This is a genomic window from Streptomyces sp. NPDC058678 (assembly GCF_042714835.1).
Taxonomy (GTDB): domain Bacteria; phylum Actinomycetota; class Actinomycetes; order Streptomycetales; family Streptomycetaceae; genus Streptomyces.
The window spans coordinates 1-92,502 of sequence record NZ_JBHXSG010000044.1 but is presented as its reverse complement, the minus strand read 5'-3'; the positions used below and the strand labels follow the sequence as shown (position 1 = coordinate 92,502).

General features: G+C 71.8%; 74 protein-coding genes. 48 read left to right on the top strand and 26 right to left on the bottom strand.

Annotation, left to right across the window (positions count from 1 at the left end):
* Positions 1–200 precede the first annotated feature (200 nt).
* From ACFWWR_RS32780 to ACFWWR_RS32770, 3 genes are all read right to left on the bottom strand, one after another.
* Complete coding sequence (locus ACFWWR_RS32780; protein WP_384307044.1) at positions 201–2,777, bottom strand: cellulosome protein; 2,577 nt, start codon at positions 2,775–2,777, stop codon at positions 201–203.
* A 129-nt stretch (positions 2,778–2,906) separates the two neighbouring features.
* Positions 2,907–3,446, bottom strand: a complete 540-nt coding sequence (locus tag ACFWWR_RS32775) for a MarR family winged helix-turn-helix transcriptional regulator (protein WP_383870140.1) — start codon at positions 3,444–3,446, stop codon at positions 2,907–2,909.
* The gene (locus ACFWWR_RS32770) at positions 3,443–5,128 is read right to left on the bottom strand and encodes an FUSC family protein (RefSeq protein ID WP_383870143.1); all 1,686 of its coding nucleotides are present in this window, start codon (positions 5,126–5,128) and stop codon (positions 3,443–3,445) included. Before ACFWWR_RS32770 ends, ACFWWR_RS32775 begins: the two co-directional genes overlap by 4 nt.
* A 191-nt stretch (positions 5,129–5,319) precedes the next feature.
* On the opposite strand from ACFWWR_RS32770, the gene ACFWWR_RS32765 reads away from it, so the two are divergent.
* The 5 genes from ACFWWR_RS32765 (at position 5,320) to ACFWWR_RS32745 (ending at position 9,865) form a co-directional block, all read left to right on the top strand.
* Entirely contained in the window at positions 5,320–5,856 is a 537-nt protein-coding gene (locus ACFWWR_RS32765) for a DUF5134 domain-containing protein (RefSeq protein WP_383870145.1), read from the top strand.
* Between the two features lie 122 nt (positions 5,857–5,978).
* On the top strand, positions 5,979–6,914 hold the full coding sequence (locus ACFWWR_RS32760; protein ID WP_384307042.1) for a M56 family metallopeptidase: 936 nt from the start codon (positions 5,979–5,981) through the stop codon (positions 6,912–6,914).
* Positions 6,915–6,982: 68 nt separating this feature from the next.
* Positions 6,983–7,654 (top strand): phosphatase PAP2 family protein, encoded by a 672-nt coding sequence (locus ACFWWR_RS32755; RefSeq protein ID WP_383870151.1) that lies wholly within the window; start codon positions 6,983–6,985, stop codon positions 7,652–7,654.
* A 633-nt stretch (positions 7,655–8,287) separates the two neighbouring features.
* Complete coding sequence (locus ACFWWR_RS32750; protein WP_384307040.1) at positions 8,288–8,980, top strand: HAD family hydrolase; 693 nt, start codon at positions 8,288–8,290, stop codon at positions 8,978–8,980.
* 183 nt (positions 8,981–9,163) lie between these two features.
* Positions 9,164–9,865 carry a TetR/AcrR family transcriptional regulator gene (locus tag ACFWWR_RS32745; protein ID WP_383870157.1) on the top strand — a complete coding sequence of 234 codons (702 nt, stop codon included), beginning with the start codon at positions 9,164–9,166 and terminating at the stop codon, positions 9,863–9,865.
* On the opposite strand, the gene ACFWWR_RS32740 is transcribed toward ACFWWR_RS32745, so the two are convergent.
* Positions 9,853–11,355, bottom strand: coding sequence for an LVIVD repeat-containing protein (locus ACFWWR_RS32740; RefSeq protein WP_383870159.1), 1,503 nt, complete (start codon positions 11,353–11,355; stop codon positions 9,853–9,855). The genes ACFWWR_RS32745 and ACFWWR_RS32740 overlap by 13 nt on opposite strands.
* Before the next feature lie 192 nt (positions 11,356–11,547).
* Between ACFWWR_RS32740 and ACFWWR_RS32735 the strand changes: the two genes are divergently transcribed.
* On the top strand, positions 11,548–12,201 hold the full coding sequence (locus tag ACFWWR_RS32735) for a DUF305 domain-containing protein (RefSeq protein ID WP_383870162.1): 654 nt from the start codon (positions 11,548–11,550) through the stop codon (positions 12,199–12,201).
* Positions 12,202–12,262: 61 nt separating this feature from the next.
* Here the strand turns inward: ACFWWR_RS32735 and ACFWWR_RS32730 are convergent, their stop codons facing one another.
* Positions 12,263–12,721: a DUF6214 family protein gene (locus ACFWWR_RS32730; RefSeq protein WP_383870164.1), complete on the bottom strand. Its 459-nt coding sequence runs from the start codon at positions 12,719–12,721 to the stop codon at positions 12,263–12,265.
* Positions 12,722–12,930: 209 nt separating this feature from the next.
* Here ACFWWR_RS32730 and ACFWWR_RS32725 point away from each other — a divergent pair, with 209 nt between their 5' ends.
* Together ACFWWR_RS32725 and ACFWWR_RS32720 are read left to right on the top strand one after the other, a co-directional pair.
* Entirely contained in the window at positions 12,931–14,277 is a 1,347-nt protein-coding gene (locus tag ACFWWR_RS32725) for an FAD-dependent oxidoreductase (protein ID WP_384307038.1), read from the top strand.
* 128 nt (positions 14,278–14,405) lie between these two features.
* Positions 14,406–15,791 carry a nucleobase:cation symporter-2 family protein gene (locus ACFWWR_RS32720; protein WP_383870170.1) on the top strand — a complete coding sequence of 462 codons (1,386 nt, stop codon included), beginning with the start codon at positions 14,406–14,408 and terminating at the stop codon, positions 15,789–15,791.
* Here ACFWWR_RS32720 and ACFWWR_RS32715 read toward each other — a convergent pair.
* Positions 15,714–16,064: an ArsR/SmtB family transcription factor gene (locus ACFWWR_RS32715; RefSeq protein WP_383870173.1), complete on the bottom strand. Its 351-nt coding sequence runs from the start codon at positions 16,062–16,064 to the stop codon at positions 15,714–15,716. The genes ACFWWR_RS32720 and ACFWWR_RS32715 overlap by 78 nt on opposite strands.
* A gap of 121 nt (positions 16,065–16,185) precedes the next feature.
* Between ACFWWR_RS32715 and ACFWWR_RS32710 the strand changes: the two genes are divergently transcribed.
* On the top strand, positions 16,186–17,265 hold the full coding sequence (locus tag ACFWWR_RS32710) for an NADH:flavin oxidoreductase/NADH oxidase (protein WP_383870175.1): 1,080 nt from the start codon (positions 16,186–16,188) through the stop codon (positions 17,263–17,265).
* Positions 17,266–17,364: 99 nt separating this feature from the next.
* On the opposite strand, the gene ACFWWR_RS32705 is transcribed toward ACFWWR_RS32710, so the two are convergent.
* Both ACFWWR_RS32705 and ACFWWR_RS32700 read right to left on the bottom strand, forming a co-directional pair.
* Complete coding sequence (locus tag ACFWWR_RS32705; protein WP_383870329.1) at positions 17,365–18,642, bottom strand: PHB depolymerase family esterase; 1,278 nt, start codon at positions 18,640–18,642, stop codon at positions 17,365–17,367.
* Between the two features lie 118 nt (positions 18,643–18,760).
* On the bottom strand, positions 18,761–19,858 hold the full coding sequence (locus ACFWWR_RS32700; protein ID WP_383870178.1) for a non-reducing end alpha-L-arabinofuranosidase family hydrolase: 1,098 nt from the start codon (positions 19,856–19,858) through the stop codon (positions 18,761–18,763).
* Between the two features lie 295 nt (positions 19,859–20,153).
* Between ACFWWR_RS32700 and ACFWWR_RS32695 the strand changes: the two genes are divergently transcribed.
* Positions 20,154–21,131: a polysaccharide lyase family 1 protein gene (locus tag ACFWWR_RS32695; RefSeq protein ID WP_383870181.1), complete on the top strand. Its 978-nt coding sequence runs from the start codon at positions 20,154–20,156 to the stop codon at positions 21,129–21,131.
* A 32-nt stretch (positions 21,132–21,163) separates the two neighbouring features.
* Positions 21,164–21,967, top strand: coding sequence for a pectate lyase (locus ACFWWR_RS32690; RefSeq protein ID WP_384307035.1), 804 nt, complete (start codon positions 21,164–21,166; stop codon positions 21,965–21,967).
* 66 nt (positions 21,968–22,033) lie between these two features.
* Here ACFWWR_RS32690 and ACFWWR_RS32685 read toward each other — a convergent pair whose 3' ends face one another.
* The gene (locus ACFWWR_RS32685; protein WP_384307033.1) at positions 22,034–22,795 is read right to left on the bottom strand and encodes a PaaX family transcriptional regulator C-terminal domain-containing protein; all 762 of its coding nucleotides are present in this window, start codon (positions 22,793–22,795) and stop codon (positions 22,034–22,036) included.
* Between the two features lie 73 nt (positions 22,796–22,868).
* Between ACFWWR_RS32685 and ACFWWR_RS32680 the strand changes: the two genes are divergently transcribed.
* Entirely contained in the window at positions 22,869–24,524 is a 1,656-nt protein-coding gene (locus ACFWWR_RS32680) for an acyl-CoA dehydrogenase family protein (protein ID WP_383870190.1), read from the top strand.
* A 120-nt stretch (positions 24,525–24,644) separates the two neighbouring features.
* Positions 24,645–26,684: a HEAT repeat domain-containing protein gene (locus ACFWWR_RS32675; RefSeq protein ID WP_384307031.1), complete on the top strand. Its 2,040-nt coding sequence runs from the start codon at positions 24,645–24,647 to the stop codon at positions 26,682–26,684.
* A 415-nt stretch (positions 26,685–27,099) separates the two neighbouring features.
* Here the strand turns inward: ACFWWR_RS32675 and ACFWWR_RS32670 are convergent, their stop codons facing one another.
* Positions 27,100–27,684 (bottom strand): hypothetical protein, encoded by a 585-nt coding sequence (locus ACFWWR_RS32670; RefSeq protein WP_383870196.1) that lies wholly within the window; start codon positions 27,682–27,684, stop codon positions 27,100–27,102.
* A 288-nt stretch (positions 27,685–27,972) separates the two neighbouring features.
* On the opposite strand from ACFWWR_RS32670, the gene ACFWWR_RS32665 reads away from it, so the two are divergent.
* From ACFWWR_RS32665 to ACFWWR_RS32650, 4 genes are all read left to right on the top strand, one after another.
* A complete protein-coding gene (locus ACFWWR_RS32665) occupies positions 27,973–29,058 on the top strand; it encodes a WD40/YVTN/BNR-like repeat-containing protein (protein ID WP_383870199.1) in 1,086 nt (361 codons plus the stop codon).
* Positions 29,059–29,131: 73 nt separating this feature from the next.
* Positions 29,132–29,809 carry a uracil-DNA glycosylase gene (locus tag ACFWWR_RS32660; protein WP_383870202.1) on the top strand — a complete coding sequence of 226 codons (678 nt, stop codon included), beginning with the start codon at positions 29,132–29,134 and terminating at the stop codon, positions 29,807–29,809.
* The gene (locus ACFWWR_RS32655) at positions 29,806–30,783 is read left to right on the top strand and encodes an N-acetylglucosamine kinase (RefSeq protein ID WP_383870205.1); all 978 of its coding nucleotides are present in this window, start codon (positions 29,806–29,808) and stop codon (positions 30,781–30,783) included. Before ACFWWR_RS32660 ends, ACFWWR_RS32655 begins: the two co-directional genes overlap by 4 nt.
* Positions 30,784–30,966: 183 nt before the next feature.
* Positions 30,967–31,890, top strand: a complete 924-nt coding sequence (locus ACFWWR_RS32650; RefSeq protein WP_383870208.1) for a sirohydrochlorin chelatase — start codon at positions 30,967–30,969, stop codon at positions 31,888–31,890.
* A 145-nt stretch (positions 31,891–32,035) separates the two neighbouring features.
* Here the strand turns inward: ACFWWR_RS32650 and ACFWWR_RS32645 are convergent, their stop codons facing one another.
* Together ACFWWR_RS32645 and ACFWWR_RS32640 are read right to left on the bottom strand one after the other, a co-directional pair.
* On the bottom strand, positions 32,036–33,076 hold the full coding sequence (locus ACFWWR_RS32645) for a lactonase family protein (RefSeq protein ID WP_384307028.1): 1,041 nt from the start codon (positions 33,074–33,076) through the stop codon (positions 32,036–32,038).
* A gap of 108 nt (positions 33,077–33,184) precedes the next feature.
* Positions 33,185–34,804, bottom strand: a complete 1,620-nt coding sequence (locus ACFWWR_RS32640; protein ID WP_384307026.1) for an FUSC family protein — start codon at positions 34,802–34,804, stop codon at positions 33,185–33,187.
* A 194-nt stretch (positions 34,805–34,998) separates the two neighbouring features.
* Between ACFWWR_RS32640 and ACFWWR_RS32635 the strand changes: the two genes are divergently transcribed.
* The 3 genes from ACFWWR_RS32635 to ACFWWR_RS32625 all read left to right on the top strand — a co-directional run bounded on the left by ACFWWR_RS32635 (position 34,999) and on the right by ACFWWR_RS32625 (position 39,446).
* Positions 34,999–35,475: an Lrp/AsnC family transcriptional regulator gene (locus ACFWWR_RS32635; protein WP_383870214.1), complete on the top strand. Its 477-nt coding sequence runs from the start codon at positions 34,999–35,001 to the stop codon at positions 35,473–35,475.
* 19 nt (positions 35,476–35,494) lie between these two features.
* A complete protein-coding gene (locus ACFWWR_RS32630) occupies positions 35,495–36,196 on the top strand; it encodes an HAD family hydrolase (RefSeq protein ID WP_383870222.1) in 702 nt (233 codons plus the stop codon).
* Between the two features lie 445 nt (positions 36,197–36,641).
* Positions 36,642–39,446, top strand: coding sequence for a beta-L-arabinofuranosidase domain-containing protein (locus ACFWWR_RS32625; RefSeq protein WP_384307023.1), 2,805 nt, complete (start codon positions 36,642–36,644; stop codon positions 39,444–39,446).
* Positions 39,447–39,618: 172 nt separating this feature from the next.
* On the opposite strand, the gene ACFWWR_RS32620 is transcribed toward ACFWWR_RS32625, so the two are convergent.
* Positions 39,619–40,410 carry a LysR family transcriptional regulator substrate-binding protein gene (locus ACFWWR_RS32620; protein ID WP_384307020.1) on the bottom strand — a complete coding sequence of 264 codons (792 nt, stop codon included), beginning with the start codon at positions 40,408–40,410 and terminating at the stop codon, positions 39,619–39,621.
* Positions 40,411–40,468: 58 nt separating this feature from the next.
* Between ACFWWR_RS32620 and ACFWWR_RS32615 the strand changes: the two genes are divergently transcribed.
* Together ACFWWR_RS32615 and ACFWWR_RS32610 are read left to right on the top strand one after the other, a co-directional pair.
* Positions 40,469–40,858: a DUF5997 family protein gene (locus tag ACFWWR_RS32615; RefSeq protein ID WP_383870230.1), complete on the top strand. Its 390-nt coding sequence runs from the start codon at positions 40,469–40,471 to the stop codon at positions 40,856–40,858.
* A gap of 60 nt (positions 40,859–40,918) precedes the next feature.
* Entirely contained in the window at positions 40,919–43,093 is a 2,175-nt protein-coding gene (locus tag ACFWWR_RS32610; RefSeq protein ID WP_383870232.1) for a hypothetical protein, read from the top strand.
* 133 nt (positions 43,094–43,226) lie between these two features.
* Here the strand turns inward: ACFWWR_RS32610 and ACFWWR_RS32605 are convergent, their stop codons facing one another.
* Together ACFWWR_RS32605 and ACFWWR_RS32600 are read right to left on the bottom strand one after the other, a co-directional pair.
* Positions 43,227–44,087, bottom strand: a complete 861-nt coding sequence (locus ACFWWR_RS32605) for a fructosamine kinase family protein (protein WP_384307017.1) — start codon at positions 44,085–44,087, stop codon at positions 43,227–43,229.
* Positions 44,084–45,007 carry a phosphotransferase family protein gene (locus tag ACFWWR_RS32600; RefSeq protein ID WP_383870238.1) on the bottom strand — a complete coding sequence of 308 codons (924 nt, stop codon included), beginning with the start codon at positions 45,005–45,007 and terminating at the stop codon, positions 44,084–44,086. The genes ACFWWR_RS32605 and ACFWWR_RS32600 overlap by 4 nt, the downstream gene beginning before the upstream one ends.
* A 197-nt stretch (positions 45,008–45,204) precedes the next feature.
* Between ACFWWR_RS32600 and ACFWWR_RS32595 the strand changes: the two genes are divergently transcribed.
* The 5 genes from ACFWWR_RS32595 to ACFWWR_RS32575 are packed head-to-tail and all read left to right on the top strand — an operon-like array spanning position 45,205 to position 50,605.
* Positions 45,205–46,539 (top strand): ABC transporter substrate-binding protein, encoded by a 1,335-nt coding sequence (locus ACFWWR_RS32595; protein WP_384307015.1) that lies wholly within the window; start codon positions 45,205–45,207, stop codon positions 46,537–46,539.
* Positions 46,536–47,441: a carbohydrate ABC transporter permease gene (locus ACFWWR_RS32590; RefSeq protein WP_384307013.1), complete on the top strand. Its 906-nt coding sequence runs from the start codon at positions 46,536–46,538 to the stop codon at positions 47,439–47,441. Before ACFWWR_RS32595 ends, ACFWWR_RS32590 begins: the two co-directional genes overlap by 4 nt.
* Positions 47,438–48,382 carry a carbohydrate ABC transporter permease gene (locus ACFWWR_RS32585; protein ID WP_383870248.1) on the top strand — a complete coding sequence of 315 codons (945 nt, stop codon included), beginning with the start codon at positions 47,438–47,440 and terminating at the stop codon, positions 48,380–48,382. Before ACFWWR_RS32590 ends, ACFWWR_RS32585 begins: the two co-directional genes overlap by 4 nt.
* A gap of 58 nt (positions 48,383–48,440) precedes the next feature.
* On the top strand, positions 48,441–49,349 hold the full coding sequence (locus ACFWWR_RS32580) for a 5-dehydro-4-deoxyglucarate dehydratase (protein ID WP_384307011.1): 909 nt from the start codon (positions 48,441–48,443) through the stop codon (positions 49,347–49,349).
* Positions 49,346–50,605, top strand: a complete 1,260-nt coding sequence (locus tag ACFWWR_RS32575; RefSeq protein ID WP_383870253.1) for a glucarate dehydratase family protein — start codon at positions 49,346–49,348, stop codon at positions 50,603–50,605. The genes ACFWWR_RS32580 and ACFWWR_RS32575 overlap by 4 nt, the downstream gene beginning before the upstream one ends.
* A 504-nt stretch (positions 50,606–51,109) precedes the next feature.
* Here the strand turns inward: ACFWWR_RS32575 and ACFWWR_RS32570 are convergent.
* Positions 51,110–52,069, bottom strand: a complete 960-nt coding sequence (locus tag ACFWWR_RS32570; protein ID WP_383870256.1) for an alpha/beta hydrolase — start codon at positions 52,067–52,069, stop codon at positions 51,110–51,112.
* 172 nt (positions 52,070–52,241) lie between these two features.
* Here ACFWWR_RS32570 and ACFWWR_RS32565 point away from each other — a divergent pair, with 172 nt between their 5' ends.
* The gene (locus tag ACFWWR_RS32565; protein WP_384307050.1) at positions 52,242–52,709 is read left to right on the top strand and encodes a MarR family winged helix-turn-helix transcriptional regulator; all 468 of its coding nucleotides are present in this window, start codon (positions 52,242–52,244) and stop codon (positions 52,707–52,709) included.
* A 33-nt stretch (positions 52,710–52,742) separates the two neighbouring features.
* Here the strand turns inward: ACFWWR_RS32565 and ACFWWR_RS32560 are convergent, their stop codons facing one another.
* Both ACFWWR_RS32560 and ACFWWR_RS32555 read right to left on the bottom strand, forming a co-directional pair.
* Entirely contained in the window at positions 52,743–55,055 is a 2,313-nt protein-coding gene (locus ACFWWR_RS32560) for an ABC transporter permease (RefSeq protein WP_384307008.1), read from the bottom strand.
* A complete protein-coding gene (locus ACFWWR_RS32555) occupies positions 55,052–55,759 on the bottom strand; it encodes an ABC transporter ATP-binding protein (protein ID WP_383870261.1) in 708 nt (235 codons plus the stop codon). The genes ACFWWR_RS32560 and ACFWWR_RS32555 overlap by 4 nt, the downstream gene beginning before the upstream one ends.
* A gap of 140 nt (positions 55,760–55,899) precedes the next feature.
* Here ACFWWR_RS32555 and ACFWWR_RS32550 point away from each other — a divergent pair, with 140 nt between their 5' ends.
* The 9 genes from ACFWWR_RS32550 to ACFWWR_RS32510 all read left to right on the top strand — a co-directional run bounded on the left by ACFWWR_RS32550 (position 55,900) and on the right by ACFWWR_RS32510 (position 71,741).
* A complete protein-coding gene (locus ACFWWR_RS32550) occupies positions 55,900–56,757 on the top strand; it encodes a sensor histidine kinase (RefSeq protein ID WP_384307006.1) in 858 nt (285 codons plus the stop codon).
* The gene (locus tag ACFWWR_RS32545) at positions 56,754–57,437 is read left to right on the top strand and encodes a response regulator (RefSeq protein WP_383870267.1); all 684 of its coding nucleotides are present in this window, start codon (positions 56,754–56,756) and stop codon (positions 57,435–57,437) included. The genes ACFWWR_RS32550 and ACFWWR_RS32545 overlap by 4 nt, the downstream gene beginning before the upstream one ends.
* 49 nt (positions 57,438–57,486) lie before the next feature.
* The gene (locus ACFWWR_RS32540) at positions 57,487–59,181 is read left to right on the top strand and encodes an acyltransferase (RefSeq protein WP_383870270.1); all 1,695 of its coding nucleotides are present in this window, start codon (positions 57,487–57,489) and stop codon (positions 59,179–59,181) included.
* Between the two features lie 176 nt (positions 59,182–59,357).
* Positions 59,358–60,416, top strand: a complete 1,059-nt coding sequence (locus ACFWWR_RS32535) for an NAD-dependent epimerase/dehydratase family protein (protein ID WP_383870273.1) — start codon at positions 59,358–59,360, stop codon at positions 60,414–60,416.
* Between the two features lie 354 nt (positions 60,417–60,770).
* A complete protein-coding gene (locus ACFWWR_RS32530) occupies positions 60,771–62,636 on the top strand; it encodes an NlpC/P60 family protein (protein ID WP_384307003.1) in 1,866 nt (621 codons plus the stop codon).
* Between the two features lie 409 nt (positions 62,637–63,045).
* Positions 63,046–65,943, top strand: a complete 2,898-nt coding sequence (locus tag ACFWWR_RS32525; protein WP_384307047.1) for a glycosyl hydrolase 115 family protein — start codon at positions 63,046–63,048, stop codon at positions 65,941–65,943.
* 255 nt (positions 65,944–66,198) lie between these two features.
* A complete protein-coding gene (locus tag ACFWWR_RS32520) occupies positions 66,199–67,677 on the top strand; it encodes a cytochrome P450 (protein WP_384307000.1) in 1,479 nt (492 codons plus the stop codon).
* Positions 67,661–68,668, top strand: a complete 1,008-nt coding sequence (locus ACFWWR_RS32515) for a (-)-alpha-amorphene synthase (RefSeq protein ID WP_383870280.1) — start codon at positions 67,661–67,663, stop codon at positions 68,666–68,668. Before ACFWWR_RS32520 ends, ACFWWR_RS32515 begins: the two co-directional genes overlap by 17 nt.
* 163 nt (positions 68,669–68,831) lie before the next feature.
* Positions 68,832–71,741: an ATP-binding protein gene (locus tag ACFWWR_RS32510; RefSeq protein WP_384306997.1), complete on the top strand. Its 2,910-nt coding sequence runs from the start codon at positions 68,832–68,834 to the stop codon at positions 71,739–71,741.
* 18 nt (positions 71,742–71,759) lie between these two features.
* Here the strand turns inward: ACFWWR_RS32510 and ACFWWR_RS32505 are convergent, their stop codons facing one another.
* From ACFWWR_RS32505 to ACFWWR_RS32495, 3 genes are all read right to left on the bottom strand, one after another.
* Entirely contained in the window at positions 71,760–73,223 is a 1,464-nt protein-coding gene (locus ACFWWR_RS32505; protein ID WP_383870286.1) for an alpha-amylase, read from the bottom strand.
* Positions 73,220–73,471, bottom strand: coding sequence for a hypothetical protein (locus ACFWWR_RS32500; protein ID WP_383870289.1), 252 nt, complete (start codon positions 73,469–73,471; stop codon positions 73,220–73,222). Before ACFWWR_RS32500 ends, ACFWWR_RS32505 begins: the two co-directional genes overlap by 4 nt.
* 116 nt (positions 73,472–73,587) lie before the next feature.
* Positions 73,588–76,962, bottom strand: coding sequence for a pyruvate carboxylase (locus ACFWWR_RS32495; protein WP_383870338.1), 3,375 nt, complete (start codon positions 76,960–76,962; stop codon positions 73,588–73,590).
* A gap of 211 nt (positions 76,963–77,173) precedes the next feature.
* On the opposite strand from ACFWWR_RS32495, the gene ACFWWR_RS32490 reads away from it, so the two are divergent.
* From ACFWWR_RS32490 to ACFWWR_RS32480, 3 genes are all read left to right on the top strand, one after another.
* Positions 77,174–78,595, top strand: coding sequence for a hypothetical protein (locus ACFWWR_RS32490; RefSeq protein WP_384306995.1), 1,422 nt, complete (start codon positions 77,174–77,176; stop codon positions 78,593–78,595).
* A 49-nt stretch (positions 78,596–78,644) separates the two neighbouring features.
* Entirely contained in the window at positions 78,645–79,907 is a 1,263-nt protein-coding gene (locus tag ACFWWR_RS32485) for an AAA family ATPase (protein WP_384306993.1), read from the top strand.
* Positions 79,908–80,269: 362 nt separating this feature from the next.
* Entirely contained in the window at positions 80,270–81,487 is a 1,218-nt protein-coding gene (locus tag ACFWWR_RS32480; protein WP_384306990.1) for a VWA-like domain-containing protein, read from the top strand.
* 22 nt (positions 81,488–81,509) lie between these two features.
* Here the strand turns inward: ACFWWR_RS32480 and ACFWWR_RS32475 are convergent, their stop codons facing one another.
* On the bottom strand, positions 81,510–81,836 hold the full coding sequence (locus ACFWWR_RS32475) for a hypothetical protein (RefSeq protein WP_384306987.1): 327 nt from the start codon (positions 81,834–81,836) through the stop codon (positions 81,510–81,512).
* Between the two features lie 250 nt (positions 81,837–82,086).
* Between ACFWWR_RS32475 and ACFWWR_RS32470 the strand changes: the two genes are divergently transcribed.
* Positions 82,087–82,986 (top strand): amidohydrolase, encoded by a 900-nt coding sequence (locus ACFWWR_RS32470; RefSeq protein ID WP_384306985.1) that lies wholly within the window; start codon positions 82,087–82,089, stop codon positions 82,984–82,986.
* On the opposite strand, the gene ACFWWR_RS32465 is transcribed toward ACFWWR_RS32470, so the two are convergent.
* Positions 82,935–83,786, bottom strand: coding sequence for a hypothetical protein (locus ACFWWR_RS32465; protein WP_384306983.1), 852 nt, complete (start codon positions 83,784–83,786; stop codon positions 82,935–82,937). The two genes, ACFWWR_RS32470 and ACFWWR_RS32465, sit on opposite strands and share 52 nt — an antisense overlap.
* A gap of 230 nt (positions 83,787–84,016) precedes the next feature.
* Here ACFWWR_RS32465 and ACFWWR_RS32460 point away from each other — a divergent pair, with 230 nt between their 5' ends.
* Together ACFWWR_RS32460 and ACFWWR_RS32455 are read left to right on the top strand one after the other, a co-directional pair.
* Positions 84,017–84,238 (top strand): hypothetical protein, encoded by a 222-nt coding sequence (locus tag ACFWWR_RS32460; protein ID WP_217241925.1) that lies wholly within the window; start codon positions 84,017–84,019, stop codon positions 84,236–84,238.
* Between the two features lie 48 nt (positions 84,239–84,286).
* Entirely contained in the window at positions 84,287–84,442 is a 156-nt protein-coding gene (locus ACFWWR_RS32455; protein WP_383870302.1) for a hypothetical protein, read from the top strand.
* 143 nt (positions 84,443–84,585) lie between these two features.
* Here ACFWWR_RS32455 and ACFWWR_RS32450 read toward each other — a convergent pair whose 3' ends face one another.
* Positions 84,586–85,008 carry a secondary thiamine-phosphate synthase enzyme YjbQ gene (locus ACFWWR_RS32450; RefSeq protein WP_383870305.1) on the bottom strand — a complete coding sequence of 141 codons (423 nt, stop codon included), beginning with the start codon at positions 85,006–85,008 and terminating at the stop codon, positions 84,586–84,588.
* A gap of 414 nt (positions 85,009–85,422) precedes the next feature.
* Between ACFWWR_RS32450 and ACFWWR_RS32445 the strand changes: the two genes are divergently transcribed.
* The 4 genes from ACFWWR_RS32445 to ACFWWR_RS32430 all read left to right on the top strand — a co-directional run bounded on the left by ACFWWR_RS32445 (position 85,423) and on the right by ACFWWR_RS32430 (position 89,235).
* Positions 85,423–86,307: an ABC transporter permease gene (locus tag ACFWWR_RS32445; RefSeq protein ID WP_383870308.1), complete on the top strand. Its 885-nt coding sequence runs from the start codon at positions 85,423–85,425 to the stop codon at positions 86,305–86,307.
* Positions 86,280–87,020: an ABC transporter ATP-binding protein gene (locus tag ACFWWR_RS32440; protein ID WP_383870311.1), complete on the top strand. Its 741-nt coding sequence runs from the start codon at positions 86,280–86,282 to the stop codon at positions 87,018–87,020. The genes ACFWWR_RS32445 and ACFWWR_RS32440 overlap by 28 nt, the downstream gene beginning before the upstream one ends.
* A gap of 49 nt (positions 87,021–87,069) precedes the next feature.
* Complete coding sequence (locus tag ACFWWR_RS32435) at positions 87,070–88,095, top strand: ABC transporter substrate-binding protein (protein WP_384306980.1); 1,026 nt, start codon at positions 87,070–87,072, stop codon at positions 88,093–88,095.
* Positions 88,096–88,158: 63 nt separating this feature from the next.
* Positions 88,159–89,235 (top strand): NAD(P)-binding domain-containing protein, encoded by a 1,077-nt coding sequence (locus ACFWWR_RS32430; RefSeq protein ID WP_383870317.1) that lies wholly within the window; start codon positions 88,159–88,161, stop codon positions 89,233–89,235.
* A 12-nt stretch (positions 89,236–89,247) separates the two neighbouring features.
* Here the strand turns inward: ACFWWR_RS32430 and mltG are convergent, their stop codons facing one another.
* Complete coding sequence (mltG, locus tag ACFWWR_RS32425; RefSeq protein WP_383870320.1) at positions 89,248–90,090, bottom strand: endolytic transglycosylase MltG; 843 nt, start codon at positions 90,088–90,090, stop codon at positions 89,248–89,250.
* Positions 90,091–90,133: 43 nt separating this feature from the next.
* Positions 90,134–91,942, bottom strand: a complete 1,809-nt coding sequence (locus ACFWWR_RS32420) for an ABC transporter ATP-binding protein (RefSeq protein WP_383870323.1) — start codon at positions 91,940–91,942, stop codon at positions 90,134–90,136.
* 92 nt (positions 91,943–92,034) lie between these two features.
* On the opposite strand from ACFWWR_RS32420, the gene ACFWWR_RS32415 reads away from it, so the two are divergent.
* Positions 92,035–92,490 carry a MarR family winged helix-turn-helix transcriptional regulator gene (locus tag ACFWWR_RS32415; RefSeq protein ID WP_383870326.1) on the top strand — a complete coding sequence of 152 codons (456 nt, stop codon included), beginning with the start codon at positions 92,035–92,037 and terminating at the stop codon, positions 92,488–92,490.
* The last annotated feature ends 12 nt before the right edge of the window (positions 92,491–92,502 follow it).

Here is a 92,502-nt window from a genome sequence, read left to right as displayed (position 1 = left end):
AAGTCGCAGGAAATCCGCGGCGCCTCATCGACGCAGGTGAGCGGGGCCTGGTGCGTCGAGCTGCAAGGCGGAGGAGAGCGTCGACGCGATGGGGGCCCCCGCTCGAGCGAAGTCGAGAGTGGAGGAGTCGGCAACCGACGACAACGCCGCAGATCGGCGTGCCAGGCCCCGCGTCTGCGGCATGATCCGCCGGACAGGCCCTAGTACAGCGGTGTCACCGTGACCTGGTCGATGACGGGTGCGTAGGCGGAGCGCTGACCGTAGGGGTTGCGTGACTCGCCCCCGAAGTCGGGGAGTTCGTCGGCGCTGACGGTGACCGTGTTGGTGCCCTGGTCCAGGGTGACGGGGACCGAGAGGTTCCAGAAGTTGTTGAAGTGGAAGGTGGTGGGGAACAGGACGCGGCGCGGGGCGGCTCCGTTGACGGAGAGGTCCGCGTGGCGGCAGACCGGGTCGGGGTTGTAGTGCGTGGCGGGCGCCTGCTCGCCGTTGGCGTAGCGGAACGTCAGCGCGTGGCGGCCGGCGCGGTCCGCCGTCACCGTGAGGGTGAGCGCGTTGCCGGGGCCGCCGCCGATGCCGTCCACCGCCTTGCCGCCGGTGGCGTACGAGTAGCCCGTCACCTTCGCGGTGCCGGTCAGGGCGCCCTCCTCGGCAGGGTGGGCCGTGGTCGGCAGCAGGCCGCGGGACGGGCCGACGCGCAGGCGGTCCACGACCAGGCGCTCCGAAGTCCCGGTGACGGTGACCTTGTTGACGCCCCCGGAAAGGAAGAGTGGTACGGCGCCCCGCTCGACGCGGCCGATGTCCTCGCCGTTGACCGTGAGCAGGCCCTCCCCGGAGCCGAGGACGTCGACGCTCACGCTCGCCTCGCCGTCGTCGACCGCGTGCACCCAGAAGGTGACGGTCCCCCCGCGCGGGAGTACGGCGGCGCCGGGGCCCGAGGCCCCGCGGTGCGTATGGCTGACGAGTGCTCCGCCGCCGAGGGACGCGTACTCGGCCTCGTACAGGGCGGTGCCGTCGTCGTCGCGCAGGATCAGGTCCAGTTTGTCGACGACCGCGTCGCCTCTGGTGACGCCGAGGTCGGCGTCCCGCGCGGCGAGGGTGATGCGGTGCCTGCCGGCGGTCAGCTCCACCCGGGTGTCGGTGTGGCCCCATACCGCCCACTTGTAGCCGAGCGGCAGCCGCAGTTCGCGCGGGGCCCTGCCGTCCACGCGCAGGAAGACGTTGGTGGGGCCGTGTTCGCGCACCAGGTCGGCCTGGTTGTGGGAGTTGGCGAACACACTGACGTCGTACGTCCCGTCCTGCGGGACCTCGACGTCGAAGGCGAGCACGCCGTCGGAACCGGTGCGCAGACCGCCCACGTGGTAGCCGCCGGAGGTGGCGAACCTGTCGACGTCGGACGGGGATCCCTCGGGTCCGTTCTTCGAGTAGCCGCTGCCCGTGTAGGTCGCGTCCTCGGCCTCGTAGGTGCGCCGCCATCGGATCGAGGGCGGCAGGGGCGCGGCCCCGTTGCCGCCGGGCGAGAGGACGGCCTGGTAGGCGGACATCGCGTCGAGGTCGGTCACCGGCAGGGTCACCCGCCCGGCCACGACGGGCAGTTCCTCGTCGCGCAACCGCAACGGCTGGGCACTGGCACCGACTTGCCCGGTCCAGGGGATCTCCTGGAGCCGCACGTGCACGGCCGTGCCGAAGACGTCCGGGTCGACGCCCTCGAAGACGACGTCGGCCGCGCCGTCCGCCCCGCCGAAGAGCACGCGGGCCTGGCGCTTGTCCCTGTCCAGCGTGGCGACGCCCTGGAGGGTGTACTGCACGTTGGGGTGCGGGGCGGCGACCCGGACGGTGTTGCCGGTCAGCTGCCCGTAGGCGTTGAACAGCCACCACTGGCCGTTGGCCTTGTTCGCCTCCACCGCCGAGTCGTTGAGGTTGCCGGCGATGTTCCAGTAGGCCAGGTCGGCGTCGACCTTGGACTCCTCGATCGCGGAGATCCACTGCACCATCTGGCCGGGGACGGAGACGTGGTAGTTGTGGGCGTACTCGTTGAGGTTGACGGGCAGCGGCCCGATCCCCGACTCCCGCTCCATCTCACGGTACTTGGCGACGTTGGTGCGGACCTCGGCCGGTGACGACAGTTCGTGCCAGGTGATCACGTCGGGCAGCACGTCGTGCGCCTTGGCGAACGACAGGAATCCTCTGACCTCGGGGTACAGGACGCAGGTGTTGGGGCCGGCGATGCGGGCGTCGGGGTGAAGGCCCTTGATGAGGTGGTACGTCTCCTTCCAGGCGGCGAAGTAGTGCCGCGGGTCGGTGCGCCAGGAGACCCCGTCGTAGCTCCACTCCCCCTCGCCGAACATGTTGCCCTCGGGTTCGTTGAACGGGACGTACACAACGTGGGACCTGTCCGGGCCGAGGGTCAGGACGTGCTCCACCTGACGGCGGACGATCTCCAGGAAGCCGGCCAGCCGTTCCTCGCCGTCGGCGCCGGGCCACTCGTACGGAAAGCCGCGATAGAAGTCGGGCAGGTAGACGTACACGTCCTCGCCGCCCGCCGCGACGAAGGGCGGCAGGATCTCCAGGGCGTCACCGCCGGGGTGCTGGATGCCGTCCTGGGCCTTGGTGGTGACCGTACGGAGGTACATGCCCTCGATGAGGGTGCGGCTGGGCACGCCGTCGCCGTACAGGCCGTAGAGGGTTCCGCACGCGCCGCCGTGGAAGGGGCCGGTCTCGGTGCCGAGGTCCACGGTGAGCGTCTCGGGGGTGGTGTGCTCGGCGGTCACGGCGCCCATCCTTCGTTCGACATGTCGTACGCCGATCGATGCTGCGAACCGGCCTGGTCGAAGGTAGGGAGCAGGCGACGGTCACGTCAATGGGCGCGCGCACCTCGGAATCGCCCGGGACCGGCGCGTCGGACGAGGTCAGGGACGCAGTGCCCCGGCGAGCCCTTCCAGTCGGCCCAGCAACCCGGAGAGCAGGACGGCCAGTTCGTCCCGCTCGGCCGGATCCAGGCCGGACAGCACGGTGGTCTCGTAGGCGAGTTGCTCGGGCAGGATCCCGTCGACCAGGTCGCGACCGGCGTCGGTGAGGCGGAGGTGGGCCACACGGCGGTCGCGGCTGTCGCCGCGGCGCTCGACCAGGCCGCGTTCGGTCAGTGCCTTGAGGCGCTTGGTGACGGCGGCGCCGGAGGAGAACGTCTCGCGGGCCAGTTCACCGGGGGTGAGCTCGTGTCCGGTGCGGCGCAGCGCGCCGAGCAGGTCGAACTCGGCGCGGCTCAGGCCCGCCCGCCGCAGCGGGGCGTCCTCGGCCTGCTGGAGGAGCGCGGCGCAGCGGTTGACGCGGCCGATGATCTCCATCGGGCCGGTGTCCAGGTCGGGGTGCACGGTCTGCCACTGCCGGACCACCGCGGCGACGGTGTCGCTCCTCACTCCGGGGGCGCCTGCTCCGTTGCTCGCCGTCATGGCCGTACGTCCTCCGTCGCCTGGTCGGTATGACGGTCCGGGCCCAGGTGCAGTCCCTGGCGCCGTACCGCCGCCGCGAGCGTACGGTGTCCGGACTGCTCGGCGAGCACGACCCTCTCGTGGGGCAGGGCCCGCTGCCACCATTCGCCGGACGCGGCCTCGACGGTGACGCGCAGGTCGACCAGGGCGGCGGCGAGGGCGCGGCGGGCGGATTCCAGCGTTCCGGGCGCGGGCCGCGGCTCCTTCAGGAGACGAGCGGCTTGCTCACGGGAGCGCTCCACGGCGGTCAGCGCGCGCTCGACGCCGGTGCCCGCGCGCCGGTTGGTGACGGCGACGGCCGCCACGAAGCCGACCAGGGCGCCTACGACGGTGTCGACGATCCGCTCGGTGATGAGTCGGCCGGGCTGCTGGTAGCCGGCGAACTCGGTGATGAGCAGGGCCATCGGGGTCACGCAGACGCTGCCGAGCCAGTAGTTGCGGCTGATCAGGGCCTCGGCGCCGAAGTTGAAGGCGACGCAGCACAGGACCAGCGCCGCAGGGCCGAGGTGGGCCAGCGGGGCCACGGCGGCGAAGAGGAGGACACCGACGAGGTTGCCGACGACCCGCTGGACGCCCCGGCTCCAGGTGAGGGTGAGGTTGGCCTGGTAGAGGGAGGCGGCGGTGACCAGGGCCCAGTACGGGCGGCCGACACCGAGGACGAGGGAGGCGTAGCCGGCGAGGGCGCAGCCGAGGGCGGTGCGCACGGCCAGCGGGGTCAGCGGTCCGAGCCGGCTCCACCACGGGCGGGCCGGGGAGGCGAGTTCGGCGTCCACGCCGAGGAGTTCGTCGGCCTCGGCGGGCAGTTGCTCGGTCTGCGGGACCGCTCCGGTGCCGCGCAGGGCACGGGCCCAGGTCCGCAGCGGCTCGGGGTCCGTGTCCGCGGGGGCGGCGAGTGCGACCTCGGCACGCACGACGAGCCGTTCGAGGGCGCGTCGGGGCCCGGTGGTGGCTCCGGCGGACAACAGCGACTGCCAGGCGGCCTGCACGGCCGCGGCCGCCGCGGCGCGGGCCTTGGCGTGCCCGTCGCCGGTGCCGTGCGTGGCGGCGTACGCGGCCGCCGTGTTCAGCGCGTGTGCGGTGGCGCGGCGCTCCGGGCCGTGCGGGCGCAGCAGGCCGGGCGCCATCCCGATGAGCCAGGCCCAGACGCCCGCCGCGGCGGACAGCGCGAGGTGTGCCGGGATCTGCCCGAGGGTTTGGGGGGTGAACAGGGCGGCGGAGCTGATGAAGGTGAGCACCACATTGCCCGGCGGTCCGACACGGGTGGCGTCGCACAGCACCTTCTGTACGGCGGCCAGGGCGGCGCCGACGGCCACCAGGACGACGGCGCTGGTGGTGATGGAGGCCGCGAGCAGGGCGACGGCGAGGCCGCTGATCATGCCGAGGACCACCCATGCAAGGGCCCGGGCCCGGGCGGCGTAGGGGCGGTTGTGCGCATAGAGCGCGCACAGGGATCCGGCCATCGTGTACATCGCGAGGTCGAGCCGGTCGAGGGCCAGCAGGAGCAGGTTGGGCGGGGCGACCGCGACGACCACGCTCAGGGCGGGCTTGAACCAGATGTCGGAGGGCCGGCCCAGTCGCAGCACGCCGGCGAGCGGGAGGCGCCGGACGGACGGAGCTGCGAAAATGGGTGTCGGACGGCTCATGAGCACAAGCTTAACAGGTGTTTTACCTGTAAAAGGTATCCGCTCACGTACTGTGCTCCGCCGAATGCTCCCCGTGTACATCCTTGCGCTCGCGTGCGCGCCGCATGACGAGGGCATCCCTTGACCGACCGTCGAGCACCGGCCGTCAGGCACCAACCGTCAGGCACCGACCGTCAAGCGTGGAGGTGGGCGTGCACGGACCTGCTTCGCCCGGCTGGCTGCTCGTGGCACTGTGTGCGGCGACCGGGGCGTACTGCCTGCTGCGGATGCGCAGCACCGTGGAGGCGCAGCGCCGGTCCGCGGGCGGCGAGGCGCTGATGGGCTTCGGCATGGCGGCGATGGCCGTGCCCGCCGCGGTGTTCACACCCCCGTCGTGGGCCTGGCCCGCCTACGCGGTCGTGTTCGGCGCGGCGGCGCTGCGCGCCCTGTTGGCCGCCCGGGCGGGCGCCCACCACCTGCACCACCTCGTCGGGTCCTCGGCCATGGCCTACATGGCGGCGGTCATGGCCGCCTCCCCCGGCCACCACGCCGGATCCGGCGGCGGGATCCCCCTGCTGACGGGGGCGCTGCTCCTCTACTTCACCGGGTACGTGCTGCTGTCCGGCCTGCGCCTGGTGCCCGTCACCGCCGGTGGCGGCACCGCGGGGTGGGGCGACCGGCCGGAGCTGACGCGGGCGTGCCGGCTGTCGATGGGGATCGGGATGGTCGCGATGCTGCTGACGCTCTGACGCTGGGCCTGAGCGCTCCGCCACCGGTCGCGCGGAACCCAACCCCGTACGCGACCGTTGACTGCGTCACTTCCCGTGGCAGGCCGTACCTTTGCGTGCCCGGCGCTCATAGGCTGCCCCCCATGATGCTCCCCGCGGCACTGTTGCTGCTCGGCGCCCTGACCGCCGTCGTCGCGCCCCGGCTGCTGGCCCGGGCCGACTGGGCGGACCGCGAACCGGTGCTCGCCCTGTGGGCGTGGCAGTGCGCGGTGGCGGCCGTACTGCTGTGCTGCGCGCTGTCGATGACGCTCAGCGCGGCGACCGCCTGGCAGGCGGTGGGCGGCCACGTGTTCGCCCCGGCACCGCACGTCGTCGTGGAGGCGTACATGCTCGGCACGGCCGAGCCGTGGGCCGCGGCGCTGGCGGTGGCGCTGGCGTGCGGCGGGGTGTGGAGCGCGGCGATGCTGGTCCGGGAAGTCGTCCGGGCGCGTGCGCGCCGTCGGCTGCGCCGGGCCGAACTCCTGGTGCGCGCCCCGCTCTTGCCCGGCGAGGAGGCCGCCGGCAGCCGGCTCGTGATCCTCGAGGGCGAGCGGCCCGACGCCTGGTGGCTGCCGAGCGCGGCACCCCGGCTCGTCATCACCACGGCCGCGCTGCGCCGCCTGAAGGGCCGCCAGCTGGACGCGCTCGTCGCCCACGAGGAGGGTCACGCGCAGGCCCGGCACGACTGGCTGCTGCACTGCTCGGCCGCGCTGGCCGCCGGGTTCCCGCAGGTGCGGGTCTTCGCCGCGTTCCGGGACGAGATGCACCGGCTGGTGGAGCTGGCCGCCGACGACATGGCCTCCCGCCGCTTCGGCCGGCTGACCACCGCCCTCGCCCTGGTCGGACTGAACGAGGACCGGGGCGTGTTCGGCCCGTGCCCGACCCCGCAGGCCCACGTGCCACAGCGGGTCCACCGGCTGCTCACACCCCCGGACCGGCTCACCGCGGCACGCCGGCTGCGGCTGACGGCGACTGCCGCGCTGGTGCCGCTCGTGCCGGTGCTGGTGACCTTCGTGCCGGGGTTGCGGGCCCTCGGCTAGCGCCCGCTCCAGAGGTTCGTCCGCCCCGGGATTGGCTTCCCGGCCCGCGGTTCGGCGAGGATCGCAGCATGCACACTCCGCCCGTCGACTCCCCGCCCCGCCCGTCGGCGCATCGCAGCGCCGCACGCGCAGCGGGCATCCTCGCGCTGTGCTCCGCGCTGCTGATCGCTCTGGTCGCCGCGGACTGGCATCCCCTGTTCACGCTGGACGGCGACATCTCCCGCACCACCCACCGCTGGGCCGTGGACGACCCCGACGTCACCCAGGCCTCCCGCATCCTCACGGACTGGGTCTGGGACCCCTGGACGATGCGCATCCTGTGCGCGGTCGTGGTGGTGTGGCTGGTGTGGCGGCGTTCCGCCTGGTGGACGGCCGGGTGGCTGGCGGTGACCTGCGCGCTGGGCTCGCTGGTCCAGCAGTCCCTGAAGGCCGCGGTCGGGCGCCCGCGGCCGGTCTGGCCCGACCCCGTCGACTCCGCGCACTACGCCGCCTTCCCCTCCGGCCACGCCATGACCGCCACGGTCGTGTGCGGCCTCCTTCTGTGGCTGCTGCACCGCCACGGCGCCGCCCGCGTCCTGTGGCGTACGGCCGTGACGGTGGCCGTGATCTCCGTCGTCGGCGTGGGACTGACCCGCGTCTGGCTGGGCGTGCACTGGCCCTCGGACGTGGTGGGCGGCTGGCTGCTGGGCGCGATGCTGGTGGCCCTGGCGGTCGCGGTCCACCAGCGGCAACGCCCGTGAACCCGCCCGGCCGCAGCTACCGCTGCCACTGTGCCGGGGCGTGACGGGCGCCTTCGTCCCGGTCACCGTCGTGGACGAAGACCCCGGCCCCCCGGCCCCGACCGACCCGCCCGCTTGAACGCGCGGTCCATCGGCCCGTCCGAGCCGAGGTCGACGGTACGGCCGGACACCAGAGCCGGGTCGTCCGCTCCGCCGACGAACTCGCCGCCTGGCTGTCCGAGCGCGGGACGGACACGAGCGTGGCACCCTTCACCTTCACCTTCACCTTCACCTTCGCCCTCGACGGCCTGCTGCGGCCCGTGCCCGGCAGAAGCGAACACGGGGCAGCGCGGGCGGCGGCGATGTGCCGGCCGCGGACTGGATCGGGTTCCACCGCGGCGTCGGATCCTGGACGGTCCACGAGGTCACCAACCGGTCCACCGGCTACTGCCCGGACCTCGGCACGTGGCACGCCGCCGCTCGTGCCCTGGACCTCGCGGGCATCGGCCACCCCGGCCGCTTCACGCACGAGGTCGGGTTCGGGCGGTGCCGCGGCGCCGGGAGTGCTCCGTGGTACGCGAGGGCGACTTCGTCTGCGTGTTCGGCGGCAGCGCTCTTCCTTCGGCGTGGCACGTCGCCCCTTAAGATCACCCCATGGCCGCCGTGTTGTTCGACTTCTCCGGAACGCTCTTCCGTATCGAGTCCGCCGAGTCCTGGCTGCGAGCCGTCCTGGCCGAGACCGAACTCTCCCTCGACGAACCGACGTTCCTCCAGAAGGCGCAGGCCCTCGAAAGGGTCGGCGCGCTGCCCGGCGGGACCCATCCCGTCGAAGCGGTCCCCGACGGGCTCGCCCACCTCTGGGAAAGCCGCGACAAGAGCGCCGAGCTGCACCGGGCCGCGTACACCGGCGTCGCCCGCCAAGTACCGCTGCCCGACCCCGCGTTGTACGACGCGCTGTACGACCGGCACATGACCCCGGCCGCCTGGTCGCCGTACGCCGACGCCGCCGAGGTGCTGCGGGCGCTGCGCGAGCGCGGGATCGGCGTCGGTGTGGTCAGCAACATCGGCTGGGATCTGCGGCCGGTGTTCCGCGAGCACGGCCTCGACTCCTGCGTCGACGCGTACGTCCTGTCGTACGAACACGGCATCCAGAAGCCGGACCCCCGGCTGTTCGCCACCGCCTGCGCCGCACTCGGCGTCGAACCGCAGGACACCCTCATGGTCGGCGACGACCGGCGGGCGGACGGCGGCGCGGCGGCCCTGGGCTGCGGGGTGCACTTCGTGGACCACCTGCCGGTGACCGAACGGCCGGACGGGCTGCGGCCGGTGCTGGATCTGGTGGGCTGACCTCGGCACCCGGGTGCGGGCCCCCTGGAAGTCGCCTGGGGCCACCATCGGGGAATGCTCGACCGTCCTGGACGATCCCCCGCGTCGCCCAGGACGGCGGCAACCCGACCAGGCCCTTTCGGGGGCCGGACCGGACGCGATGAGTATAGTTGGCTGATAGCCAGTCAACGCAGGAGTTACAGCATGTCCCCGCGCAGCGCCTCGGTCAATGAAGAGTTGCGCCGGCGTTCCCGGGAGCGGCTTCTGCAGGCGGCGGTCGAACTGGTCGGCGAGCGCGGGTACGAGGCGACCACACTCGGCGACATCGCGGACAGAGCCGGTTCGGCGCGCGGTCTGGTGTCGTACTACTTCCCCGGCAAGCGCAGACTCGTGCAGTCCGCCGTGCACCGGCTGATGCACCGCACGCTGGAGGAGGCGTTGGAGCGCGAGCCGCGCACCGAGGACGGACGGGAGCGGATGGCGCGGGCCATCGACGCGATCCTGGGGCTGGCGCGGGATCACCCGGTGCTGATGCGCCAGCACATGGCCGGGATCCTGCAGGCCGAGGGCTTCGTGCAGTGCCCGGAGCAGCAGCGCCTGTCCCAGCTGCTGCGGGACACCGTCGCCCGCCACGGCTCCGACGACGTCGACACGGACTACGCCATGCTGCGCGCCCTGCTGATGGGCGCGGTGTTCGCGGCCCTGGTGCCGGGGGCGCCGATGTCCGTGCCGGTGCTGCGGGCCGAGTTGTTCAAGCGGTACCGGCTGGAGCGGGAGTCGGGGCTCCCGCCGGACACCGAGCCGGCGTCCGGCGGGACGTGCGACAGGGATCTGTCACGGTTCTTCGCCACCGGGGCCGCACCGGAGTGCGGCCCCGAGACCCGTACGACGACTCAGTCGAAGTAGTCCGGCTGCGTCTGGACGTTGAGTTCGCCGAGGCGAACCCGCTTCGCCGGGTCGGTGCGCCGGTCGTTGAGCTTCAGCACGTCGAAGCCCTTGGCGATGTCGTTCGAGTAGATGTAGCCGTTGTAGTAGTACGCCGACCAGGAACCGGCCGTCGTGAGCCGCTCGGTGTTGACCGGGCCGCGCTCGAAGTAGGCGATCTCCTTCGGGCGGGCGGAGTCGGTGAAGTCCCAGACGGAGACGCCGCCCTGGTACCAGGCCTGGACCATGATGTCCTTGCCCTTGACCGGGATGATCGAGCCGTTGTGGGCCACGCAGACCTCGACGGCCGCCTGGTGGCGGGCGATCTTGAAGTAGCTGCGGAAGACGAGCTTGCGGGAGTCCCCCTTGCCCACGATGTCGTAGACGCCGTCGGCACCCTTGTTCGGGCCGATCTCCGCGTTGCAGGTGGCCGCGCCGCCGCCGCCCAGCTCGTCGGTGAAGACGACCTTGTCGGCCTTCTGGTTGAAGGTCGCCGAGTGCCAGAACGCGAAGTTCACGTTGTCCTGCACCCGGTCGATGACCTTCGGGTTCTCCGGGTCCTTGATGGAGAAGAGGATGCCGTCGCCCATGCAGGCGCCCGCGGCCAGGTCCTTCGAGGGCAGCACGGTGATGTCGTGGCAGCCGGTGGTCTTGGAGACGCCCGGGTTGGTGGGCGCACCGGGGTTGCCGCCGCCGTCCGGGCCCTCACCGGGGAAGAGCACCGGGAAGCCCACGACCGCCGCCTTCTCGGGGGCCTTGCGCGGCACCTTGATGACGGAGATTCCGTCGTGCGGCGGTTGGCAGTCCGGGTAGGTGGCGTTCGGCGAGTACGAGGAGACGTAGACGTAGACGTTCTTCCGCTCGGGCACCAGCGTGTGGGTGTGCGAGCCGCAGGCGGTCTCGACGGCGGCGACGTACTTCGGGTTCGCCTTGTCGCTGATGTCGAAGACCTTCATGCCCTCCCACGACGACTTCTCGGTCGCGGGCTGCGTGGTGCTGTTGCAACTGCTGTCGCTGCGCGAGGAGTCGGTCGACAGGAAGAGCAGGTCGCCGGAGACGGAGATGTCGTTCTGCGAGCCCGGGCACAGCACCTGGGAGACGGTCTTGGGCGCCTTCGGGTTGCTGATGTCGAAGATGCGGAAGCCGTCGTAGTTGCCGGAGAAGGCGTACTTGCCCTGGAAGGCCAGGTCCGAATTGGTGCCCGGCAGCACGTCCTTGGGGATGTTGACAAGGTGTTGGATGTTGTCCGAGTGGACGATCTCGTCCTGGCCCGGTATCTCGCCGTCGGCCATCGCCGCGCGGACCTCGGCCTTGTCGCTCTTGGACACCTCCTCGCTCGCGGCCGGAGCGTCCCCGGGGTCGGGGGTCGCGGCCGCCGGACCGGCCGTCAGCAGCGCCGCCAGGAGACCCACCGCTGTGGCGGCAACTCCCAGGCGTCTGTGACGCGTTCGGGCTTCTTTCAACAGGATCACTGTTTCCTCCCTAGTGCCGTTCGTGGGGGAACGGTTCATGCACCACCGAAGTATCGTCTTCACCATGCACATATCAACAGGGGGCAACGAACACGTAATGAAGGTTTTTGATCAGTCACACGCCCAAGCGTGCTAGGACGGTCTTCGACACTCACGAGGTGTCCCCCGCCCCGCCTGCCACAGGAGGTCGTTGTGCCCTTCCGTCGTCCCTACCGCGCACCCTTCGCCGCGGCCTCGCTGGCTGCCCTGGCCGTGCTCGGCCTCGGGGGCTGCGACTCCGGGTCGGATGCGAAGTCGGCCTCGGCGACCGGCCCTTCGGTGCTCGTGCCCGGCAAGCCCGGGGAGGCGAACCGGACGATGTCCGCCGAGGACGCGGCGCAGCAGCGCACCGACGACGACTCCCCCAACTCGGCCGACATCGCCTACGCGCGGATGATGATCGAGCACCACGCCCAGGCCCTGGAGATGACCGAACTGGCCCCGGACCGCGCCGAGTCGTCGAAGCTCGAGAAACTCGCCGAACGGATCGCCGCCGCCCAGGGACCGGAGATCGAGAGCATGCGGGCCTGGCTGTCCGAGCACGGCGAGGACGAGAAGGGGGACGGCCACGCGCACGCCTCGATGCCCGGCATGGCGAACGAGGCCCAGTTGAAGAAGCTGCGCGCGGCGAAGGGCGAGGCGTTCGACGAGCTCTTCCTCACCCTGATGATCACGCATCACGAGGGCGCGATCACCATGGCCACGGACGTGAAGGGACAGGGCAACAACATCCGGATCGAGGAGATGGCCGACGAGGTGGTGGCTCAGCAGACCAGCGAGATCACGCGGATGCGGGACATGCAGTGACCCTCCGGGCGGGTTACCGCCCGACCTGCTTGTTCACCGGCACACCGCCCAACGGGGCGGCTCAGCGCCGTGCGTGACGTGGCGTGAGATATCCAGCGTCCCGCGCCTGAGCGATCAGCCGCAGCGACTTGCGGCGGCTGTGCCCGGTCGCGCCCATCACCGCGAGCACCGGGTCGACGCCCTCTTCCTGGGCCGCCCGGTACTCCTGCGCGACGAGCCACCGTCCCTCGATACCGCGCGGCCAGCCGGGGCGGGCGCGGCGAGACCCGGCCGCCTCGGGTTCGGGCTCGGGTCCGACTCCCGAGACCTCGGCGAGCGGGTCCTCGATCCAGTCCGCGAGCACGGCCAGGTCGTCGAGGGACAGGGCCGGCTGGGCCCGGACGTCCTCCAGGGAGACGCGCCCCTCGGACACCACGGCGAGCGCGTCCACCCGGGCGCCGTCGCCGAACTCCAGCCGGACGTCGAACCACGCCGTCGCCACAGCGCCCTCCCGCACTTCCCACGCGGGCCAGACGGACACGGTGCCGTCCGTCGGACACCGATCAGAAAGATTAAGAAAGGATGCTTCTAGCACACACGCAACGTAACCGCATGATCACATTCCATCCGAACGGACACGCGTGCTCGTCCGGCGCACAGCACCCTGTCAGCGGAGCGGCGGCGGTGCGATGCTGGAGGTGACAGCGATCTCCCGTCGACCCCCCGGGTCCCTGGGTGAGGAGTTCCGCCGTGCTGCATGTGGCCGTCGTCGGCTCGGGACCGAGCGGGTGCTACACCGCCCAGAGCCTTGTCCAACTGGACCCCGAAGTGCGCGTCGACGTCCTGGACCGGCTGCCGTGCCCGTACGGCCTGGTGCGGTACGGCGTGGCGCCGGACCACGAGAAGATCAAGTCGCTGCAGAACAATCTGCGCGCGGTCCTGGAGCACGAGCGGGTGCGCTTCCTGGGCGGTGTCCCGGTCGGTCCTGGTGGCGTGCCGGCCACCCGACTGCGGGAGCTGTACCACGCCGTCGTGTACTGCGTGGGCGCCGCGACCGACCGGCACCTCGGGATCCCCGGTGAGGACCTGCCGGGCAGCTGGTCGGCGACGGAGTTCGTGTCCTGGTACAGCGCGCACCCCGACTCCGCCGCCGACGGTTTCGTGATCGGTGCCCGCTCGGCGGTGGTCATCGGCGTGGGGAACGTCGCCGTGGACGTCACACGGATGCTGGCCCGGGGCCTCGCGGAACTGAGCCCCACCGACATGCCGCAGGCGGCCCTCACCGCACTGGCCGCCAGTCAGGTGACGGAGGTCCACATGGTGGGGCGGCGCGGCCCTTCCCAGGCCCGCTTCACCACCAAGGAGCTGCGCGAGCTGGGCGCCCTGCCGGGCACCGAGGTCGTGGTCGACCCGACGGAGTTGGCCCTGGACCCGGCCTACGTCGACCCGTCCGGGCTGCCCGCGGCGCAGCGTCGCAACGTGGACGCGCTGCGCGGCTGGGCGGAGAGTCCGGCGCCGGAGCCCGCGCCCCACCGGATCCGGCTGCGGTTCTTTCTGCGGCCCGTCGAACTCCTCGCCGACTCCGGGCGCGTGGGCGCGGTGCGGTTCGAGCGGACGGCGCCGGACGGTCGCGGCGGGGTGACGGGGACGGGCGTGTTCGAGGAGATCGAGGCCCAGTTGGTGCTGCGTTCGGTGGGCTATCGCGGGGTCCCGCTGGAGGGGCTGCCGTTCGACACGGCGAGCGGCACGGTGCCCAATCTCGCCGGACGGGTGCTGCGCGAGGACGCGGTCGCGCCGGGCGAGTACGTGGCGGGCTGGATCAAGCGGGGCCCGACGGGCGTCATCGGCACCAACCGTCCGTGCGCCAAGGAGACGGTGACGTCACTGCTGGAGGACGCCCCCGTACTCGTACACAAAGACCTCCCCGACGATCCGCTCGCGGCACTGCGCGCCGACGGGATCCGTCCCGTCCAGTGGGCGGGCTGGCAGGCGATCGAGCGGGCCGAGGCCGAGCTCGGGGCGTCTCTCGGGCGGGGCGTGGTGAAGCTGCCGGACTGGGAGTCCCTGCTGATGGCGGCGCGGTCGGCCGCTTCTTAGCGGCTTCGCGGACAACTGGGTGGGCATGACACACATCGGCAACGACACCGAAATCAACAAACTGTTCAAGCCCCTTACGGTCTCGTGCTGTTCGCATGTTCCCAGCTATCCGCCGCTCTGGAGTGCCCATGGCAACGACCGCGCCCCCGCATCCCGTCGACGAGGTCCCACCCGTGCGGCAGCTTGCCGCCTTCGGTCTCCAGCACGTGCTCGCGATGTACGCGGGCGCGGTGGCCGTGCCGCTGATCGTCGGCGGCGCGATGAGGCTGTCGGCCGCGGACCTGGCGTATCTGATCACCGCCGACCTGCTGGTGTGCGGGATCGCCACGCTGATCCAGTGCGTCGGCTTCTGGCGGTTCGGTGTGCGGCTGCCGATCATGCAGGGCTGTACGTTCGCGGCCGTGTCGCCGATGGTGCTCATCGGTACGACGGGCGGCGGACTGCCCGCGATCTACGGCTCGGTGATCGTCGCGGGGCTCGCGATCGTGCTGCTCGCGCCGGTCTTCGGCAGGCTGCTGCGGTTCTTCCCGCCGCTCGTCACAGGCACGGTCATCCTGGTCATCGGCATCTCGCTGCTGCCGGTCGCGGGCAACTGGGTGGCGGGCGGCGTCGGCGCGGAGGACTTCGGGGAGCCGAAGAACATCGCTCTGGCCGCCTTCGTGCTTGCGGTGGTGCTGGGCGTGCAGCGGTTCGCGCCGGAGTTCCTGAGCCGGATCGCGGTGCTGATCGGCATCGCCGTGGGCCTGGCCGTCGCCGTTCCCTTCGGCTTCACCGACTTCGACGGGGTCGGGAACGCCGACTGGGTCGGCATCAGCACGCCGTTCCACTTCGGAGCGCCCACCTTCGAGGCGTCGGCGATCATCTCGATGCTGGTGGTCGCACTGGTGACGATGACCGAGACGACCGGTGACCTGATCGCGGTCGGCGAGATGACCGACCGCAAGGTGGACTCGCGCTCCCTGTCCGACGGCCTGCGCGCCGACGGCCTCTCCACCGTCCTGGGCGGCGTCTTCAACACCTTCCCGTACACGGCGTACGCGCAGAACGTCGGCCTGGTCGGCATGACCCGGGTCCGCAGTCGCTGGGTCGTCGCCGTCGCGGGCGGCATCCTCGTGCTGCTCGGCCTGCTGCCCAAGCTGGGCGCGGTGGTGGCGGCCGTCCCGGCGCCGGTTCTCGGCGGTGCGGGCCTGGTGATGTTCGGGACGGTCGCGGCGAGCGGCCTCAGGACGCTGGCCCAGGTGGACTTCAAGGGCAACCACAACCTGACCGTGGTGGCCGTCTCGGTCGCCATGGGCGTGCTGCCGGTCGGCGTGCCGACGATCTACGAGAAGTTTCCGGACTGGTTCCAGACGGTCATGACCAGCGGCATCAGCGCGGGCTGTCTGACGGCGATCGTCCTGAACCTGCTCTTCAACCACCTGCCGGCGAGGGCGGGATCATCCTCCGACGCGGACGGCCTGCCGGGCGGCGGCATCGAGGAGGGTGTCGAGAAGTCCCGGGAAGAGGTCGTCTAGGTCGTCCCGGCGCAGGCCGTTCATCTTGGCCGTGCCCCGGTAGATCTGCCGGATCACGCCCGCGTCCCGCAGCACCCGGAAGTGGTGCGTGGTCGTGGACTTGGTGACGGGCAGATCGAAGTGCGAGCAGGAGAGCTCGTCGCCGACGGCGGCGAGCTCTCGCACGATCCGCAGCCGCATCGGGTCCGACAGCGCGTGCAGCACGGATTCCAGCCGGATCTCCTCGCGCGCCGGATGCGGAAGGTCACGGCTGCTGACGGCGGGGGAGGTCACGGCTGCTCCACGGGCTCGGGGTGCCCCATTGTACGAGAGGTCTCGTAGTTTGACATCTCCCGTACTACGATGCCTATCGTACGAGTCGTCCATCGGCCCGCGACGATCGGAGCAGCTCCCCATGAGCGCCCTCTTCCAGCCCCTCAGCCTGCGTGACGTGACCGTCCCGAACCGGGTGTGGATGCCCCCGATGTGCCAGTACTCGGCGGCACCGGACGGGCCGGGCGCCGGCGCACCCGACGACTGGCACTTCGCGCACTACGCGGCCCGCGCGGCCGGCGGCACGGGTCTGATCGTCGTCGAGGCCACCGCCGTCAGCCCCGAGGGCCGCATCTCCCCGTACGACCTCGGCATCTGGAACGACACCCAGGTCGAGGCGTTCCGCCGGATCACCCGCTTCCTGGTGTCCCAGGGCACGGTCCCGGCCATCCAGCTCGCGCACGCGGGCCGCAAGGCCTCGACCGACCGGCCCTGGACGGGCGGCGCGCCGCTCGGGCCGGACGCGCACGGATGGCGGCCGCTGGCACCGAGCCCGCTGGCGTTCGACGAGAACCACCCGGTGCCGACCGAGCTGACGGCCGACCACATCCGGGCGGTCGTCGGCCAGTTCGCGGACGCCGCCCGTCGCGCCCTCGCCGCCGGCTTCGAGATCGCCGAGATCCACGGCGCCCACGGCTATCTGATCGGCAACTTCCTCTCCCCGCACTCCAACCACCGCACCGACGCCTACGGCGGCTCGTACGAGAACCGCACCCGCTTCGCCCTCGAGGTCGTCGACGCGGTACGGGAGGTGTGGCCGGACGACAAGCCGCTCTTCTTCCGCGTCTCGGCGACGGACTGGCTGGAGGAGGGCGGCTGGACGCCGGACGACACCGTCCGCTTCGCCCGCGAGCTCCAGGCCCACGGCATCGACCTGCTCGACGTCTCCTCCGGCGGCAACGCCTCCGGCGTCCGCATCCCGACCGGCCCCGGCTACCAGGTGCCCTTCGCCGCCCGCGTCAAGGCCGAGACGTCCCTCCCGGTCGCCGCGGTCGGTCTCATCACCGACGTCGAACAGGCCGAGAAGATCCTGGCCAACGAGGAGGCCGACGCCGTGCTCCTGGGGCGCGAGCTGCTGCGCAGCCCCTCGTGGGCCAGGCAGGCGGCGCGGGAACTGGGCGGGGACGTGCACGTGCCGGACCAGTACCACCGGTCTGTCTGAGCCCCGCCGGCCCGGTGCAGGGGGCGTGCCGTACCGACACCAGCGCCACCGCACGGCCGGCCGGGGTGGCGCTCCCCGGCCGGCCGTGCGGCCCGGACGTCACCCCGTGCAGGCCGTCCCGTTGAGCGTGAACGCACCCGGAGCCGCGCTGTTCCCGGTGTGGTTCGCCTGATAGCCGAGGGTGACGCTCGCGTTCGGGGCGAGCGTGCCGTTGTACGAGGCGTTCGTCGCCGTCACCGCCCCGGAGGACGGCGCGTACGTGGCGCCCCAGCCGTTGGTGATGGTCTGGCCGGCCGGGAGCGTGAAGCCGAGTGTCCAGCCGTTGATCGCGGTCGTGCTGGTGTTGGTGATGGTGACCGAAGCGGTGAGACCCGTGTTCCAGGCGTTGGTGGAGGCCGTCACCTTGCAGGCGCCGGGCTGGGGTTGGGGCGCCGGCCCCGAGCTGTCCAGGCCGAAGAAGGTGAGGGCGCGGGCCGCCATGCCGGTGACGTAGAGGTTGTGGCCGATGCCCTGGAGGCTGATCGCCTCGACCGGGGCACGGTCACCGGTGGCGCCGTAGCGGGTGCGGATCCAGCCGGAGACGGGTGTGTCGGTGGCGGCCGGGGTCTGGCTGACGCCCAGGACGTTCGTCCACTGCTTGATCTCCTCCCCGAAGTTGGGATAGCGCAGCACGTCGTCCTCGGTGCCGTGCCAGACCTGCATGCGCGGCCGGGGCCCGGTGTAGCCGGGGTAGGCGGCGCGGACCAGGTCGCCCCACTCCTGCGGGGTGTGGGTCACCGTGCCGCCCGAGCAGGCGCTGTTCCACTCGGAGCCGTCGGTGGTGGCGAAGCAGCCGAACGGCACGCCGGAGAAGGCGGCGCCCGCCGAGAAGACGTCGGGGTAGTCCCCCAGCAGGACGTTCGTCATCATCGCGCCGGACGAGATGCCGGTGGCGAAGACCCTGCTCGTGTCGGCGGAGTAGGTGCGGGTGACCCAGTCGACCATCGACTTGATGCCGACCGGGTCGCTGCCGCCGCCCCGCTTCAGCGCCTGGGGTGAGGAGACGTCGAAGCACTTGCTGGCGCGGGTGACCGAGGGGTAGACCACGACGAATCCGTAGCGGTCGGCCAGCGAGGCCCACTCGGTGCCGGAGTACATGGCGGGCCCGGAGCCGGTGCAGTAGTGCACGGCGACCACGACCGCGGGGTTCGCGGTGACGCTGTCCGGCACGTACAGGTACATCTGGAGGTTGCTGGGGTTGGTGCCGAAGTTCGTGACTTCGGTGAGCGTCGCGGTGGGGGCCGCGGCAGCCCGTTCGGGGCGGGCCGAGGCCGTCGGCGCGGCGAGGAAGGTGGCCGCGAGCAACGGCACCAGTGCCGCGAGCAGCGTCACGAGCACCGAACGCGGGGATCTTCTCCGGGGGTTGCGGGGGTTGCGGGGGGTGTGGGGCACGTCCTTGTCCCTTTCTGGTCGCGGCTCTGGGGACGTGGTACGGCGTTCCGTTGGCTGTGGCCGTTCAGCAGGTGGCGTTCGTCTGGGTCAGCAGGGCCAGCCTCCACGGCAGTTGCGAGTAGTCACCGCTCGCCGCCGGGTCCATGCCCTGGTAGAGGAACCGCAGCCGGCACGGGTCGATCGTGAGCGTCTGGTCGACGCCGTCCCGGATCAGCTCGCCGTGGCTGAAGTCCTTGGTCCAGGCCGGCTGCCCGGCCTCGAAGGTCACGTTGTTCGCGCGGATGAAGGCGTTGGCCTCGGTGTCCGCGAGCGGGGTCCAGGTGCCGCCCAGGCTGTCGGCCGTCCAGGCCCGGAAGTAGCGCCGCCAGTCGGACTTGGTGGCGAGTGCCTCGACGAGCATGAGGTACTTGCCGCTCTCGCCTAGACGGTAGACGTTGCTCGCTTCGAACAGGTCGAAGCGGTTGGGTTCGGCCAGCACGATCTCGGTGTCGCGGAACCCGTTCGGGAACTCGGCGCGCGTGGTCCGGGAGCGGTACTGGTGCCCGTTGTCGTCGGAGAAGAACAGATAGCAGTCGGCGTTGTCGCAGATCGTCCAGAAGTCCAGCCAGAACCCGTCGCCCTTGTTCTCCGTGAGCACGGGGGGCTCGCTGTCGAAGAAGTAGCGCGGGGCGCTCCAACTCTCCGGCTTGGAGGGGTCGGTGGTGGTGGAGTAGGACGGCGGACCCGTCTGGTAGACCATGTACCAGAGCTTCTGCGGGGCGAAGTAGAACACCTGGGGCGCTGCGGCGTACCTGTTGCCGATGTTCGGGTTGGTGTCCAGGAAGGTCTGCGGTGCGGCCGCCGCCTCGGACCAGTTCTTGAAGCTGCTGTAGGCCAGGCTCCAACGGCCGGCGGTGTCGGCGGTGGTCGCGTAGACGTGCCAGCGGTTCTTGTAGCGGAAGACCGTCGGGTCCTTCACCGAGACGATCGGGTGACCGGCGTCCGGCTTGGGAGCGATCAGCGGACCGGTCGAGGACCAGGTGAAGGAGCCGGGCAGCGCGGCCGGCCGACCGGCCCCCAAGTCACCGGCGGCGGCCGGGCCGGGCGACAGGGCCGCCAAACCGACGGCCAGTAAAGCGAGCACAAGCCCGCTGATGTACGTACGCATACGTGGAGTCGTCATCGACCGGCCTCTCACGGAAGGAAGGCACCCGCCGAGCATCGTGGCATGCACATGCCTGCCATGGAAGCGCTCCCACGCAACGAAAGAATTCGCTCGCGCCGCCCACCAGGATGGCCGAAGGTGTTCTGCGCAAAGCGTTGACTAGAAAGCGCTTGCCCCCTACGTTCCGTTCAGCAGTGTGACCGACACGGACCACCCCACGCCTAGACGGCCACGCTGCACGCGCGCGGCGATCAACATGACGCACAACAGTCACGTACATGAACCGTCAAGCACCGTGAAGGGACGCACCCGCATGCGTACTCTCCCCCCACGTACACACGCGCAAAGATCGGCATCAGCGGTCGGCGCGGTCGCTCTCGCGACAGTCGCCGTGCTGGCCTTCCCCCAGTCGGCCGGAGCCGCCGAGAGCTCGCCGATCGGGTTCGGCGCCGGGACGACCGGCGGCGGCAGCGCCACAGCGGTCACCGTCTCGTCACTGTCCGCCTTCAAGACGGCGGTCACCGGCAGCTCGGCCAAGGTCGTCAAGGTCAACGGCCTGATCTCCCTGAGCGGCCAGGTCGACGTCGGCTCCAACACCACGGTGGTGGGCGTCGGTTCGGCCTCCGGGTTCACCGGGGGCGGCCTGCGGCTGAAGAACGTCAGCAACGTCGTCATCCGCAACCTGAACATCAGCAAGCCGCTCGCGCCGGCCGACGGCATCGAGGTGCAGAGGTCGACGAAGGTGTGGATCGACCACAACTCCTTCTCGGCCGACCGGGACCACGACAAGGACCACTACGACGGGCTGTTGGACATCAACCACGGTTCCGACAACGTCACGGTGTCCTGGAACACCTTCAAGGACCACTTCAAGGGCTCGCTCGTCGGTCACAGCGACAACAACGCGAGCGAGGACACCGGGCACCTGAAGGTGACGTACCACCACAACCATTTCAACAACGTCAACTCGCGCATCCCGAGCCTGCGCTTCGGTACCGGTCACTTCTACGACAACTACGTCGTCGGCGCCGAGACCGCCGTGCACTCCCGTATGGGCGCTCAGATGCTCGTCGAGAACAACGTCTTCCGTTCGACGCAGGTCGCGGTCACCACGAACCGCAGCAGTGACGTCGACGGATTCGCCAACCTGCGTGGCAACGACCTGGGTGGAGCCGCCACCGAGGTCTCGCGGGTCGGCACCTTCACCACCGCTCCGTACAGCTACACCGCCGAGCCCGCCTCCTCCGTCGTCGCCTCGGTGACGAGCGGCGCGGGCACCGGAAAGCTCTGACCACCCCCCAACACGGAAGAAGGATTCGGGACATGACTTCTTCGGCTCCTCCGCGCGCCCACGGGCGTGCGGTGACCGGCTCGCTGGCCGCACTCACTCTCTCGGTTGGCATGATCATGACACTCAACGCCCCACAGGCGGCTGCCGCCACCTGGCCCAGCGCCAACGGCAGCCAGGCCGTCTCCGCCACCATCGCGCTGTCCGGCACCAAGGACTACGGGATGAAGCGTCTCTACGGCACCGGTGCCCTGGGCAGCGACAACCAGGACGAGGACCAGGGCCCGATCCTGGAGCTGGCGGCCGGCACGGTCCTCAAGAACGTCATCATCGGCGCCCCCGCGGCCGACGGCATCCACTGCAAGGGCAGCTGCACGCTGCAGAACGTCTGGTGGGAGGACGTCGGCGAGGACGCGGCGACGTTCCGTGGCTCCTCGTCGTCCAACGTGTACACCGTCTCCGGCGGTGGCGCGAGGGCGGCCAGCGACAAGGTGTTCCAGTTCAACGGCGCCGGGACGCTGAACGTCTCCAACTTCGCGGTGCAGAACTTCGGCACCTTCATCCGCTCGTGCGGCAACTGCTCGACGCAGTACAAGCGGACGATCAACCTCAACACCATCGAGGCGACCTACTCGGGAAGCAAGCTCGTCGGCATCAACACGAACTACGGCGACAGCGCGACCCTGAGGGGCATCACGATCGTCGGGGACAGCGGCAAGAAGATCGTCCCGTGCCAGAAGTACATCGGGAACAACACGGGCAAGGAGCCGACCACCAACGGCAGCGGCCCCGACGGCACCTACTGCAAGTACGCGTCCTCCGACATCACCTACAAGTAATCCCCCCACGGTAGGTGAGGCGGCCGTCCGAAGCGTCCCCGCACGGCGCTTCGTACGGCCGCCCTGTCATGCGCCGAGACCGCGCTGCGGCACCGTGTCCGCCAGCTCTGCCTGGTAGCCCGTGTACGCGGTGCGCAGGTCCGTTCCCGGCCAGTCCTCGGGCAGCAGTCCGGGGGGCAGGACGGGGTCGGCCAGCAGATGACGTACGACGGCCGCGAAGGCGGTGAGCCGGTCGGCGGGCCGGTCCGGGCGGGCCACATGGGTGACGTGGTGCAGCAGCGCCCGGGCCGTCGCCGCCCAGCCGTCGAGGGGCCACAGGCTCGCCGCCAGCTCCGGCGCGGGCCGGTCGGGACGGGCCCTGTACTGCTGGGCCACCCCGTCGAGGTCGTCCGGGAGCGGCCTGATCAGATTGGCCGGCCGGAGCCAGACGCCCTCGCGGAGTTCGGCGAGCCTGAGGGCGGCCAAGCGGGCTCGCAGGTCGGCGCGCTCGGCGGGCCCCCGGCCGGTCGCGGTGATCACGACCATCTCCCAGTCGCCGTCCCACGCGCGCGTGCGGGGGTGTACGGCGTCGTCCTGACGGCGTTGCCGCGCGAGCAGCCGGTCGCTGAGGCGGTGAACGGAGTCCGTCCGCCGCAGGTCACCGGCGGCCACCATCCGGCTGAGCGCGGCCCGCAGCGTGGAGCCGCCGACACCGAACGGCTCCACCGCGCGGACCAGGTCCTTGACGGGGAGCTCCGGCGGATGCGCGCCCAGCAGCAGGCTCAGCACGACCGACCGGGCGGACAGCGGCCGCAGGTCGACACCACTGAGCTGCACGTTCCTTCGCATGGTCACGTACTGTACGAGCCTCCTCTCATGTTGCATCATTGCTACGACCGCAGCGAGAGTGCAACATGACCGTATGGTCTCGACACCCGCGCACGAACGGTCCACGACGCACGACGTCACCAACCAGCCCCCTCCCCTGGCCCCCTATGACGCGTCCGAGGACACGGCGCTCCTCGAAGGGCTTCGCCGGGAGGGCGCCGGTTGGGCCGAGGAGGGCATCCGGCGGCTCGGCCTCACAGCCGGCAGCGCGCAGGCCCAGGAGTGGGCCGAACTGGCCAACCGCCATGAACCCGAGCTGCGGACCCACGACCGGTACGGCAACCGGGTCGACGAGGTCGAGTTCCATCCCGGCTGGCACCACCTGATGCGGGTCGCGGTCGGCGAGGGGCTGGCGGGCGCGCCCTGGGCGGACGACCGGCCCGGAGCCCATGTCGCCCGTACCGCGGGCGGGTTGGTGTGGGGACACACCGACGCGGGCCACGGCTGCCCGACCTCGATGACGTACGCGGCGATCCCCGCGCTGCGCAGGCAGCCGGAGCTCGCGAAGGTCTACGAGCCGCTGCTCACCGGCCGCGAGTACGACCCCGAGCTCAAGGTGCCGACCGAGAAGCGCGGTCTGCTGGCGGGCATGGGGATGACGGAGAAGCAGGGCGGCTCCGACGTCCGCACCAACACGACGGCGGCCACGCCCACCGCCGAACCGGGCGTGTACACGCTGCGCGGGCACAAGTGGTTCACGTCGGCGCCGATGTGCGACCTCTTCGTGGTGCTGGCGCAGGCCCCGGACGGACTGTCGTGCTTTCTCGTGCCGCGGGTGCTGCCCGACGGCAGCCGCAACACGTTCCGCATCCAGCGGCTGAAGGACAAGCTGGGCAACCGGTCCAACGCCTCCTCCGAGCCCGAGTTCGACGGGACGGTCGCCTGGCTGGTCGGTCCCGAAGGGCAGGGCGTCAAGACGATCATCGAGATGGTCAACTGCACCCGGCTGGACTGCGTGATGATGTCGGCGACGCTGATGCGCAAGACGCTCGTCGAGGCAGGCCACCATGTGCGCCACCGCAGCGCGTTCGGCGCGCCCCTCCTCGATCAGCCGCTGATGCGCAACGTCCTGGCCGACCTCGCCCTGGAGTCGGAGGCGGCGACGACGCTGAGCCTGCGGCTGGCGGGTGCGGCCGACCGGGCGGTGCGCGGGGACGCCGACGAGGCGGCGTTCCGCCGGATCGCGACCGCCGTGGGCAAGTACTGGGTCACCAAGCGGGGCCCGGCCTTCACCGCGGAGGCCCTGGAGTGCCTCGGCGGCAACGGGTACGTCGAGGAGTCGGGCATGCCCCGCCACTACCGCGAGGCCCCCCTCCTTTCGATCTGGGAGGGCTCGGGGAACGTCAACGCCCTGGACGTACTGAGGGCGTTGCGGCGCCAGTCCGGCAGCGCCCAGGCCCTCTTCACCGAACTCGCCCTGGCCCAGGGCGCGGACGCCCGCCTGGACGCGGCCGTGACACGGCTGAAGGGGCAGGTGGCACAGACCTCCGAGGCCGGTGCGCGACGGCTGGTGGAGCTGATGGCCCTGACCCTGCAAGCCTCGCTCCTGGTGCGGCACGCTCCGCCCGCCGTCGCCGACGCCTTCTGCGCCAGCCGGCTCGGAGGCGACTGGGGTCACGCCTTCGGCACGCTTGCCGACGCCGCCGACCTGGACACGGTTCTCGCCCGGGCACTGCCCGACGGCGCCTGAAACTCGGCCCGAAGGGGCCTTCTCGGCCGGTTCGCACACAGTAACCCCGCGATTCCGCTTCGTTGTCAGTGCCGTGGTGCAGACTCACGATCAGTTGGGACTTCGCCTGGGGAGGACAACGTGTTCACGGGGATCGACGAGGTCGACTGGGCCTCATTGCGGCACGCGTACGGCAGTGCGGAGGACGTGCCCGGTTGGCTGCTGGGACTCGCCTCGGCGGACCCGGCGGAGCGGGAGGCCGCGCTGGACCGGATGTACGGCGCCGTGCACCACCAGGGAGACGTGTACGACTCGACGCTGGCCTGCGTTCCGTTTCTGTTCGCGCTCGTGGCGAGTGCGGAGGTGGCGGACCGGGGCGGCATCGTCGAACTTCTGGTGAGCATCGGGCAGGAGGGCGGGGAGGGGGAGCCGGGCGGTCCCCGCGACTCGGCCGGTCACGCGGTCCGTACCCGGGCCGAGATCTTCGCCGACCTGAGCGGGGACGCGGACGCGGCGGTGCGCGGGGCCACCGCGGGCGCTGTCGTGCGGTTCGTCGACGAACCGGCCCGGGTGCTGGACCTGCTCAGGGAACGGATCACGGTGGAGCGGGACGACCGGGTCCTGATCGCGCTGGCGGAGAGCCTGGGCCTGTTCGTACGACGGCACCCCGATCACTCCGCCGAGGCGCTGGAGCTGCTGGTCGCACAGAGCGCGGCGCCCTGCGGACCGGCCTTACGGCTCGCCGCGCTCGGCCGGCTGGCGGAATGCGCCCCCGAGCGGCTCCCCTCCGACCTGGTCCCCCTCGCCGTCCGGCTGCTCAGGGAGAGGTCCGCGCGGCGGCCCTCGGGGCCGGAGGAGACGGAGGGTCCCGGCACGGACACGCTCGTCGGCCGGTTGCGGCGGCTGCGGCCCTCGGACGAGGAGGGCTCGCAGTTGCTGCGGACTCTGCACAAGGCGCTCGACGACCGGGTGGACGACCGGATCGCCCTCCTGGAAGGGCAGCTGACCTGCCCGGACGCGACCGACCGGTGCAACGCCGTGTGGATGTCGGCGGGGCTGATGCGGGAGTGGCGGGCGGACGCCGCAGGGCTCGTCACGCTGATCGGGGCGCAACTGGGGACCACCCAGGACCGGTTGCGCGATGCCGCGGTGTCCGTCCTCACGGACCTCTTCGAACTGGCTGCCCCCGCCGCCGACGACCTCGCCGCGCTGGTGTCCGACCGTCCCGACCTGTGGGTGCGGCGGTGGGGGCAGGGGGTGCCGATGCTCGGCGGTCCACTCAAGGCGCTTGCCCACAGCGGGGATCCACGGGCGGTGCCGGTGCTGGCGGAGGTGTTGGCCGGGCGGGTCGTGCCCGGTGATCTGGGGCAGACGGTCCGCCATCTGGGCCAGGACGTGGCGCCGCTGGTGCCCGTGGTGCGGCGCAGGCTCGGGGAGATACCCCTGGACTCGCCGCAGACGCCCGCCCGTGCCGTACCGCTGCTCTCGGTGCTCGGCGCACTGGGGGACGCCGGCCTGGGTGCCATGCCCGGAGATGTCCAAGAGGCCTTCCCGGAGGTGCTGCGGCTGGTGCGGGACACGCTTCTCGTGCCGCGGCCGGGTGACGCCTGCGTCGAGATCGCGCTCCGGGCGGTGGGCACGTTCGGGTCCGCCGCGCGGGAGGCCGGACCGCTGCTGCGGGGGTTGCTGGACACCGAGTACGCGAGCGCGGCGGCGCGTGCGCTGTGGGAGGTGGAAGGGGACGCGACGGTCGTTCTGCCTGTCCTGTTGAGGGAGTTGGCGGGAGCGGAGCCTCGTCGTCGCCGGTCGGCCGTGGCGGCGCTGTCGCACATGGGTGCGCGGGCGCGTTCCGCGGCGCACGCCCTGCGGCCTTTGGCAGAGTCCGGTCATCCGTGGGAGCGGGCCATGGCCGCGTGCGCCCTGTGGCGGACAGGCGGTGACACCGAGACGGTTTTTCCGACGCTGCGTACGGTCTGGGCAAAGAGCCCGGACGCGCGTGGCACGATCGCCGAGTGCCTCGCCGGGACGGGTCCGGCCGGGGCGCCCCTGCGTGACCTGCTGGAGGCGGAACTGGCCACGCGGCGGCGCCACTTGGCGCTGCCCGGACGCTGCGGCAACCACGACATCCGGAAGGACGAGCGGTTGCTGCGGCTGTGCCGCGCGGCGCTGGCCGACGGGTAGGCGGGCGGTCGCTGGGCCGTGCCTCGCCGGCCCGACGGGCAGGCGGGCGGCCGCTGTGCCGCGCGGGCCCGCGTGCAGGTGCCATGGGCACGCGGACCGGAGCGGCGCCGTGCCGCTGGGCGCCAGTCGACGGGTAGGTAGGCGGGACGGGCAGTTGCTGCGCCGTGCGGGTCCGGGAGCCGGAGTCATGGGCACCCGGACCCGCGCGGCGCCCTGCCGCGCGGCGCCGGCCGACAGGCAGGCGGACCGGGCCGCCGCTGTCACGCGCCGGCCCCAGTGCCGGAGTCATGGGCACGCGCAGCGAGTGGCTCCCTGCCCGCGCGGCGCCGGCCGACAGACAGGCCGGCAGGCGGGCCTGGTGGTCGCTGTGACGCGCGGGCCCGCGTGCCGTGCCGTGGCACGCGGATCCGGGCGGTCAGCCCGTCGTGCGCCCCCACAGTGGGCCGAGCAGCGCCCACTCCGCGTCCCACCGCTCCATGCGCCGACGCTCCAGGCGGGCGCACAGCACCCGGCCGCACACGAAGGGGACGCCTCCGGCGCTCACCCCGATCAGGCCGCCGATCAGGGCGGCCCGCAGCCGCGCCTGGGACTCGGTGGCGGGCTTCGAGACCAGGCGGCCCTCCGGATCCGTCCACACCGTGACCGGCGCCCCGAAGGTGCTGCCGGGCGGGACCCGGACCTGGCCCGTGTGCGCGGAGCCGTCCGCCGCCCTCCAGCGCACCTCGGCCCACACCCGCTCGCCGCTCGCCGTCTCGGAGGGCGCGTCGGCCGTTCCGGGCGCCTGCTCGGTGAGGCGGGCCGCGACGGGCCGCCACTCGGCGCGCTCCCGTGCCAGTTCGTGCTCGACGGACCAGGTCACCGCCAGGCCCGCGAGCACTCCGGCGAGGACGGTGAGCATCCAGGCGCCGAGCACCACCCAGGCCTCCAGCATGTCGGCCCCACGTTTGAGCGGATTGCGCCGCCAGCGCCACAGCCACACCCTCGGACCACGGAACGCCATCGAAGGCATCCTCCTCATCAGCGCCAGAAGTGAGCGCACGAACACGCCGTACCGCACTCGCACTCCCATACGGGAGACGCCCCTTCTATGCTCACGCCAAGTTCCCCGCTCTGCCTCTCCGCGGGTCCCCCGACGGGGCGGAATCCGCCCGAAACGAACCCACGAGCCTCCCTCACGAGTTACCCTCGCCGCGCTGACCTGCGGCGAAGCCCTTTCCGGGGGTGACTGTCAGTGGTGGGGTGCAGACTGGCGGATGTCTGAGACGAAGACGTCGCGGAGGTGATCGGCATGACCGAAGTACTGCTCGCCGTGGGCACACGAAAAGGCCTGTTCGTCGGACGCAGGCGAGGTGGCGCCTGGGAGTTCGACGAGAGCCCCTACTTCAACGCGCAGGCCGTGTACTCGGTCGCCATCGACACCCGGGGCGAGCGTCCGCGGCTGCTGGCCGGCGGCGACAGCGCGCACTGGGGGCCGTCCGTGTTCCACTCCGACGACCTGGGCCGGACCTGGACCGAGCCGTCGCAGCCGGCCGTCAAGTTCCCGCAGGACACGGACGCTTCGCTGGAGCGGGTCTGGCAGCTGCACCCGGCGGCCGCCGAGCCGGACGTGGTGTACGCGGGCACGGAACCGGCCGCGCTGTACCGCTCCGAGGACCGCGGCGAGAGCTTCGAGCTGGTCCGCCCGCTGTGGGAGCACCCCACCCGGTCCAAGTGGGTGCCGGGCGGCGGCGGTGAGGGCCTGCACACCGTGCTCACCGACAGGCGGGACCCGCGCGCGGTGACGGTGGCCGTCTCGACGGCGGGAGTGTTCCGTACGAAGGACGGCGGCGCCAGCTGGGAGCCGTCCAACTCCGGTGTCTCGGCGGTGTTCCTGCCGGACCCGAACCCGGAGTTCGGCCAGTGCGTACACAAGGTCGCCCGGGACGCGGCGAACCCGGACCGGCTGTATCTGCAGAACCACTGGGGTGTGTACCGCAGCGACGACGCGGGCGCGCACTGGACGGACATCGGCGAGGGCCTGCCGTCCACGTTCGGCTTCACGGTGGCCGCCCATCCCCGCCGCGGCGACACGGCGTACGTGTTCCCGATCAACGCCGACGCCGACCGGGTTCCCGCCGACCGCCGATGCCGGGTCTTCCGTACGGCGGACGCGGGCAAGAGCTGGGAGCCGCTCACCGCGGGCCTGCCCCAGGAGGACCACTACGGCACGGTCCTGCGGGACGCCATGTGCACGGACGACGCCGACCCGACGGGCGTGTACTTCGGCAACCGCAACGGCGAGGTGTTCGCGTCGGCGGACGACGGCGACAGCTGGCGGCAGTTGGCCTCACACCTGCCGGACGTGCTGTGCGTGCGGGCCGCGGTCGTCGGATGACCGGGAACCGGTTACCGAACGGCCTTGGCCACTGGTTGATCTCCGCTGCCTGTACGGCAGTAGGGTGACGCCCGTGGCTCCACGACCCTTGCATGAAATCGTCGAACCGGGCTGGGCGCAGGCCCTTGAACCCGTCGCCGGGCGGATCGCCGACATGGGCGACTTCCTGCGCGCCGAGATCGCCGCCGGACGCACCTACCTCCCGGCCGGACCGAATGTCCTGCGGGCCTTCCAGCAGCCCTTCGACGAGGTGAGGGTCCTGATCGTCGGACAGGACCCCTACCCGACGCCGGGACACGCGGTGGGCCTGTCGTTCTCGGTCGCGCCGGACGTGCGTCCGCTGCCCGGCAGCCTGATCAACATCTTCCGCGAGCTGAACACCGACCTGGGGCTGCCGCAGCCGTCCAACGGCGATCTGACGCCGTGGACCCAGCAGGGCGTGCTGCTGCTCAACAGGGCGCTCACCACGGCGCCGCGCAGCCCGGGGGCACACCGCGGGAAGGGCTGGGAGGAGGTCACCGAGCAGGCGATACGCGCCCTGGCGGCGCGCGGCAAGCCGCTCGTGTCGATCCTGTGGGGCCGGGACGCCCGCAATCTGCGTCCGCTGCTCGGCAGCCTGCCGTCGGTGGAGTCCTCGCACCCCTCGCCCATGTCGGCCGACCGCGGCTTCTTCGGTTCCCGCCCCTTCAGCCGGGCCAACGACCTGCTGGTCGGGCTGGGCGGACAGCCGGTGGACTGGCGCCTGCCGTGACCGGTGCGGGGGACGGATTCCTCGCCGTCGACTCCGGCGGCTCCGGCCTCCGTGTCGTCGTCGGCGTCCCCGGCCGCGGTCCGCTCGCCCAGCGGGAGTCCAGGGAACCGGTTCGCACGGGTGGCCGGGGGATCGATCCGGGGCACTTCATGCAGCAACTGGCGCCCATGGTCAGTGCGTTGACCGCCGAGACGGACGTCGCTCCGGGTACGGCCGTCGTCGGTGCCGCCGGACTCGCCACTCTGGGCGAGGCGTTGCGCGCGGAACTCCCGACGGCACTGGCTCGGGAGTTCGGGGTCCGTACGACCGCCCTCGTCGCCGATGCCGTCACCGCCTACACCGGTGCCCTCGGTCCGCGCGCCGGGGCGGTCGTCGCCGCCGGAACCGGGCTGATCGCGATCGGCACCGACCTCGCGAACTGGCGTCGCGCGGACGGCTGGGGCCATCTGCTGGGTGACTGCGGCGGCGGCGCCTGGATCGGCCGGGCCGGACTGGAGGCGGCACTGCGCGCCCACGACGGGCGGGACGGCGGCTCCGTACGGCTGCTGGCGTGCGCCGAGGAGTTGTTCGGCCCGATGCCGGAGCTGCCCGGCCGGCTGTACCCGCGCACCGACCGCCCCGCCGTCCTCGCCTCGTTCGCGCCCCAGGTGTCCACGTGCGCCGCCGACGACCCGGTCGCCGCGGACATTCTGCGGGCCGCGGCCCGGCACATGGCCGACTCCGCGGCTGCCGTCTGTCCGACGGCGGGACAGCCCCGGGTCGCCCTCACCGGCGGCCTGTTCAAGTTGGGTGACGCTCTCGTCGTACCGCTGGAGGAGGAGCTGGCGAGGCGGTTGCCGCACGCGCGGCGGGTGGCGGCCGAGGGCGATCCGCTGCACGGCTCCGTACGCATCGCGACCGACCTGGCCGCCGGTTCTCTCACACTGCCGGGTGACGAGAGGATGCTGTACGTGGTGACCGTGAAGGGTGATTGATCCCGTGGCACCACAGGTGTCCGACAAGTACCTCTTCGCACCCCGGGACTTGTGGCCGGCCGCCGCGAAAACCACGGATCACTTCGGATCCGTACGTAACTCATCAGACAAAACCGGACGGATACCGCTCACCTGCACCCTCCCCGAACAGGGGAACCCCGGAAGCCAGTAACATGCGACGCCATGAGCTCCCCCACTGGGCCCGCGTCCGGCCTGCCAGTACGAATGCCGCGACCTCGCCAGCCCGGGCGGCACCGCCGACCCGAGCCGCTGGCGGCTCCCGAGGGCGCGCCCGCGCTCGTGCTCGCGGTGCCGGGCACCCCGGGCATCGCCACGCGCAGTCTCGCCGACGAGGTCGTGAGCATCGCGCGCTCCGAGCTGCCCGGTCTGGATGCCCGGATCGGGTACCTCGACGGGGACGACGCGGAGTTCCCCACGCTGCAGGCCGTGCTGGTGCACGCCGCCAGGGAGCGCTCCGCCCGTTACGAGCAGGCCAAGGCCGCCGGTGTGGACGTCCGGGAGCCGGACGGCCCCGTGGCCGTCGTCGTACCGCTGCTCGCCGGCCCGGACAGCGCACTGCTGCGCCGGATCCGCCAGGCCGTGATGGACAGCCGGATCGCGGCCGACCTGACCGACGTGCTGGGCCCGCACCCGCTGCTCGCCGAGGCGCTGCACGTGCGCCTGTCCGAGGCCGGTCTGGCCCGCGCCGACCGTGCCCGTCTGTTCACCGTGGCGACCGCCGCGGACGGCATCATCCTGGCCTCGGTGGGCGGCGACGAGGCCGTGCAGGCCGCCGGGATCACCGGCATGCTGCTCGCCGCGCGCCTGGCCGTGCCGGTGATGGCCGCGGCACTGGACCAGGAGGGCTCGATCGCCTCCGTCGCCGAGCAGCTGCGGTCCTCGGGCTCGCAGCAGCTGGCGCTGGCGCCGTACCTGATAGGGCCGGAGATCGACCCGGGGCTGGTCGCGGAGGCGGCCCGGGAGGCGGACTGCTCCGCCGCCGAGGCGCTCGGCCCGTATCCGGCCATCGGCAAGCTGGCCCTGGCCAAGTACACGACCGCGCTGGGCATCGCCCCGCAGCAGCCGCAGGGCGCGCCGGTCCGCTGACGCGCACGGCACGACCGTACGGCGAAGGGCCCGCTCCGCATCCGGGGAGCGGGCCCTCGCCATGTCCGGGCCGGAGCCCGGGCGGTGCCCGGGTGGGTTCCGGCGGCGGCTCAGCGGCTTCGGCGGCTTCAGCGGCGGCTTCGGCTCAGCCGATGACCACGCACGACGCCGCGGGGACCTCGACGGAGCCGCCGCGGCACGGCAGTCCCGTGTCCGGGTCGACGGCGAACCAGGAGACGTCGCCGGAGCGCTCGTTCGCGGCGTACAGGAAGCCGCCCGACGCGGTGATCGCCCGCGGCCAGCGGCCGCCGCAGGGCACGGTGCCGATCAGCCTCAGGCTCTCACCCTCGCCCTCGACGGCGAAGGTGGACAGGACGTCCTCGCCGCGGGTTGCGGTCCACACGAAGCGGCCGTCGGGCGAGACGGCGATGCCCGACGGGTAGGCGTCACCGCTCGGGGAGCCGGGCAGGATCGGCGCCTCCACCAGCGGCTTCAGCGTGCCCTCCGCGGCCTCCCACCGGCAGACCGTGACGGTCGGGGTGAGTTCGTTGACGACGTAGGCGTACGAGCCGTCGGGGTGGAAGGCGAGGTGGCGCGGCCCGGAGCCGGGCCGCAGGGCGGTCTCCCGGTGCAGAACGGGAGCGCCGCCGGTCAGGGTGCACACGCGCACGGAGTCGGTGCCGAGGTCGACGCTGACAATCCAGCGTCCGCTCGGGTCGGGCTGCACCTGGTGCGCGTGCGGCCCCTGCTGGCGGAGCGTGTGCGGGCCCGAGCCGGTGTGGCGGAGCACGCCGGACGGCGCGTGAGCGAGGCTGCCGTCGGCGCGCACGGGCACGGCCGTGACGCTGCCCGAGCCGTAATCGGCGGTCAGGACGTGGCCGGCGTGGACGCTGAGGTGGGTGGGCCCGTTCCCGCCGGTCGGTACGGGCGGGCCGGCCGGCTCGGGCGTGTCGCCGTGCACGCGGTACGCGGCCACCGCGCCCGCGGCCGTCTCGCTGACCGCGTACAGCGTGTTCCCGTCCGGCGCCAGGGCCAGATAGGAGGGGTCGGGGAGGCCGTCCAGGCTGTTCAGGACGGTGAGCGCGCCGGTGGACTCGTCCACGTCCGCCGTCACGATCCCGGGGCCTCCGGCCGCCGTGAAGGACCCGAAGAAGGCCCGCTGTCTCCGCCTGCCGCCGTTTGCCACCGCGGTCCCCTCTCGGTCCGGTGCCGTTCGGGGTGACGGTAGCAGCCGATCATGTGAGGTCTAGACCAAAAGAGTGGGATTCATCGGGCCTACGAGGGGGGCAGGCTCTCAGGCACCGACCAGCGGAGAGCCCGACGGCCTCCGCAAGGGAGCGGCGAGTTCCGCGAGGGCGCGCTCCAGACCGTGCAGGTGGGCCAGCGCGGGGTCCGCGGCGGGCGGCCGGGGCGGGGGCACCGCGGCGGATTGCCGAGGCACGGGCAGAGCGGCGGACGGCCGAGGCACGGGCACCGCGGCAGACGGCCGGGACCCAGGCACCACAGCAGACGGCCGGGACGCGGGCAGCGTGATGTGGTCGCGCGCGCCCGCGTCGAGCCCGTCGCCGATGAGCGCCTCGACCGCGGCCTCGACGCGCCAGCAGGCCGCGGCGAGGCGGGCGTCGTGCGAGGCCTCCGGGTCGGCGGCCACGGCGACCAGGCCGCGGATCTCGCGGGCGCAGTCGTCGAGCAGGGCCAGCACCCGGCGGGCGCGCCGCTTGCGGCCGAACATCGGGTTGAGCGGGTGCACGAGCGGGGCGACCGACAGCCGTACCCGGCCGAGCAGCTGCTCCAGTTCGGCCACCCGGGCCACCGGGTCGGCGCTCGCCCCGCCGGCGAGGCGGGTGGCGGCCTCCGCGGTGCAGGCGTGGACGCAGCGCAGGGCCCGCTGGATCCAGGCGTCGGTGACGGTGTGGGTGGTGACGGGCAGCACGAGGAGCACCGCCAGCACGGCGCCGAGCGCGCCGATCCCGGTCTCCGCGAGCCGCAGGGCCAGCAGCGCGGGGTCGAGGACGCCCAGCAGGCCGTAGAGGAGCTCCGCGAGAAGTGTCACGCAGAGCATCATCCAGGTGTAGGACACGGCGGCCGTGTAGAAGATGCCGAAGACGCAGGCGGTGAGCAGTACGGCCGTGGGCAGTGCGGTCCCGTGCAGGGGGACGGCGAGGAGCAGGCCGAGACCGATGCCGATCACCGTGCCGAGGACGCGGCGGAAGCCGCGGACCAGGGTCTCGCCGCGCGAGGTGGTGTTGACGAAGATCCACCAGGTGGCGCCGACGGCCCAGTACCAGCGCTGTCCGGACACCAGTTGGCCCACCACGAGGGCGAAGCCCGCGCCGGCGGTCGCCTGGATCGCCTGGCGGGTGGTCACGCGGGCGAGGCCGGTGCCGCCGGGCGGGGCGGGTACGGGGGCCGGGGGCAGGCGGCGCTCGTAGCACCACAGGCCGAAGCGGACGGCCGCGGCGGTGAGCACGGACAGCACGACGGCGGCGTACAGCTCGGGCAGCTGGTCGGTGGTCGCGTGCAGGAACTGGGCCACGAAGAAGGTCATGAAGGCGAACACGCCGAGGCTGTGTCCGCGCGGGCCCCAACGGCGCGCGTACACGCCCGCGCCGACCACGGCGAGGAAGGCGAGGTCCCGGGCGAGGGGGTGCTCGTGCAGTTCGGCCGCGGCGGCGAGCACGGGCAGACCGACGGCGGGCAACAGCGCGGTGGTGACTGCCTGCCCGCGGACCGTGGTGTCCGTGACGGTGAACAGGGCGAGCAGCGCGGCGAGGCCGCCGGTGACGGCAGCGACAAGGGAGTGCCCGGCGAGTCCGCACAGGACGACCGCAAGTGCGATGCCCAGCACGGCGCGGGTGGCGAAGCGCAGCCTCGTCCGTCCCGGGTCCGGCGCCACGAACATCCTCTTCAGCACTGCTCCCCGCCCCTTCGCACACCGGCATGAAAAAGGCGCCGCGGGATCCGCAGCGCCATCGACGTGCCCATCAGAGCACCAAGGCCACACCTGGCTCAAGCGCCGCCTGGAATACTGGACCATTGGCACAGACAGAACCGATTCGGCACGTCCATCGGCGAGCCATCGGACCATGTACGAGGAGGCCGGACGCCATGGCCGTGGACGAGCTCGACACCCGCATCCTGCGGCTGTTGCTGGAGCAGCCCCGCACGAGCGTGCGCGAGTACGCCCGCATTCTCGGGGTCGCCCGAGGCACACTCCAGGCCCGCCTGGACCGCCTGGAGCGGGACGGGGTGATCACCGGCACGGGGCCGTCGCTGTCCCCCGCCGCGCTCGGCCACCCTGTGCTCGCGTTCGTGCACATCGAGGTCACCCAGGGCAACCTGGACGACGTGGGCGACGCGCTGGCCGCCGTACCGGAGATCGTCGAGGCGTTCTCGATCACGGGCGGCGGGGATCTGCTGACGCGGGTCGTGGCGCGGGACAACGCGCACCTGGAGGACGTGATCCAGAAGCTGATCAGCCTGCCCGGCGTGGTCCGTACCCGCACCGAGGTGGCTCTGCGCGAACGTGTTCCGCAGCGACTGCTGCCGCTGGTGGAGTCGATCGGGCGTTCGGCCCGGAAATGACCTTTGAGATCGTGAAGTCATGAGCAATCTCGACGGCATCTCAGTCATCTTCGATCTCGACGGAACGCTCGTGGACAGCGAGCCGAACTACTACGAGGCGGGCCGGCAGACCCTGGCCGAGCACGGCGTCCCGGACTTCACCTGGGAGGACCACGAGCGGTACGTCGGCATCAGTACGCAGGAGACCGTCGCCCACTGGAAGGAGCTGTACGCGCTGCGCGCGCCGGTCGAGGAGCTCCTGGCCGCCAAGAACCGCCGCTATCTGGAGTTGGCGCGCGCCTCCGCCTCCGCGTACCCCGAGATGCGCCGGTTCGTGGAGCTGCTGGCGGGTGCGGGCGTCGCGATGGCCGTGGCCTCGGGTTCGTCGCCCGAGGCCATCGGGGCCGTCCTGGCCGGCACGGGCCTGGACAGGTACCTCCAAACCGTCGTCTCGGCCGACGAGGTCGTGCACGGCAAGCCCGCCCCCGACGTGTTCCTGGAAGCGGCCCGCCGGCTCGGCGCGGATCCGTCCGCCTGCGTGGTCGTCGAGGACGCGGCCCCGGGCGCGGCAGCCGCGCACGCGGCCGGCATGCGCTGCATCGCGCTACCGTACGTGGCCGCGCAGGCCGGCGACCCGGAGTTCGCCACCGCGGACCTGCTCCTGCACGGCGGACAGGCGGAGTTCACGGCACGGTCCGCGTACGACTGGCTCGTACGGACGGTTTCGGTGGGGCCGCGGTAGCCGACCGAGGGCAGCCGGGCTCGATCACCGGAGTTCGTCGAGGCTCTGGTCGAGCCGCGGGCCGACGGTTCGGCCCGCGGCCTGGTCCCGTGGTGCTCCCGGCATGGGATCGACGTGCTGCCGATTCCCGCCGGAGCGCTCCCCACCGTCCATCATCATGTTCACGTAGGCGCCGCCCGCCGAGTACGGATGGAGGGCGGGGCCCTGACGGAGTGCCCGCCTCGCGCACGGCCCGGCCCCTTGGCGAGTGGCAGGACCGCTCTACGGAGGATGGCCGGACCGGGCCCGTGGAGAACGGCGGGACCGGCCCCCTGGAGAACGGCCGGAACTCGAAGCTCCCGCCCCGTTGACCCTCACCCTCACCATCCCTATCGTCTGGTCGATTATCCGCACAGCGTTCGCAATCCCGAACATCCGCATTTTGTGGACCCATGGAGGCGCACACATGGCACCGCCCCTCTCCAGACGGCACCTTTTCCAGGCCGCCGCGCTCGCCGCGGTGACCCCCGCGATCTCTAACGCGGCGACCGGCCGGGCAGTCGCCGCAGTTTCGGAGGAACCGTCCGTGTGGACCGTACGACCGTTCTCGCTCGAGGACGTGAAACTGGGGCAGGGCGTCTTCGCCGACAAGCGGCAGTTGATGCTCGACCACGCCCGTGGCTACGACGTGAACCGGCTACTGCAGGTCTTTCGCGCCAACGCCGGCCTCGCCACGGGCGGCGCCGTCGCCCCCGGCGGCTGGGAGGGCCTGGACGGTGAGGCCAACGGCAACCTGCGCGGCCACTACACCGGTCACTTCCTGACCATGCTGGCCCAGGCGTACGCAGGCACCGGCGAGCAGGTGTTCGTCGACAAGACCCTGACCATGGTCGAGGCGCTCACCGAAGTGCGCGAAGCGCTGCGTCACGACCCGGTCGTGCTGAACTCCCCCGGAAAGTTCGGGACTTCGGCGGAGAACGTCCGCGGCTCCTACCAGTACGTCGATCTCCCCACCGGCGTCCTCGACGGCGCCTCGGCGCTCACCCTCTCCGCCTGGGTGAAGCCCACCCACGACGCCAACTGGACCCGGATCCTCGACTTCGGCAACGACACCACCCGCTACCTCTACCTGGCCGCCCGCAACGCGAACGGCGTGCCCCGCTTCGCCGTCACGACGAGCGGTGCCGGCGGTGAGCAGGGCCTCAACGGCACCGCCGCGCTGCCGCTGAACCAGTGGAGCCATCTGGCGGTGACGATCGCGGGCGGCACGGGCACGCTGTACGTCAACGGCACGGCCGTCGCGCAGAACACCTCGATGTCCCTCACCCCGGCGGTCCTCGGCGCCCTCGCCCACCACTGGCTCGGCCGCTCGCACTACTCCGCCGACCCGGTCTTCGCGGGCGCCTTCGACGAGTTCAACGTCTGGTCGCGCGCCCTGACCGCCTCCGAGGTCGGCGAGTTGCAGGGCAGCCGGGCCGCCGAGGTCTCCGCCGGCCGGGGCGACCTGGCGTCGTACGCCTTCGACGAGACCACGGGCTCGGCCTTCGCGGACGCCTCCGGCCGGGACCTCACCGCGACCCTGCGCCGCACCTGGGGCGCGCCCAGCCATCCCGGGTTCCTGGCGGCCTACCCGGAGACGCAGTTCATCGAGCTGGAGTCGCGGACCAGCCCGGACTACACCAAGGTGTGGGCGCCGTACTACACCGCGCACAAGATCCTCAGGGGCCTGCTGGACGCGTACAGCGCCACCGACGACGCACGGGCACTCGACCTCGCGTCGGGCATGTGCGACTGGATGTACTCCCGGCTGTCCAAGCTGCCCGACGCCACCCTCCAGCGGATGTGGGGCATCTTCTCCAGCGGTGAGTTCGGCGGCATCGTCGAGGCGATCGTCGACCTGCACTCGCTCACCGGCAAGGCCGAACACCTCGCGCTGGCCAAGCTGTTCGACCTCGACAAGCTCATCGACGCCTGCGCGGCGAACACCGACATCCTCGACGGGCTGCACGCCAACCAGCACATCCCGATCTTCACCGGGCTGGTCCGGCTGTACGACGCGACGGGCGAGGAGCGCTACCTCACCGCCGCGAAGAACTTCTGGGGCATGGTCGTGCCGGGCCGCATGTACGGCATCGGCGGCACCAGCACCACGGAGTTCTGGAAGGCCTCCGGGGTGATCGCGGGGACGATCAGCTCGACGACCGCCGAGACCTGTTGCGCGTACAACATGCTGAAGCTCAGCCGGATGCTGTTCTTCCACGACCAGTCGCCGAAGTACATGGACTACTACGAGCGGGCGCTCTACAACCAGGTGCTCGGCTCCAAGCAGGACAAGGCGGACGCGGAGAAGCCGCTCGTCACGTACTTCATCGGGCTGACGCCCGGTCATGTGCGGGACTACACGCCCAAGCAGGGGACCACCTGCTGCGAGGGCACCGGCATGGAGAGCGCGACGAAGTACCAGGACTCGGTGTACTTCAGGAAGGCCGACGGCACGGCCCTCTACGTCAACCTCTACAGCCCGTCCACGCTGACCTGGGCGGAGAAGGGCGTCACGGTCACCCAGACCACCGACTACCCGAGGGAGCAGGGCACCGAGCTGACCATCGGCGGCGGCCGCGCCACCTTCGAGCTCCGGCTGCGTGTGCCGTCCTGGGCGAGTGCCGGGTTCCGCGTCACGGTCAACGGGCGTGCGGTGTCCGGCACTCCGGTTCCTGGAAGCTACTTCGCCGTGTCCCGGACGTGGCGCAAGGGTGACAGGGTGTGCGTCTCCCTACCCTTCCGGCTGCGGGTGGAGAAGGCCCTCGACGACCCGTCGCTGCAGACCCTCTTCTACGGCCCGGTCAACCTCGTCGCCCGCAACCCGGCCACGGAGCACCTGCCGTTCGGCCTGTACGGCAACGCCGCTCTCTCCGGCGACCTGCTGCCCACCCTGACGCCCGTGAGCGGCAAGCCGCTCCACTACACCCTGGACGGCACCGAGTTCGCCCCGTTCTCCGAGGGGACGGAGGATCCGACGCACGCCTACTTCCGGCGTTCCGAACCGCGCGTGGTCTTCGGCGCCGTCGACTCCGGGGTGGCCAACCCGGCGAAGGCCGACGGCACCACGCTGCTGGACGAGATCTGGGCCGCGGCCCCGTTCCGCGGCAAGGGTGCCCTGGTGTCCCGGGTGCGGTCCACGGTGGACGCGTGGGTGGCCGCCGGGCTGCTCGCCCGGGCCGACGGCGACAAGGTGGTGAGTACGGTGCGGGAGGCGTCCTTCACGCCCTGATCGATGTGCGAAGCCCGGTGCCGGAGGCCCTTGTCGGCTCCGGCCCCGGGTCCCGCGTGCGCCGTGCAAGGCGGACGTCATCGTGGCGGGGGTTCGCTTCCCGCGGGCCCTGATCGGAGATGTGGCAGGCCGGTGATGGAGAGCCGGCATCTCACGTCCTGACGGACTGCTCCTAGGACCGGCGTCGGGGCTTGCCGCGCCGCGCGCCCTTCCCCGTGGAGCCGCCGGAACCACCGGAACCACCGGCACCGCCCCGGGCACCCCTGCCCGCCGACCTGCCCGCGGCCGGCTTCCGTGCCCCGCCCTTGGGTTCGGCCCGCTTGCGCTCGGGCCGGGCCTCGGCCGGGGCCTGGGCCCGGCCGCGCGTGCTGTTGACCGTTCGTCCGCGGACGATTCCGATGAAGTCCTCGACGAGGTCGGTCGTCGCCTCCTCGGGCCAGGCCAGGGCGACGTCGGACCGGGGTGCGTCCACGAGGGTGCGGTAGGTGAGGTCCTTGCGGTGGTGCAGGCGGGCCAGGGACTGGGGGACGACGAGGAGGCCGATGCCCGCCGCCACGAGTTCGACGGCGTCCTCGGTCGAGGCGGGGCGTTCGAAGGCGGGCTGTCCGGGCGGCCGCTCCCAGTCGAGGACGTCGTCGAGGGGGTGCAGCACGATGTCGTCGGCGAGATCCTCGGCCACTACCTCGTCGGCCGCCGTCACGACGTGGTCCTTGGGGACCACGACGACCGTCGTCTCCGTGTAGAGGGGGATCACGCTGAAGACCGTACGGTCGACGGGGAGCCGTACGAGCGCCGCGTCCGCGTCCCCGGCGCGCAGCACGTCGGACGCCTCGGCGGCCGACACGGCGACGAGCTCCAGGCGGACGTCCGGCAGGCGTTCCTGCCAGATCCGCACCCACTTGCCGGGGGTCACTCCAGGGACGTACGCGAGCCGGAACGAGGGGGATGCTGGCGAGCCTGTCACCACGCCAGGCTACCCGCCGTGGTCGGACGTCTCGTGCGCGGTCGATAGTCTGGACACCATGAAGTCGCACCAGAGCACCCAGACGATGAAGCCCGCGACCGCGGCGAAGAAGCTGGGTGTGTACCTCCCGGCCACCCCTCAGGAGTTCCAGGACGGGGTGGTCACCCGCTCCGAGCTGAACGAGCTCCAGGCGAACCCGCCCGCGTGGCTGCAGGAGCTGCGAAGCAACGGCCCGCACCCTCGCCCGGTCGTCGCGGCGAAGCTCGGCGTCTCCATCGCCGGTCTGGCGCGCGGCGGGGTCACGGAGCCGCTGACCACCGAGCAGATCGAGGCGCTCAAGCAGGACCGGCCGGAATGGCTGGAGAAGGAGCGCGCCACCCAGGCCGAGGTGCGCAGGGAAGCGGTGCGCGTCAAGGAGAAGAAGGCCGAGCAGGACCAGCGTTCCTGACTCGAACACCGGTCGAAAACTCCGGTGCGGTGGCGTGCGCCGTTCTGCGATCATCCGGGGATGGTCGAGAGTCTGGAACCGCTGGTCGTCCGGCACACCCACCGCCTCCCCTCCCCCGCCGGACCCGCCGGTGCGGGGGAGGTCGCGGCGCGGCAGTTCGACGCCGCGCTGATGTCCGTCGGCTTCAAGCTGTCGGCTCAGCTGCTGGAGCGCCTGTCGGGGCTGTCCGAGGGCACGGTCGTCGACACCGCCGTGCGCACGCTGCGCACGGTCCGTGAGATGGTCGGCGACCACGTCCAGCACAACGTCTACTTCGTCGACTTCCCGGCCAACGTGCCGGACACCTTCGACTTCTGGATGCGCTGCATCGCCGAGGCGCTCGACGACAGCACGGCGCGGGCCGGCGTACTGCAGCAGCTGCGCCGGGGGGTGGTCGACCTGCTCACCCTCCCGTCGTACGGCCGCTACCAGCACACGTACGCCGAGATGCTCGCCGCCCACGACGAGCTGATCGCCGCGGCGGGCGACCGGATGACGGTGCTGCACCTCGGCGGCGCGCTCGACGACGAGGTCACCGGCCTGTACCTGGCCCTGGCCGGCAGCGCCACGCCGCTGGGCGAGGAGGGTCTGCGCGACCTGAAGGCGCTCGCGGAGCAGTGTGCGAGCGGGCCCCAGCCGGAGGCGATCTCGGTGCGGGAGAACCGTGCCGTCGTCAACGAGGCCCGTCTGAAGGTGGGCGCGGACCTGCTGCTGGACACCGTCACCGACGTGCTTCGGCTGGCGTGCGCGCTGTCGGGCGGTGACGTGACCCTGCAGGAGCCGACGCGGTTCCGGGCGCTGTCGCGCCCCGTGCGGCGTGCGCTGCTCGCCGGTCTGGACGACGTCGTCGCCGCGGTCCCGGCGAAGCTCGCCGACGTCCACGCGCACCGCGAGGAGTTCAAGCGCCTCGGCGAGCGGCTGCACCCGCACGAGTACCCGCGGTGGCCGCATGCCGGCGAGGTGTTCGCCGTCGCGCGCGGCGAGCTGAAGGCGCCGTCGTTCGACAGCCGGGTCGAGGAGCTGCTCGGCGCGGGCGACGTGGTGGCGGCGGCCGGGATGCTGAAGTCCGCTCCCGGCAGGCTGTTCCGGGCGCTGGACCGGCTGCTGCGTACGGCCGTCACCGAGGAGGAGCGCGAGACCGTCGTGGCCGCCGCCGAGGAGGTCGCCCCCTCGGTGGCTGGTCGGGTCGTGCTGTCGGTGCGCGAGCACCTGCACAACCGCTCCGACGAGTCCGGTCATCGGCGTGTCTTCATCAACCGCCTGGGCCGTGCCTGGGTCGGCGACGAGGACCGCCCGCCCCTGCCGGCACCGGAACGGGACCGCCTGGTCGCCGCACTCGACGCGGAGATCAGCCGCCGGCTCCCCGCGCCGGGACACCTGCTGATCGACCCCGATGTCCTGGACGTGGCGCTCCCGCTCAGCGGGAAGGCCACCGCGGCGGGCCTCGGCGTGCTGCCGCGCGGCTCGGTCTCCCCGGTCGACGGGGAGCTGCTGCGCTTCTTCGTGTACTGGAAGCAGAGCGAGCGCACGACGGACTACGACCTGTCGGCGCTGACGCTGGGCGCCGACTACGAGACGGTCTCCTGGCTGTCGTACACCAACCTCACCGCCGTGGACGGCGAGCACTCCGGTGACATCGTCGAAGCGCCGGAAGGAGCCTCGGAGTTCATCAACCTGCGTCTCGGCGCCGTGCGGGGCACCTTCGTGGTGCCGCAGGTCAACCTCTTCTCCGGGGAGGGCTTCGAGGAGGTCGAGGAGTCGTTCTTCGGGTTCATGCTGCGTGACGGCGAGCAGAAGGGCCGGCCGTTCGAGGCGCGCACGGTACGGATGAAGTCGGAGCTGCGGGGGCCCGGCCGGGTGGCGTTGCCGCTGGCGTTCGTGCGGGGCGAGGACGGCCGGTGGTGTGCCAAGTGGCTGCACCTGTACCTGAAGGGCACCCCGACGTCCAACCGGGTCGAGGGCAACCGGGTCTCGGTCGCCACGCTGCTGCGCGGCATCGTCGAGCGCGAGCAGCTGACGGTGCGCTACCTCACGGAGCGGATGGCCGACGGCGCCACCACCGGCATGACGGTGTGGGACGGCAAGTCGGTGCCGGACCGGCCGGTCACGTACATCGGCCTGGAGCGCCCCGAGGGGCTGCACCCGGACTCCCGGATCATCACCCTCGAAAATCTGCGCGACTTGATCCCCGACTGACTGCTAGCGTTGACCACGGCGAGGCCATGAAGGGGCTTCCTTCTCAAACTCCCTTGAAATTAGTCCCTTCGCTTTCCTCGCCCTCCACGTCACGCCGCAAGGCGTTCTTCGTACGACGGCCCGGGCGCGCGGATCAGCGCGCCAGGGCCGTTCGTGCTTGTGCGAGGGCCTGTTCGGCGTAGCCGCGGCCGAAGAGCACGGTGTGCACCAGCAGCGGGAAGAGCTGGTGCAGGCCGATGCGGTCCGCCCAGCCGTCGGCGAGCGGCGCCGCCTGCCGGTAGCCGTCCAGCACCTGGTCCAGGTGGGGGCAGCCGAAGAGGTGGAGCATCGCCAGGTCGGTCTCGCGGTGGCCGCCGTGCGCGGCCGGGTCGATGAGGTGGACCTCGCCGTCGGTGCCCCACAGGACGTTGCCGCTCCACAGGTCGCCGTGCAGCCGGGCGGGCGGTTCGGGCGGGCCCGCCAGGTCGGGCAGGCGCGCGCAGACCTCCTCGACCACGGTGGCCTCGGCGGGGCGCAGGGTGCCGTCGTCGACCGCGCTGCGCAGGTAGGGCAGCACCCGGTGCTCGGCGTACCAGGCCGGCCAGTCCGTGCCGTCGGCGTTGCGCATCGGGGCGCGTCCGATGTACGCGTCCCTCGGGCCGCCGGGCGGCGGGGCGCCGAACGCGGGTGCCCCGGCGGCGTGCAGGGCGGCGAGGTCCCGGCCGAACCGGAGCGCCGCACCGCCGGTGGGCCGGCCCCGCGGGACCCGCTCGATGACCAGACGACGCCCGTCGTGGCCGTACACGGTCGGCACGCGGACCGCCCCCGCGTCGGCGAGCCAGCGCAGCCCGGCCGCCTCGGCCTCGACCGCGCCGGGCCCCTCCCCCGGCTTGACCACGACCACCGGACCGCCGTCGAGGGTGACTTCGGCGAGTGTCCCGGACAGCGGGCGCACCGCGGTGACCGGGTGCCCGGTGAGGCGCGCCGCCACGGCACCCGGCTCCTCGGGCGTCACGCCGTACCGAACCATGCCTCGGCGAGGGAGGTCAGCGTTCCCTCGGCGGGTGCGCGCAGTTCGCGCAGGTACCAGGGAAGGTTGCTGTACACGTGCAGCAGTGTGCAGGCGAGCAGTTCGGCCGGCTCGAAGGCCTGGCCGTACGACGCGGTGAGGCGGGCCAGCAGTCGGGGGTCGCCGCGGGTGACGAACAGGCCGACGCCGACGAAGTCGTACGCCCTGTCGCCGATCATGGCCGGCTCGAAGTCGAAGAGGCCGGTCAGCCGGGAGCCGTCGGGGGCGACGAGGAAGTGCTGGGCCATGACCTCGGTGTGCAGCAGCGCGGGCCGTGGGCTGCGCGTGAGGTTGACCGAGGCGAGGAAGTCGGGGATCTGCTCCAGCCATGCGGCGGGCAGTCCTTTCCGGCGCTGCTGTTCGACGGCGACCGCATGCCTGCGGTCCAGGAAGGCGCCCCAGTCCCCGGGGCCGAGGACGTCCGCGAGGGGTGCGGGGTCGAGGGAGTGGAGTACGGCGAGGGTCTCGCCGATGTCGGCGACGAGCCGCTCCTGGTCGGTCCGGTGCAGGCGGTCCCAGCCGTGGGCCAGGTTCTCGCCGTGCAGGCGGGTCATCAGGACGTACTGCCAGCCGTTCTCGTACGGGCCGAAGTCGCGCACCCGCGGTGTGGGGACGGGCAGCAGCCCGTGGAGGTGGGACAGCACTCGGCCCTCGGCGACGCCGTCCCGGGCGGCGGAGGACGGGAAGAGCTTGAGGACGAGGTCGTCGCCCACCGCGTAGACCGGCTGCGACCCCTCCGGGAAGCGGGTCAGTGGTGCGTCGGTCAGCCCGAGTCGTGCGCAGAGGTCGCGCGCGCCGGCCCGCATGACCGTCTCGTCCGGGACGACCGCGTCCCATTCCTCGTCCGTTTCCACCAGAGGCAGCACGCCCGAGACGGTAGGCGACCGTCTTGGCCCGTGACAACGCGTTTCCGCGGGAAGCGGCTCCAGGGACCGATATGCGGGTGTGTGTGACGCTGGTGAAATGTTTCAGCATTGTATTGACATACGGATGAAACGATTCGTAGCTTGGGCGATCATTTAGATTCGTGAAGCGAGTTCACGGATATGAACGGAGAGTGCCCATGGGCGATCGCCGACGAAGTCGCCGCCTGGCCGCCGCGCTGACTGCCGCGGGATTGATGTGCGGAACGGCCGCCTGTGGCGCCGGTTCCGACAGCGCCGGGGGCGGCGACCCGAACACGCTGGAGGTGTGGACCCGGAGCAATCCGGACTCCGCCGCGACCTACGACCGCGTCTTCGCCGCCTTCACCAAGAAGACCGGCATCAAGATCGACTATCAGCCGGTCGTCAACTTCGACCAGCAGCTGCAGAGCCGGGCGTCCACCAAGGACCTGCCCGACGTCATGATCAACGACACGGCTCTGATGGGCAGCTACCAGAGCCAGGGCCTGCTGAAGCCCATCGCCCCGGACGCGATCGCGGGCCACGCCCAGATCACCGACAAGTCCTGGTCCTCCACCGTGGGCATCGACGGCAGGCACTACGGCATCCCGTACTCCCGCCAGGCCCAGACCCTGATGATCCGCAAGGACTGGCTGGACAAGCTCGGCCTCGAGGCGCCCACGACCTGGCAGGAGATGCTCCAGGTCGCCAAGGCCTTCGCCACCGAGGACCCGGACGGCGACGGCAGGGCCGACACCTACGGCATGGTCGTCCCCGGCAGCGCCCAGAACGGCTACGCCGCCTGGTGGGGCGCCAGCTACCTGTGGCAGGGCGGCGCGAAGATCATCGAGCCCGACGGCAAGGGCCGTTACCGCCCCGCCATGGACTCGGCCGCCGCCGTACGGACCGTCACCTGGCTGAAGGACAACCTCTTCTGCGGCACCGAGAACGTCGTCCAGCCGGGCGCGCTCACGGCCATCACCGGCAACGCCACGAACTTCCAGGACGGCAACGCGGGCATGTACCTCACCGGCCCGTACAACATCACCACCTTCGACGCGACGCCCGGCAAGGACACGTACGAGGTCGTGGCCGCCCCGGCCGGCCCCGCCGGGTCCGACGTGCTGGCCGACGGCGAGAACGTCTACTTCGGCGCCAAGACCGGCAAGGCGAAGCAGGAGCAGGCGCTGGCCGCGTTCCTGATCTCCCCCGAGGGCCAGCGGATCGCCATGACCAGCGTCGACGGCCACCAGCCGGTCGTCCGCATCCCCGTCAACTCCGCCCTGGACGCGGCGACGGTACGCGACGACCCCCGCTGGAGCGTCGTACAGAAGGCGTACGAGGACACCTCGGAGCAGTTCCCGAACGCGCCGGACTTCGCCCCGATCAAGCAGGACACCGCGGACAGCCTCAACGCGATCTTCACGTACTGCGGCAGCGACGTCAGCTCGAGCCTGAAGGAACTCAACGACACCCTCGCCGGTGACCTCAAGGACCAGGACCTGTTGAAATGACCGCGACCGTCACCACGCCCCAGCGGCGCAGAGTGCTCACCAAGAGGGCGGCCCTTCCCTGGGTGTTCCTCGCCCCCGGCCTGCTGCTCGCCCTCGTCTTCAAGTTCCTGCCCATGGGCAAGGGCATCTGGCTCAGCTTCTTCGACGTACGGCCCTTCCTCGGCGACAAGTGGGTCGGTCTCGACAACTACACCCGGGTCCTGACCGACCACCGCTTCCAGGACGCGATCGGCCACACCCTGCTCCTCGGCCTCGGCCAGTCGCTGGGCGCCATCCTCGTCGGCTTCCTCCTCGCCCTGCTCCTCGAGGGCCAGGCCCGCTCCCTGAAGATCATGCGCACGGCCGTCTTCCTGCCGGTCGTCACCGCGACCGCCGTCGTCGGCGAGATGTGGCGGCTGCTGTACTACCCGACCTCCGACGGCCTGATCAACCACGGCCTCGGCTTCCTCGGGCTCGGGCCCACGCCGTTCCTCGACAACCCGGACACCGCGCTGTGGTCGACCATGGTCATGAGCATCTGGATGCTCGCCCCCTACAACATGGTGATCATCCTCGCCGGCCTCGCGGGCGTGGACCGGACCCTGTACGAGGCCGCCGCGATGGACGGCGTCTCGCTGTGGCAGCGGCTGCGCTACGTGACGCTGCCCGCCATCCGCCCCGCGCTCGGCATCGTCCTCACGCTCGCCGCGATCCGCGGACTGCGCGTGTTCACCGAGGTGTACGTCCTCACCGGCGGCGGCCCGGCCGGGTCCACCGAGGTCTGGATGACCCGCGCCTACAGTCTCGGCTTCACCCGCAACGACATCGGCGGCGCCTCCGCGGCCTCCGTGCTGCTGCTCTGCGTGACCCTGCTGCTGACCGTGACGGTCAACCACTTCCGCAAGAGGGGAGACGTGCGATGAGCGCACCCACCATCGACACCGTCCGCACGTCGGTGCCCGGTTCACCGGCCGGGAAGGCCTCGGCCGGGCAGCGGGCCACCCCCGCCCGCTTCGACACCGCCCTCGGCTGGAGCGACCGGCCGGGCGTGGGCTGGGCGTTGCGGATCCTGCTCTGCGCGATCGCGCTCGGCGTCTTCGCGGCGCCGTTCCTGACGATCCTCTCCGGCGCCTTCACCGCGCACGCCAGCGGCTCGTCGCTGTCCTTCCTCCCGCACGACAGCACGCTGCAGAACTTCGAGGTGGCGGGCGAGCGCGGGATCTGGGACTACTTCACCAACTCCCTCGTGATAGCGGGCGGCGCGCTGCTGCTCCAGCTCGCGGTGTCGGTGCTCGCCGCCTACGCGCTGGCCCGGCACAGGTTCCGCGGCCAGGCGCTGATCCTGACCCTGTTCATGCTGACGATGATGCTCCCCGAGGAGGTCATCGCGATCCCGCTGTCCCTGGTCCTCGGTCACGTCCCCGTGGTCGGCGTGGACCTGAAGGGAACGGCGTGGGGCGTGATCCTGCCGCTCGGCGCCTGGGGCTTCTCCGTGATGCTCCTGACCGAGTTCATGAAGGACATTCCCGCCGAGATCGAGGAGGCCGCCCGGCTCGACGGCGTGGGCGAGTTCAGGATGCTGTGGCAGGTCGTCCTGCCGCTGTGCAAGCCCGCCCTCGGCGTGGCCGGCGTACTCGGCTTCGTCATGATCTGGGACCAGTACCTGCTGCCCCTGATCGCCTCCAAGGACCCCACCGACTACACGGTCACCGTCGCTCTGTCCATCCTGCGCACCGACCCCGAGGTCGGTTCCGGTGTGGTGCTCGCCGGTGCGGTCATCGCCCTGATCCCCAGCCTGATCGTCTACCTGCTCCTCCAGCGCTCGCTGGTCACCGGCATCGCCGCCGGGGCCACCAAGGGCTGACCGAGCCCACGTTTCGACCTGCCCCCATGTTTCGACCTACCCCCACGTTGAGGGAGACATGAAGTTCCACGGAGTGCTGTTCTTCCCGGTCACGCCGTTCGCCGCGGACGGCTCGCTGGACGAGGAGCGGCTCGCCCGGCACATCGAGGCCGGAGTCGCGGCCGGCGCGGGCGGCGTCTTCGTCGCCTGCGGCACCGGCGAGTTCCACGCGCTGACGCCCGAGGAGATCGAACGGGCGACACGGATCGCCGTCGAGGCGACCGCGGGGCGGGTGCCCGTCCTCGCGGCGGCCGGCGGCCCCGTGCCGGTCGCCCGCGACCAGGCGGCCCGCGTCGAACGTGCCGGCGCCGACGGCATCCTGCTGCTGCCGCCCTACCTGGTGAGCGCCCCGCAGCAGGGCCTGGTGCGGTACGTCAGGGAGGTCACCGACGCCACCGGGCTGCCCGTCGTCTTCTACCAGCGCGGCACCGCCCGACTCACCGAGTCCACGGCCGCCGAGATCGCTTCCCTGCCCGGGGTCGTCGGCCTCAAGGACGGCCTCGGCGACATCGAGCGGATGCACCGCATCGTCCGGGCCGTGCGCGCACTCCCGGACGGGCGGGACTTCCAGTTCTTCAACGGCCTGCCCACCGCCGAGATGACCGCGCCCGCCTACCGCGGCATCGGCGTCGACCTGTACTCCTCCGCCGTGTTCGCCTTCGCCCCGGAGATCGCCCTGGCCTTCCACCGGGCGCTCGCCGAGAACGACGAGGCGCTCGTGAACACCCTTCTCGACGAGTTCTACGGCCCTCTGGTCGAGCTCCGTGACGAGGTCCCCGGATACGCCGTGGCGCTGGTCAAGGCCGGGGTGACCCTGCGCGGCCTGGACGTGGGCGGCGTACGGGCGCCTCTCGTCGACCCGACGCCGGAACACGTCTCCCGGCTCGCGAAACTCATCGACCACGGCCTGGAGGTGACCGGCGCATGAGCAGGTCCGGTGACACGAGGATCCGTGAGCTGATCATCACCCCGATCGCCTTCCGCGACCCGCCGCTGCTCAACTCCAACGGCGTCCACGAGCCCCTCGCCCTGCGGGTGGTCCTCCAACTCGTCCTGGAGGACGGCACGGTGGGTCTCGGCGAGTCGCCGGGCGGCACCGCCCGCCTGGAGCGGCTTCAGGCGGCGGCGAAGGTGGTCGTCGGCATGGACGTCTTCGACACGACGGCCCTCGCGGCCGCGATCGACGCCGCCCTGCTGCCGACCGTGCCCAGCTCCCACGAACGCGGCTGGACCACCTCCGCGGTGGAGGTCGCCTGCCTCGACGCGCAGGGCAGGCTGCTCGGGCGCCCGGTCGTCGACCTGCTCGGTGGGGCGGTCCGCGACTCCGTGCCGTTCGCGGCGTACCTCTTCTACAAGTGGGCCGAACACCCGGCTCTCGACGGCCGCGCGGCCGTGGGCGACGAGTGGGGCGAGGCGCTGGACCCGGCCGGGATCGTCGAGCAGGCCCGGCTGATGCAACAGCGGTACGGCTTCAGCTCGTTCAAGCTGAAGGGCGGGGTCTTCCCGCCGGACGAGGAGATCGCCGCGATCAAGGCGCTGGCGGAGGCCTTCCCCGGACAGCCGCTGCGCCTGGACCCCAACACCGCCTGGACGGTGGAGACGTCGACGTACGTCGCCCGTGAACTGGACGGTGTACTGGAGTACTTGGAGGATCCGACCCGGGGCATCCCCGGCATGGCTCAGGTCGCGCGGGACTCGCCCCTGCCACTCGCGACCAACATGTGCGTGATCGCCTGGGAACACCTGAAGCCGGCGGTCGAGCAGAACGCGATCCAGGTCCTGCTCACCGACCACCACTACTGGGGCGGGCTGCGCCGCACCCGCGAACTGGCCGCCGTCTGCGAGGCGTTCGGGCTCGCGCTGTCCATGCACTCCAACTCGCACCTGGGCATCAGCCTCGCCGCGATGACCCATGTGGCGGCGGCCATCCCCAACCTCGACCACTCCTGCGACACGCACTACCCGTGGAACTCGGCCGACGACGTGATCGTCCCGGGCGTGCTGGAGCTGCGCGACGGCGCGGTCGAGGTGCCCACCGGGCCCGGTCTCGGCGTGGAACTCGACCACGACGCCCTGGACCGGTTGCACCGGCTGTACGTGGACTCCGGTGTGCGCACGCGGGACGACACCGGTTACATGCGGCGGATCCAGCCGGAGTACGAGCTCAAGCTGCCGCGTTGGTGACAGATCCGCCCCATCCTCGATGAGGCGGACGGTGCGTCGCGGGTGTTCCTCGCGGAGGTAGTGCCCGGTGCCCGGCCGGCGGTCGACGCGTGAGCCGGGCACGTGCAGCCTGCGGCCTCGACCGACGTCCATAGGGTCAGCGCCGGCTGGGTGCGGTGGCGCGGGTGACGCTCGCTGTGCGGGCGTACGCCCACCGCACCCGGGTCGGTGTACCCGGCGTACAACTGGGCGATGACGTGGTCAGGCGGGCCGAGCCCGCCGAGCCGGCCGCAGGGGCGCGGGGAACTGCGCGACCGGCCCCCACACACCCGCACCCGGCATGCCCCCGAAACCGGCCCCTCACTGCCCGTGCGCGTGGTGCGGCCGGGCGCGGTGCGCAGCCCGGCCGGTGCGGAACAGGCGGATACGGCCGGGGTCGATCCCGGGGTGGCTCTCCAGGGTGGACGGGCGGAGGGGCACACCTCTCGGGCGCGCCCCTGTTCCGTCCGGAACGACCAGCGGCCGTCAGTCGGTGCCCAGCGCGGTGCGGAGCGTACTGACGGCCATCGCGATGGCGGCTTGGGCGGCGTGGGTCTCGCGCAGGGCGTTGAGCATCACGAAGTCGTGGATGATGCCCTGGTAGCGGACCGCGGTGACGGGGACGCCGGCCTCGCGGAGCTTGTTCGCGTAGGCCTCGCCCTCGTCGCGCAGGACGTCGGCCTCGCCGGTGATGACCAGGGCCGGGGGCAGGCCGGTGAGCTGGTCGGTGGTGGCGCGCAGCGGGGATGCGGTGATCTCGGCGCGCTGCTTGTCGTCGGTCGTGTACTGGTCCCAGAACCACTGCATGCCGTCGCGGCGCAGGAAGTAGCCGGTGGCGAACTGGTGGTAGGAGCCGGTGTCGAAGCTCGCGTCGGTGACCGGGTAGAAGAGGACCTGCTGGACGAGGGGGACATCGCCGCGTTCCTTGGCCATCAGGGTCAGCGCGGCGCTCATGTTGCCGCCGACCGAGTCTCCGGCGACGGCGATGCGGGTGGCGTCCAGGCCCTTGGAGGCGCCCTGCTCGACAACCCAGCGGGCGACCGCGTAGTTCTGCTCGATGGCGACCGGGTAGCGGGCCTCGGGCGAGAGGTCGTACTCGGGGAAGACGACGGCGGCGTTGGCGCCCACGGCGAGTTCGCGCACCAGCCGGTCGTGGGTGTGGGCGTTGCCGAACACCCAGCCCGCTCCGTGGATGTAGATGATCACCGGCAGGGTGCCCTCGGTGCCCGCGGGCTTGACGACGCGGGCCCGGACGCTGCCCGTGGGACCGCCCTGGACGGTGATCCACTCCTCGTCGATCTCCGGCTTGTCGATCTCACCGGACTGCACCTCGTCTACCGCCTTGCGGCCCTCCGCGGGCGGGAGGTCGAAGAGGTAGGGCGGATTCGCGGTCGCCTCGACGAAGGCCTGGGCGGCGGGCTCGAGTACCGGGCGGGTCTCTGTCATGGCGATCTCCTCGGATCAGGTGCGGTGGTCGGCTCCGGTGGGGGATCCCGGCCCGGAGAGGCGGCACCCATGGAGAGTAGCGCTCGATTCAGTCGTGCACAACTAATTAGTCCGCGATATTATCGACTGGACTTCAACGCTAGGGTGGTGGGAACAAATGACCAGCACAGGAATGAGGAGCCGAGCCGTGAGCACAGCCCCCGAGCCGGCCGAAGGGTCGCTGCTCCTCGACGACCAGCTCTGCTTCGCGCTGTACGCCGCCTCCCGTGCGGTCACCGCCCGCTACCGGCCGCTGCTGGACGAGCTGGGCCTGACCTATCCGCAGTACCTGGTCATGCTCGTGCTGTGGGAGCAGGACTCGATTTCGGTGCGCGAGCTGGGCGCCTCGCTCCAGCTGGAGTCCAGCACCCTCTCGCCCCTGCTGAAGCGCCTGGAGGCGAACGGCCTGCTGCACCGCGAGCGGCGGGCGGACGACGAACGCTCGGTCGCCATCCGCCTCAGCGACGCCGGAGCCCGGCTCCGGGAACGCGCGGGCACCGTTCCCCTCGCCATCGGCGACGCCATGGGCCTGACCCCGGACCAGGACGCCCTGGCCAAGCAACTGCTCCGCCTGCTCACCTCGAACGTCAGCGTCGGCTGAGTTCTCGGGGCGCGGGGCGGAGCAGCGTACGCCTCACTCGTTGTGCAGCACCTCCGCGACCGTCAGCCGTGCCGCTCTGCGCGCCGGGACGTACGCGCCCAGGACGGCGATCGCCACGCCGGCCGGGGCCAGGGCGAGCAGTGCGGGTGCCTGCCACACGTCCGTCATGTACGCGGGCAGGGTGATGTCCACGGCGTCCGCCATCCGCGGGACGACCAGCTCGTGGCCGAGCATGCCCAGCGGCATGCCGACCACGGTTCCGAGGGCGCCGAGCACCGCCATCGAGGTCACCGTCATCGCCGTGACCTGCCGTGGCGTCATGCCGATGGACTTGAGGATGCCCAGGTCGCGGCGGCGGTCGCGGGTGTTGAGGACGACCGTGTTGAAGACGCCGAGGGAGGCGACCACGGCGAGCATCACGGTGAGGACCGACGCCGAGCCGACGATGGTCTGCGTGACGGTGTTGGCGCCGACCGGGTCCGGTCTGATCCCGGGGTCCGCGGCCCGGGCCGCGCGGGCGTAGGCGGCCGGGTCCGCTCCCTCGCGGAGTTTGACGTGGTAGGCGATGGGCTTCTCCTGGGGGGCCAGGGCGGTCAGTGTCGACTGGTCGGTGACGACGAGTCGGCGGTCGTTGTGCATGTACTCCCCGACGATCAGCACCGTCTCGTGCCGGTCACCCTTCTCCAGACGGACGCGGTCGCCGACCCGCAGGTCGTTGTGGCGCAGGAAGGCCGAGCCGGCGACGATCTCACCGCTCCGGTGCATCCACCGGCCGTCGGTCAGGACGCTGTCCAGCTGCGGCCGGTCGCCCCGGCGGCCTTCGAGCATCACCTTGTGCGCGGAGCCGGCCATGCGCACCTCGACGTCCGCCCTCGCGGTGACCTCGTCGGCGCCGGGCAGGGACCGCAGCAGTGACCGGAGCTCGGGGTCGGTGTGCGTCGGCCGGATCTCCTTGCCGTCCTTGTACGTGCCGACGTACACCGTGACCTGGAAGGCGTCGCGGCCCGCCTCGCCGAATCTCGTCATCGACGTGGCCAGGCCGGTCGCGAACGTCACGGTGGTCACGCCCAGGACCACTGCGGCGAGGGTGAGGGCACTGCGCCCGGGCCGGGCGAACGGCAGGCCGACTCCCAGGCTCACTGAGCGCGGCAGCCTGCTGCCGGCCAGCCGCCGCTGGATGCCCAGGGCTCGCCCGGCGCGCGGGGCGCTGCCCGCGCTGATCGCCCGCGCCGCGGGCAGCCGGTGCGCGCGCGCCGCCGGGGCGAGGGCGGCGAGGAGGCACACGGCGGGCATGCCGAGCAGGGCGAGGACGTTCACCCAGGGCGCGATGCCCACGCTGTCGTGGAACACCCCGGCGTCCGGCCCCATGAAGACGAACTCGAAGAGAGGGCGGGCCACGAGGTTGCCGGCGACGGTGCCGAGGACACAGCCGGCGACCGCGGGGACGGAGATCATCGTGAGGTACACGGCGAGCACCTGTCCAGGGGTGAAGCCGAGGGCCTTGAGGATGCCGATGTGCCGGAAGCCGGAGATCACCGCGCCGCTGACGACGTTGGCGACGATGAGCACCGCCACCACGATGCCGAGGATGCCGAAGGCCATCAGGTAGGGCGTGAACGCGCGGGCCGAACCGCCGATCTGCTGCTTGAGGGTGAGGTACGACTGCGAGGCGGTCAGCGCGCCCTGCGGCAGCCCGTCGGTGACGGCTGCCAGGTTCGCGCGGAGCCGGTCCGGCGAGGAGGCGTCCGTGAAGCGGAAGAGCATCTGCGTGGTGGTGGGGTGCAGGGCCGCGATCTGCTCGGGGGCGACCCAGGCGTCCGCGGTCCGGCCGAGGTCGAAGGCGAACCCGACGACGGTGAGGTCCGGGCCCGAGGGCACCCGGAGCTTCTTGCCGAGGTCGTCCGCGGTCCAGTCGGGCTGCCGGCTCAGGACGACCTCGCCCGGCCCGGTGGCCCAGTGGCCCGCCCACAGGTCCAGCCGGTCCACCGGGCCTGCCGGGTCGTCCCGGCCCACGATGGTGAGCTCGCTGCCGAGGCCGAAGTCCATGGTCCCGCGCGGCAGTTCGACTGCGGCCTGGGCGAAGGGCCCGGCGGCGGCTTCGACGCCGGGCCGCCGGGCCGCACGCGCCAACTCCGCGTCCGAGACCCTGGAGGGATCGAAGGCGGCGGTGACATGCGCGCCGCGCTGCTTGCCGAAGGCCTTGTCGAAGGGTGCGGAGGCCGCGTCGACCAGGCCGAGCGCCACCACGATCGCCGCCGTCGAGGTCAGCGTCACCAGGGCGATGACGAGGGTCTGGAGTCTGCGTCGCCGCACCGCCGCGCGGGCTGCCCGCCACACCGCCCTCATGCGGACGGCTCCAGGGTGTGCTCGCCGGCCACCCGGCCGTCGGCGAACTCGACCAGCCGGCTGGCGCAGCGCCGGGCGAGGTGCTCGTCGTGGGTCACCAGGATCAGGGTCTGGCCGATCTGGTTGAGGTCGAGCAGCAGGTCCATCACCTGTTCGCCGGCCCGGCTGTCCAGGGCGCCGGTCGGCTCGTCGGCCAGCAGCAGGGCCGGACGGTTCATCAACGCCCTGGCCACGGCGACGCGTTGCCGCTCGCCGCCGCTGAGCACCGCCGGGTAGGCGTTGCGGCGGTCCGCGATGCCGAGTTCGTCGAAGAGCTCCAGGGCGCGGCGGCGGGCCTGCCGGGCCGGGGTGCCGGTCAGCTGCGCGGCCAGCGCCACGTTGTCCAGCGCCGACAGGTCGTCGACGAGGTTGAAGAACTGGAAGATCATGCCGATGCGGCGGCGCCGGTACAGGGCGAGGCCCTTCTCGCTCAGCTCCCCCACGTTCTCGCCGTGGACGACGACCGTGCCGCCGGTCGGCCGGTCCAGCCCGGCGATCATGTTGAGGAAGGTGGACTTCCCGCACCCCGAGGGGCCCATCACGGCGACCGCCTCCCCCGCCCGGATCTCCAGCGACACTCCGTCCAGCGCGGTCGTCTCGCCGTACTCCTTGCGCACACCGTCGAGTCGTACGACGGCCTCTCCCCTGGTCTCCTCAGTGATCATGCGGAAAACGCTACGGAGGGTACGGCGGCCTGAACATCCCTCCACGGATGGCAGAACGCCCCGCCGCTCATCCTGGGGATGCAGGGCCCTGGATCCACAGGCTGATGCAGATCCCGTGGCGGTCTGACAAGGTGATGCCCGTGTGGGACGGGGAGACGAACGCGCTGATGGCGGCGCTGGGGATGGCGTGCGCGGCGGCCGTCGGGCTGGCGGTGGCGCTGTGGCGTACGCGGCGCCGGTGGCAGGCGGCCGTCGGGGAGCGCGGCTGGCTGCTGGAACGGGAGCGGGAGAGTGCCGCACGGTCCGCGGTCGCGGCCGAACGCGACCGCATCGCAAGGGAGTTGCACGACATCGTCAGTCACAATGTCAGCCTGATGGTGGTGCAGGCCGGGGCGGCCCGAGAAGTGCTGGGCACGATGCCGGACGAGGCGGCGGCGGCGCTGCGGGCGGTGGAGGAGGCGGGACGCGGTGCGATGACCGATCTACGGCATCTGCTGGGGCTGTTGGCTCCGTCGGCGAGCGGCGAGGACGTGGATCCCGGCCCCGCCGGCGACGACGGCGAGTCGGTGGAGCTGGCTCCGCAGCCCGGCCTCGACCGGCTCGGCCCGCTCGTCGACCGGGTCTCCTTCGCCGGGCTGCCCGTGGAGGTGCGGATCTCGGGTGAGCCGCGCCCGCTGCCGCAGGGGATCGACGTGACCGCGTACCGGATCGTCCAGGAGGCGCTGACCAACGCGCTCCGACACGGCGACGGAGGAAAGGCCGAGGTCACCGTGCGGTACGCGGAGCACGCGCTGCGCGTGGAGGTGCTGAACTCCGGCCCGAGCGTCCTGACCGGCGCCGCGCCCGTGCGGACGGCACCCCGGCACCCGGACGGCACGGGACGCGGACTGCTCGGCCTGCGCGAGCGGGTCGCGGTCTACGGCGGAGACCTGGACGCCCGGCGCCGGCTCGGCGGCGGCTACCGGGTCCGGGCGCGCATCCCCCTGGACCGCCCGTGACGACGGCCGAGCGGACGCCCCGCGTACTCATCGCCGACGACCAGAACCTGATCCGCACCGGCTTCCGGCTGATCCTGAACGCGCGGGGCATCGAGGTGGTCGGCGAGGCGGCCGACGGCGCCGAGGCGGTGGCGATGGCCCGCGAACTCGGCCCGGACGTCGTGCTGATGGACATCCGCATGCCCACCATGGACGGCCTGGAGGCCACGCGCCGCATCCTGGAACACACCCCGCACTGCCGGGTGCTGATGCTGACCACCTTCGACCTGGACCGCTACGTCTACACCGCCCTGTCCGTCGGGGCCAGCGGCTTCCTCCTGAAGGACGTCACGCCGGAACACCTGGCGGCGGCCGTACGGCTGGTCGACACGGGCGACGCCCTGCTGGCCCCGTCCATCACCCGGCGCCTGGTGGAACGCTTCGCCTCCCACGGCGACCGTCCGGGCGTCGCGGCCACGGATCTCGCCGCCCTGACACCCCGCGAACTGGAGGTCCTGACCCTGATGGGCCGCGGCCTGTCCAACACCGAGCTCGCCGCCGAACTGACCCTGAGCGAGGCCACGGTGAAGTCGCACGTGGCCCGCATCTTCGCCAAGCTGGCCCTGCGCGACCGCGCCCAGGCCGTCGTCCTGGCGTATGAGACGGGGCTGGTCAGGGCGGGTGGGCTGCCGGACCGGTGAGAGTCACGGGCCCTTCCGGTGAGGTTTCGGGAGGCTTAGCGTACGGCCCATGGATCACCGGGAGCCGTCCGTACGGCACTTCGACCACTGCCCCTGGCTGTTCGCGGCGGAGGCGACCGAGGAGCAGCACCTCGCCCAGCGGGAACGGCAGCGGGCGATCGACGGGGACGTCGAGATCGGTGAGCGCTGCTACGTCGCCGAGTCGGCGGCGGTGTTCCCGGACCGGCTGCGGCTCGGGGACGGCTCGTACATCGCCGCCCACGCCTATGTCACCGGGGAGTTGGCCACCGGCGCCGACTGCACGCTGAATCCGTTCACCACCGTGCGAGGTGCCGTGGCCCTGGGCGACGGTGTACGGATCGGGGCCCACACCTCGCTGCTCGGCTTCAACCACTCCATGGACCCCGACCGGCCGGTCCACCGGCAACCGCTCACCAGCAGGGGGATCAAGGTCGGGGACGACGTGTGGATCGGCTCGCACGTGGTCGTGGTGGACGGCGTGACCATCGGCGACCACTGCGTGATCGGCGCGGGAGCGGTCGTCACGAAGGACCTTCCGGCATGGACGGTGGCCGCCGGGAATCCGGCACGTCCGATCCGTGACCGCCGGGACACCCCGCCGGCCGTCTCCCCCGGCACGGATCTCGGCCGCTTCGCGGACACCGCCCGCGCCCAGGCTCCCGACCTGCTGGCCCGGTGCTGGGACGGCGAGCGGTACGTCGACCGTCCCGGCGCCGCGCCCACGGTAAGGGCGCACTGCGACGCCGTGGAGATCGCCGACCTGCTGCTGGATTCCGCCCCGGGGCAGTTGGCGTCCGACGAGCACAGCGGGCGCCTGGCCGCCCTCCAGGATCCGGGAACCGGGCTGGTGCCCGAGTTCGGCGAGTCCCTGCCGGACGACGGCTTCCCCCGCGAGGGAGCGGCGCTCTACCACGTCCTCTGCGTCGGCTACGCGCTGGACCTGCTGGGCGGGACCCTCCCCCATCCGGTGCACGGCGTACAGGCCATGACGGTGCCTCAACTGGTCGCCCGGCTCGAAGCGCTGCCCTGGCGGGACAACGCCTGGGGCGCCGGAGCCTGGATCGACTCCTGGGCCACGGCGGCCCACTGGAACCTGCGGCGCCCTCAGGGCGGCGGTACGGAGCCCGGAGCGTTGGAGGCGCTGTTCGGCTGGCTGCTCACCCGTGCCGACCCGTGGACGGGGATGTGGGGCGTCCCCTCGCCCGGCGCCGGGCGGTTGCAGGTGGTCAACGGCTACTACCGGCTGACGCGCGGGTCATTCGCCCAGTTCGGACTGCCCGTGCCACATCCGGAGCGGGTCGTGGACGCGGTCCTGGACCACGCCCGGGACTCCCGGTATTTCGGGGCGGGCCAGGAGAACGCCTGCAATGTGCTGGACGTCGCCCACCCGTTGTGGCTGTGCACGCGGCAGCTCGGGACGGGCTCCGGGGCCGCCGGCTACCGCACCGCCGAGATCCGCGCCTGGGCCGAGCGGCAACTGGCCCTCGCCCTCACTCGCTGGCGGGACGGCCGTGGCTTCGGTTTCGGCCCCGGCACTGCGGGCGCGGGCCCGGAACCGGGCCTGCAGGGCACCGAGATGTGGCTGGCCATCGTCTGGCTCCTGGCCGACCTGCTGGGCCGCTCCGCCGAACTCGGCTACCGCCCCCGCGGCATCCACCGGCCCGAGGCGGCCCGAGGCGGTGCCGGGGACCGAGGGCGCCCGGAGCGAGAGGCGCGGCTCTGACGCCGACGCAGGGGCAGCGCCCTCCGGAAGACCCGCACGGCCCACCCACCGGAGCCACCGGCAACGATCACAACTCGGCCATTGATGTTCCCTTCCGGAGGGGCATGCCCGACTCTGGCCGGGGGCACGGATCGCCGCGCCCCGGACTACCGGTGAGCGGGACTGAGGAGTGGGGCGTGGGCAAAGGCGGGGCGACGGTCGTCGCGGTGACCGGTGGCAGTGGTTTTGTCGGCAGTCACCTGGTCCGACGGCTGCTCGAGCGTGGCTACGCGGTGCGCACCACCGTACGGAGCCTCGCTCACACGGTGAAGGTCCGGCCGCTGCGGGAGATGCAGGAGGAGTTTCCGGGCCGCCTCGACCTGTACGAGGCCGACCTGCTGCGCGAGGGGTCCTTCGACGACGCGATCCGCGGCAGCCGGGTGGTCTTCCATGTGGCGTCGCCGTTCTTGATGCCGGAGAAGATCAAGGACGGCCGAAGGGACATGGTGGACCCGGCCCTGCTCGGCACCCGCAACGTGCTGGCGAGCCTGGAGAGAACGTCGTCGGTCGAGCGGCTGGTCTTCACGTCCACCGTCGGCGCGATCTTCGGCGACTACGCCGACGTGCTGGACATGGACGACCAGGTGCTCTCGGAGAAGTACTTCAACACCACCAGCACGGTGCGGAACAACCCCTACCACTACGCGAAGACGGTCGCGGAGCGCGCGGCGTGGGAGGCGGAGGCGGCCCAGGACCGCTGGCACATGGTCTCCGTCAACCCCGGCCTGATCCTGGGCCCTTCCCTCTCGCCCGCGTCGGAGTCCGGCAGCCTCTTCCTGCTGGAGGAACTGTTCAAGGGCTACTTCTTCTACGGCGCACCGGACTTCGCCTTCACCACGGTGGACGTACGGGAGGTGGCCGACGCGCACATCGCGGCGGCCGAGAACCCCGATGCGAAGGGGCGCTACATCGTCGCGGCCGAGAGGATGACGTCGTTCCACGAGATGTCCCGCATCATCCGGGAGCGCCACCCGCGTGACCTGCGCCTGCCGCGCACCGCGCTCCCGCACTGGCCGGTGCGCGTCCTCGGCCCCGCCTTCGGCCTGACCCAGGACTACATCCGGGCGCACCTCGGCATCCGCTTCCAGGTCGACAACAGCAGGAGCGTGCGCGAACTCGGCATCACCTACCGCCCGGTCGAGCAGACCGTGCTCGACCACTACGAGGCCTGGCGGGGACAGCGGACCGCGCGCTGACCCCGAACCCGACATCGCCACCCGCCATTTCGGCGTACTTGCCGGCCCGGTCCGAACGAGTTCCTGCTCCACCGGGGGGTTCGTCGGAGCAACACGACGAAGGTCACAGTTACGTATCGGACATTTTACCCTTCAATCTTCACACCAGTCACACAAGTTGGTTAAGTTGGCCGCCTGACCGCACGACTCCCTCCGGCGAACCTCGCCGTGTCGCGCGTTTCTTGGTCGAGTCACCCCCTGACCGGACCCACCAGCCGCTTCGGCTCGAGGAGTTCGGTCGCGGGTTACGGAAGGAGAACGTCTTCCATGGCGCCGGAGCGAACCCCGCGACCCGGAGGGAGCAACCTCCCGGGCATGCGCAACTCCGCACTCGCCACGGCGGCTCTCACCTCCGTGGCCCTGCTCTCCCAGACCGCGAGCGCCACTCCCGCGACCGGGGACGACGGGCCGAGCCGCGAAGAGGTCCAGCAGCGGATCGACAACCTCTACAACCGGGCCGAGACCGACACCGGGACCTTCAACGCGACCCGCGCGGCCGCGGGCCCCCGCCAACGCGCCGGTTCACCCGCCGACACCGGGCGAGGGGCTGCGGGTCCGGTCACCGACGGCGGTCGCGGACGCGTCGACGCCGGGACCGACAACGCCCCGCGCAGGCAGGCCGACCCCGCCATCGGCGACGTCGCCCGGCAGTGGTTCGACGTGGCGCGCGCCAAGCTGGGTCCGACCGTCCAGGCAGCCCTGCCGGCCGACCGGAGGCAGGCCCGACCGGCCGTCGCCAGGCCCGCGCGCCCGGTGACCGCCCCCGGCATCCCCGCCCAGGCGACTGCCGAACGCTCCGCCCCGGAGCTGACCGCCGGGTCGGCACCGGCACTGCCCTCCGCGCCGGTGACGCAGGCGGAGGCTCAGCAGGAAGCGGCTCCCCGCGCACTGCCCTCGACAGCGGTCGAGTCGGGGCAGTCCTCACTGCGGACCTCGAAGGAACGCATCCAACGCCAACTCGCCACGGCCCGCGACCTGCTGACCGCCCGCACCGCCCAGGCAGGCCGGCCGAGCACGTCGCTCACGGCGATCGAGTCCGGCCCCGCCGAGGACCTGTGGGCCGCCCCGGCCCCGGAGACCCGCCTCGATCCCGACCCGCGCCGGCAGCAACAGCAGCCGACCGCCATGGCCGCGCCGCTCACCATGCAGACGCCGTACGCCACGGGGGCGTCCCCTTCCATGGACTCGTCGCTCGCCACGGGGACGTCCTTGACGATGGACCCGTCGCTCACCACGGGCACATCCTTCGCGATGGACCCGTCACTCACCACCGGCACATCCTTGACGATGGACCCGTCACTCACCCCGAACACGCCCTTCGCCCCGGCTGCTCCCCCAACCACGAACACGTCCTTCGCCACGGAAATGCCGTTCACCACCGGCACGTCCTTCGCCACGGACCCGTCGCTCACCACCGGCACGGCCTTCGGCACAGCCTCGTCGCCGGCCACAGACGCGTCCGTCACCATGGCTACGCCTCCCCCCATGGGCGCTCAGCTCACCCCGAACACGCTCTTCGCCACGAACCCGCCCCTGATGGACGGGTCACTGGTCAGGGACGCGTCCATCACCTCGGCGCCCGCCACCACGGCCGCTCCGCTCCCCACGAACACGCCGCTGCCCGCGGGCGCGTCCCTCACGTTCGCCGCCCCCGTCCCCACGGCCACACCCACCGCGGTCCAGCCCTCCTTCGGCACCACCGCGCCGTTCCCCCCGGCCGCGCCCTTCCAGGCGGACGGCACCTCCGGCGCGGGCATCCCCCTCGCCCCCGCTGCACCGGCGCCCGTCGGCCTGCCGCAGGCACCGGAAGCCCCGGCCTACGAGCCCAAGGCGTTCCGCGCTCTCGCCTTCGCCCGCGCCCAGATCGGCAAGCCGTGCGTCTGGGGTGCGGCCGGGCCGGGATCGTACGACAACGCCGGCCTCACCCAGGCCGCCTGGCGGGCCGCCGGCGTCGACCTCCCCCGCGCCACGCCGGCCCAGGCGGCCTCCGGGACACCGGTGGCCCTCGCCGACACCCGCGTCGGCGATCTGGTCTTCTTCTACGACGACCTCAGCCACGTCGGCCTCTACATCGGCAACGGCACGATGATCCACGCCCCGGGCCCGGGGGCGTACATCCGCGAGGAGTCGGTCTTCTACGCCGGCGAGTCGGCGATCCGCGGCGCGGTACGGCCCGTCTGAGCACCCGCACGACGCCGCACGGTCGGCATCGGCGCACCCACGGCACGAGCCCGGTACCGACGGTGCCGGTCGCGCCCAGCCGGCGCCGCGTCACCCCGGGCTCCTCACACGCACGTCCGATGACTCATCGGCACTCCGGTCACGCACGGCTCTGGACGCCTCGTCCGGCCCTGGCCTAAGGTGCCGAAGTAAGCGCTTTCTAACCTGCTTTGCAGCCCGTGCATGACCACGCAAGCGTCAAACGCCCGTCGCTATTCGGCCTACTCCCAGCCCCCTGCGCCCAGCCCTGCCGGACGGTCCGCACGAGGGGCCGTCGAGGGTGCCCGGGGCGGAAAGGAAGCGTCTCGTGCCGCACAACGAACCGCAGAGTCACTCGCAGCCATGGACCCGCAAGTCGTTCCTGCGTGGAATGACGGCCGTCGGGGTCGCCCCGCTGCTCCCGGGGGTGTTACCCACGACCGCCCGGGCCGCCCAGGCCGCCCCGTCGGACCGCCCGGCCTTCCCCCTCGTCCAGGGCGGCATCGCCGTGGACGTGTTCGTGGACACGGCGGACGACCAGGCCGTGGTCCGCGCGGCCGGGGACCTGCCCGCGGACATCGAACGGGTCAGCGGCGTACGGCCGCGGTTGCTGCACACCCTGCCCGAACGGGCGACCCACCTGGTCCTGGTGGGCACGCTCGGCGCCAGCCCCGTCATCGACCGGCTCGTCGCGGACCGGCGTCTGGACGTCTCCGGGGTGAAGGGGCGCTGGGAGGCGTCCGTGACCCAGGTGGTGGAACGTCCCTTACCGGGAGTGGACCGCGCCCTGGTGATCGCGGGCAGCGACCGGCGCGGCACGGTCTACGGCGTGTACGACACCTCGGAGCGCGTCGGGGTCTCCCCCTGGTACTGGTGGGCCGACGTGCCCGTCGTACGCCGCGACACCGTGACGGTGCCGGCGGGCCCCGTCAAGCGGCGTGAACCCTCCGTCCGCTACCGGGGCGTCTTCATCAACGACGAGCAGAACCTCACCACATGGTCCCGCCGCACCCAGGAGCCGGACAAGAACATCGGCCCCGAGACGTACAAGCGCGTCTTCGAACTGCTGCTCCGCCTGAAGGCCAACTACCTGTGGCCGGCCATGCATCCGTACTCCGACTTCTTCAACAAGCACCGCGAGAACCCCGAACTCGCCGACCGCTACGGCATCGTCGTCGGTTCCAGTCACCCCGAGGCCCTGCTGCGCAACGGCGTCCACGAGTGGGACCCGTGGGCGAAGGAACATCCCGGCGCGGACGGCACCCTGCCGGTGTACGACTACACGGTGAACCCCGGTGTCATCTCCGACTACTGGAGAGCCAGAGCCCGGCAGAACGCGTCGTACGAGAGCAGTTGGACGCTCGGTATGCGCGGGCTGCACGACAGCGCGCTGGAGACGAAGCACGCGACGACGATTCCCGAGAAGGTCGTGGTGATGAACGACATCATCGCGGACCAGCGCCGGATCCTGGCCGAGGAGGTCGGCGCGGAGGCCGAGCCGCAGATCTTCATCCCGTACAAGGAAGTGCTGGACCTGTACAACGCGGGTGTGCGGGTCCCTGACGACGTCACGCTGATCTGGCCGGACGACAACCACGGCAACATGCGCCAGCTGCCGAACGAGGCGGAGCGCGTCCGTGCGGGCGGCAACGGCATCTACTACCACCTCTCCTACTGGGGCCGCCCGCGCAGCTACCTGTGGCTGGACACCACCCAACTGTCCAAGGTGTGGCAGGAGTTGCGCCGGGTGTACGAGCACGGCGTCGACCGGATGTGGATCTTCAACGTCGGTGACGTGAAGTCGATCGAGACCGGGCTGTCCTTCTCCATGGACATGGCCTGGGACGTGGACCGGTGGGACGCCGACGATGTCGAGGACTTCGTGGCGGATTGGGCCGGGCGGCAGTTCGGGCGGCGCCACGGGCCGGAGATCGCCGCCATCCGCACGGAGTACTACCGGCTCGCCGCCGAGCGGCGCCCGGAGTTCATCGACCGCAACATGTTCTCCGTCATCCACCACGGCGACGAGGCCGGACGCCGGACGGACGCCTACGCCCGGCTGCTGGAGCGTGCCCGGGAGCTGGGCGCCAAGTTGCCCGATGCCTACCGGGACGCCTACTACGAGCTGGTCGAGTACCCGGTGCACGGGGCGTACTTGATGAACCTGAAGTACTACTGGGCGGACCGCAACGCGCTCGCGGTCCGGCAGGGGCAGGGTGCCGGCACGAACCGCTTCGCCGACCTGGCCGAGGCCGCCCACGCCGAGGAAGCGGCGATCACCAGGCGGTACAACACCGAGGTCGCGGGCGGGAAGTGGGACGGCATCGTCAACCCGTACCCCTCACAGATCCCGAAGGCGCCGGGCCGTCCGGCCGTCACCAGGGTCGCCCGGCAGGAGACCTCGGGGCTCGGGGTGGCGGCCGAGGGGAACGAGACCGGGGCGGGCCGGCCGCTGTCCTTCTCCTCCTACACTCGCGACCGGCGTTTCGTGGATGTCTTCAACACCGGTTTCCTGAGCGTGGACTGGGCGGCGGAGGCCGCTCACCCGTGGGTCCGGCTGAGCACCACGGCCGGCTCGGTCACCGAGCAGACCCGGGTGTGGGTGGAGATCGACTGGGCGCGCGTTCCGGAGGGGACGCAGGAGTCGACGGTCGTCGTCACCGGTGCGGGGCAACGTGTCGAGGTGCCGTTGCGGGTGGTCAACGACGGGGAGCGGGCACGTCGGCGGGCCCGTGGGTTCGTCGAGGCGAACGGATACGTGTCGATCGACGCCGTGCACTTCGAGCGCCGGGTGGCGCGCGGCGGATCCCGCTGGCGGACCGTGCGCGGGCTGGGTCGCCGCACGGGTGCGGTGGAAGCGGTGCCGTCGACAGCCGCTCCGGTCACGGGGGACTTCGCCGCCCGGGCGCCGGAGTTGAGGTACCGGGTGCGCTTCGCGAGCGCCGGGGCCTTCCCGGTCACCGTCTTCCGGCTGCCCTCCCTCGACGAACGCGGTCACCGACGGATCGCCGTCGCCCTGGACGACCAGCCGGTCGCCGTGCTGTCCGGACAGTCCGTCGCCACCGGCAACCGCGGCGACGCCTGGGCCCGCAACGTGGAGGAGGGCATCGAGAAGCTGACCGCCACCATCACCGTCGCCGAACCCGGCGAACACGTCCTGCGGCTCTTCATGGTCGACCCGGCGATCGCGGTGGACCAGATCGTCGTCGACACCGGCGGCCTGCCCGCCACTTATCTCGCGCCGCCGGAGAGCTATCACCCGGTGTTCAATCCCGATCCCCACCTCTGATTGCCCGGCCCATTCGGATTCGCCACACGCGAAAAAGGAGCACGAAAGATGCTTGAGTGACAGAAGGCGACAATTCTTGGGTGTATTGCGCACCCAAGGTCGCCCGCTCAATGCGTCTTCGTGCTCCTGTGCGCCCCCGCGCACAGGGGATTCGGGGCACCGTCAGCAGCCTGGACTGGGCAGGACATGACTCGAACGCCAAGTCGGTGGACCAACCACCGACTTTCGTGCGTCGACTGAGACAGGTGGTATTCGATGAGCAATGCCGTACCTGAGACAGAACGAGCATGGACTGTGGGTACTGCTCCGGGCATATTCCCATCCATCGGCCACTCTATCGCCTTGTTCCGTCGGCCGCTGAATTTTCTGAATTCCCTGCCGGCCCGTGGTGACCTGGTCGAGATACACCTGGGCCCGCTCCGCGCCTGGATGGCGTGCCACCCCGAAGTGGCCCACCAGGTCCTCATGGACACGCGGACCTTCGACAAGGGCGGCCCGCTCTACAACAGGCTGCGCCCGCTGATGGGCAACGGCCTGGTCACCTGCCGTCAGGACACGCACCGGCGGCAACGCAGGCTGCTGCAGCCCGACTTCCGCCCTTCCCGCGTTGCCGACCACACGGACATGATGGTCCGGGAAGCCGAGTCGACGTGCCGCGATTGGCGGGCCGGGGACCAGGTCGACGTCAGCGCGGCGACGATGGCCCTGACGACCCGCGTGATGAACCACGTCCTCTTCTCGGACTCGCTCGGCGCCGCGGCGGCGGCGGAGGTGGGCGACTGTCTCGCCGTCATCGTCCGCGGCCTGTTCGTCCGTACGGCCTTGCCGGTCGACGTCCTGTTCCGCGTCCCGACGCCCGCGAACCTGCGCTACCGGCGCGCGGTCGGGCGGGTGCACGCGATCGTCGACGAGGTCGTGGCGGACCGCAGGCGGGGCGGCCCGGACGACGACCGGAACGACGTACTCGCAACGCTCCTGTCCGCCGCAGCCGACGGATCATCAGGGGTCACCGAACGGGAGGTCCACGACCAGCTCGTCACCCTGCTGCTCACCGGAGCCGAGAGCACCGCCCTGTGCCTGGCCTCCGCCCTCGACCTGCTGGCCCGGCACCCGCAGGCGGAACGTCGCCTGCACGCCGAGGTCGACGCCGTGACCGCCGGCCGGCGCAGGCCCGGCCGCGCCGAGCTGGCGCGGCTCACCTACACCCGGAGCGTCGTCGCCGAGACCCTGCGGCACCGCCCGCCCGGCTGGCTCTTCACCCGCATCACCACCCGGGAGACGACCCTCGCCGGGCACCGGCTCCCCCGCGGAGCCACCGTTCTGTACAGCCCCTACCTGCTGCACCACGACCCCGCCTCGTTCCCCGAACCCGAGCGCTTCCTTCCCGAACGCTGGCTCCCGGGGCCGTCCGCGGCCGTGCCCCACGGCGCGATGCTCCCCTTCGCCGCGGGCAGCCGGAAGTGCCTCGGCGACACCTTCGCCGTCGCGGAGGCCACGCTGGCCCTCGCTTCCATCGCCGGCCGCTGGCGACTGCGCCACCTGCCCGGGTACACCGAACGGCTGCGCCCGGCAGCGACGTTGGGACCCCGGTCACTGGTGATGACGTGCGAACCGCGTGCCTACGCACAGGCCGGCACAGCGCCCCGTGCACGATCCCTCGCCCCGCGAGCAACCGCAGCAGCCCGCGCACAGGACTCCCGAACGGCAGGTGACAACGGTGTCGACGACGCATGAGGCAATCACAGCGGTCCCGCAGCGCGTGATCACGCCCGGCAGCCTGAGGGATCTGATCGACGCCCACCTCTACATGCCCTTCCCGTTCCAGAGCAACCGCCACGCGGCCGAGGTGGCGACGGGCCTCGACACCTGGCTGCGCACCTGGGGGCTGACCGACGACCCGGCGGTGGCGGACATGATCACCGCCACGCGCCCGGCCCAGCTCGCGGCCTACAACAGCGCGACGGTCGACGCGGACATCCTCCAGATCGTCGCCAACCAGATCGCCTACCAGTTCATCTTCGACGACCGGGCCGAAGAGGTCGGCCGTCGGCAGCCGGGCCGGCTGCTGCCCATGCTGACCGAGAGCGTGGAGATCCTCAGGGACGGCCGACCCCCCAGCACGGCCCTCGGTGCCGCCCTTGCCGACCTCCACCGACAGGTCCGGCAGCGGTGCACTCCCGCGCAGGCGGCGCGCTGGGCGTGGACCAGCCGTGAGTATGTGCACGGGCTGTTGTACGAGGCGGTCGCCCAGAGCGACTCCGTGCCCCTGGGGACCGGGCTGTGCGGCTCGATACGTTCGCTCACCGCGGGCATCGAACCCTTCTATCCGCTGTACGAGGCGGCGCAGCACCGCGAACTCACCCTCCATGACCTCCATCACCCAGGCGTACGGCGGCTGACCCGTCTTTCGGTCGACGCCGCCGTGTGGACGGCCGACCTCTTCTCCGCGGTCAAGGAGCAGCGGGCAGGGGGAGTCATCAATGTCGCCCTCGCCCAGCAGCGGCTGCACCGCTGCCCGCTGCCGACCGCCGTCCTGCTGGCCATCCGGCTGATCAACAGCACCATCTGCGAGTTCGAGTCACTCCACGAGGAGGTCAGGCTGGACTTGAGCCCTGCCGGCGTCGGCCATCTGGACGGCATGGTCGGCTGGATTCGCGGCTGCTACTTCTGGTCCCGCGCGGTGCCGCGCTACGCGGACACCGCGGAAGCGTCTGCCCTTCCATGAAGGTGAGCGGGACATAGTACCCGAAGGACGGACACTCGGATCAATGCCGTGGATAATTCACCCTCCATGCCGTGCTCCTGTCCGAACCCGACCGCCGCGTGCACCTGAGGGCGTACGCTCGGCGCCGTTCTCCGCGGATCAACGACAGGAAGCGGTAGCGCATATGGCGCCTGGGCTGCGGCAATCCCTCACCGAACAGCATTCTTTGCTCGAACGCCACCGCGAACTGCGGGCGCTCGACTCCGCGTTGACCGAGCTACGCGAAGCGGCCGCGGGTGTGCCGCGCACGCCGTCCAGCGAACTCCTCGTCTTCGCCGGTCCGGCCGGCATGGGGAAGACCACCCTCGTCGCCGCGGCACGTGCCCGCGCCGTCGCGCACGGATGCACGGTGCTCTCCGGCAAGGGTGGCGAGAACGAGCAGGGGCTGGCGTTCCGCGTGGTGCGCCAGCTCCTGCAGCCCGCCCTGGCCACGATGGACGACACGGAGCTTCGTACCTTCCTCGGAAGTTGGTACGACATCGTCGCGGTCGCGCTCGGCCTCGAGGCGAACGACACCTCCCACGTGCCGGACCCGACCGGGGTACGTGACGGCCTCGACTGGGTCATGACCCGTCTGGCGGTGAAGAAGGCGCCTGTCGTACTGCTCGTGGACGACCTGCACTGGGCCGATGCCGAGTCCCTGGGCTGGCTCGCCTCCTTCGCGCCGCGGGCCGCCGATGTCCCCCTGCTGATCGTCGCCGCCTATCGGCCCGACGACATGCCGCCCGAGGCGAGCGCCATCCGCACGGTCTTCGAACGTCACGGCAACCGCCCCCACGCCCTGGGGCCGCTCAGTACCGACGCCGTCGCGCGGATCATCAGGGACAAGGTGGGAGAGCAGGCCGAGGACGCGTTCTGCGCCGAGTGCTGGACGGTCACCTGTGGGAGCCCGTTCGAGACCGTCGAACTGGCCTTCCGGCTCGCCGAGCGCCAAGTCGAGGGCACACTGCACGAGTTGCCCCTGATGCGCGATCTCGCAGCGGCCGTCAAGGGCCCCGGACTGCTCGATCGCCTCCAACGACTCGGTACCACCACCGTCCGCTACGCCTGGGCCGCAGCCGTGCTCGGCGGGTCCTTCTCACCGGAGCTCGCCGCAGACCTCGCGGTGATCGGCAACGAGGAGGCCGCCGAGGCCACAGAGCGGCTGCGGGCGGCCCGGATCCTGGCCTACGACCAGGGACCCGGGGGTGGGCTGGAATTCGTCCACCCGCTGATCGCCACGACCATCTACCGGGACATCCCGTCCGGCCTGCGTGTGGGTCTGCACAACGCGGCCGCGGAGGCCGTCCGCGCCGCGGGGCTCGGCCCCACCGCCGCAGCCAGGCATCTGCTGGAAGTCCCCTGTGACGGCAAGCCCGAGGCGGTCGAATGCCTGCGGGCGGCCGCCAGTGAATACCTTCGGGCCGGGGCCCCGGAGGCGGCCCGGCGTGCCCTGAGCCGAGCCCTGCGGGAGCCGCCTCCCGCGGAGGACCGGGCCGCACTCCTCCACGAACTCGCGTGCTCGACGTTCCTCATCGAACCCACCGCCACGGTCGGCTATCTCCGAGAGGCACTGACGGAGCCCGGAGTCGACCCCGACCTCCGTGCCTCCATCGCCTACCGGCTGGCCCAGGCGCTGGCTCACACCGACCGGCTGGCCGAGGCCGCGACGGTGGCCGCCGACGAGGCACGACTGGCGACCAACCCGCGGATCCGACTGCGGATGCAGGCCGACCACTTCGTGTGGAGCGCGTTCCGCATGGACGAGCCCGACTCCCCCGCCCGCTCCCGACGGCTGGCGCGCCTGGCCGAGAAGCTCCCCGGGCGCGGACTGGAGGAGCGCTACATCCTGGGCCTGCGGGCGTGGGACGCGCTGGTGCGTGGTGAACCGCGCCGGACCGTCCTCACATGTGCCGAGGACGCCCTGCGCGGCGGGATGAGCTGGACCGACGAGAACCGTGGCTTCGAGGTACCCGTCTCGGTCGCTCTCACGTTCATGTACTGCGACCAGCCTCTGCGGGCCGAAGAGCTGTTCATCAAGGGCATGGCCGAGTGCGAGGGAAAGGGCTGGCGGGGCTCCCACTTGGCCGTCGGCCAGACCCTCTTCGGCTACATCCGCTACCGCCGCGGCTGCCTGGCCGAAGCGGAAGAACTCGCCCGGGAGGGCCTGCGCATCGCCGACCGGGTCGAAGGCGCCGTACCCGCCCAGTGGTTCGCCATCGGCATCCTGATCCAGATCCTGCTGGCCCGCGGCCGGGCCGTCGCCGCCCGCCGGCTCGCCGACCAGTACCACTACGGCGAGGTCGTCCCGAACGCCGTCATCTACCCCGACCCGCGCACGGTATACGCCGAACTGCTGCTGGCCGAAGGGCGGCGCTCGGAAGCCGAGTGCCTCCTGTCCGCCGTCGGGGAACGGCTGGAGGCCCGGGCCTGGCGCAACCCGTCCTGGTGTGCCTGGCAACTGGACCTGGCGTCCGCCGTCGCCCCCAGCGCCCCCGACCGGGCGGTCCGACTCGCCGAGGACGCCGTCAAGCGGGCCCGCGACTTCGGCGCGGCATCCGTGATCGGTCAGGCGCTGCACGTTCAGGCCGAGGTCACCGGCGGCCCCGCGGCCCTCGACCTGCACGCACAGGCTGTCGAACACCTGGAACAGTCCCCCGCCGCCTACGAACTGGCCCGCGCCCTCGTCGGCCACGGCGCCGCACTGTCCCGGAACAGCCGGCTCCAGGAAGCCGCCGACCGCCTCTACCGTGGCCTGGAAACCGCCGTCCACTGCGGTGCCGAGGCCGTGGCCGCCCGGGCCAGGGAGGAGCTCTCCGCCGCCGGAATGCGCCCACTCCCCTTGCGCTACGGCCAGACGGACACACTCACCGCCCACGAACGCCGAGCCGCGGAGATGACGGCCCAGGGCCATCCGGTGACGGTGGTCGCGAAGGAACTGCGCCTCACCGAGCAGGGCGTACGGCAGCTGCTGTCCGCCGCTTACCGAAAGGTCGGCACCGATGCCGCGGGGCTCGCCGGGGCGTTGAAGACCTTTCCGCGGCCTGTGCGGTGACAGTGGCGGGAAGAGCGGTCACGAGGTGCCCCGAGCGGGCACGGACAGGACGTGGCCGCCCCATGCGTCAAGGGCCACGAACAGGCCGGGGTCGGTCAGTTCGTCTCCGTCGTGGTCGTACGTCCGGTCCGTGAGGAGGTCCGTCAGGCGGTACTCGCTGCCTCGGAGGTCGTCCCACGGGAGGGGTAGCCGTGCCTGGGCCGGGTGGGCGGAGTGGTTGACGACGACCACGTGGCGTGTGTCCTGGTGCGTCCAGGTCCATGCCAGCAGGTCGCGGTGGGTGCCGTCGGCCGGGAGGGCCGCCGGGGTCAACGGTCGCCATGTGCCCCGGCGTACGGCGGTCGCCACCCGCAGCAGACGGCCGTAGAACTCGCGTAGGGGCTCGTCGGCCGGTTCCTGGGGTCTGCGGGAGAGGAACACCGGTGGGCGTACCCGGCGGCCCTCGAACTGGCCCTCGTGCCAGAGCGTCGCGCCGGGGAGGGTCGCGACGGCGGTGGCTGCCGCCTTCCCCCGTGCCCCGGGCAGGGTTGCGGCGGCCCGTGGCTCGTCGTGGTTCTCGAGGAAGCGGACGAGGCCGTGCTGGTGGGCGAGGTCGGCCCCGAGATGTGCGCGGACGGAGGCGGCGTTCTCGTGGCACAGGCGGTCGTACAGCCGCTTGTCGTAGCAGTGGTCGAAGCCCTGCTGCTGCAGGGCCCGTTCGAGGTCCCAGTACGCCTCGGCGACGAAGAGGAGGTCCGGGCGGCGTGCGCGCACGCGCGGGATGACGTACGGCCAGAAGTCCTCGGCGGGGGCCGGTCCCGCCCGGTCGCCCCAGGTCTTGGCGAAGACGTCGTTCATCATCAGCATCGCCATGTCGCAACGCACGCCGTCCGCCTGGTCGCCGATGGACACCAGGGTGTCCACGGTCGCCGTGCGCAGGTCCTCGGCGAAGGCGTTCAGTTGGACCACGTCCGGCCAGGGCGGGAAGTACGGGTCGCGGCCTCGGGCGTAGATGCGGCCGCCGGCTTCGAGGAAGGCGGCCGGCGCGTGGGCCAGGTCGTCCGCCGTGCCCTGGATCAGGCGGTCGGGGTGGGCGGTGAGCCAGGGGTGGTCGGGGGCCACGTGGTTGGGGACGTGGTCGAGGATGAGCCGTAGTCCGCGGGCGGCGAGTTGGGCGCGGGCGGCGGCCAGGCCCTCCGGGCCGCCGAGGGAGGCGTCGACAACGTAGTTCCTTACGCAGTACGGGGATCCGACGATGTCCGCCTCGGTGACGTCGGGCAGGGCCTCGCGGAACGACGCCAGCAGCGTCTCGTCGCGCAGCGCGATGCCGAGGCCGGCCGGACTGCGCTCCCACACGCCCATCAGCCACACGGTGTCGATGCCGGGCCGGGCGATCTCGTCCCACACCTGGCCCGGCACCTCGCCCAGGGTGATGCGGCGCCCGTGACGCTCGCTCAACTCACCCAGCCACACGAGGGTGTTGATCTCGAGGATCACGGTCATGACAGGGGTTCCTCCCGGTCGGGCGCGGACCGCGGGGACTCGCGGCCCCAGCGGTAGGCGCGGGAACGGGCGCCTGGTCGTGGGTGAAGTAGGACCAGGTGTCGTCGTCGGCGCCGTAGTCCCTCCCGGACCGTGCCCCACTGCCGCTCGCTCAGATACGGGCCCCGGCGCCGCCAGGGCGCCACGCCGTCGTCGGGCTCCGCGAGCCGCCGCCGCTCGGCGTCCCGTGCGTCACCACCGGTCGTCATCACCCTCGCTCCTCACGCCCCCGTCCGACCCGTCCAGACTCTGACGGGTCGGGCGGGGCCGCAAGCACCAGCGGACCTTGGGCCGAACGGGTGGAGCGCGCACGCAGTGCCGGTGGTCAGGCGATCTCCACCAGCAGGTCTCCACCCTCCACCTGCTGGATCTTGTTGATGGCCAGCCGGGACACCCGTCCGGCCTTCGTGGCGGTGATCGTGGCCTCCATCTTCATCGCCTCGATCGTGGCCACCGTGGCACCGGCCGCCACCTCGTCGCCCTCGGCGACCGCGAGCGTCACCACCCCGGCGAACGGCGCGGGGACGTGGCCCTGGTTGGAACGGTCGGCCTTCTCGGTCACGGGCACGTCGGAGGACGCGGCGGTGTCGCGGACCTGGATCGGCCGGAGCTGGCCGTTGAGCGCGGACATCACGGTTCGCATACCGCGCTCGTCGGCCTCGCCCACGGCTTCCAGCTCGATGAGGAGCCGCACGCCGGTCTCGAGGTCGACGGCGTACTCCTTACCGGGCCTGATGCCGTAGAAGAAGTCCTTGCTGTCCAGCACGCTGGTGTCGCCGAAGCTCTGCCGGTGTGCCTCGAACTCGCGCGTCGGCCCCGGGAACAGCAGCCGGTTGAGCGTCGCGCGCCGGTCCTTGTCCAGTCCGTTACGGTCCTCGGCGGTCAGCTCCTGCACGGGCTTGGCCTCGGCGCGGCCCTGGAGCGCCCTGGTGCGGAACGGTTCCGGCCAGCCGCCGGGCGGGGTCCCGAGCTCGCCGCGCAGGAAGCCGATGACGGAGTCGGGGATGTCGAACCGGTCCGGCGTCTCCTCGAACTCCTCGGGCGTCACCCCGGCGCCGACCAGGTGCAGGGCGAGGTCGCCGACCACCTTGGACGACGGGGTGACCTTCACCAGGTGGCCGAGGATGCGGTCGGCGGCGGCGTACATCGCCTCGATGTCCTCGAAGCGGTCGCCGAGGCCCAGCGCGACGGCCTGGGTGCGCAGGTTGGACAGCTGCCCGCCGGGGATCTCGTGGTCGTAGACGCGGCCGGTCGGCGAGGCCAGGCCCGCCTCGAACGGGGCGTAGATCTTGCGGACGCTCTCCCAGTACGGCTCAAGGTCGCCGACGGCCCGCAGGTCGAGGCCGGTCGGCCGCTCGGAGTAGTCGGTCGCCGCGACGATCGCCGACAGGGACGGCTGCGAGGTGGTGCCGGCCATGGACGCGACCGCCCCGTCCACCGCGTCCGCGCCGGCCTGGATCGCGGCGAGGTAGGTGGCGAGCTGACCGCCCGCCGTGTCGTGGGTGTGCAGGTGGACCGGCAGGTCGAACTCGCGGCGCAGGGCCGAGACCAGCTTCGCGGCGGCCGGGGCGCGCAGCAGGCCGGCCATGTCCTTGACAGCGATGACGTGGGCGCCCGCGGCCACGATCTGCTCGGCCAGGCGGAGGTAGTAATCGAGGGTGTACAGCCGCTCGTTCGGGTCGGACAGGTCGGAGGTGTAGCACAGGGCGACCTCGGCGACGGCTGTCCCGGTCGCCCGTACGGCGTCGATCGCGGGCCGCATCTGGCCGACGTCGTTGAGGGCGTCGAAGATCCGGAAGATGTCGATGCCGGTCGCCGCGGCCTCCTGCACGAAGGCGTCGGTCACCTCGGTCGGGTACGGCGTGTAGCCCACGGTGTTGCGGCCGCGCAGCAGCATCTGCAGGCAGACGTTCGGCACGGCCTCGCGCAGGGCGGCCAGCCGCTCCCAGGGGTCCTCGGCGAGGAAGCGCAGCGCGACGTCGTAGGTGGCGCCGCCCCAGCACTCCAAGGACAGCAGTTCGGGCAGGGTGCGGGCCACGACCGGGGCGACGGCCAGCATGTCCTTCGTGCGGACCCGGGTGGCGAGCAGCGACTGGTGGGCGTCGCGGAAGGTGGTGTCGGTGACGCCGATGGTCGGTGACTCGCGCAGCCGGCGGGCGAAGCCCTCGGGGCCGAGCTCGGTGAGCTGCTGCTTGGAGCCGGCGGGCGGCTCGGTGTCGGCGGGCCGCGGCAGCTTGGTGGTGGGGTCGATCAGGTCGGGCCGCTCACCGTGCGGCTTGTTCACCGTCACGTCGGCGAGGTAGGTGAGCAGCTTGGTGCCGCGGTCGGCGGAGTGGCGTGCGGTGAGCAGGTGCGGGCGCTGTTCGATGAACGACGTGGTGACGTTTCCGGCCTGGAAGTCCGGGTCGTCGAGGACCGCCTGCAGGAACGGGATGTTCGTGGACACCCCGCGGATGCGGAACTCGGCCACGGCACGCCGGGCCCGGCGGACCGCGGTCGTGAAGTCCCGGCCCCGGCAGGTGAGCTTGACCAGCATGGAGTCGAAGTGCGCGCTGATCTCCGTACCGGCGTGGGTGGTGCCGCCGTCGAGGCGGATGCCCGACCCGCCGGGCGAGCGGTAGGCGCTGATCCTGCCGGTGTCGGGGCGGAAGCCGTTGGCCGGGTCCTCGGTGGTGATACGGCACTGGAGGGCGGCGCCGTGCAGGGTGACGGTCTCCTGGGAGAGGCCGAGGTCGGCGAGGGTCTCGCCGGCGGCGATGCGCAGCTGGGCCTGTACCAGGTCGACGTCGGTGACCTCCTCGGTCACCGTGTGCTCGACCTGGATGCGCGGGTTCATCTCGATGAAGACGTGGTTGCCGTCGCGGTCGAGCAGGAACTCCACGGTGCCCGCGTTGCGGTAGCCGATCTCGCGGGCGAACCGCACGGCGTCGGCGCAGATCCGCTCACGCAGCGCCGGGTCGAGGTTGGGCGCTGGCGCCAGCTCGATGACCTTCTGGTGGCGGCGCTGCACGGAACAGTCGCGCTCGAAGAGGTGGATGACGTTGCCCTGCCCGTCGGCGAGGATCTGCACCTCGATGTGACGGGGTTCGACGACGGCCTTCTCCAGGAAGACCGTGGCGTCGCCGAACGCGGACGCCGCCTCGCGCGCCGCCGCCTCGATGGACTCGCGCAGCTGGGCGGGCTCCTGCACGCGGCGCATACCGCGCCCTCCGCCGCCGGCGACCGCCTTCACGAACACCGGGAAGCCGATGTCCTCGGCGGCCCGCACCAGCTCGTCCACGTCGGTCGAGGGCGCCGAGGAGCCCAGCACCGGTACGCCGGCCGCGCGGGCGGCGGCCACCGCGCGCGCCTTGTTGCCCGTCAGCTCCAGGATGTGCGCGCTCGGCCCGACGAAGGTGATGCCCGCCTCCTCGCACGCCCGGGCCAGCTCGGGGTTCTCGGACAGGAACCCGTAGCCCGGGTAGACGGCGTCGGCGCCGGCCAGTCGGGCCGCGCGGATGATCTCCTCGACGGAGAGGTAGGCCCGTACCGGGTGCCCCGGCTCGCCGATCTCGTAGGCCTCGTCGGCCTTCATCCGGTGCAGCGAGTTGCGGTCCTCGTGCGGGAAGACGGCGACCGTCCTCGCGCCCAGCTCGTAGCCGGCACGAAACGCACGAATCGCGATCTCGCCTCGGTTGGCGACCAGTACCTTGCGGAGCATCCCGGATCCCTTCGAACTGCCGGTGAGGGTCACCATCGTGTCGGTGATACCGCCCGCGTGCCATGAGAGCCAAGTCACTCGGGCAGGGCTCGGGTGGACCGGAGCGGCCGTATTACACCTGACAGACGGCCGCGGGCGGCGTTATGCTCCCCGCGATGACGACTCACTCTGTTGGCAGATTGGGGGACCCGTCCGCGCAAGGTGAGTGCTGATGCTCACTCAGACCGCGAACAGGGACTCCCGCCTTTCCTTCTGGCTGCGCGTGCGCGAGTTCGCCGTGCCGCCGTCCATGATCGAGACTGCGACCGCCCGCCGACACGTCGGGGACTGGGCGGGGGCGTGCGCCGCCGCAGGCATCGACGTCGATCTCCATCCGCGATCCGTGGCACGCACCCATGGCCCGGAACTCGCGAAACACATCCGGGCCGATCTCCGCCATCTGGCTCCCGACCTGCTGCGCTGGCACATGCCGAGGATCGCCCCGGACGGGTTGCTGCGCCCGGGACTGACCCTCTCGTTGGCCCGTTACGACGCTGCGGGGCGGGACGGAGCCTCCCCCGTGCACCTGGTGGTCAGGACCGCGCCGGCCTGGGCGGACGCCGGTCAGCGGATCAGCCTCGCGCTGTGGGACGGATCCCGTTCCGAGGGCGGTGCCTGCCGGCATCCGCATCCCCGGCCCAGCCGGCGGTTCCGCCTCGACCTGCACCGCCATCTGTGGGACGTCCGCAGAACCGATGAGCTGCGGCACCGGTCCGGCGCTGATCTGCCGGCCGGCGACGACGGTCCTGTACCGGACCGGGATCTGCCGGGGACGGTGCCGCCGGGGCGCCGCTGTGCCGTCGACCGGTGGGCGGCCGAGGCGAGGATCCTGCTGCACGCCGAGGGGCGATCCGAGTCGGAGCGTTCCGTGGTCGTGCGGCTCGGGGGCCGGCATCGGCTGGTCCTCGACCTGGCCTCGGACGGGGACGGGGACGGGGGCTGCGCAGGGCCGCCCTCCCTGCGGATCGCGCTGAAGCCCGCAGGCGGTGGTACTTCGGCGCTGCCCGTCCTGCCCGACGCGGCGACCTGGGTGCCCCCCGATCTGGAACTGATCCGTACCGGTGCGATCGAGGTGGACCGGCTGCACCCGCTGGTCGCCTCGGCACTGGTACCCGACCACTCACCGGCCGCCTCGCCCCGGCCTCCGGACCCGGCGGGGCAACCACGTCCGGTGGAGTGCCGGGGAGCCCGGCACCGGATCGGTCTGGTCGACGGTGTCCTGGCCCCGCTGGACCACGACCCGGACGAGATCCGGCGGGAGGAACTGCTCGTCGCGCTGACGGGTACGCCGCTTCCCTGCCTGCGGGCCATCGACGAGGCACACCGTCGTCCGGACTGCCTCACCGGCGTCCGCGAGCGCCTGGACCACGGCGACATCGCCGGCGCGCTGGCCGTCGTAGAGGGCCTGCTGGGCCCCGGGGCACTGTTGCGCGACGGCGCTCTGCGGGACGAACTCGAGGCGGCCGCCCGACGGCGGATCACCTACGGGCTGTTCAGGGCCGGCCTGGTCGGACCCGGACCCGACCGCATCCGCCCGGGTGAGTCCCGTCCCCGTGCACATCGCTCGCACCCACGCCACACGACCGCTCGCTGACCCGGGGACCGCTGTCCCGCACGCCCACCAGCCCTTTAGGTGATCACACATGCCCACATGCACCCCGTACACCCCTTCCGACCTTGCCCACAACTCCCAACTCGACGTCGCAGGCGAGTTGTTGACCCTGCTGCGCGACTCCACCACCGAACCGCGCCCCGACATCCAGCTGGAGGCCCTGACTCTGGCCGTGGCCGCCGACCTGCCGGTCCTCCTGTGGGGGGAGCCGGGCATCGGCAAGACCGCGGCCCTGACCCAGCTCGCCGCGGCCCTGGACCTGCCGCTGACCACGGTGATCGCCAGCGTGCACGAACCGTCCGACTTCTCGGGGCTGCCCGTCATCGGGGACGACCCCGCGGAACAGGGGGTGCCGATGGCTCCACCGGACTGGGCGGTGCGACTCGTTCGGGCCGGCCGAGGACTGCTCTTCCTGGACGAACTGTCCACCGCGGCACCGGCTGTTCAGGCCGCCCTGCTCCGCCTCGTCCTCGAGCGGCGGATCGGCTCCCTGCAACTGCCGCCCGGGGTCCGGATCGTGGCCGCCGCCAATCCTCGGTCCTCGGCGGCCGACGGCTGGGAGCTGAGCCCGCCCCTCGCCAACCGATTCGTTCATCTCCAGTGGACCCACGACCACGAGGTCGTCGTACGCGGCCTCGGCGGGACCTGGCCCCGGGCGACCCTGCCACGGCTCGCCCCGGAGAGGCTGCCTCAGGCCGTGGACTTCGCCCGCCGCGCGGTCTGCGGGCTCCTCACCGCCCGCCCCAAACTCGTGCACCAACTGCCCAGCAGCGAAACGCGCCGGGGAGGCGCCTGGCCGTCGCCCCGGAGCTGGGAGATGACCCTGTGTCTGATCGCCTTCGCGACCGCCGCCGGTTCCTCCCGGGAAGTACTTTCCCTGCTGGTCAGGGGCACCGTGGGAGACGGTCCGGGGCTGGAGTTGCTGGCGAGCCTGGACCGGATGGACCTCCCCGACCCCGAGGCGGTGCTCGCCGACCCGGCGGGTGCCGCCCTGCCCGAGCGGGGCGATCTGCGCCAGGCCGTACTCGACGGTGTGGTGGACGCGGTCCGCAAGCGCCCGGAGAAGTCCCGCTGGGACGCGGCCTGGGCCCTCCTGGTCCGGGCGGTGGAGACCGGGGCCCCGGATCTGGTGGTCGTCCCCGCGACCACCCTCGCCTCGCTGCGCCGTGAGGACTGGGACGTTCCGGCGTCGATCGAGCGGCTCGCCGGAGTGGTGACCCTGTCCCGGCGGGCGGACCACGCGGCGGATCGCGCGGCGGCCAGGGGCGCGTTCGCCGCGAAGGCCGGCCGATGAGCGCGGAACGGGACCGGCGGCCGGAGGCACGGGTCGCGCCGGTCGCACCGGAGGCGCCGGTCGCGCCGGAGGTGCCGGAGGTTCCGGTCGCGCCGGAGGTGCCGGAGGTTCCGGTCGCGCCGGAGGTGCCGGAGGTGGCGGGGGTGCCGGTCGCGCCGGAGGTGCCGGGGGTGCCGGGGGTGCCGGAGGTGCCGGGGGTGCCGGGGGTGCCGGAGGTGTCGGGGGTGCCGCAGGCACCACACGCACCGCCAGCACCGCAGGCACCACACGCACCACACGCACCGCCAGCACCGCAGGCACCGCCAGCACCACAGGCACCGGCCACGCCACACACACCGGATAGTCCGGATAAACCGGGAGCATTGGACCTCGACAAGCTCTTCGCCGCCCGGCTGCACGCCGCCCGGGTGCGGCCCTACCTGGCGTCGGCTCTGTTCGCCCTGCACACCGTCGAGTCGCGGCGGGTGCCGACCATGGCCGTGGACCGGCACTGGCGGTGCTACGTCTCGCCCACGTTCGTGGACCGGACGCCGGTGGAGGAGCTGGCCGGCGTGTGGGTGCACGAGGTGTCGCACCTGCTGCGCGACCATCACGGGCGCGGCGACCGGGTCGCGCGGCAGCGTGGACTGACCGGCCCTGGGGAACGGCTGCGGATGAACATCGCCGCGGACTGCGAGATCAACGACGACGTCTTCGGGGACGGGCTGGTGGGGCCCGAAGGCGCTGTCACGCCGACATCCCTGCAGCTGCCCGCGGGACAGCTCATGGAGGACTACCTGCGCCAGTTCCGGCTCGGGCCGCGTACCCAGGACCTTTCCTGGCTGGACTGCGGCAGTGGCGCCGACGGGCTGGAACGGGCGTGGGACCTGGGACCGGACGGCGCGCACGGCCTGAGCGAGCAGGAACGGGACGCGGTCCGGTTCCGGGTGGCGCAGGGCATCACCGGCCGTCCCGGAAGCGCCTCCAAGGGGTGGCAGCGGTGGGCGGAGGAGGCGTTTCATCCGCCCCAGCCCTGGCGGGAGTTGCTGGGAGCGGCGGTCCGCTCGGCGGCCTCCGGCCCGGGTGCGGGCGAGGACTACACCTACGGCCGGCCGTCTCGTCGCGCGGTCGGGGTGCCCGGCGTCGTCCTTCCGAGCCTGCGGCGCAGGCCACCCCGGGTCTGCGTGATCATCGACACGTCCGGGTCGGTCAGTGACGCCGAACTGGGCAGCGCGGTCCTCGAGGTCGCGGCCATCTCCCGGGCTGTGGGCGGCCGTCGCGACCTGGTCACCGTGCTGCCGTGCGACGCGGCGGCCCGGGTCGTGCACCCGTTGTGCCGCGGTGAGGGCATACCGCTGATGGGCGGTGGGGGCACGGATCTGCGCACCGGCTTCGCCAGGGCGCTGCGAACGCGTCCCCGGCCCGATGTCGTCGTGGTCCTGACCGACGGCCAGACGCCCTGGCCGGACACCCGGCCACCGTGCCGGGCGGTGGTGGGTCTGTTCCCCCGGCAGCACGCGGGCGGCTCGGGCAACGAGGACGATCCCGACTACGTGCCGGACTCGCCGCCCGCCTGGGCACGCGTGGTGGACATCGGCTAGGCGCCGGCTGCCCCGTCCTTCTTCAGGTCCTGGTGGACGGGCGCAGCGCCGCGGACGGGCCGCGGGGCGGGGTGAGGGCGTTCCCGAGAGCGCGCACCGTGTGTACTGGGAGCAGTGCGCCGTGCTCCTTGGCGACACTCTGTGCGCTCCTTGGCGACACGCTGCGCGGATCCGGACCCGGTACGTAGCCGGGGGCGCCCGAGGGCGTGGCCGCGCCGGTGTCGGCGTCCAGGACGGGCGCCGCCCATCTCCCGCCGACGCGTCTGGCGACGGCCGCCTCGAGCTCGAATCTCCGCCGGAACACGGGGTGTTGGGCGAACGGTGCCTGCACCACCTTCACGGCGACCATACGACCGCCCCCGGAGCGGGCGAGACACACGCGGCCCAGTTGTGGACGCGTCCACCCGGCCAACCCTGGGCCAGGGGGTGGCGGTGGGTGTGGCGGGACGGGAGATGCAGGAGAGTAATGACTGTCGGGGCGATCGTGCCCCGGCCGGGCGACGACCGGCCCCGCGGGGTGGACGTGGAGACGGTGAGCCACGACATCCTGGAGTCCGACGACGTCCGAGCGCACTTCGCGCCTTGGTGGGAGGAGCGTCATGACCAACGTCGACGTACACCAGCATCTGTGGAGCCCGCCGCTGGTGGCGGCCCTGCGGTCCCGCCACGAACCGCCCTTCCTGGACGGCTGGACGCTCTTTTTGGACGGTGAGCCGCCTTTCGAGATCTCTCCCGCCGACCACGACGTCGCCCGGCGTGCGGATCTCGCCGCCACCGACGGCCTCGGCCGGGTGCTCGTCTCGCTGTCCGCCCCGATCGGCGTGGAGTGGCTGCCCGCGGCGGAGGCGCGGCCGCTCCTCGACGCCTATCACGAGGGCACGGCCGCGCTTCCCGAGCCGTTCGGCGGCTGGGCCGCCGCCTGTGTACGGGACATCGACCCGAACGCGACAGCCAGGGATCTCGACCTGGGGTTCGCCGGACTCCAGCTCCCTGCGAACGCCCTTGCCGACGCGGCCGGTTACGCGCGGTGCGCGCCGCTGCTCGACCTCCTCGAAGAGCGCGACCTCCCGCTGTTCGTCCACCCCGGGCCCGCGGCCGGCGGGTCCGACGGACCAGGCTGGTGGCCCGCGATGGTGCCCTACGTCCAGCAGATGCACGCCGCCTGGTTCGCCTTCCGTGCCTTCGGCCGACCGCGCCATCCGCGCCTGCGGGCGTGCTTCGCGCTGCTGGCCGGGCTCGCCCCGCTGCACGCCGAACGCTTCGCGGCCCGGGGCGGCGGCCAGGAGGAGGTGGACCCGGGCGTGTTCGTGGAGACGTCGTCGTACGGGCCGCGCGCCGTCGACGCGATCGTCCGCGTCCTGGGGGTGGACGCCGTGGTCCAGGGTTCGGACCGGCCCTACGCGGAGCCGCCGCAACATCCCGGCTTCGGTCTCGGCGGAGCCGCGGCCTACGCCTTCCGCATCGCCAATCCGCGGCGGCTGCTCACCGGAAAGGACTGAACGCCCCGCGGACCAGCGCAGGGGCCGGATGGGGATTCGCACGGATGGGCTGTGCGAATCCCGTGCGCCCGGCCGCTGATGGACGAAGGCTGTCTGTGTCCCCCCGGCTCTGCCATCGTGCGAGGTGACAGCCACCAGGAGAGCGGCCTGAACACCCCGCCCGCCCGCTTCCCCGCCCGGCGCCGCTCCCCTCGCTCTCGGTAGCGGGCGGTCGTCCTCGCCGAGGAGGCCATCGCCGAGCAGGTGGGCACAGTGGCCGACGGCTGCGGGACATGACCGCCTGTGGGGCCGAGGAGCCCGTACGCGGCCGTGTCGGCGCCCGCGTCGACGAGGCGGCGACGCGGCCACCCCCTGGCCGGCTCACCGCGCTGCGTACCGCCGTGCTGGGCGTCGGCGGCCGGCTGCCGGTCGTGCTCATCCTGGCCGGGGCCCCATGGCTGGTCCGGGGCGGAGTGACGGCCGGCGCGATCCTGGGCGCTGACCTGCGTGTCACGGGGTCGCCGAGCCGGCCACCGCAGGGTCCGGCGCTCCCGCAGCCACGTGGCCAGTTCCTGCGAGGTGCCGGGCACCCTGTCCGCACCGCCGTCGATGTCGATGACGATGGCGATGGCGTCGGGCCGGTACGACAGCGCCCGGGTGACCGTCCGGCCGTGCCCCGGTGACGCCGCGACCACCTCGATGTCCTGCTCACGTGACAGCAGGGCCGCCGGCGCCCCGCGCACCAGGTTCGTCTCCTCGACGAGAGGCACACGGATCAACATCGCCCCGGCCCGGCCGTACGCGGCCCTTCTCGCGGACACGCCCCGGACGGCTCCGACGACGCCACAGGAAGTATTTCCGGCTATGCACCCGATCACCGGAAACATCCCGATCCGCCCACCCGACAAGTCGGCGAGCGGCCCTGCGCACGGCCGTAGAAGGCCGCGCCGCCCGTCATGTGATCTTCGGCGGGCAGATTTTTGCTGATCGATCATGGCAAGTGGCAGCAGCACGCCGGTTGCGCCGATCCAGCAGGCGCATACTGGTGACAATGACAAAGTCACCCGTGCCCAAGCGTCATCTGCCGACCAGCCCGTTCCTGGCCCCGGCCTCACCCCCGTCCAAGCAGTTCGTCGTAGGAAGCCGAGTCACACACGACGTGTATGGCCTCGGCCGCGTGACCGCCGTCGAGGAGGGAATCGCGGTTGTCGTCGACTTCGGTTCACTCGAAGCGCGGATCATGAGCCCGTACAACAAGTTGACTAATCTTTAGACGGCCCCTGCGCACACAAGCGGCACCGCTCCGCTTGGCATGCCCGCAATGAAAGTGAGACGTCTCATCGCTACGATCCCGCTGTTCTCCGACCCGGAGCCGACCCAGTTCCACGCCACGGCCGTATCGCCGCCCCCGAACAGGGATCCCTTCCAGGCGGCCCCGGATGTGGAGGAGGACACCTCCGAAGCCCTGGCTGAGTGATCGGCCTCTCTCGCAGTCGGCTTCGGGTGGCGGCGGTGATGTGATTCTCATCACCGCGAGCCCGGAAGTTCTGTGCTGCGAACACCCGCAAGGTGCCCGTCCTGCTGGGCGGATGTGACCCGGCCGCCCCAGCACGAGCTTGCTCACCCCAGGAAGCTCAGCCGCACCTGACGGTTCGGGTTGTCGCGGTTGGTGTCCACCAGGCACACCGACTGCCATGTCCCCAGTTCCAGACGGCCGTTCAGCACGGGCAGGGTGGCGTGCGGCGGGACGACCGCGGGCAGGACGTGGTCGCGGCCGTGGCCGGGGCTGCCGTGGCGGTGCTGCCAGCGATCGTCCGCGGGCAGGAGGGTGTGCAGGGCGGCGAGGAGGTCGTCGTCGCTGCCGGCACCCGTTTCGATGATCGCGATTCCGGCGGTGGCGTGCGGCACGAAGACGTTCAGCAGGCCGTCGCGACCGGCGGCCGCCTCCCCGAGGAAGGCCTCGCAGTCACGGGTGAGGTCGGCGATCCGCTCCCTGGAGCCGGTGGCCACGTTCAGGACTCGGGTGGTGAAAGCGTCTGACATGTCTCCCATCCTGACCCAGGATCCGCGTTTCACACGCGGCCACTCGCTCGCCGCCTGAAACGGGCGGTTCACTCCCCGCTGGAACCAGCGGTCCACCCCGTCGGCGGTCCACCTTCCCTGCCGGTACGGGCGGTCCACTCCGCGAGACGCCATTGACCATGGCCACGCCATCTGGCTACTTTCGCCGCATGTTGCGTTCAGCCCTGCTCACCACGCGCGGTCACATCGACCTGCTGCGGGTGGCATCCGCCGCGTGTCGCCGCGGCTGCTGACGCCCCCTTTCTGCCTTCTCGCCGTTCCTCGGCCGCCCTTCGCCCGTGCCTCAGTGCCCCCGCACGCTCTGACCCACCGGTGATGTCGCGGCACTGAGACGCGCCTCCTCTCCCCCGGACGCTCACCTCCCATGGAGCTCTCATGAGCATCAGCCATGCCCCGCCCGGCTCACGGAAACCCGATATTTCCCCTATAGCGCCTGAAAACGCCACGGCACCGGACCTGAACCTCGAACCCATCCTCCCCAGCTCCTCCCGCCGCACCCGCGTCCCCCGCTGGCTGCGCCGCACCACCGGCCCGCTCCTGCTGCTCGCCCTGTGGCAACTCCTCAGCAGTACCGGCGTGTTGACCGCCGACGTGCTCGCCTCGCCGGGCCGGATCGCCGAGGTCGCCCGGGATCTGGTCGCCGACGGTTCACTGGGCTCCGCCATGGCCACCTCGTTGCAGCGCGTGGCGGTCGGACTGCTGCTGGGCACTGTCGTCGGTACCGGACTCGCCCTCGTCTCCGGCCTGTTCCGGATCGGCGAGGACCTGGTGGACGCGCCCGTCCAGATGCTGCGGACCGTGCCCTTCGTGGGCCTGATCCCGCTGTTCATCATCTGGTTCGGCATCGGCGAGGCTCCGAAGGTCGCCATCATCACGCTCGGCGTGACGTTTCCGCTCTACCTCAACGTGTACGCCGGCATCCGTGGCGTCGACGCCCAGCTGATCGAGGCCGGGGAATCCCTCGGCCTGTCGCGGTGGGGTCTCGTGCGGCACGTCGTCCTGCCGGGCGCGCTGCCCGGGGCCATGACCGGCCTGCGCTACTCCCTCGGCATCGCCTGGCTGGCCCTCGTCTTCGCTGAGCAGATCAACGCGGACTCCGGGATCGGCTTCCTCATGGTGCAGGCGCGCGACTTCCTGCGGACCGACGTGATCGTCGTCTGCCTGATCGTCTACGCCTTCCTCGGCCTGCTGGCCGACTTCGTCGTCCGTACCCTCGAAAGGCTGCTGCTGCAATGGCGACCGACGTTCACCGGCCGGTAAGCACACGATCGGCCGTACGCGTCGAGGGGCTGACCCGCTCCTTCGACGGCCGCCCGGTCATCGACAACCTCCAACTGGACCTCCGCCAGGGCGAGTTCGTCGCCCTCATCGGCCGCAGCGGCTGCGGCAAGTCCACGCTGCTGCGCATTCTCGCCGGCCTCGACCGGGACATCGAGGGCACCGTCCTGGTGCCGCGACGCAAGGCCGTCGCCTTCCAGGCGCCGCGTCTGATGCCGTGGAAGAAGGTGTGGCGCAACGTGCTGCTCGGACTGCCCGGCAAGCCCGGACGCGCCGTGGCCGAGCAGGCTCTCACCGAGGTCGGCCTGAGCCACCGGTCCGACGCCTGGCCCAAGACGCTCTCCGGCGGCGAGGCACAACGCGCCTCGCTGGCCCGTGCCTTGGTCCGCGAACCCGATCTGCTGCTGCTCGACGAGCCGTTCGGCGCGCTCGACGCACTCACCCGCATCAAGGCCCAGCGCCTGGTGGGCGAGTTGTGGCAGCGCCGGGGATGTGCCGTGCTGCTCGTGACGCACGACGTCGAGGAGGCGGTCCTGCTCGCCGACCGCGTCCTGGTCATGGACGACGGAGTCATCGCGCACGAGCAGGAGATCGGCCTGGACCGCCCCCGTGACATCACCGACCCGCGCTTCGCCGAACTGCGCGCCGGCCTCCTGGAGCGTCTGGGCGTCGACACCGCCGCCGAAGCCGCCTGAACTCCCTCCGCCCTCCCCGCCACCCTCAGTCATCCAGAACGGAACCACCATGCGACGACGCCTCGCCCCCGCCGCACTGCTCCTCCCTCTCGCCCTGCTGCTCACCGCCTGCGGCGGGAACTCGGCCGCCTCGACGGGTGGCGACACCGACGGCCAGGGCTCACTGACGCTGAACGTCGGTGACCAGAAGGGCGGTTCGGAGGCCATCCTGCGCGCCGCCGGCGAGCTGAAGAACCTCGACTACAGGATCAAGTGGTCCACGTTCACCTCCGGCCCGCCGCTGTTGGAGGCCGTCAACGCGAAGGCCGTCGACATCGGCGGCGTCGGCAACACCCCGCCGGTCTTCGCGGCCGGCGCCGGTTCGAAGATCACGGTCGTGTCCGCCTGGCACGGCACCTCCAAGGGCGACGCCATCCTCGTACCGAACAGCTCGAAACTGACCGGGCCCGAGGACCTCAAGGGCAGGTCGGTCGCCGTGGCGCAGGGTTCCTCCGCGCACTACCAGCTGGTCGCCTCCCTCAAGTCGGCCGGGCTGAGCCTCGGCGACATCAAGGTCAAGTACCTCCAGCCGGCCGACGCGCTGGCCGCGTTCACCTCCGGCAAGGTCGACGCGTGGGCGGTCTGGGACCCGTACACCTCGCAGATCCTTCAAGCCGGACAGGGGCGCGTCCTGACGACCGGCGAGGGCGTGACCAACGGGCTGACCTTCCAGGTGGCGGCGCCCGGCGCGCTGAAGGACAAGAAGAAGACCGCGGCGATCAAGGACTACCTGGAGCGGCTGCGGAGGGCGACCGCCTGGGTCCACGACCACCAGGAGGAGTGGGCGAAGGTCTGGGCGAAGGACACCGGGCTGCCCTACGAGGTGGCCCTGGCCTCGGTTCGGCGCACCAACTCGACGCGAATCTCCGTCGCCGTCGACAAGCCGCTCATCGCCTCCGAACAGGAGATCGCCGACGCGTTCACCGAGCTGAAGCTGATCCCGCGCAAGGTCGACTTCGGCGCCTTCGTGGACCCGCGGTTCAACGGCGACCTGCCGGCCTCGACCACGCCGGCCCGCACCGCCGGCGGCTCCTGAAGGGACGGGCGGCCGTGCCCGTCCCTCGGGAAGATCCACGACCGCTTCCCTGTTAGTAGAACCGTGAACAACACGCGTGAGGTCGATGTGGTCGTCATCGGCGCCGGTCAGGCCGGACTGGCCGGCGCCTATCACCTGCGGCGCACCGGCTTCGAGCCGGACCGTGACTTCGTGGTGCTCGACCACTCCCCCGGGCCCGGCGGCGCCTGGCAGTTCCGGTGGCCCTCACTGACGTACGGCAAGGTGCACGGGATGCACTCCCTGCCCGGCCTGGAACTCACGGACGGCGATCCGGCTCGGCCGTCCTCCGAGGTCGTCGCCGACTACTTCGCCACCTACGAGCGCACCTTCGACCTGCGCGTGCGGCGGCCCGTCGACGTGCGTGCCGTGCGCGAGGGCGCCGGCGGGCGGCTGCTCGTCGAGACGTCGGCCGGGACCTGGGCGACGCGGGCGCTGATCAACGCGACCGGGACCTGGGACCGGCCGTTCTGGCCGCGCTACGCGGGCCAGGAGACCTTCCGGGGCCGGCAGTTGCACACCGCGCAGTACCCGGGGCCCGAGGAGTTCGCCGGGCAGCGGGTCGTGGTGGTGGGCGGAGGCGCGTCCGGCACCCAGCATCTGCTGGAGATCGCCCCGTACGCGGCCGCCACCACCTGGGTCACCCGGCGGCCGCCCGTCTTCCGCGAGGGCCCCTTCGACGAGGACGCGGGCCGCGCGGCGGTCGCGCTCGTCGAGGAGCGGGTGCGGCAGGGCCTGGCGCCGAGCAGCGTGGTCTCGGCGACCGGACTGCCGCTCAACGACGCGGTCCGGCAGGGGATCGAGGACGGGGTCCTGGAGCGGCTGCCGATGTTCGACCGGGTCACACCCGAGGGCGTGGAGTGGAACGACGGGCGGCGCGTGCGCGCCGACGTCATCCTGTGGGCGACCGGCTTCCGGGCCGCCATCGACCATCTGGCGCCGCTGAAGCTGCGCGAGCCCGGCGGCGGCATCCGGGTCGACGGCACGCGTGCCGTCACCGATCCGCGGATCCACCTCGTCGGCTACGGCCCGTCGGCGAGCACCATCGGCGCCAACCGGGCGGGCCGTGCGGCCGTGCGCGACATCAGGCGGCTGCTGGCCCAGGAGCCGGTCGCCGCGTGAGGTGCCCCGCGGTCAGCGGGTCGTCTGCGGGCTCGCCTTCCGGTGGGCGTTGAACTCCGCCACGTTGCGCTGGTGCTCGGCGTAGTCGGCGGTGAAGCGGGTGTCGCCGGGCTTGACCGTGACGAAGTACAGCCAGTCACCCGGGGTCGGGTTGATCGCGGCGCGCACCGCGTCCTCGCCCGGGTTGTCGATGGGGGTCGGCGGCAGGCCCATGCGCTGGTACGAGTTGTAGGGGCTCTCGATCCGCGTGTCGGCGGCGGTGGTCTTCAGCGTGAAGCGGTTCAGCGCGTAGTTGAGGGTGGAGTCCATCTGCAGCGGCATGCCGCGCTCCAGGCGGTTGAAGACGACCCTGGCCACCTTGCCCATGTCGGCCTTGGTGGCCGCCTCGGCCTGGACGATGCTCGCGATGGTGACCGCCTGGTAGACGTTCATCGCGTTGCGCTGCGCGCCCGCCGCGATCGGAGCGCCGTTGAACTTCCGGTTCGCGGTGTCGACCATGAACGCCAGGAGCGCCTCGGGCGTCACCTTCTCCCGGAGCGGATATGTCGCCGGGAAGAGGTAGCCCTCCGGGTTGCCCTCCGCGTCGGTCGGCAGCTTCAGGTCGGCCTTGGCCAGGGACTTCCTGGCACTGCCGGCGGGCAGGGCGAGGGCCTTGTCGACCGCGTCGTAGACCTGGCCGGCCCGCCAGCCCTCCGGGATCATCAGCGTCCTGGGCTTCGTCTCCGCGTCACCGCCCAGGCTCAGCAGCGGCACCGCCACGGCGGCGCCGGCCACGACGGCCGCGGTCGCGATGAGGGCGACCCGGCCCCGGCGCGTCAGTCGAATCGTGCTCCGTGGCGGAGTGTTCGTGTGCATGCGGGCACGGTAACCCGCTAAAGCACACAAACCCGGCATATCGTCATCTTGTCGGCTCCAGTCGGGCGTCCTGGCGGACCAGCGCCGCATACCGCCCGCCCAGCTCCAACAGCTCCTCGTGCGTGCCCCGTTCGGCGACGTGCCCGGCCTCCAGGACCACGATCTGGTCGGCACCCCGAATGGTGGACAGCCGGTGCGCGATGGTGAGCGTGGTGCGGTTGGCGGAGAGCGCGTCGATGGCGTCCTGGACGGCGTGTTCGGTGCCGGTGTCCAGGGCGCTGGTCGCCTCGTCGAGGATCAGCACGGGTGGGTCGCGCAGGATCGTGCGGGCGATCGCCAGCCGTTGCTTCTCGCCGCCGGAGAAACGGTGACCGCGCTCGCCGACGACCGTGTCGTAGCCGTCGGGCAGCGAGGTGATGTGGTCGTGGATCTGGGCCGCCTTCGCCGCCTGCTCGATCTCCTCGTCGGTGGCGTCCGGCTTCGCGAAGCGCAGGTTGTCGGCGACCGTGGCGTGGAAGAGGTACGTCTCCTGGGAGACGACGCCGATCGCGCGCGCGAGGGTGTCGAAGTCGAGGTCGCGGACATCGACCCCGTCGAGGGTGAGGCGGCCGCCCGTCACGTCGTACAGGCGCGGCACGAGATAGCCGAGGGTGGACTTCCCGGCGCCGGTCGGTCCGACGACGGCGAGGCTGCCGCCGGCGGGGACGGTGATGTCGATGCCGTCGAGGACGGGGCCCACCTTGTTGTCGTGGCTGTCGTAGCAGAACTCGACGTTCTCGAAGCGCACCTCACCCTTGACGCGGTCCAGGCGGACCGGGTGCTCGGGCTCGGTGATGTCGATCGGCAGGTCGAGGTACTCGAAGATGCGCTGGAACAGCGCGAGCGAGGCCTGGATCTGGACGCCGGTCGACAGCAGGCTGACCGCCGGGCGGAACAGGCCCTGCTGCAGCGAGACGAAGGCGACGATGGTGCCGATGGAGATCTGGGGGCCGCCCGTCTGGAGGGCGAGACCCGCGGTCCAGTAGATGACCGCGGGCATGGCGGCCATGACGATCGAGATGACGGCCATGCGCCAGCGGCCGGCCATGCTCGACCGCACTTCGAGATCGACGAGCTGCTCGGACTCATCCGAGAAGGACCGCGTCAGCGAGTCGGAGCGGCCCATCGTGCGGCCGAGCAGGATGCCGCTGACCGACAGCGACTCGGTGACGGTCGCGGCCATCGCGGCCATCTGCTTCTGCCGCTGCGTGGTGATCTTCTTGCGCTCGTTGCCGACCCGGCGGCTGATCCACACGAAGACCGGCAGCAGGAGCAGGGACACGACCGTCAGACGCCAGTCGAGGACGACCATCGCGACGATCGTGGCGACCACGCTGGTCAGGTTGGAGACCAGGGAGGTGGCGGTCGAGGTGACGGTGGCCTGCATGCCGCCGATGTCGTTGGCGATGCGGGACTGGACCTCGCCGGTGCGGGTGCGCGTGAAGAAGGCGAGGGACATGCGCTGCAGGCGGCCGTACACCGCGGTGCGCAGGTCGTGCATGACGCGCTGGCCGACCGTCGTGGAGATGAGGGTCTGGAGCACGCCGAAGACGCTGGTGAGGACGGCGCTCAGGATCATGCCGAGCGCCAGCAGGCTCAGCAGTCCGGTGCGGCCCTCGGGGATGGCGACGTCCAGCGTCTCCTTCAGCAGGAACGGGGTCGCCACGGTGACCAGGGACGCGGCGCCGACCAGCAGGCCGACGATGCCGAGCCGGCCACGGTAGGGCTTGAACAGTCTGAGGATGCGGCGCACCTGCCGGGGTTCGTCGGTCGAGGTGCCGGGAGATGGGGTCCGGTTGATGTCGTCGCGCATGGCTCCTACGGAGGGTGAGGGGTTGAGATTTACGGAGCTTAGCTCATTGTTACCTCTACTCACAATGAACATGGTCCTGATATTGTTCCCGTATGACCACCCCCGATCCCGACGGCGTGCTCGCCGAGCAGTTGCTGCGGCTCACCCGTCGTGTGCACCGGATCCAGAAGCGGCACCTGGAGCGGCGCGGTCTCGGCGTCACGCCGGCCCAGTCCCGCCTGCTGCGCACTCTCGCGCACTGCGACTCGCCGCCCCGCATGGCCGACCTCGCCGAACGGCTGGAGGTGGTGCCCCGAGCCGTGACGACCCTCGTCGACGGCCTGGAGACGAGCGGCAAGGTACGGCGGGTCCCCGACCCGACCAACCGCCGGGTGATCCGCATCGAACTCACCGACGACGGGCACAAGGCGCTGCTGGAGCTACGGGGTGCGCGCCGGGCCGCCGCGGAGGAGATCCTGGCACCGCTGGGCGACGAACAACGCGAGGTGCTCGGGGGGCTGTTGGACACACTGGTGGACGGGGGGCCGGTGCGGGGGCCCAACTGCTGAACACCATACGGC

Bases quoted from the DNA above. Each gene is read 5' to 3' on its own strand.
- ACFWWR_RS32540 (WP_383870270.1), top strand. From the start codon at position 57,487: ATGGATCACCGGGAGCCGTCCGTACGGCACTTCGACCACTGCCCCTGG.
- ACFWWR_RS32420 (WP_383870323.1), bottom strand. From the start codon at position 91,942: ATGCGCGACGACATCAACCGGACCCCATCTCCCGGCACCTCGACCGAC.
- ACFWWR_RS32580 (WP_384307011.1), top strand. From the start codon at position 48,441: ATGAAGTTCCACGGAGTGCTGTTCTTCCCGGTCACGCCGTTCGCCGCG.
- ACFWWR_RS32485 (WP_384306993.1), top strand. From the start codon at position 78,645: ATGCCCACATGCACCCCGTACACCCCTTCCGACCTTGCCCACAACTCC.
- ACFWWR_RS32440 (WP_383870311.1), top strand. From the start codon at position 86,280: ATGGCGACCGACGTTCACCGGCCGGTAAGCACACGATCGGCCGTACGC.
- ACFWWR_RS32780 (WP_384307044.1), bottom strand. From the start codon at position 2,777: ATGGGCGCCGTGACCGCCGAGCACACCACCCCCGAGACGCTCACCGTG.
- ACFWWR_RS32415 (WP_383870326.1), top strand. From the start codon at position 92,035: ATGACCACCCCCGATCCCGACGGCGTGCTCGCCGAGCAGTTGCTGCGG.
- mltG (WP_383870320.1), bottom strand. From the start codon at position 90,090: ATGCACACGAACACTCCGCCACGGAGCACGATTCGACTGACGCGCCGG.
- ACFWWR_RS32560 (WP_384307008.1), bottom strand. From the start codon at position 55,055: ATGAGGGCGGTGTGGCGGGCAGCCCGCGCGGCGGTGCGGCGACGCAGA.
- ACFWWR_RS32760 (WP_384307042.1), top strand. From the start codon at position 5,979: ATGATGCTCCCCGCGGCACTGTTGCTGCTCGGCGCCCTGACCGCCGTC.
- ACFWWR_RS32475 (WP_384306987.1), bottom strand. From the start codon at position 81,836: ATGGTCGCCGTGAAGGTGGTGCAGGCACCGTTCGCCCAACACCCCGTG.
- ACFWWR_RS32630 (WP_383870222.1), top strand. From the start codon at position 35,495: ATGAGCAATCTCGACGGCATCTCAGTCATCTTCGATCTCGACGGAACG.
- ACFWWR_RS32500 (WP_383870289.1), bottom strand. From the start codon at position 73,471: ATGACGACCGGTGGTGACGCACGGGACGCCGAGCGGCGGCGGCTCGCG.
- ACFWWR_RS32520 (WP_384307000.1), top strand. From the start codon at position 66,199: ATGAGCAATGCCGTACCTGAGACAGAACGAGCATGGACTGTGGGTACT.
- ACFWWR_RS32565 (WP_384307050.1), top strand. From the start codon at position 52,242: ATGAGGAGCCGAGCCGTGAGCACAGCCCCCGAGCCGGCCGAAGGGTCG.
- ACFWWR_RS32555 (WP_383870261.1), bottom strand. From the start codon at position 55,759: ATGATCACTGAGGAGACCAGGGGAGAGGCCGTCGTACGACTCGACGGT.
- ACFWWR_RS32445 (WP_383870308.1), top strand. From the start codon at position 85,423: ATGAGCATCAGCCATGCCCCGCCCGGCTCACGGAAACCCGATATTTCC.
- ACFWWR_RS32495 (WP_383870338.1), bottom strand. From the start codon at position 76,962: ATGCTCCGCAAGGTACTGGTCGCCAACCGAGGCGAGATCGCGATTCGT.
- ACFWWR_RS32585 (WP_383870248.1), top strand. From the start codon at position 47,438: ATGAGCGCACCCACCATCGACACCGTCCGCACGTCGGTGCCCGGTTCA.
- ACFWWR_RS32775 (WP_383870140.1), bottom strand. From the start codon at position 3,446: ATGACGGCGAGCAACGGAGCAGGCGCCCCCGGAGTGAGGAGCGACACC.
- ACFWWR_RS32525 (WP_384307047.1), top strand. From the start codon at position 63,046: ATGACGGCCGTCGGGGTCGCCCCGCTGCTCCCGGGGGTGTTACCCACG.
- ACFWWR_RS32575 (WP_383870253.1), top strand. From the start codon at position 49,346: ATGAGCAGGTCCGGTGACACGAGGATCCGTGAGCTGATCATCACCCCG.
- ACFWWR_RS32770 (WP_383870143.1), bottom strand. From the start codon at position 5,128: ATGAGCCGTCCGACACCCATTTTCGCAGCTCCGTCCGTCCGGCGCCTC.
- ACFWWR_RS32625 (WP_384307023.1), top strand. From the start codon at position 36,642: ATGGCACCGCCCCTCTCCAGACGGCACCTTTTCCAGGCCGCCGCGCTC.
- ACFWWR_RS32470 (WP_384306985.1), top strand. From the start codon at position 82,087: ATGACCAACGTCGACGTACACCAGCATCTGTGGAGCCCGCCGCTGGTG.
- ACFWWR_RS32680 (WP_383870190.1), top strand. From the start codon at position 22,869: ATGGTCTCGACACCCGCGCACGAACGGTCCACGACGCACGACGTCACC.
- ACFWWR_RS32650 (WP_383870208.1), top strand. From the start codon at position 30,967: ATGAGCTCCCCCACTGGGCCCGCGTCCGGCCTGCCAGTACGAATGCCG.
- ACFWWR_RS32490 (WP_384306995.1), top strand. From the start codon at position 77,174: ATGCTCACTCAGACCGCGAACAGGGACTCCCGCCTTTCCTTCTGGCTG.
- ACFWWR_RS32690 (WP_384307035.1), top strand. From the start codon at position 21,164: ATGACTTCTTCGGCTCCTCCGCGCGCCCACGGGCGTGCGGTGACCGGC.
- ACFWWR_RS32505 (WP_383870286.1), bottom strand. From the start codon at position 73,223: ATGACCGTGATCCTCGAGATCAACACCCTCGTGTGGCTGGGTGAGTTG.
- ACFWWR_RS32745 (WP_383870157.1), top strand. From the start codon at position 9,164: ATGTCCCCGCGCAGCGCCTCGGTCAATGAAGAGTTGCGCCGGCGTTCC.
- ACFWWR_RS32665 (WP_383870199.1), top strand. From the start codon at position 27,973: ATGACCGAAGTACTGCTCGCCGTGGGCACACGAAAAGGCCTGTTCGTC.
- ACFWWR_RS32610 (WP_383870232.1), top strand. From the start codon at position 40,919: ATGGTCGAGAGTCTGGAACCGCTGGTCGTCCGGCACACCCACCGCCTC.
- ACFWWR_RS32455 (WP_383870302.1), top strand. From the start codon at position 84,287: ATGAAAGTGAGACGTCTCATCGCTACGATCCCGCTGTTCTCCGACCCG.
- ACFWWR_RS32700 (WP_383870178.1), bottom strand. From the start codon at position 19,858: ATGACGACTCCACGTATGCGTACGTACATCAGCGGGCTTGTGCTCGCT.
- ACFWWR_RS32615 (WP_383870230.1), top strand. From the start codon at position 40,469: ATGAAGTCGCACCAGAGCACCCAGACGATGAAGCCCGCGACCGCGGCG.
- ACFWWR_RS32695 (WP_383870181.1), top strand. From the start codon at position 20,154: ATGCGTACTCTCCCCCCACGTACACACGCGCAAAGATCGGCATCAGCG.
- ACFWWR_RS32710 (WP_383870175.1), top strand. From the start codon at position 16,186: ATGAGCGCCCTCTTCCAGCCCCTCAGCCTGCGTGACGTGACCGTCCCG.
- ACFWWR_RS32750 (WP_384307040.1), top strand. From the start codon at position 8,288: ATGGCCGCCGTGTTGTTCGACTTCTCCGGAACGCTCTTCCGTATCGAG.
- ACFWWR_RS32755 (WP_383870151.1), top strand. From the start codon at position 6,983: ATGCACACTCCGCCCGTCGACTCCCCGCCCCGCCCGTCGGCGCATCGC.
- ACFWWR_RS32670 (WP_383870196.1), bottom strand. From the start codon at position 27,684: ATGGCGTTCCGTGGTCCGAGGGTGTGGCTGTGGCGCTGGCGGCGCAAT.
- ACFWWR_RS32460 (WP_217241925.1), top strand. From the start codon at position 84,017: ATGACAAAGTCACCCGTGCCCAAGCGTCATCTGCCGACCAGCCCGTTC.
- ACFWWR_RS32435 (WP_384306980.1), top strand. From the start codon at position 87,070: ATGCGACGACGCCTCGCCCCCGCCGCACTGCTCCTCCCTCTCGCCCTG.
- ACFWWR_RS32635 (WP_383870214.1), top strand. From the start codon at position 34,999: ATGGCCGTGGACGAGCTCGACACCCGCATCCTGCGGCTGTTGCTGGAG.
- ACFWWR_RS32570 (WP_383870256.1), bottom strand. From the start codon at position 52,069: ATGACAGAGACCCGCCCGGTACTCGAGCCCGCCGCCCAGGCCTTCGTC.
- ACFWWR_RS32530 (WP_384307003.1), top strand. From the start codon at position 60,771: ATGCGCAACTCCGCACTCGCCACGGCGGCTCTCACCTCCGTGGCCCTG.
- ACFWWR_RS32450 (WP_383870305.1), bottom strand. From the start codon at position 85,008: ATGTCAGACGCTTTCACCACCCGAGTCCTGAACGTGGCCACCGGCTCC.
- ACFWWR_RS32595 (WP_384307015.1), top strand. From the start codon at position 45,205: ATGGGCGATCGCCGACGAAGTCGCCGCCTGGCCGCCGCGCTGACTGCC.
- ACFWWR_RS32510 (WP_384306997.1), top strand. From the start codon at position 68,832: ATGGCGCCTGGGCTGCGGCAATCCCTCACCGAACAGCATTCTTTGCTC.
- ACFWWR_RS32685 (WP_384307033.1), bottom strand. From the start codon at position 22,795: ATGCGAAGGAACGTGCAGCTCAGTGGTGTCGACCTGCGGCCGCTGTCC.
- ACFWWR_RS32590 (WP_384307013.1), top strand. From the start codon at position 46,536: ATGACCGCGACCGTCACCACGCCCCAGCGGCGCAGAGTGCTCACCAAG.
- ACFWWR_RS32720 (WP_383870170.1), top strand. From the start codon at position 14,406: ATGGCAACGACCGCGCCCCCGCATCCCGTCGACGAGGTCCCACCCGTG.